Source organism: Thermostichus sp. OS-CIW-30, from assembly GCF_054060215.1.
On record NZ_JBSSCZ010000008.1, the window covers coordinates 1 to 112,857 of the forward strand.

Consider the following 112,857-nt stretch of genomic DNA (forward strand, 5'->3'; position numbering starts at 1 on the left):
GTTCTCGTTTTGACAAATTGGCCAGGAACTTCTTGAGTTTTCTCTATCTCGTCAGTGCTCTCTTTTGGCTCAAATGAAAGATCAACACAACCTAGTACCGCGGCTTTGACCACCTCTAGGTACTGCGGATTTTGAGTGAGGGCCTGTGCTTTGGCTTGCAATTGACCGGCTTCCGCCTCCGCTTGAGAAATGATGGTGCGGGCATCTTGGCGGGCCTGCTCGATCTCAAATTGCTTTTGCGCCAGTTGATTTTCGGCAATGGCCTTTGCCTCAATGGCCGCTACAAAATCGGGATCGAAGTCCACATCCCGCAGCAGAAAATCCAAAACCTCGATGCCGTATTCCTTCAGCAGAAGAGCCACCTGTTCCCGAATTTGTCCTTGCAGCAGCGGGCGCTCCGTGGAATACAGAGCCTGGGCGGAAAAGCCGCTGGTCTCGTTCAGGATGACCGACCGAACAATGGGAGCGATGCGATCCAGGTAATTTTCCCCCAGTTGCGTATAGACCTTGGGGGCGTCCACAATGCGAAACTGCAGCGTCGCCTCAGCCGCAATCTGCTGCCCATCCTGAGAAAGAGCCACCAGCCGCGGCGCGTAGGCAGTCGGGTCGTTGTCCTTCCAGGTGAGGGCCTGCGTTTTTACATCGAAGGTAACCGTGCGCGAGACAAAAGGCGGCACCCAATGCAGACCTGGCTGCAAAGCCATCGGGCTCACCCCCCCTCCCCAGGTGAACACCACCATATTTTCTCCATTGCCCACCAGTCGCAGCGGCCTGCCCATCGCCACTAGGATCAATACGGCTCCGGCAAGGGTGGCCTTGGGCAACCAGCGACCAACTCGCCTTTCCCAACCTTCTGCTCGCATCTCCCCATCTCCTGCGCATGCAGCCATTCTCGCGGCTGTGGGGAAATGAGGCTGAGAAATCGCCGCTATCTTTTAAGTTTTCTCCAGGGATCCCGCGAGAGATCCCGCGCTTGCTTACCCACTGTTCTCAACGATGTCGAGTTCTCTACAAAGTTCACAAAAGATCACTTCATACTTTGCAAAGACCCGTGACGGACAGGCGAAAAGGGAAGAAGATTAAGACATAATAAAGATTTGGGTTGCCGTTCATGCTGTCCATTCCCGATTACGAGCGGCGGGACATCCAAGTGCCACTCTCGTGCATCCCCGTTGCCGCCCGGGCCTTGATCCGGCAGGGGGTATCCGTCTGCTGGCGGGAAGAGAGCCTGTCTGCCCTAATTCGTCTGGGATCCAAAGGAGCCGCCGACCGAGCCGCCATTCTGCTGGTGGAAATGAGCCTCATGGGCCAACCTGAGGAGCTAAAAAGCTGGCTGGAGATGTGCTGGCAACTGCCCGCTTGTCTCAGGGAACCGCTGCAGGTGTAGGGGTACCCTCTGTGGACGAATGCGGGATCGGCTCCTGTAGCTATTCCTCTGTAGCTACTCTGAACATGTCTAAGACATCCCCCGCCGCCTTGCCCTGCTAGCCTCTCTCCCACTTTGTTTGGGAAGCTGCAAGCTTTTTTGCTCGAATTCTACCGAGTTTGTACCCCAGACTACAGCGCTGCTCAATCCAATTGTGACCTCAAGGTTTGCACTCCCCGCCGCGACCAGCTTACCGCTCCAGACCGATCGGCTACGTAGAGGGGTCGTTGTTTCTGCCGGAACCAGGTGACCACCGTCTCGCCGACAGAGCCAGAGCTAATGCCCGCCTGCACCTGAAAGCGCTCCAGGAGATCCAAAATCAGGGATCCCCCGTCCCACCACAGCCAGTCGATCTGGGCCGGCATCAGCGGGGATCCGGTTAGCTCGGCTTGCACATGGGTGCCGGCAGAGCCCAGCAGCAGCCAATGGGATCCCTCAGCCTCCAGTGTCAACACCAGGGGATTAGTGTAGACAGCTTGCAGCCGCAGCCGCTCCGAGAAAGGCATCCGATCGCCTGGCTGCAACACTCGATAGGGGATCCCGGCAGCTTGCACAGCACTGAGGGAGCGCAGGTAACTTTCGGAAGCCGCATTGGCCCCTCCCCCATCCCAAAATTGCCCAATCGCGCTGGCGGGACGCAGTCCTTTGGAGAAAGCCGACAGCAGGATCTCCCAGCCGCCATTGGCAGAGCCGACAGAGGTCATGGCCACCGCCCCGTCCAGACGGTGCAAGCCCTGCTGCCGCAAAAAGGGCAACACCGTGCGTTCTGCCAAACGGGGATCCCCGCTGTTGAGCAAGAGGTGGCGTCCTTCCGCTTGAATGGCCAGGATGGGGATTCGCCCACTGGCCAGGGCGGTGATCTGAACGGCTGGCCCCGGCCACAACCCCGGCCCCAACAGGATCCCGACCAGGATCAAGGCAGTGCCCTGCCAGCGGAAAGCCCGTTGCCACCGTGGCCAAAAGGTCACGGCCACCAGCGCGCCGTAGAGGAGCAAGCACTGGAGCAGAGAAACTCCGCCGGTGTAGTAGGAGCTGAAGGGCCAACCGGCTATCCAGCTCACCCAGTTGATCAAAGGCGTGAGAAGCAGCCCTAGGGGCCTTGCCAGCAGGGATCCCAGCCCTGGAGAGAGTAAAGCCACAAAGGCCACCCCGAACCCCGCCACCAGCAGCGGCACCAGCAGAATCAGCAGCAGCGGGTTGGCCAGCAGCGAGTAGGTGGGGATGCGGCCAAAGATGGCCACTTGCAGCGGCAAGGTCCAGATCTGGGCTGCCAGCGGAACGGCCAAGGCGGTGGCCACAGCCGGAGGCAAAAAGTCCAGCCGGGAAACAATTGGGGCTGTTCCGACCAGCAGGCCCAGGGTGGCGGCAAAGCTGAGCTGAAACCCCAGGTCTGTAATCCACAGCGGCTCGTAGATTAAGAGCAAAACTGCCGCCACCAGTAGCGTCCCCAGGGGATTGAGCTTCACCTTTCCTTCCAGGCGCGGCTCCGTCAGCACCAGCATGGCCGCCGCCCCCATCAGTGCCGCTCGCAACACCGAAGGGCTGAACCCCGTGAGGGCGGTATAAAGCCCCAGCACCGCCAGGATGCTCCCCTGCTGCAGGCGCACCGCCAACCGCCGTGTTAGGACAAACACCACCCCCACCAACAGCGACACATGGAACCCAGAAGCGGCCAGCGCATGGGCCATGCCGATTTCCCGGAAGGCATCCTGCAAGTCGAAATCCAATTGGGCGGCCCGGGATCCCAGCACCAAGGAAGCCAACAGATTCCCCTGCCGCTCCCCCAATCCAGCAACGAACGCTTCCCGCACCCGCCGCCGCAACACCCAGCCCCCCCAACCTCTTCCCCCCGGCTGCGGGATCACCTCGCGAGCGCTGAAGCCGGCAAAAGCCCCCTGGCGCTGCAGGTAGGCTTGAAAATCGAAGCTGCCCGGGTTCAAGGCCGGACTGGGCAGGTACAGGGATCCCGTCAGGCGCACCCGTTGGTTGGGGTGCAGTTCCCCTCCTGGTGGGGCAAAGGACTCTGTCCGAGCAGCGCGAACGGGGCTGGTGGTGACATAGAGCTTGCCGGAGACCGGACGAGCCGTGGAGTTGGCTTCCAACACCTGCTCTGCTCTCAGCCAAAATTGCAGCCGTCCGCTGCGGGTGGGACGGGGTTCCGAGAGGACGGTGCCCACCAAGTTCATCTGCTGCTGGGGGGCCAACAGGCTGATATCCGTCGGCCCGGGAAAAGGCTGCCGCCAACCCAGGTAATTCCAAGCCAGACACCCCACCAGACCCATCGCCAGCCAAGTGCGGGCCAGACGCGGTTGCCGCCGGCACAGCAGGGATCCCGCCAGCCCCAATCCCAGCAGGATCCCCCAGCCCCACCCGGCAGCCTGGGGCCAAGCCCGCACCAGCAGGCCCAAGATCCAGCCCAACCCCAGCAGATAGGTTCTTTCCATGTGCCGCAGACCCGTCTGCCCCCCACTGTACCGATGTGGTCAAGCGGGATCCATTGCGTTGTCTTAACCTTGCTCGCCTGCCGAAAGAATTGTATTAAAGGATACTCTTTCTCGACCTTGGCAAAGGGAGTGTAGATTAGGGCTGGTCGCGCCAGCGGGATGTAGTCCTTGGCAGTTTCCTGCGCCGGCATCCTGAAAACGACCCTAAAACGACCCTAAGTTATCTGTCCCCTTCCCCGCTGTTTCCCCTAGACCCTATGCGCATCCGATCCATCCGCGTTCTCAGTGGCCCCAACTACTGGAGCATCCGTCGTCATAAGCTGATTCAAATGCGGCTTGATCTGGAAGACTTGCAGGAGCGACCCACCAACACCATCCCGGGTTTCAAAGAAAGGTTGGAGGCCCTGTTGCCGGGACTGTGGGAACACCAGTGCTCCCGCGGCTGCTATGGGGGATTCTTGCAACGGGTGGAAGAGGGCACCCTCATGGGCCATGTGGTGGAGCATGTGGCCTTGGAACTGCAGACTCTGGCCGGCATGAAAGTGGATTTTGGCCGCACCCGCGAAACCTCCACCCCCGGCACCTACAACGTCGTGTTCGAGTATCAAGAGGCAGAGGCCGGGCGCTTTGCGGCCAAAGCTGCAGTCTACCTCTGTCAGGCTTTGGTGGATGGAGAAGACTACCGCCGCGACCTAGAACTGGACATTCAAGAGTTGCGAGAGATCCGAGAGAACGTCCGCTTCGGCCCCAGCACCCAAGCTTTGCTGGACGAGGCCGCCCTGCGCGGGATCCCCTATCTGCGCCTCAACAAGGGATCCCTGGTGCAACTGGGGTACGGCGTCTACCAAAAGCGCATCGAAGCCACCACCACTGAAAAAACCAGCATCATTGCTGCCGACCTGGCCGCCGACAAGCGGGCCACCAAAGAACTGCTGCAGGACATGGGGATCCCGGTGCCCAAGGGCTATACGGTGCGTCGCTGCAGCGAGCTGGCAGCCACCATCGAGGATGTGGGGGGCTTTCCGGTGGTGATCAAGCCCCTCAACGCCAACCACGGCAAGGGCATCACCGTCAACATCACCAGCCTGGAAGCCGCCGAGATCGCCTACGATGCCGCCAGCCAATACTCCGATGTGGTGTTGGTGGAAAAGCACCTGGTGGGGGATGACTACCGACTGCTGGTGATCAACAACAAGCTGGTGGCTGTGGCCAAGCGGATCCCAGCCTATGTGGTGGGAGATGGCCGCTCCACCATTCAAGAGCTGATCGACGAAGTCAACAGGGATCCGCGGCGGGGGTTTGGCCACGAAAACGTGCTGACCCAAATTAGCGTTGATGACATGACCCTGCGTATCCTCGAAAGCAAAGGCTACACCCTGGATACGGTGCTGCCCAAAGGAGAACATTGCACCCTCAAATCCACCGCCAACCTGAGCACCGGAGGCATCGCCGTCGATTGCACCGATATCATCCATCCCTACAACGCCTTCATTGCCGAACGGGCAGCTCAGATCATCGGCCTGGATGTGGCGGGCATCGACCTCATCTGCCCGGACATTGCCCAGCCCGTCAACGAAACCGGGGGCGGCATTGTCGAGGTGAACGCTTCTCCGGGTTTGCGCATGCACCTGGCCCCCAGCGAAGGGATCCCGCGCAATGTGGCTGAGCCCATCATCGACATGCTCTTTCCCCCCGGCAGCCACACCCGCATCCCCATCCTGGCCGTCACCGGCACCAACGGCAAAACCACCACCACCCGCCTGATCGCCCACATCCTCAAAGGCATCGGCAAGCGGGTCGGCTTCACCACCACCGACGGCGTTTACATCCAAAACCATCAAATTGCCAAGGGAGACATGACCGGCCCCCACAGCGCCCGCCTGGTGCTCAGGGATCCCACCGTAGAAGTGGCGGTGCTGGAAACGGCGCGAGGCGGCATTTTGCGAGAGGGGCTGGGGTTTCCGGAATGCGATATTGGCGTGGTGCTCAACGTAACCTCAGATCACCTAGGGTTGGGGGATATCGAAACCCTAGAAGACATGGCCCGCGTCAAATCCGTCTTGGTGGAAGCGGTACACGAGCGGGGCTACGCTGTCTTGAATGCCGATGATGGTCTGGTGGCCGCCATGGCCGCCAATGTCAAGGCGACAGTGGCCTATTTCAGCATGAACCCGGAAAATCCCCTCATTCAAAAGCACATTGCTTCCGGGGGCATAGCAGCTGTCTATGAAGAGGGCCACATCTCAATTTTGAAACGGGGCTGGAAACTGCGCATAGAAGATGTAACCAAAATTCCCCTCACCCTCTCTGGCAAGGCCAGCTTCATGATCCAAAATGTGCTGGCCGCTACTTTGGCAGCCTTCCTGCACGGGGTTTCCATCGACGACATCCGCATGGCGCTGGGCACCTTCACCAGTTCTGTGGCCCAAACCCCTGGTCGCCTCAACTTGTTCGATGTGGGGGGCTACCAAGTGCTGGTTGACTATGCCCACAACCCAGCAGGTTACGAAGCCATTCAAAGTACCCTGGAGCGCTGGGATTGCCAACGAAAAATTGGGGTTATCGGCGGGCCTGGGGATCGGCGCAACAGCGACCTACGAGAGCTGGGAGTCTTGGCAGCGCGCATGTTCGACCGAGCCATTGTCAAAGAAGATGATGACCGGCGAGGACGGGAACCAGGCGAGGTGGCCGCCCTAATCCGGCAGGGTTGGGAACAGGAAAAGGCAGGGGATCGTCTGCAGGAAATCTTGGATGAGGCAACTGCTATCGAAACCGCTCTGGAGAAAGCCGAACCCGGAGACCTGGTGGTGATCTTTCCGGCGGATGTACAGCGCACCATCCAGATCATCACCCGCTTTCAAGACAAGCTCAACCCCAAACCCAGTTACCGTGGCTCCTCCTACAGCATCGGCCCAGATTTGATCTCCCCCAGCCCTGACGTCAAACTGTCTTAGGCTGGCTGCCGACAACTCCAGAGTGCTCTATGGCCTCCATTCCTGGACAGACATCGAGAATTGAGTGGGCGGAGGTGACCCATAAGTCCTCGGCGGCGATATCCTAAGTTTAGGCTGGCGGGGGCAGGGCAGTTTGTCTCTTCTCTTAGAAAGAAGCAGGTGTTCGGCTTGAGGGATCCCCGGCTTTCAAGGGGCCCTAAGCATCTCCAAAAAAAGCCTGAGGACGTCAGGGATCCAGACGTCAGGGATCCAAAAGGGCTTGAGGATCCTATCCCGCTAACGAGCAAGGACTCCGTCTCGCTGACATAATGGGAAGGTCGTTAGGGTAGTCGTGAACTTGGCAAGGTAGGAAAACAGCTCATGGACAGCGCTCTGCTTCAAGCGGCTCGCCAGATTTATCAATTTCATCTGCAGTATCGACCGGAAGTGCTGGAGCAACCTCCGCGGGGGGTAGTTATTCACCGCCGTACCCTGCGAGGGGATCTGATCTTTTCCGAGTTCCCCATCCTGCTGCCCCAGGAAACTTTTATTCCGCTGCAGCAATTGGAGCCGCTGCGGTGAGGCACAAGGAGCTACGCTGACAGAGCAGATCCTTCCTTTTTCTGCCTTTAGGGACTCCGTCCTGCCGACGCGATGGGAATGGCTGCCATGCTCGAGATTCTCCCCTACTGCACAACGCTCACATGATGTGGCTGAGCATGATGTGGCTGAGCAGCGCCGACGCCAACAGAATCTGGGAGCTGCGCCTGTTGGCCTGGGTGCTGGTACTGGTGCTGGGGGCCTGTGTGGGCAGCTTCTTGAACGTGGTGGTCTATCGCCTGCCGCAGGGTCTTTCTCTGCTCCATCCCGGATCCCATTGTCCAAGCTGCAAGACGCCGCTGGGCCCCACGGAGAACATTCCCATCCTAGGCTGGTTGTTGCTGCGCGGTCGCTGCCGCCATTGTGGAGCGCAGATTAGCTGGCGCTACCCTGCCGTTGAGGCGTTGACAATGGGCCTGTTTGCCCTCAGCATCGGCGCTTTGGGGTTTTCTGCCCAAGGGATCCTCACCTGCATCTTGTTGAGCTGGCTGTTGGCCCTGGCGCTCATCGATCTGGATACCTTTTTGCTGCCGGAGGAGCTGACCCGTTCAGGCCTGGTGGTGGGGCTTTTGGCCCGCCTGGCTCTGCCGTGGCTCCAGGGATCCGGATCCCTGGCCGCTACAGGCCTGTCACTGGTGGAAGGGATTGCAGGAGCTGTGCTGGGCCTCTGGCTGCTGGAGGGCATTGGCCTCTTGGCCCGTTGGGTCTTGGGGCGGGAGGCTATGGGCGGGGGAGATGGCAAGCTGTTGGCCCTGATCGGCATGTGGTTGGGCTGGCAGGGGGTGGTGGTGGCCCTTCTTTTGGGTTCCGGGTTTGGCCTGCTGGCTAGCTTGCTGGCCATGACCAAGGGGCGGGCCCGCCTGGGAAAGCCCATCCCCTTCGGCCCCTACTTGGCTATGGGCGGAGGGGTAGCCGCTCTAGCCGGATCCCAACTGGTGGAGGGCTACCTGCGCTGGCTTGACCTGGTGGGGTAGAGGGAACGTCCATTCAACATTGGATACTTCATGTTTCGGGATCTATGACTTCAAACTGATCGGGAAAAAGAATGAGATTAAAATATCGAAAACCTCCTACCAAGCTCAAATCCGGAACCGCTAAATCAACCGCATAGCCTTCAGTGGGATCTGAGTAACATTCCACAATGGATCCCTGAGTTCCAGCAGGAATAGTGGTCTCGCTGAAATACTCCTTGACATCTGCCACAGTTTTGACTCTACTGTATGGCTTGATTCTAGAAGTGGTTTTACTCATCATTGTGTACCTCTAGCCAATTGGTGACCAAACGAGGGATTAAACTTTCCTTATCAACCTGCCACACGGTCACTAAAGTGCCTTTTTTCTGATTGAGGCCCAAAATTTCAATCTTGACTCGATAGCGGCTTCCATAGGGTGTTGGAAACGGATCCCCGGCTAAGGCGCAAGGCAGAGCAGCAGTAACCTGTTGCAGAATGTGAGCAAATCCCACCCTTCTTCCCTCTGGTGTACTGACATCATAGCCAAGCTCTGCAAAGGCAATCCACTTGCCTTGATTTCCAGGATTAGCTGGATTCATAGAGTAATCAACGAACTTGGCAGGATCCACTGCTGCTTCAGAAGCCCTGGGCAAGGATCCGGCCATGGTTGCAGCTTTTGCCGACTTCACGTAAGGTCTAAGGACTCCGTCCCGCTGGCGCGAACAGTAGCCCAGACGTCTCACGCTAACCTGAAACAACCATATTAATTACTCCACCCCCTCGATCCGGTCTTCCACTTCCTGGTACAGCTCCTGCAGACGCTCGATATTGGCCTGGGAAGTCTGCCAGTAGCCACGCCCATGCACCTCCAGCAGGGATCCGACAATGCGCCGGAAGGAGTGGGGATTGAGGTTCATCAAGCGCTGCCGCATGGCCTCATCCTTGATGAAGGTCTCGTTGGTTTCTTCGTAGATCCAGTTGTCCACCGCGCCTGCCGTAGCTGACCAGCCGGAGGTGTTGACCAGCCGCTTGGCGATCTCCCGTACCCCTTCGTAGCCGTGCTTGAGCATCCCCTCATACCACTTGGGGTTGAGGAGCTTGGTGCGGGCGTCCAGACGGATGGTTTCGCTCAGGGTGCGGATCTGGGCGTTGGGCGTGGTGGTATCTGCCATGTAGGCCGAGGGGGCCTTGCCGTCGGGGCGCAGGCTTTGCACCAGCTTGGTGGGATCCGCGTCGAAGTAGTGGCTGACATCGGTCAGGCTGATCTCCGAGGAGTCCAGGTTCTGGAAGGTCACATCCACCGTCTTCAAGCTGGCTTCAAAAAGCTGTCGCATCTGCTGGTTGGGCAGGTTGGAGCCGAAGGCAAAGGACTTGCGGGATAGGTACATCTCCCGCAGCTCGCTTTCATCTTCCCAAGAGCTGTTTTCCACCGCCAGGTTGATGTTGGCGGAGTAGGATCCGGAAGCGTTGGAAAAGACCCGCGTTGCCGCCTGCTCCAACGTCAGCCCCAGTTCTTCTGCCTGCTGCAAGGCGTGCTTGCGCACAAAGTTCAGCTCCGGTGGCTCCACCGCTGCGGCCGCCAGCTTCACCGCCCGGTCGATCAGGTCCATCTGGTTAACAAACAGATCCCGGAACACCCCCGAGCAGTTCACCACCACATCAATGCGGGGCCGGCCCAGTTCCTCTAAGGGGATTAACTCCACCTTGTTCACCCGCCCCAGGGCATCGGGTTTGGGTCGCACCCCCAGCAAACACAGCACCTGCGCCAGCGACTCCCCGTAGGTCTTGATGTTGTCGGTGCCCCAGAGCACCACCGAGATGGTCTCCGGGTACTTGCCGCCGTTACTGCTCATCTCGCGAGCCAGCAGCCGTTCCACCACGATCTCCGCAGACTTAATCGCGGCTGCCGTGGGGATGGACTGGGGATCCAAAGCGTGGATGTTGCGCCCTGTCGGCAACACATTGGGGTTGCGGATGGGATCCCCTCCTGGCCCCGGCAAAATGTACTCCCCTTCCAAGGCCCGCAGCAGGGATCCCAGCTCATAATCTGCCGTAATTTGCTTGAGGCACTCCTCCAGAAATTCAAACAAGGGCTTCAAAAGATCCGGATCCACCTGGGGGTAGCCCGCTTCTTTTAGGACTGCCAACCAGGGGGCTTGCCGGCCCATGTTGAAAAAGTTGAGCTTGGCCACCCTAGAGACCCGCCCCTGGGCGTCGGTCTGCTCCTGCACCAGCGCCGCCACCGCCTTCTGGCAGGCCTTGTTGATGCGATCCAGCAGCTCCGTATCCGCCAGGTGTCCCCGATCCCGGTTGCGGTAGATCTCGTCGATATCCCGGCCCAGGCTTTGGGCAAGAATGCGGGGCAGGCCGAGGATCCCTTCTTCGGGGCGGTCAATGCTGGCAATGCTCACCAGGGTGGCAATCGCCTCCTCTGCCGTGGGGGGCGCTCCAATGACGTGCAGACCACAGGGCAACAGCCGCGACTCGATCTCCATGAGCTTGGCGTAGATCTTGCCCACCACCGTGTCCCGCTCTTCCAAGCTCAACTGGGCAGCATCCCCCGCAGGAAGATCCACATCCTTGTCCAGGTTCACCAGCCGCGCCTTGTCGCAGATGGCGTTGACGATGGCGATGCCCCGCGCCCCCTCCCGCAGGGTTTGGTAGGAGCCGATCATCTCCCGCAGCTCTTGCAGCCCCTTGTAGAGGCCGGCGTTTTCTGCCGGCGGCGTCAGGTAGCTGATGGTACAGGCGTAGCCCCGCCGCTTGGCAATAGTGGCCTCACTGGGGTTGTTGGCGGCGTAGTAGTACAGGTTGGGCAGGGATCCAATTAGATTATCCGGATAGCACTCGCCCGACATGCCGATCTGCTTGCCCGGCATAAACTCCAGGGATCCATGGGTGCCAAAGTGCAACACCGCATCCGCCCCCCACACTTTCTCCAGGTAGGTGTAGTAGGCGGCAAAGCCGTGGTGAGGGCTGGCTGACCTGGAAAAAAGCAGCCGCATGGGATCCCCTTCATAGCCGAAGGTGGGCTGCACCCCGATGAACACATTGCCAAAGTGCTTGCCGTAGATCAACAGATTTTGCCCATCGGTATTCAGGTGCCCCGGCGCTGGCCCCCAGTATTGCTCGATGGCTTTCACGTAGGGTGTCAGCGCCTCGTACTCCCGCACCGACAGTTTGGCGGCCACATTCAGCTCCGGGCTGGCGTACTGGGCCTGGGGATCGTGGAGGATGGACTCCATCAGCTCCTGCGGGGTTTTGGGCAGCTCTGGCCCCAGGTCGTAGCCGTTGTGGGCCAGGGCCTGCATCACCCGGTGAATAGAGGCAAATACATCCAGGTAGGCTGCTGTCCCCACATTGCCTTTGTCCGGTGGGAAGCTGAAGACGGTGATGGCGATCTTCTTCTCCAGCTTGGGCTTGCGCCGCAAATTGGCCCATTTAATGGCCCGCGCCGCGATCAGCTCGATCCGATCCTGCATTGCGTGAGCTTTGCCGGTGGCCGCATCCCGCCCTGAGAGGATGATGGGATCGATGGCCCCGTCCAGCTCGGGAATGGCAATCTGCAGAGCCACCTGCACCGGGTGCAGCCCCAGGTCGCTGGCAGCCCATTCCTCCGTCGATTGAAACACCAAGGGCAGCGCCACCATGTAGGGGCGATTCAGCCGTTGCAGCGCTTCCACCGCCTTGGGGTGATCCTGCCGCGCCGGCCCTCCCACCAGGGCAAACCCGGTTAGCGACACGACCACATCCACAATGGGCGCTGTCTTCTGCGCGTTCCAGAAAAACTCGTTCACTGGCTTGGAGAAATCTAGACCCCCGGCAAACACCGGCACCACCCGCGCCCCGCGCGACTCCAGCTCTTGCACCATGGCCACGTAGTGGGCATCATCCCCCGTCACCAGGTGGGTGCGCTGCAACACCAACCCCACGCAGGGAGCCAAGGGATCCTTCACCTCCTCTGGCAGATCCTCGCGGGCGTTGTACCAATCCCAATACTCCGCCAGGCTGGCAAACATCTGCGGCGCCAGCGGGTGCCAAATGCCCATTTCCAGATAGGTGACCGGCTCGGCAAACTTGACCTGATCCCGCATCCCCGGCAGGTAGCGATCCGCCAGCATCAGCAAAAAGTTCTCCAGGTTCTCGCGGGATCCGCCCAGCCAGTACTGGAAGCTAAGCATGAAGTTGCGGGCATCCTGGGCCTTGTCAAAGGGCAGGTACTTCAGCACCTTGGGCAGCGTCTGCAACAGCTTCAGCATCCCCTCCTGGAAGTTGGATCCCTGCTGGCGCTTGCGCATGAACTGGGCAATGGCGCTCTTGGACTGTCCCAGCTGCGCCATAGAAAAGGATCCCATCTTGTTCAGGCGCATCACCTCCGGCATGGAGGGAAACACCACCACCGCATCCAGCCGTTCCCGCAGGGGCTGCACCGCCTGCACCACCTTCTGGGCAATGTCTTCGATAAAAATCAGGGATCCGATAAAGACATTGGCCGTTTCCAAATCCCGCTTGAAGGCATCGTAGCCCGCCGGATCCCGCAGCTCCTCCACCAGATAGCCGGCCAGCTCCACCGCCAGCTTGGAGTTGTGGGCGTTGATGCGCTGCACAGCCGCCGTTAGGGCACTCTGATATTGCGGCTCCAACACCACATACACCACCTTCATCAAGCGGCGATCCCCCACCTCGGCAGGGGTAACGTGGCGGGTGATGGGCTTAACCAGAGTAAACATGCGGTCGCTCTCCGTCGTGCAATGCAAAAATTGGGTAAACCGGGGAAAGGATTCTGTCCTGCTAACGCGAAAGGACTCCGTCCCGCTGACGCGAAAAGACTCCGTCCCGCTGACGCGATAGGCAGGATCCCCTATTGTCTGTTTCCCGTTCTACCAGAGAAACGGATCCCTGCTGGGGGCATGGCGGCAAGGTCGTAATAACTCGCAATGATCGCTGAGGTACTGTAAAGGGGAAGAGGATCCCTTCCCCAGAGAGCGTCCCCTTCTAAGGATCCAATGGACTTCTCACCCCGCGCCCGCCTTTATTCAGCACATGGGTGTAAATCATGGTGGTTTTGACATCTTTGTGGCCCAACAATTCTTGGACGGTGCGGATGTCGTAGCCGTTTTGCAGGAGATGAGTGGCAAAACTATGGCGGAAGGTGTGGCAAGTAAACTACCCGACTCCGTACCGCTTTAGCGATACAGAGTAGGCTTTTAGTAGCCCTGGGCCTGCTCTGCTCTACCAGAGAACAAAACAGGCCCGAACCTCTAGGCTGGTTTACAGCAGCCCCAATCGACCGTTACCAGTGCCTTAAATAACCGTTTCTGGCGCCCGCAATGTTATTATAGCACAAGGCAAGTGAAGTCGCACATTCCTCCCGACACTGACTTTATGAGTACAGTGCGAGGCTCCTGCGATTTCTAGCTGACTTGCTCCAGGAGCTTTCTGGGTCTAGGTATAGGTGTGTTAATGCTCATTCAGCCAGATAAAAACCCTTTGGAGGTAATTATCGCTCAAAATGTTGACTATACAGACAAATTAGGGCAGCATTACACTAGGCGATGGAAAAGTCTGCTTCTTAGGTGATTATCAGTCATCTAGCTGCAGAAACACATGTTAGGCGACAGGGAGCTTTTAATGACGACCGAGTTGCTCTATCACCAACCAGTGGCACTGATCGCCATCGCGCTGCTTGCATGCATGGTGATCGCTGCGGGCTCGGGGTACAAACTCGGTCGCAGAGGACGCCAAGCACAAAACGAGCTGACGCGAATTCAGATCGGGAGCATTCAAGCGGCAACCCTGGGACTGCTTGCCCTTCTTCTTGGATTCACCTTCGCCATGGCGCTGTCCCGATTCGAGTACCGGAAGCTAGTTCGCAAAACGGCGGCGTTGTTTGCCGAGACGTTATGTGAAAGTGCGGCTCTGCATTCTACAAGTCAACAATTAATAATGTAATAATCTGAAAGGAAATCGCAATGCCATATCAAGCCGAAATTAGTCGAGCCAATCCGAGTTGTTTCTTGTTCCTCATTGACCAGTCGGGATCGATGTCAGACTCGTTCGGTGGTAGTGGGCCAAACAAAAGAAAAGCGGATGGTGTCTCCGATGCAATCAACAAGCTGCTTCAAAACTTAGTCATCAAGTGTGCCAAGAGCGATGGAGTTCGAGACTATTACTATGTTGGCGTAATTGGTTATGGTGCTTCAGTCGGTTCAGCCTTTATGGGCTCTCTCGCTGGCAAGGATTTATCACCCATTAGCCAAATCGCAAATTCACCGGCTCGAATCGAGGAGCGTAGCAAGAAAGTGGATGATGGAGCCGGCGGGCTCGTGGAACAGACTATCAAGTTCCCAATTTGGTTTGATCCCGTCGCTAACGGAGGAACTCCAATGTGCCAAGCATTAACGCAGGCCAAGACGATCGTTCAAGACTGGATTGCCCAGCACCCTTCCTGCTTTCCTCCCATTGTGATAAACATAACAGACGGTGAGGCGACAGATGGAAACCCTTCTGATGCTGCAAACGAAATCAAATCATTAGCGAGCTCTGATGGTAACGTTTTGCTATTCAATGTTCACTTGTCTTCTCAGAAGGCTAATCCTATTGAATTTCCAGACTCCGATAGCGGACTGCCCGATGAGTTTGCCCGCTTACTCTTCAGTATGTCGAGCATACTGCCAACACACATCCAGAATGCAGCAAAACAGGAAGGATATCATATCTCGGAGGCAAGCCGTGGGTTTGTTTTCAACGCTGATATCGTTTCGGTAATTCGTTTCTTGGATATTGGAACGCGTCCAAGCAATCTGCGCTAGTTTTGGAACCTATGAGACTCTCACTACACCATTTCTGGCTGCAAAAGCTTGGCAATGAAGAAGCCGATTACGAGGACGCTTTCGCCCCCAAAATAGATGGCATAATCGATCAGGAGACTTTTGCAATAGCTATTGCCGACGGTGCAACTGAGAGTTCTTTTGCATCCGATTGGGCTAAGATGCTCACTCGTGCTTTTGTCAAAGAACGCTTCACGAACATCCAGGCTCTGCAGGCCCGCACGGAAATATTATCGAAGCGATGGCACACTTTTGTAAACCGTAGACCATTGCCTTGGTTTGCAGAAGAAAAGGTTCGCCTTGGAGCCTTCGCAACGCTGCTCGGCGTCGAACTCACCTCAAACTCAAACGATTCAAACGAATCGGGATCTTGGTCAGCAATAGCAGTCGGTGACAGTTGTCTCTTTCAAGTCCGCAATGATGATCTTGTCCTCTCTTTTCCCATTTCCAGCGCAAGCGAATTTGGAAGTTCTCCGACTTTGCTTTCCACCAATTTGGCCCGCAATTCGCAACTCTGGGAGAAAGTCAAGCGCCAAACTGCAGAATGGCAATCAGGCGATCTCTTGCTACTTGCCACAGATGCCCTCGCGTGTTGGTTCCTCACCGAGCATGAGAACAATGAAAAGCCCTGGAACATTCTCTACGGTTTTACCGAGAATTCGTCGCCTCAGGAATCATTCAAAGCGTGGGCGAATGATGCGCGTCGTTCTACCCGCCTGAAAAATGATGACATCACCTTACTCTTAGTGAGGCTCTGAATTTGTTGTGCGATTACCAAGAGGCGATGAATACTTAGCTGCAGTTCAAAACCCCAGCACAGCTTTCAGCGATCCGGAATTAAAGGTTTCCATCCCAGATACTGATCAGTTCGGAATTCCTAAGCCTTACTCCGGAGGGTTCACAACCACATTTCATCTCCGAAATCATTCGCAACATTGGGCAGTCCGCTGTTTCACCAGAACCATTCCAGATTTGCAGAGACGCTATGAAGCTATTGGGCGGTTCCTGCAAACCTGTACAGACGGTTTTTTTGTAAAGGCCATTTGTCTTAATGAAGGAATTAGAGTTGGCAACCAGTGGCATCCCATCATAAAGATGCAGTGGCTCGATGGCGAAACTCTGAACACCTTCATCGACCGCAATATCTCTACGCCTGGAGAGATTTCTAAGCTCATTCCAGAGTTTGTCGATTTGGTGAAACGTCTCGAAAGCCTCAAAGTAGCTCACGGGGATCTCCAGCACGGTAATATTCTCGTCAAGCAAGGGAAGCTCTACCTTATTGATTATGATGGATTCTACCTCCCCGAACTCTCCAGCCTTAGGACAAATGAGATCGGACATCTTAACTATCAGCATCCTTCAAGAACCGCTGCTCATTACAATTCAACGATAGACCGGTTTTCGGCCATCGTGATATATCTCGGTCTTTCAGCGGTCGCCGCTTCGCCCCCTCTCTGGCGCAAGTACGACAACAGCGAGAATATCCTATTTCGCTCAAATGACTTTGCAGATGTCGATTCATCTCCACTTCTCATTGACATTTCTAAAATCTCCCAACTTGCCCCTCTTGTGGAGAGATTCAGGGGCGTTTGCAGGCTCGAATTCGATAAAGTTCCGTCTCTTGATCAGTTCATTTCTGGCAACTTCACCTTTCCAAAGATCACAGTCCGCCCTCCCGCTCCAGCCGTTACTGTTCCCCAAAGGCGCAGCCAGTATCCAGTCATTGACGCTTCTCTTTCTGGCTCACTCTCAGAACATATCGGCGACCGGGTGGAAGTAATCGGACTGATTACCGATTACCATTCTGCACAAAATAAGCACGGACAACCTTACATATTCCTCAACTTCGGTTCTTACCCACACCAAACCTTTACACTTGTTTTGTGGTCTACTTCCCTGGCTGCGTTCCGCCGTGATAAAGTTGATCCTCTTTCTCTCGTTCACAAGTGGGTCAAAGTTACTGGCGTAATTGGTAGGTATCGGGACAGACTGCAGATGACAATTGAACTTCCGTCTCAAGTTCAAATATTGTCAGGCGAGGAAGAAGCTCGCCAATGGCTTGGAGTCAAGCCGTCTGTATCGCCATCTCCACAGATTCGACGCCCAATTTCACAACCTGACGAATCAGTTTTTAATACTATCTATTCGGGCAAACGTGCTACTCCTAGTGGTACTCAGTCATCGACCACATCTCCGTCAAAGAAATTTGATTCTTCACTTTTTAATACTATCTATTCGGGCAAACGTGCTACTCCTAGTGGTACTCAGTCATCGACCACATCTCCGTCAAAGAAATTTGATTCTTCACTTTTTAATACTATCTATTCGGGCAGACGTGCTACTCCTGGTGGTACTCCGTCATCGACCACATCTCCGTCAAAGAAATTTGATTCTTCCCACGGCATCCTTGGCGGATTAATACTCGGAATCGTCGGTGCATTAGTTTTGGGTTTCTGGGGTTTCGTGGCAGGCGCCGTGCTCGGTTACCAAATTGGCAAGCGATTATGAAAGGACAACACACTCTATGAGCTGGCGATTCAGAAAAATCTTCCGTTGGGGTCCATTCCGCACCACTTGGACAAAACGAGGCTGGGGATCCTGATGCTTTTGGGGCTGATGGGTTACCCAACATAACAAGTCACTGCACCCGACTTGATGCTAATCTTTGAACAGTACCCAAACCTACTGGCGGCGGGTGAGTTTAGCCGTTAGCCAGCGCGACTTAATCTCAAGTGTAATAATATCCAACATCGAGGAGTTGGAAAGATGAACACAGTGATTACCATTCCTCTGGATGCAGATACAGCGAGACTTTACAGTCAAATTCCTGCTGACCTGCAAAGAAAGTTTCAGTTGTTACTTAACCTTTGGCTGCGCGACCTTATCGTACCACCGCGTCCCCTTCAGGTTGTCATAGATGAAATCAGCCAAAAAGCACAGGAGTGTGGCTTAACTCCTGAGATACTGGAATCTCTGCTGAATGTCGAATGAACCATGCTTTGTTTTTGATACCAATGTTGTTATCAGTGCGCTCCTGTTGAGATGTTCTGTCACTCGTCAAGTCTTTGACAGGGCAACACAGAGAGGCAAATTGCTTATCTCACGTGTGACCGTTGAAGAATTGAGCGATGTCCTGCGGCGCAAAGGATTTGAAAGGTATATAACCGAGGAAGAACGGATGGAGTTCTTGAGCACTTTTGTTAGAGATGGCGTCTTGGTGGAGATTGTAGAGCGCGTGGCGACGTGTCGTGATCCCAAAGACGACAAGTTTCTTGAACTGGCTGTTAATGGCAAGGCAAGATGTGCGTGCCGTTAGATGTACCCAGAGACAAGATAATGAGCAAGCTCAAATGCCCTCATTGCGGGAACCCAGGGATCCCTGTCCTCTGCAAGGTGTGCCTCGGCTCAACTGTGCCTGCGACCTGCAAAGCGTTATGAATCTTTGTTTGAGTCGTAATTGAGAGGAAATAGGTGAGCTATAATTCCTAATGGACTTTTCTTTTCATTGCAGGTTGGGTAATGCAAAAACAGGAAGTCCTTACATTACTGGCAAATCACCAGAACACTCTGAAGGACTTTGGCGTAAAGTCTCTAATGCTCTTTGGTTCAGTAGCAAGGGATGAAGCGCAAACAGACAGTGATATCGATCTGCTAGTAGAGTTTGACCGTCCAGTTGGATTGTTCACTTTTGCACGCTTGAAACGATATCTAGAGGAAATTTTAGAGAGTCCGGTTGATCTAGGTACGCCTGACTCCCTCAAGCCCTATCTGCAAGAATCCGTTCTCCGGGAGGTGGTTCGTGCCTTCTAGAGATTGGCAGAACAGAGTAAGATCGGAAATAGAGGCAATTAAGTTAGATGAGGATCCCTCTGGGCCAGGATATATGGTTGTTTCAGACTGCAGGAAAGCAACTTGGGGATCCCAGGTTCCCCTAGTCTGCTTTGGGAGACAGATAAGGGGTATGTTTGTGTTGGCCGGTTAGAGATCGAAGGCAGGGCAAATGTCCCAGACTTATTCGGAATGACTATCGCAAACGGAGCTATTGTACTGGCTACCGTCTCATCGCCATTTGAATTGACTATAAGTAAACACACAAGCTCTCAAGCACGGGGGGGCAACGGTGGGCATTGGATCCCGGGAACCAGGGATTCCAGCAAGCCGCTACAGGCATCCCAGAGCAGCTCGATCACGTAATGGAATCCAGCCTCACCCCCGTAGTAGGGATCCGGAACTTCTTCGTCAGAATGAGAGCGGCAATAGCTGCATATCAGGCGCACTTTCTCGGCATATTTTCCCTGGGGATCCAAGCTGAGAATGTCGCGGTAATTTTGTCGATCCATAGCCAGGATCAGGTCAAACTCGCGCAGGTCGGCAGGTCGAATCTGGCGGGCCTTGCCTTGTAGCTCTAGGCCATAGCATCGGGCTGCTTGTTGCATGCGCCTATCTGGGGGGCTGCCGATGTGATAGGCTGCCGTACCTGCTGAGTCGCAGAGAATCGCTTCCGAAAGGCCGCTGCTGCGCAAAAGGTGATTGGTGATGCCCTCAGCAGTGGGAGAACGACAGATGTTGCCCAGACAGACAAACAGAAGCTTTTGGCTCATGGCAACCTCCCCATCGGATCCCATGTGTGGGCCCACCACAGGATGTATCCGCCTGCAACAGCGGGACGGATTCCCTTTCTATTTTCCACCAAGAGCCGCTGCAATGTTTTGCCGGCGGCTATCGTAACATTGCAGATTTAATTGAACCGACAAGGGATCCCCAGGCACTGCTGCAATAGCTTCAGGTACTCTTGTCCATCCATGAGAAAAGCACCAAAACGGGCCAGGTGCGGGTTCATCAACTGAGCGTCGAAGAGGCGAAAGCCCCGCTCCCGTAAGTGCTCCACCAACTTCACCAAGGCCACCTTCGAGCCGTTGGGGATGCGGTAGAACATCGACTCGCCGATAAACGCCGCTCCAAGGGCAATACCCAGGATCCCGCCTGCCAAGGTCTCTCCCTGCCAGGTTTCAAAGCTGTGGGCAAAGCCAGACCGGTGCAGAGCTGCGTAAATCTGCTTCAGCTCGGGGCTAATCCAGGTTTGGGGACGAGCGGCACAGCCCTCTACCACCTGCTCAAAAGCGCAGTTCAGCCGCACCTGAAAGCGACCGCTGCGCACCAAGGGCCGCAACGAACGGGGGCAGTGAAATCGCTCATCGAGGGGGATCACCGCGTGCCGGTCGGTGCCGTACCAGGCCAGGGATCCCGTCTCTTCGTCGGCCATCAGAAAGTAGCCTTGGGCATAGCCTGACAAAATGGTGGCCAGATCCACCTGCATTGCCTCAGTTGCGCTCCTCAAGATTGCCATTCTGCAGAGAGGCTGGCAAAATCCCCCCCATTGGCCCTGGGGTGACAATCCACACAGCCGCTCACCCGCACAGGAGTGGGAAACTCCACTTGCAGATGCAGGGCACGGAAATAGCGAGAATCTGCCAAGCGATAGGGCACCTGTTCCCCCTGTCGCAGGGGCCGGGAGTTGGGCCGCAAATAGCCCCAGGCCAGTTGTAAAGCCACGCCGCTCAGGGGCTGGATCTGCTGGCCATAGTGGTTGGGATCCTGCAGCAGCCGTCGCCAGGTTTCAGTGGGCAACACTTGGGCGGGCAACGCCACATGGCAACTGCCACAACTGCGCACATATTGAGCTTGCTCCAGTTGGGCTTGAGTCAGGCCCTGCTGCGCTTGTGCTCCCAGGTTCTGCGCTGATCCCGCCAGCAGGGATCCCATAAACCCGGCCAGGATGACTACCATGCTGCAAATCCAAAACCGCCGGCGTCGTCCTTGCAAAGGAGCCATGCTCTCACACCCACTGCCCATGCTTTCCCACTCTAGACCCACTCTAGATCAGGTGGCCGCTCGCCACAGTGGGACGGAGTCCATAAGATCCGGCCTCAACTGCTGGGATCGACTTGATCGACTTGGCCTATTTTTGGAGGAGCTTGAGAGATCGCGGATCTCCTGCTGCATTTTCCGCATTTCTTGAGGCATCTCCCGCAGCTCCTCTTGGGCTTGATCCGTGCAGCGCTCGATGGCGCGGGTGCGCCTGTCAAAGCCGGCGACGGTCAAGTTTTTGGATCCCTCTCTGGATCAACCTGGCCAGAACCAGAGGGGAGGCTGTCTGGGTTTAAAATAGCGGGGCTGCAGACTTTCCCACCAAGCGCTCATGAACTCGCCCAGCTTACTCTGGCCGGATCCCGACGGGATCCCAGTGCCCTCTCAACCGGGGATCCTTGGCATTTTGGCTTCCGGCAATGGCAGCAATTTCGAAGCTATTGCCCAAGCCATTGAGGCTGGGGAACTGCAGGCCCAGATTGCTGTGGTCATCACCAACAACCCCAAAGCCTACGTGCGGCAGCGGGCCCAAAAGCGAGGGATCCCTTGCGTCTTGCTCGACCACCGAGACTACCCCTGTCGCGAAGACCTGGATGCAGCTATCCTCCAAGTGCTCTGGCAGCATCACGTGGAATGGGTGATCATGGCCGGGTGGATGCGCCTGGTTACCCAGGTGTTGTTGTCCGCCTACCCGGATCGCGTCCTGAACCTGCATCCTAGCCTGCTGCCCAGCTTCAAGGGCCTGCGTGCCGTTGAACAAGCCCTGAAGTGCGGTGTGAAAATCGCCGGCTGCACTGTCCATCGGGTCACCCTGGAAATGGACAGTGGCCCCATCGTGGCCCAAGCAGCCGTGCCGGTTCTGCCCGAAGATACCGTGGAATCCCTTTACCGGCGCATCCAGGCCCAGGAGCACCGCCTCTACCCACTGGCCATCCGCCTCTGCCTGGCAGAGGGATCCCTGCTACCCAAGTCTTCGGGGAAGCTGCACAATTGAGGTTAAGTCCAACGCTGGCGCATCCCATGGCCGAGATCCCGCCTCTCCTCGTCTTCGATAGCCCGGTGATCCTGGCCGGTCGTCTGGCTCTATGGCAGGAGTGGGCACGGTTTGGGGTGTGTGTGCTGCCACAGGCAGTGATGGCCGAGTTGGAACGCCTGACCCGGCAGGCTATTGATCCCCAAGAAGAATCGACAGCCCGCGAGTTTTTGCGCCACTGGCCCAGTCTAGGGTTTGCCGTCTCAGAAGCCCGTGCCCTGGTGGGTGGTGCTGGTGCCGGCGATCAGTCCATGAGGGTACGTTTGGAAGAAGCGATTGCCGAATGCGCCTATGCCCTGGCCCAGCAGCAGCCGGGAACGCTGGTGGTTTTGGTCAGCAACGACCGGCCTTTGGTGGGGCGAATTCAGGGTCTGGGTCTCAACAACCTCTGTGCCATCTCTCTGGCAGAGCTGAACCGGTGGATGCGTCAGCAGCAGCGCCCTCAGGCTGTGGTTATGGCTTTGAATCGGTTACCAGGGCCACCCATTCCTGCCGCCCAGTTGACGTCCTCTACCCTCGCTCCACCTGCCCGTCCCTTGAGTTCCTCTCCAGCTTCCGGGAACCCCCCCGCCCAGGCGCGGCAGCGGTCTGGAGCTGCTCAGGTGGGGCCGAGTACAGCCCGCCTCTGGCCCTTTTTGAAAAGCCTACAGAATGCCCTTGCGTTGTTGCTGGCCCTGGTTTTCCTCTCGGCAACCGGGTTGCTGGCCTGGCGCCTGCTCGATCCAGAAGGAAGTGAAGGGATCTGGCAGCGGCTACCTCTCTCTCGGATCCCTTGGATTCGGGATCTATAGCCAGTTATTCCGAACCAACTTAAGACCCTTTCCGGTCTTCAGCCGGCCGCAGTCATTTTATAGTCGTTTCAGTTATTTCAGGTTAGGGTGAGACTCCTGGGCTGCTGATCGCGCCAGCGGGACGGAGTCCTTGAAAAGCCCTCTGGCCCTGTGCATTTAACGTTTGTTTTAGTGTTGTTTTAGGTGTGAGTGCAGTGTCCTAGTTAGAATGAAACGACCGTAATGAGGAATGAAACTGTTCCGTCGCATTGCCTAGGGGTGGTCGCGGAAGCGGCGTGGAAGGCTTGGGCGGCACCGCTGAGCAGTTGGGAAGCGTCTTAACCTAACTTGAAATGACTACAATGGGATCGACTCCAGCTCTTCTCCCAAGATGGGATCCCTGAAATACAAAGTTTGCTGCCAACCAGGATGAATTGGGTTTTGGCGCAGGTCAGCAGTGACGGGATGGCCAAAGTTACTGCTCAGCAATCGTAACGTTAAAGCCCTTATTTTTCAGGGTTTCCGCATGATAGCGGGCATACTCCAGTTGCTTAAATGCTGCCAACTGCACAAACTTCTGGCCATTCACATCTTTGACAAAGGCCCCATCAGAAACTTCTCGAGCACGTGCCAAGCTCTCATCTCCCGAGTAGGTAGTGAGCACCAAGAAGGTTCCCTCGCCGCGGTTCGGCCCCAGAGAGTCTACGCTGTTGTCGCTTAGGGGCACCACGTTCTGGGATCCCGCAGAAGTAGGCGATGAAGGTTGGGACGGGCGCTCCAGGCTGGCTGCCAACTGCTCCACCGTTTGCAAGCTGGGGGGAGAGGGTTCCTTGGAAGCCAAGGCCAAGTCGGTCTGCAGGCTGTCCAGCAGGTTAGGAACGCCTTGAAGAGGATCCACCTGTACGTCCTTCAAGTCCGGGGTGGCCGTCAAGCCCAGCGCCAGCCGATCCGGATCCAAGCCACCGGAATAGAACTCCTCTCCCACCTGCCCTTCCACCGGTTCCAGTGGGATCAGGGGCAACTGGGCCAAATCCAGCTGGGCAGGGATCCCTTCTTCCGCCCTGCTGGCAGCACTTTGGGGCAGGGACAGTTCTTCCGGCCAGATCAGCCAGCGCACCCCAAAGCCAATCCCCGCGCAGGAAAGCACCCACAGCAGCAAGACCCAGAGGGGCGAAAAGGCCCCGGAGGGCCGCGGCATCTCTTCCTCTTCCAAGTCTTCCACCACCTCTTGAATGAGTACAGGTGAAGGGCGCTGTACAGAGCTGGTATTCCCAAGCTGACCTGCTCGTGGGGGCGGGACAGAGTCCATGCGCTGCAAACGCTGCCAGAGGCGGAATCGCTCCAGTTCTTTCAGCACATCCAAATGCAGATGGCTCAGCGCCTCCTGAAGAGCAAGTTGAGGAACTGGATGTGAATGGGACTGCTGTGCCGGAGACAGGGGTTGGGTAGGGTCTGGGGGAAGCGGAGAAGGACTCATAGACAGCCCACACTCAACTTGATGTAAAGTCGGAGAGCAAACAATGCCGATCCACTGTTACAGCCGGAAACAGCCTAACAGGAGAACCCACCTTGGGAACAAGGATTGCCAGCGCCCCATACCTTGCCATAAACCACCATGCCACAGGGCTATGGCAGTCTTCTAGGGCTTTGCCTCCAGATAGAGGGCACGCACATCTGTCGGTAGGTTCTGAAGCAAGATCTGACGGGCAGAGGCAACGATGGCATCCACATCTTCTGGAGCAAGGTAGTATCCGTCAGCCTTGAGTTGGTCGGCAATGCGAACCGGTGACCAGCCAAAGCGATCCCGCAGCAGCAGAATGAAGCGCAGATCTCCCGGCAGGGTATCCAAACCAGCAGTCAAATAACAGGCCAGTGCCGGTGAAAGAGAGGACTTCGCCCCGCCTCTGGTGGAGTCGAGACTGCAAGAAGCTTGAGGGTGGGTGGGGATCCCATCCAAGGATTGGATCAGCTCACGGGTTTGCTCCGCCAGCCAGGGTCGCAGCACAGGATCCCCTTCGCCAGCCGCTTCTTCCACAAGGCTGTGGACATCTAGGCGCTGTAGGCGCGGGTAAAGCCGCAACCAAACCTGCTCTCGATAGGCAGCCCACTGCTCGGGCGGCAGATGTTCGGCAAGGATCCCGTCCACCCACTTGCAGTAGCGGCAAAACAGGCCGATGAAGTAGCGCGCCACCTCCGGCTGCCGTTGAAAGGCCCGCAGCAACTCCAGATCGCTGTAATGGGCCACCCCCCGCACGATAGGGGCGTTGCATTCCGGCCAAAAGGCGGTAGCTTCGGGCATGAGAATTTCTCCCGCAGAAAAATCCCTAGCTATTCTCCAGGATCTCCCGGCAGGCGGATAACAACTGCTCCTGCTCCGGCAGGGTGCGCAGGCCAATGCGCAGGTAGCGATCTCCCAGCTCGGGAAAACTCAGGCAATCCCGCACCAGAATCCGGTGCCGCTGCAGCAGCGCCCGCTGAATTTGCGTGGCAGAGCCAGGGCAGCGCACCAACACAAAATTGGCTTGACCAGGCCAGGGATCCCAGCCGGGCAGTGCTTGCAAACCCCTGAACAAATGCTCTCGGGCCACGGGTAGCCAGGCCAAGGTGCGCCGGCGGAAGTCCTCATCGGCCAAAGCTGCCGCCACTGCCACTCCCGCCAATCCGTTGACGCTCCAGGGATCCCGCCACTGTCGCCAGCGCTGCCAGTGATCCGGGTGCCCCACCGCAAAGCCAATGCGCAAGCCGGGCAGTGTGAAGAACTTGGTGAGGGAACGGATGACGATGGTGTTGGGGTGAGCCGCCAGGTGGGGGATCAAGGTTTGGCTGCGGGGCATTGCCGACGGGCTGGAGTTTAAGCTCAGGGTGGGCTCCCCCGGCAAAAAGTCCATAAAAGCCTCGTCCACCACCACCTGGTTGAACTGGGGCAGGAGAGGCAGGATGTCTTGCTGCGGGATGAGCTGGCCCGTCGGGTTGTGGGGGTTGTTCAGCCAGAGCACTCGGCTCCCTTTGCCTGCCGCCGGAAGGGGTTCCTGCAGAAGGGTAAAACCGGCGGATCCCTGGCCGGGGAAAAAAGGCAGCGGCTTGATGGTTACCCCTGCTGCCCGCAGAGCCCGCGCATAATCCCCAAAAGCAGGCTGGGGCAGCCATACCTCCCGCCCTTGCGCATCCCGGGCTGCCCAGGTGAGCAACTCCGCTGCCCCATTGCCCACAAAGATCCACTCAGGATCGACGGCCCAATGGTTGGCCAAACAGATGCGCAAGTCCCGATAGTCGGGATCCGGGTAGCGGCTGATTACAACCGGGTCTGCTGCAGACAGCGCCTGAGTCAGAGCTTGCAAGACCGATTCCGGTGGGCCCAGCGGATTCAAGCTGGCCGAAAAATCCAGAATCTCCTGGGGAGAGCAGCCAGCGATTGCTGCTCCCCAAGCCCAATTGCCACCATGTCGAGGCTGCTCCACGCCCTACCCAGCAGCCGAGTCCCAACCCGGCGAAATTAAGATTTCCCCCCTGCTACTGCTTCGCGGAATGACTTGCCCGCCGTAAAAGTGGGGACGATGCTCTCTGGGATCACCATTTTTTGGTTGGTTTTCGGGTTGCGACCTTCCCGCTCTTTGCGCTTGCGAGCCTCAAAGGAGCCGAAGCCCACCAGGGTCACCTTCCCCTTGGGTTCACCGTTTTCATCGCGGGATGCGACCTCTTCGACAATGATCTCCAGTGCGGCGGAAATGACAGCCTCCGCTTCTTTTTTGGTTACATTGGCGCGATGAGCGACGGCATCAACAAGTTCTGCCTTGTTCATCCTGATCTCCTTTTGAGTTAGGCAATAAAGTTAGAGCGTTCCCTGGATCGCGGATTCGCTCAGGCGTTGCAGAGCGGCCACGGCCCAGAGTGTTCTCAGTGTGTGGGAGCGGGGCTTGCCCTGCAATGCGCCAAGGCGCCACTGGCGCGAATGGCAGGATTGTGGCAGTTGAGCTCCAAATCACTGACATATTCTACAGCTAAGTTAGGGCAGAAGCCTGCTGGGCAAGGGGTTTTAGGGGATCTTAACGCAATTTTCTGGGAGACAAGAGACTGCATATACCCAGTTGGCTCGGATCCGACAGAAAGCTAGGGCTCACGACTCGGGTCGGAAGTAGGCCCGCATCACCTCTCGAAAGATGGGAGCGGCCCGTGATCCACCCCCACCGCCGCTGTTTTCCAGAAAGACCACGACCACCAATTCGGGCCGGTCGTAGGGAGCATAGCCAACATACCAAGCGTGGGATCGCCGCGGCGGATCCTCTGCGGTGCCGGTTTTACCAGCCGTTGGGGGAAATCCTGGCCCCAGGTTGGCGTTGCCGCCGGTGCCGTAAACCACGACATCTCGCAGCCCCTGCTGCAGGATCTCCAGGGTGGCAGGGGAAAGACCTACCTTTTGGCGCAGCGGCACAGGGCTTTCCGGGATCACCTGGTGCGAGAGCAAGGGGCGCACCCGCCAGCCCCCATTGGCCACTGCCGCCGTTACCACCGCCATTTGCAGCGGCGTAGCGGTAATAAATCCCTGGCCGATGGACATGTTGACCGTGTCGCCCACATACCAGGGCTCGCGCCAGTGGCGCTGCTTCCACTCAGCATCCGGCACCAGACCCGCGGCTTCCCCTTTGAGGCCAATCCCGGTCAGTTGTCCCAACCCAAAGCGGCGCGACCATTCTTGCAAAGGGGCAGCCTTGGTGCCGAGGGCGATTTGGTAGAAAAAGGTGTCGCTGCTGTAGGCCATCGCCTGCCGGTAGTTCAGCCGCCCGAAGCCGGCCCGGTTCCAGTCCCAAAAGCGCCACCCTCCCACCTGGATGTAGGGGCCGGTCTGCAGCACCGTATTCGGGGGAAAGGCTCCCGACTCAATCCCGGCAGCGGTGGTGATGATTTTGTAGGTGCTGGCGGGGGGATAGGGCCGCAGGCCGCGGTTGAGGAAGGGAAAATCCTGCTGCTGCAGGCTCTCCCACTGGGCTTGGGTGATGCGGCTGGAAAAGAGGTTGGGATCAAAGGTGGGATAGCTGGCCATGGCCAGGATCGAGCCATCGCTGGGATCCATGGCGATCACCGCTCCTTTTTGCTGGCCGAGGGCCCGCTCTGCCGCCTGCTGCAGCCGCACATCCAAAGTGAGCTGCAGGGTGTTGCCCGGTTGGGGCGCTTGTTCCCCCAGCACCCGCAGCACCTCTCCCATGGCGTCCACCTCCACCTGTCGCCCGCCCCATTGGCCGCGCAGATGGTTCTCGAACAATTCCTCCACTCCCATCAGGCCAACGATATCCCCCAGGCGATAGCTAGGGTCGGCCCGCAGTTGCTCTAGGGGGATCTCGCCGGTGTAGCCCAGCAGGTGAGCGGCCAAGTCGCCGTGGGGATAAAACCGCGCCGTCTCCGCCTCCACCATCACCCCCGGCAGCTCGCGGCTCATCTCCTCCAGTTGAATGACCACCTGGGGGCTGGCGTTGCGCAGGATGCGCACGGGAAACGGGGAACGATATCCGGCCTGTTCCAGTTTCTGGGCGATCTCCTCGGGGGCCATGTTCAAGTATTCTGCCAACTTGGGGATCATCTCCTGCCAGCGCTGCCGCGACTGCACCAGAGGCCAGAGGAAGACCGAGTGGGACAATCGGCTGCTCGCCAGCAATACGCCGTTGCGATCCACAATGCGTCCGCGTTCTGGCGGCTGGGGCAACAGGCGAATGCGGTTGGTATCGGCCAGCTGGCGGTAATACTGGGTGCGCGCCAACTGCAGGTAGGCCAGACGGGATCCCAGCCCTCCAAACAGCAGCAGACTGGTCAGCAAGAGCAAGACAACGGCCCGATAGCCCTGCCCCACCGTTTTGGCCGATGCGGATCCCAGCCAGCGAGGGCTACCGCCGTCCGGCGGGGGTGGGGGAAGTACCCGGCGGGGGGCAGGCGGTCTGGAATGGGGGGAGAACAGGGCTTGCGGATCCCGTCCTGCCAAGGTGTGGGGGCTTCGCGCGGCGTTGCTGACGGGGTAGAGTTTGGCCATGAAATTGCCAGAAGAATTGCAACCGATACACCCAAAATCGAGAGGAGATGCCCGCTCTCGGGCAGGCAGTCTCAGCATCCATCCAGTATCCCTGGCTGCGGCAAGCCTCGTCCAGGAGTGGCAGCGTGGATAGAGCAGAACAACAACGGCTGCGCCAGGCTGCCTGGCTGATGGTGGGCAATGGCCTGCGCCTGGGGTTGTCCGGGGCCTATTTCATCCTGTTGGCCCGTCTGTTGGGGCCGGAAGCCTTCGGGGTTTTCTCTGCCATCTTGGCCTGCAGCAACCTGGCCGCCCCGTTTGGCTATTTGGGCCAATCGGAACTGCTGATCCAGCGCCTCAGCCGGCAGGGATCCCCGACTTGCACCCAGGGGGTTGGCCCCAGCTTATGGCTGGCGGGATTGGGCTGTGGGGGGATGGCGCTGGTGTTGTGGCCCCTCTTGAGCGTTTGGCTGGCCGGGACGCCGGCAGCGGTGGTGGGGGTATTGCTCTTGAGCGATCTGCTGTTCATCGCGGTGCCAGAGGTGTACAGGGGGATCCTGATCGGGAGAGAGCAGGTTGCCGGCGTAGCCCTCATCGACACGGGCATGGCGCTGGGGCGATTGGGGGCAGTATTGCTGGCGGTGGCCTTAGGCTGGGGATCCCTGGTGCAATGGGCTGTTCTGTACGGCCTGATGGTGTTGGTCGTGCTGCTGCTGATCGCGAGGGGGATGGGGCGGTGGAGCGAGCCTTCTCCCCCCTTGGCCCTGAGCTGGCGAGATCTGCGGGAACGGCTGATAGCGGGCTGGGACTTTGCGGTGGGGCTGGCCGCGGTGAAAACCTTCACCGATTTGGATAAGCTGCTCTTGCCCCGTTTGGCCTCAGCAGCGGCGGGGGGTCTTTACAGCGCTGCCTATCGGGTGATCAACTTCTCGCAAACGCCGATGATCGCCCTGCTCACCAGCCATTTTGCCGAGCTGTGCCGCCAAGGGCAGAAGGGCCTTCCGCAAGGCTGGCGCTACGCCTGGCAGCTTTTCCCTTGGGTGGTGGGCTACGGCAGTTTGGCTGCTCTGGGGCTGGCCCTGGGATCCTACGGAATCCCTTGGGTGCTGGGATCGGCTTACCGGGAAACGGCCCTCATCCTGCGCTGGCTCAGCCCGGTCATTTTGCTGGAAGGGATCCACCTTTTGCTGTCTCACCTGCTCACCGGGGCAGGGTTGCAAAGGCCCCGCAGCCGTCTGCAACTGATGGCTCTGGGGCTGAATGGGCTTTTGAATGCGGTTTGGATCCCAAGGTGGGGTTGGCAGGGGGCGGCCCTAGCGACCTTGCTGTCGGAGGTGGCCTTGGTGCTGGCTTTGCTGCTGTTGATTGGGGGGCGATTGCACGCTCTGCAGAGATCTGGGCCTAGGGAGCCTTAACAATTTTGTAGGTGGCTTTGGCATCGGGGCCAAAGGTGATCACATCCCCCGACTTGAGCTGGTGGGTGGTCAATTTCTGGCCGTTGATCAACAAGCCATTGGTGCTGGGGCGACCTTCCAGATCCCCATCCAAAATGCGGTAGCAATATTCTCCCTCTCGCTCGGCGGGAATCCGCAGCAGCATGGCGTGGTAGCGGGAGGCATACTGAGAGTTGAGACAGATGTCGTTCGCCAAGTCCCGACCGATGAAGTATTTGGCGGATCCCAGCACCTGGGTACGGCGGCCATCTCGGTCTTCCACGATCAAGATGTGCTGGTGGGTACCGGAAGGAGAAGGCACAGATTCAACCATACTTCCGCTGTCAATACCAGTGTTTAACCGTACCTCAAACTATACCGAAGTTTAGCCTTCTTCCTGCTATCGCTGGGTCTGCAGAATCGCTCATCCAGCGCCCCAGAACTCTCGACCGATCCAGTGGGCTAGCGAGGAACATTCTGGAGCAATGAGCCGACCCATCCGGGGAAGAGGGTGTAAGCTCCTACCGCCCATTGGGCCATGCCCACCACCACCTCTGACTTGGACTGGCGAGCGGCATCCCAAATGGCTTCGGCAACTTCTTCCGGCTGGCTGACCCAAAAACTCTCCAGCGCCTGTTGCATTTGCTCACGGGCTTTGCCACCTGAGGTTTGGGCTTGGCTGTCGGGAGAGGACGCTGGCCCCACCTCATCCAGAAAAATGGCTCGCTTGAGGAAATTGCTGCTGACGATGCCCGGATGGACGCCGATCACCTGGATCCCTTGGGGTTGCAGTTCCAGACGCAGCGCTTCTGTCAGCCCACTGACCGCGTACTTGCTGGCACAATAGGCGCTCATCTGGGGCAGGGGCATTTTGCCGCCAATGGATCCCACGTTGATGATCTGACCTTTTTTGCGCTTCAACATGTCGGGGAGCACGGCTCGAATGGTGTGGAGGTAGCCCCAAAAATTGACCGCCATCAGAGCCTGCCAGTGCTCCGGGGTGGTTTGCAAAAAAGGGCCACTCATGCAGATGCCGGCGTTGTTGATCAGGCAGTCGATGCGGCCATAGCGTTCCAGAGTTTTCTCCACCAGGTTTTGCACCTGTTCTGGCTGCGTGACATCGGTGGGAACGGCCAAGACCTCGGCATTTAGGCTTTGCTCTAGGTCGATGGCCGTTTGCTTCAGGGTTTCGGCAGTGCGGGCAGCCAGCGCCAATCGGTAACCCCCACGGGCAAAGGTAAAGGCAGTAGCTCTGCCGATGCCTTCAGAAGCGCCTGTAATTAAAACAACATCGGCCATCCTGCTTCTCCGTAAATCTGGACTGGGATCCTTCTACCTGTTGTAGCTTCTCCGAGAGTTAGGGATCCCTGCTTGGCTGAGGGCTTAAGATACTGAACGATAGCGAAGATAAGGTTTATGGCCTCTACCTACTCATTTGACATCGTCAGCGATTTCGATCGGCAGGAACTGGTGAACGCTGTGGATCAAGCCCGACGGGAGATCAAACAGCGCTACGACCTCAAGGATACTCAGACGGAAATTGAGCTGGAGGAGGGATCCCTGACCATCACCACCGCCAACGACATGGCCCTCAACTCCATTCGGGATCTGCTTCTTACCAAAGCGGCCAAGCGGGGTCTATCCCTGAAGATCTTCGACTTCCAACCCCCAGAGAGCGCCGGCGGCAACCGAGTGCGCCAGGTGGTTCACCTGAAAAAGGGCATTGATGCCACGCTGGCCAAACAGATCGCCAAGCAAATCCGCGACAACTTTAAGAAGGTGCAGCCCGCCATTCAAGGGGATCTGGTGCGCGTTTCCGGCAAGGATAAAGACGAGCTACAGGCGGTCATTCAAATGCTTAGGCAGCAGGACTACCCGGTGGCGCTGCAATTTGTCAACTATCGATAGGGATCCTCTGGGCTTCCGTATCTTTCCCCTCAACCCCTCTTGCAAGATTAGAGATCTCAGGATCTGTGAAATGTTGGGTTTAATGGCTGCTGGAAATGGTGATGGCCTACGCTCCTCAAAGCTTGAGTTTTCGGCCAATTGGGATAGGGGGCTCTGGTGAGAAATCTTGTGAAAGTAACCGTCGGAATCAAGCCAGCAAGTCTCTGAGAATCTCATTGGAAAATAGCCAGCCATCGGGCGGAATCAGCCGTAGCCGGCCTGCCTCACAACTGGCCCATCCCTTCTCAAAATAGGGATCCAGCCTCTCCAAAGCTTGCTCGACCTTTGGGTGGCCAAAACGCTCCTGTAAATGGCACAAATCCAGACCTTCCTTTAGACGCAACCCCAACATCAAAGTATCCATCCAAACTTCCTCTGGGGATGCTTCAGGAGGGAGGGGGTAGACTCCAGCTTTCACCTGCTCAAAGTAGTGGTAAAGGGTTTTGGGTTGCTGAATGCGCCGTCCCCCCTCGTAGCCGACGGATCCCATGCCAAAGCCAAAGTAAGGGCGATTTTCCCAGTACACTCGGTTGTGGCGACAGGCGTAGCCGGGGCGGGCAAAATTGGAGATTTCGTAGTGGATGTAGCCCGCTTCGGTGAGCAGCTCCCGCGCCATTAGGTACATGGCAACTGTGGTTTCCTCGCTGGGCAAAGGTGCTGCTCCCGGTCGGTACATCCGACCAAAGCGGGTTCCCGGTTCAATCGTCAGATCATAGACGGAGACATGGGTGGGGTTAATCTCAAGAACAGCTCGTAGAGACTGCTGCCAGTGTTCCAAAGTCTGGTAGGGCAGCCCAAAGATCAAATCCAGGTTGAAATTCTCAAAGCCCGCCGCCTGCAAGTCGGCCACGGCTTCGTAAACTTCCTCCACTCCATGCAGGCGACCACAAGCGGCCAGCAGCTCTGGCTGAAATGCCTGTACCCCTAAGCTGATGCGGTTGACCCCCAGCTCCCGGTAGCCCGCCAACTGCTCCCGCGTCAGGGTGCCGGGGTTGGCCTCCAGAGAAATCTCGCAGTCGGGATGAAACGGGATCCTCTCCCTCAATTGAGTCAAGATCCGCCCCAGTTGCTCCACCGTCAGCAGAGAAGGGGTGCCACCCCCGAAAAAAATGCTGGTCAACGGTCTGGGATCCCCGGCCAGATGGCGGTAGCGGTAGGCGCCGCCGATCTCCCGGCAGAGCATCTGCACGTAGGTTTCCATCAACTTGCGGGTGCCCAGGCCGGTGGCAAAATCACAGTAGTGGCAGCGTTGCCGACAAAAAGGGATGTGCAGGTAAGCCGCCTCAGGCCAATCAACCTGGTCGCGACAGGGTTGCGGAGCAGTACCGGTCGGAGTGGGATCGTGCGAAGCAATTGCCACAGCCATGAGTCAGCTCAAACGGGTTAGAACCACTATACTGATAGACTCCGAAACTCCTCACGAGGAGGGATCCCATGGGAGCTGTGCGCCTGGCGGTAATCGACTATGAGGCGGGAAATCTGCATTCGGCTTGCAAAGGGCTGGAGCGGGCCGGAGCTGAGGTGCAGCTAGTAACAGAGCCAACTGGACTAGCGGCTTTTGACGGCATTGTCCTGCCCGGCGATGGGGCCTTTGACCCAGCCATGCAGCAGCTGCGGGCGCGGGGCTTTGGGAAAGCGATCCGGGAAGCTGTGGAGCGGCAACAGCCTTTTTTAGGCATTTGCCTTGGGCTGCAAGTTTTGTTCGAAAGCAGCGAAGAGGGAACAGAGCCAGGGCTGAGCATTGTGCCTGGACGGGTGCAGCGCTTTCGGCCAGAGGCGGGCCTGCGCATCCCTCACATGGGCTGGAACCAGTTGCACCTTACCCAACCCCAATCGCCTCTTTGGGCAGGGATCCCGAATCAAAGCTGGGTTTACTTTGTCCACTCCTACCACGCAGTGCCCAATGACCCAAGCTGGGTGGCTGCTACCACCCAACACGGCAGCCAAACCTGTGTAGCCGCTATTGCCCGCGGCACCTTGTTTGCTACCCAATTTCACCCCGAAAAGTCGGGCCCTGTTGGCTTGCAGATGTTGCAAAACTTTGTCGAGTTTGCTGCCCGTTGCTCCCTTTTATCTGCTCCCAGAGCTTAGTGCCCCATGAACTACTGGCTGATGAAATCTGAGCCCAGCGTTTACAGCATCTGGGATCTGCAGCGGGAAGGCCAAACCCTCTGGGATGGCGTGCGCAACTACCAAGCCCGCAACTATCTAAAAGCCATGCAGGTGGGGGATCGCGCCTTTTTCTACCACTCCAACGCCAACCCCCCTGGTATTGCTGGCCTGATGGCAATCCTAGAAACCCAGGTGGTGGATCCCAGCCAGTTTGATCCGACCAGCCCCTACTACGATCCCAAGTCCACTCCAGCAGATCCCCGGTGGTACACGGTGCGGGTGCAATTTTTGGCTGCTTTTGAAAGAGTGATCCCTTTGGCCAAATTGCGGGCCACCTTCACCCCAGAGGAGCTGGAGGTGGTGCGGCGGGGCACACGCCTGTCGGTGATACCTGTGGCTGCAGAGGTTGCGGAGCGCTTGCTCTCACTGGCAAACCTCTCCTCTTGATCTGGGGTAAGCTTCCCGACGGTCTCGCCCGACCATTTCCTCTCCGAGGCAGCTAGCCTCTACAGCGCCGACTCTGTTTTGCTGCCAATTTGACCTAAAACAAACATAAAGAGATTCAAAAAATAGGAAACTGGGCATTCAACGCCTGCCTAGGCTTGAGGAAGGAACCCAGGGCGAGGTTACTGTGGCGCTGCACAACAACTATGCCCGCTGGAACCAAGCAATTGTTCAATGGGCAACGCTGGGAGTTCCTCACGGTACGCCAGTTTACCTCAGCGTAGATGAAGAAGTTTTAGCAAGTCTAGGCTTAGGCCCAGTTGAGGACTTTTGCCAAGCCGTGCGCGCCCAGGTGGTAGATGGCCAGCGAGTCCAGCTATCAACTCTGCAAAACCAAAGCTTGCCCGAACCAGCAGGAGTTGCCTTCTTGGCGCTGATGGTGCTCGCCGCCAACGACATGGTGAGGGATGAGGAGCTGGATGAGAGGGACTTCTTTACCCATTTTTGTCAACGATTGGGGGTAGGCGGCGACACTCGTCCCACTGGGATGAAAGCTGGAGATGAAGAAGGCCTATGGCAGGAGTGGAACCAATGGCTAGAGGTAAAGGGATGGATTGCCACCGCCGAGCCAGGGGAAGGCCCGCGCCGGTATTTGAATTACCCCATTTCCCAAACCCTGCTGCGGAAAGCGGACATCCAAAAGCTCTGTTGCCTGTTTTACGAGAAAAACTGGACTACCGCCCGCAGCGAAACTAAGTTACTGGTGGACTTGGCGAGCGAAAAAAACCTGAACCGCCATCTGGAAGAGCTGCTGGACGATCGCCAGCGACACGAGGTACTGGGCGCCGAAATCCTAGCCGTCCATCAGGAGTGGTTAGACGCACAATGCCCGAAACCTGAACAATTTAGCCGACGTCCCCCCACGTGCCTGATTGCAGGGCTGTATCGCACCGAAGATCGGTGGGGGAATCCAGAGTACTACCCTTACCCCAAAGTTCCGCGTCGTTGGCCAGTTGCCGAGGTGACCGTAGAAAACCTAGGTAGCTTGCGTTGTGAGCGCTCTGGTTGGTTTTTCCCTGTTGGCGCACCGCTTTCTGCTGCCGATCTAACAACGGGGAAGTCATGGCCGATTCGAGATCATGCCCACTTGCGGGAACTCCAGCTGCCAGCTCGAGACTTTTGGGTCTTGGTGCCCGATCCTGAGAACCCCGAGTCTAGTGCGCTGGCTAGTTGGGGAGCACCTAAATTGGGCAGTCATTTCACAGTGCTGTTTCGGGAAGCACTCTGGTTGGACTTGCAGCAGCTACGAGAAGAAAAGCTGCTGCAGTGGGAGGGCGATCGCCAGCTTGCCTTTGAAGTAACCTCTGGCTGGTGGGAAATCCAAGAATGTCAGGTGCTGGCGCCGGTATGGGACGGTTTGTTTTTACAACATCCTGAGCTGAAAGAGGCCTTACAACCACGCGATCGTCTGCACATTGCCTTGGGTGGAGGGCTACGGGTACCGCAAGGACAAGGTTGGCTCGAGGGTCACTTGCCAAAGGTGACTGTGTACGGGTTTCAGCCTACGGTAGCCGTGACTCTAACTGAAGTGCGTACCGGGAGCATATATCTTCCAGAAGACCATCGCTCTACCAACCAGCCTTGGGATTTGCCCGCAGACTTACCTCCCGGTACTTACCAAATCCAAGTACGGGGCGGAACTGCCCACCAGGAACGCTTTTTGAAGATCCTGAGTTGGGGTGATTTGTCATTAGCTTCCCTAGAGTAGAGGCATAACTCTATGTCGAAAAAATCTTCTCGGTCAGAGCAAACTTACTGGGGCTTTCGCACCCATACCTCCAGATACAAACCCCAAAAGTTGCTGAATTACTTACAAAAGCGGGTTACTCAAGAAAACTTGGCCGATGTTGTGTCTCATGTTCGTATTGAGAAGGGCATTAAGGAAAGAAGTAGGGGAGAGTATTACTTCTACTTGGGTATTAAGACAAATGCGCGCTCTGATTGGTCATCCACACAAAACACCCTTGAGCAACTGATTAAAACAGTGAGAGGTATCAGTATAGTTAGGATTCGAAGAGAAGGATTTTGCTGGGAAGATATTCGACACATGGTGGGTATCGCCTATGAGTTGGAACGGGATACCCAACCCATTGAGTATTTCCAAGTCAAGCGGCCACCTAAAGTCAACCCACTTGGTTTGGAAACACCTATAGCAGAGGCGGCAGGAAGCGATCGCTCCCAGCCGTGCGAACAGCTGCTTTGGTGGTTATCGGCAGCCGGTTCTGGTTCTTGGGAAACCTTTCAAGCCGTATGCAGTCACCTAGATCTAGTCCAACCGCGTCGGTTGTGGCGTCGGCTGCAGTTGTTAGGGCATCTTCTGGCAGCTCAGGATGGTCAACACTGGCAAATGCAGCCACCTTCCCTGCAGCCAGTGAGCAAAAATTGCTACGTGCTGTACGGTCAGCGAAACGCCAGCCTGCAAGAGTCTTTGCAGCAGTTTGGTCGCCTTGTGAAGATCCCTCAACCTCGAAGGGATGCTCCACCCTGTTGGCAGCTTGAGCTGCAAGCTGATGCTGCCAATGCAATTGCCGAGTTACGGACCAAATACCCTGCCCTAGCCATTCGTCCGGTCGAGGCCCCTCCTCCTTGGGCTGATTGGGTAGCTACGCTAAAGGTCGTCGATTGGGTGCCACTTCACCGCTATCGACTAAAGCGCTACGATGGGAGCAGCTTCGTAGATGTGCCAGACGCCGAGGAAACGGGTTTCTACGAGCTGTACGAGGAGGGATCCCAACAGCAGCATGCCCTATTCTACGACCGCCAGCACAACGCTTGGTACAGCGCCGAATGGTACAGTTTACGTTTTTTGGCTTTGACTCATCTTGCTCCCAAAAACCTATCAGTTAGTTACGACCCCAATGCCCAAGAACTATCGATCCCTATCAGCCAGCGCTGGCCGCTAGCCTACGAACGCTACTTGGTCATGCAATCGGGTTGTCTGCCTCGCTACAATCGCACAACAGAAGAACTGATTTATCAGAACATTGCACCAACTGTGTGGCAAGTCATTGGTGAACAGCTGCCGTTTTTTGATCTGGAGAAATAGTTACAGTTTTTGCCAAAGGCAAAGGAAAAACCATGTACGACCTCGTCGGTATCTATCAGCGGTTAGATCGAATCTACCAGCTTTACATTAGAAGTGCTTTTCCCTTACGTTACCCTGCTCTTAGCGCCGAGCGGGATCGCCACTTGCAGTACAGACCCGAGAATGCTCTGCTTAGTACTCCTCCCCTATTGGAGCCTACACCACTCTACCCTTCTTCTGGCAAAACCCTTGAGGAAGCAGCGAAAGCTTTACCCGCTGGTTATGAAGATTTGGTACATCTAGGCCAGTCTTTATTTCCAAACTTTCCGCTGTATGAGCACCAATGGCAAAGTTTGAAGGCAGCCATCGTTAACCAGAAGGATATTGTAGTAACAACGGGAACTGGTTCTGGCAAAACCGAGTGTTTCTTGTTGCCAATCCTAGCCCACCTTGCCCGGGAATCCCGTACCTGGGATCCGATGTCTTCTCAGAGCGGAGATACGTTCTGGTGGAAGCACGCAGATGACAAGTGGGTGCCGCAGCGCCAAGGTCAACAACGACCGGCAGCAATCCGGGCGCTGATTCTCTATCCGCTGAACGCGCTGGTGGAGGATCAATTGCGGCGCTTGCGCAAAGTGTTGGATAGTCCAGAGACCCATGAATGGTTGGATCGCCATCGCGGTGGCAATCGCATCACCTTCGGTCGTTACACGGGACAAACCCCCCTCCCTGGCTATCGCACTCCCAATAAGAAGGTAGAAGAACTAGCCCAGCAACTGCGAGAGTTGCAAGCAGAGCAGGAAAAGGCTGCCCAAAGTGAAGACCCAGATTTGAGGTTTTATTTTCCCCGCTTGGATGGGGGAGAAATGCGATCGCGCTGGGACATGCAAGAGCATCCGCCGGATATTTTGATTACCAACTATTCCATGCTCAACATTATGCTGATGCGGCAGATTGAGGAGGGGATGTTCGAGAAAACCAAAAGGTGGCTGCAGGGGGATCCCGAGCGTAAATTCTTGCTCGTCATCGATGAGTTGCACACTTACCGAGGCACGCCAGGCTCAGAAGTGGCCTACTTGCTGCGCTTACTTCTGTACCGCTTGGGGCTAACAGTTGACTCAGAACAATTGCAGGTTTTGGCAACCAGTGCCAGCTTGGAAGACAACGAAGCAGGACACAAGTTTCTCCGGGACTTTTTTGGTCGCGATCGCTTTGTGGTGATTGCCGGAGAACAAGTTCCTCCGGATCCCGAAGCGCCATTGCGAGTGCGCCAGTATCAAGCTGCTTTCGCTCAGTTTGCCCGGGACGTGCAGCCGGATCCCCTCCAGCCGCTGCGGCCCCTCCCCATTGCCAAGGAAGCTCTGACCAGACTGGTGCAAGCTTTGGGCGGCGATCTCAGCTCGGAATCGCCGGAGCGAGCCTTGGGGGAGTGCCTCGAGGAACTCAAAGTTGCCGATGCCCTGCGAGAGGCTTGTCGGCAAGTTAGCGGCAGCGTGCGCGCTACCCCCATCCAAAAAGTTGACAAGCAACTGTTCCCAGGTGCAACCATGCCCGAAGGGGGTCTGGTCTCTGAGTCCTTGCGGGGATTATTGATGGCGACAGCGGTAGCTCAACGAAAAGATGGGCGATCGCCTCAACCTGTGCGCGGCCACCTCTTCTTTCACAACTTGCAAGGGTTGTGGGCGTGCAGCAACCCGCGCTGCAGCGTCGCGCACCGTCCGTCGGGAGACAACCAACCCCCTCCACCTATTGGCGCCTTGCATAGCCAGCACCGCCTCAGTTGCGACTGTGGAGCGCGTGTTCTGGACTTGATCGTCTGCGAAGTTTGCGGGGAGGTATTCCTGGGGGGATATGCTTACCCATTTGCCAAGTCGGTCATCCTCACCCCCGATCAACCCGAGTTGGAGGGCATCCCTGATGATTTAGTGAACCTCACGCAAAAATCTGGGAACTATCGCGTTTTTTGGCCCCTGCCCCACGACCCGGAACCTTGGGCGACCCAGCCGCAATATTTGGAGTGGACTGCTGGCAAGACGAAGCGGGGGTGGGTTGAAGCCAAGCTCAACCCCGCTACTGGTGAACTCCGACAAGATAAAAGCCCCCCTAGAGAAGGCGAGGTTCCCGGCTGGGTGTACCAAGTGAAAGAGGGGGATGGGAATCAGCCCGCCTTGCCGAGCCGCTGCCCTCGCTGCGATACCGATCGCGCTCTCCTTGAGGCCTATCCCACTCCTTTGCGCGTGCACCGCACTGGATTCCAAAAAGCCTGTCAGGTGATTGCCGGAGCTTTGTTGCGGGAAATGCCAACACCGCAATCCCGCAAGCTGGTGGTTTTTTCCGATAGCCGCCAGGACGCAGCCAAGTTAGCCGCCGGTATGGAAATGGATCACTATCGCGATATGGTGCGCTTGCTGCTAGTGCGATCAGCAGAGGAGTATAGGCAAGACCTGCGGGCCTTTCTGCGCTGTGAGTTGCCCAGTCCAGAGGAACGACAGCAACGGTTGCGAGAATATCCCCGGTTGCTACAAGACGTTGAGGGGATGGCGGAGGATTGGGCAGCACGGGATCGCTTTCTTAATCGGCAAGGTGACATTGCTACAGAAGCTCTGCTTTGGACTCAAAACCGGCGACCTGCCAACGAGCAAGTTCGTGAACTGTGGCTCGAGATGCTCAAGTCTTACGGCGAGAAAGTTCCTCTCCTTGCCTTGCGGCGCACCCTGGCAGACCTGCTCTTACATTTGGGACTGTGCCCTGGCGGGATGTCCTTTAGCGCCCTTTACTATTCCGTCAATAAGGATCGGCATCCCTGGACTGAGCTCTACAACTGGCAAAGTCAACCAGTAACACGAATTGCTGCCCGAACACCAGAGCAAAACAGACACCTCGATGAACTCGATGCCTATTTAGCTGATGAAATGATGTTTACGCTGTTTGCCCATGCGGTCAGAAACATCGAGTCTTTTGGACAGGGCTATGTTACAGCTCAAGTTCCTCCGGAACTGCAAGACGTTGCCAGCGCGGTTATCCGCCAATTGGGAATTCGCAAGCGGCATCGATACTCCAAATTCTGCAGACCGGGTACTAGGCGGGAATTACCCCAGTACGTGGAGCGATACTTGAGAAAATTAGAGGAACAGGGCAAGCCAGACTTAAAATCCCAGATCGAGCGGGAGTTGAACAAAATCGGTACCCGTAGCGAGAACGGATTGGTTTTGGATCCAGATCGCCTCTACCTTGTGCCCGTCTCTCGCGAAGGTCTTCAAGGCTACCGCTGTCCTCAATGCGGGGCCTTTTACTTGCACACTGCGGGGGGATGGTGCCCAGAGTGCAGTGGCGGTCGCAACACCAGCAAACGCTCTGACCCGCAGGCCATCCGACTGCAGCCGAGCAGCTTGCCGCGCGACTTGGACTACTACGCCTACCTCTCCGACCCTGAAAACGAACCGTTTCGGATGAATGCTGCCGAATTGACAGGGCAAACCGACAAGGAGGATCGCCTCAAACGGCAGCGCTGGTTCCAGGAAGTGTTCCTAGAGGGAGAAATACCGCTGGCTCAGGGCATTGATTTGTTAAGCGTGACTACCACTATGGAGGCTGGCGTAGACATCGGCGGCCTGCTGGCAGTGATGATGGCAAACATGCCGCCCCGACGGTTCAACTACCAGCAGCGGGTGGGACGGGCTGGTCGGCGCGGTGCCGGGGTCTCCTTGGCAGTTACGTTTTGCCGGGGTCGCAGCCATGACGATTTTTACTTTCAGCGCCCTGAGGCCATTACCGGCGATCCGCCACCCCCGCCCTACATTGACCTGCGCAGCCTCACCATTGCTCGGCGCGTCGTCGCCAAAGAAGTTTTGCGACAAGCTTTTCAGGAAGTCTCGCAACACGATCAATCCGCTGCAGTCCATCTTGAAGACGTGACCAGCGTCCACGGCGAATTTGGTCTAGCCGAAAAGTGGCAGGAGGTGGAGCCGTTGGTTCGCCAATGGATTGCTAGCCACGACCAAGAAATCCAAACCGTGATCACCCAACTCTGCCAGCAAACTCATCTCTCGGCTGACGATCGACAAGCCTTGCATCACTACATCTGCAACGATTTGGTCAATAAGATTAGCGAGATTGCCACTTCCAATGCCTACAGCCAATCCCAACTCAGCGAACGCCTGGCCAATGCTGGCATCTTGCCCATGTTTGGCTTTCCCACGCGGGTGCGCCTGCTCTATACCCGCTGGTCGGCTAGCCAAGGCACCATCGATCGCGACTTGGATACAGCAATCGCACAATTTGCCCCCGGCTCAGAAATCGTTAAAGATCGGGCGGTGCACACCGCCTGTGGACTGGTGGAGTTGGTGCCTCACAAAGGGGACGTGCGATCGCGGCCTGGCCTGGTGCCGGCTCTTGACCAACCTAACCGCTGGCTAGGTCTGTGCTGCAACTGTCAAGCCATGATAGAGGACTACCAGCCACAGCAGCCGCTTTGCTCTCCTCCCCCAGCTACCCACAAGCCGGCAAAGCAAGCCTGTCCGGTATGCCAGCAAACCACCCTCCGCTGCATTGATGCGCGGGAACCCAGGGGCTTTTTCACCAACTTGCAGCCGCGGGATTTTGATGGTCAATTTGAGTGGCAACCCCGCGTCAGTCGGCCAACCTTGGGCGCGGACGGACTTAAGGCGGAAGCGACGACCGCAACGACCGGCAACGCTCACCTGCGGGGAGGCAGCGATGACGTTTTAATCGTCAATGATCGCGGCGGCGAGGGGGGGTTCCTGTTACAAGCGGATAAGAAGTGGCCAGGAGCTTATGTTTGTCCTGAAGTTCAGGGGAAACGTTTCGAAGGAATAGGCCCTACCTATCGGATTGCCCTACTGTCTAAGCGACGCACTGACGTGCTGCTGGTCAGCCTTCAAACTTGGCCGCCTGGCGTGTTTGCTGACTCAACAACTGTGGAAGGGCGAGCAGCTTTGTATTCCTTCGCCTTCTGGTTGCGAGCGGCTGCCTGCACCTTTTTGGATGTCGATCCTGACGAGTTGCAAGCCAGCTTTCAGACAAAGGAAGAGGCTGGCCGAGTGGTGGGTCAGGCTTTTCTGTTCGACAAGCTGGAGAATGGCGCGGGGTATTGCCTCTACCTCGCTCAGCCGGAGGTCTTCTCGAAGCTGCTGGAACAAGAGGACTTGTCTCAACCCAACAGTTTGGCCTTCCGTTGGCTGCAGCACCAGCAGACCTGCGACACGTCCTGCAACAACTGCTTGCGCGATTACTCCAACCTAGCCTACCACGGGCTCTTGGATTGGCGACTAGCCTTGGATATGGCGCGCCTTCTGCGAGATGCTAGGGCACCGGTCGATTTGCAGAGCCCTTGGGGGGAAGAGCAGGAAAATCCCTGGCGGCGCTTGGTGGAGCAGGTACTGCCGCCACTGCTGGAAAACCTAGGCTTCCAGCAAGTGTCTCAGGATTTTCTCCTGCCGGTGTGGACGGGAAACCGGGGGCGGGAAGTGCGGATTGTGCGCCATCCTATTTGGACTGATGAGCATCCCATCTGGCAACAAACTGTTGAGCAAGTCCGTCAGGCCTATCCCCAGGCCCACATTCAGGCAATCAATCCTTTTTTGACGTTGCGACGACCAGGGGATGTCTTGGCAAAGTCAACAAAAACTACCCGCTCTAAGCGTCCTGGTGCTGCCTGACTTTATTTCGCTCAGTTTCTTTAGCCTGCGGTGGAAGAGGGCAGCGCGACTCAGTAGTCCAACACTGCCGACGCTCTCTCTACGGGCTAAACACGTTGGCAGAGGCGATTTCTTTCTATTCCAGGGCCTAATAGCCTTTCTATTCTCTGACTCTGAACTGCGCCAATCCCTACAGAGCTCCCTCCAATCCAGAGCCAAAAGCCGAGAGCCCCCACTGCTGCAAGCTATCGAAGGCAGCATAAGCCGTTAGATCTGGCTGCAGGGGCGTAATCGACACATAGCCCTCAGCAACCGCCCGCACGTCCGAACAGGGATCCACCTCCTCTTCCACCACCTCTCCAGCTAGCCAGTAGTAGGCCTTGCCGCGCGGATCCACCCGTTTCTCATAGAGATCTGTGTACTTGCGCCAGGCCAGGCGGGCCAAGACCATGCCGCGTATTTCAGCCAGCGCTAGGGGGGGCACGTTGATGTTCAACAGCATCGGCTCCCCCAGGGGTTTCAGGCTCAGTTTCTCCAGTAGCTTCAGCACCACCTGGGCCGCTGGTTGAAAATCCTGATGGGTAAAACTGGCCAAGCTTACTGCCAGGCTAGGGATCCCTTCCAATAGCCCTTCCATTGCCGCCGAGACGGTGCCGGAGTAGAGCACATCCGTGCCCAGATTGGCTCCCTGATTGATGCCGGAAATCACCCAATCGGGAGGACGATCCAATAGCCCGTCCAGACCTAACTTGACACAGTCGGAAGGGGTGCCCGAACAGGCCCAGGCCTGCACTTCTGGAGGAAATCCCTCCCGCACCGGATCCACCCGCAGCGGCTTGTGCAACGTCAGGGCGTGGCCGGTGGCCGAGCGCTCCCGATCCGGACAGACCACCGTTACCTGGTGCCCCCCCAGCTGGGCCAGCGCTGCCGCCAAACACCGCACCCCTGCCGCCTGGATGCCATCGTCGTTGCTGATGAGAATATTCATCCCAGCCACCCCACACCCGCCCTTAGACATACACCAGTCTGACCCAATGATCTGCGCTGATCCCCCAGGTAGCCGAGTTCAGCGGCAGAATCTGAAAATTTACGGCTTCTTGGGGTTATTATTGGACGTAGCCTTTTGAACAATATCAGTAGGAACACAATGTCACCCCATGAGGTCAAGTGCCATTATGAAGCTAAGGTAAAGTAAACCCTGCGGTTTCCTTCCTCTTTGTATTTGCCTTCTTGTGTGTATCTTGCTGTTTCTCCATCCCCATCTTCCTAAGACTCCGTCCCGTTGACGTGTAGGTGCTCCGCACCGCCGGCGCGAACGCGGAAGCGTTGCATAGCCTACAGCCGGGTAAAGCTGGAAAGTCTGTAAAACCCATCAGGTCGCTCGAGCGACAGGAAGTTGATCTCATGTCACTTGTTTCCATCACATCGGCAACAGAGGCTCAGGAATGGCGTGAGCTTTGCCAGTGGGCCGAGGAGCACTACCGCTGTCGCACCTTTCCCAAAGACGTGCGCATTCCCACTCGTCCGGGATTGGTGTACATCACCCAAGAGGGAGTGGTGCGCCTGGTCAGCCAAACTCCAGAGCGGCGGGAGGTCTTTGTTGGGTTCATCACGGCTGGATTTCCTTTTGAGCTGAGCAACCCAGAGCGCTTTGAGTTGAAAGCCTGCACCCACGCCGATCGCACCACGGTGATGTGGTTTTACTGGCAGGATCTGGAGCAGTGGCCCTATCTGCACCAGAAGATTCAGGAAAACTTCCGCCAGCAACTGCAACGGAAGCTGCTGTGGTTGGGAAATCTGGGCCAACGGCGCGCCATCGATCGCCTCAAGGGCTTCTTGAGCCTGTTGATCGAGGAGTATGGGCAGCCCTGTGAACAGGGGATGTATCTTCCCTGGCCCCTTACCCACGCCCAGATTGGGGATGCCATTGGGGCCACTCGTGTGACGGTGACTCGCCTTCTGGGATCCCTGCGTTCGAAAGGGTTTGTGCAGGTGCTGGATCAAAACTTAATTTGTATTCCCAACGGGGTAAAGCTCCAGCCCACTCCGAAGAAGGCGGCCAGCGCCTAACCCTGCTGTCTAGATGCTATCCAGAGTGTTATGCCTACAGCAGTCGGGAACTGCACTGCTGACGCGATGGGCCTGCAGCTCCACTACCGTACTTGGGGAAAAGGGATCCCCTCCCTCCCAATCTTGATGCTCCACGGCCATCCGGGCAATGCCGACTGCATGGCGGTATTTGCAGAGGCAGTGGCGGGGATCCACCCCTGTGTGGCGCCAGATCTGCGTGGCTACGGGCATTCCCAGGTGACGGATCCCTTTGAGATGCAGGATCACCTAGAGGACTTGGAGCGGCTGCTGGATCGCCTGGGCTGGCAGGCGTGTCTGGTGCTGGGCTGGTCTTTGGGCGGGATCCTGGCCCTGGAGTTGGCTTTGCGGCTGCCGCAGCGGGTAAAGGGTTTGGTCTTGGTGGCCAGTGCCGCCTACCCCCGCAGCAACCATCCCCCCACCGATTTTTGGGATCAGATCAACACCGGCGTTGCCTCGCTGCTCAACTGGCTTTGGCCCGGCTGGGAATGGAACATCGAGACCTTTGGCCGTCGCTCCCTTTACCGCTACCTGATGCAGCAACAGACCCCAACGGCCTATCGGTATTTGGCGCACATGGCCTTGCCCGCCTATCTGCACACCTCCCCCCAGGCTCGCCAAGCTCTGCGCGCCGCTTTGCAACGGGGCTACAACCGCGAGGGAGATCTGCACCGAATTCGCATCCCGGTACTGCTTATGGCCGGCGAGCGGGATCGCCACATCACCGCCAACAGCAGCCTGGCCACAGCCCGCGCCCTGCCCCACTGCACCTGCATTGTCTATCCCAACGTGGCTCATCTCTTTCCCTGGGAGATCCCCGACCGGGTGGGACAGGATCTGCGCCGCTGGCTCAGCGCTCAAGACTGGGCAAGTGAGATCCCGGTGGTTGGCTCTTCCGCTTCCTCTGCAGACAAGGCGGCAGAAGCCTGACCCTGGGCCAACTTCCGCAGCCGGGCAAAGGCCTCTTCCTCTAGATGGATCTGCTGCTGCTGTTGTTCTTCTGGGGTGCGCAGGCGCTTTCCCAACGGCTGTTGCAGCGTGCCCAAGAGCAACGGCTCGGAAACTCCCGGCTCGGGATGGATGACGGTGCGGGCCCGCAAGGTGAACACCGGCGAACCGGTGGAGAAGCGTCCTGGGGATCCCAAATCGCTGGCCGCCTGCTTCAGGGTGAGGATCAGTTGCTCCGGGGTGATATCCGGGCTGACAGCAATAACCGCTCGATCCGCCCCTTGGTCATAGACGGTGGTGTAGGGGGCAGCACCGGGAATGCGGGAGCGAAAGATCGGCCCCAAGCTGAGGGCAAAACATCCCGCTGTTAAAACCAGCGCAAACGCCGTGTAGCCCACCAGCGCAAACTTCAAGGGCCAATTGCGAATCCAGGCCAGCAGGGTGAGCACAGCCAGCAAGCCTGCTAGACCTAGCCCAATTTGGGTGGCAGAGGCAAAGAAAGATTCCAAAGTTGCATCCATGATTCCCCAGTTTAGCGGCTAGAGCTTCATCTCTAGGATGCAGGATGAGCCCGATTCTGGCTGCCCTATCTAAGGACTCCGTCCCGCTGGCACCCTGCTCCAGAAGGACTTGGCTGGTTCTATCACCAAACCCCTGTGAGAAGAGGCAAGACGGATCAACCTACCAAACCCAGAAAGCGGCGAGCCCTACAGATTTGAGGAGCATGGGCAAGGTCGGATTCGAACCGACACGGTTTCCCGCCGCATTTTGAGTGCGGTGCGTCTACCAGTTTCGCCACTCGCCCGACTTGGAATCATTATCCTACTGAACTGGCGAAACCTCGTCAACCAATCCCCCGAACTCTATCGGCGGCGGTCTTTCTCCAGTTGCTGGGCCTTTTGCCGAAGCTGGCGGGTTTGCTCCATCACCTCCTCCAGATCCTCGTGGGATAGCCGCTCGACGTAGTTAATTTTGATCTCTTCCAGCAAGTCTTGCAGGAGAGAGCGAATTTCCTCCAGAGCGTGCTCCTGGGTGAGTTCTCGTGCCAAGACCTCACCAAACCGCTGCATCAGTTGCGCTGCCAGCTTGGAGCCGACGGGATCCTCGAAACTGCCCGTCAGGGTTTTGTAGGTGGTGGTGGTCAGCTCGTTGGCCAGGTGCTCCGTCAGTTGGCCAGGCAGGGATCCCAGGCCGGGAAGCTGTTCTAGAGTTTGCATGGCAGGCAACTGCTTGAGCAGGCCATCCAGGTTGTAGCGGAGCAGTTGTTGCAATTCCGGTTGCACCTGGGGCAAAACGCGGTAGAGGACAATGCGAAAAACCAGGTTGGCAATCGCCTCCAGCTCGTTGGTGTTGTTGATATCAATGTAGTCGCGCTGGGTACGCGCTGCCGGCAGTAGGGGCAGGGATCCCCGCTGAATGGATACCTGGATTTGGTTGATCACCCGCACGACAATGACTTCCGTCAGATCCTCGGCGAAGTTGGTAACAAAGCCCTGGCTCACCTGGGCGCGTACCCGCTCCAGATCCAGCAACTGTGCTTGTCCCAGCCGGATGGTGACGGGGATCACCCGCAGCCAGCGCCAAAAGGGCAGCAGCAACAGCACATCGTACCAACGCCAGAGCATGGCATCCAGCCAATTGACGCCGGTGTAGCGGCGGCTGATGGCCACCGTGCGCAGCAAAAATTCCAGCCCAAACAGAAGCACGAAGGGAAAATCCAGCACCGGGAAAAAGTCAACAGGGTTACCGCTCTCACCAATGGGGCGGAAATAGTTGGTCTCAAAGAGGGGGCGCAGCCGGATCTGGAAAAATTCAATTCCATCTGCGGGATCGGCGCTGGCCAAGTACTCAGCAGTCCAAAAGCGGGCAAAGGCGGCTCTGGCAGAGTCGGCTTCTGGGATGTGCTCCCGCATCAAATTGAGGATACGCACAAACTGGCCAGTTTTGTTGGCGCCCTGAAAGGGATTGGTCTCAATCATCTCGTCGCTGAGCTCCCGCAAGCGGGCCAGGATCGGTGCTGCCGCTTCCGACTCCACGCCAAACCGCAGGGTAACCTGGCGCAGCTCATCCACCAAGGCCAAGTAGCGCTGGGTTTCGGGGTTGGGCTCGATACCTTTGATGGGATCGTATAGGTCGGTCACCGGGGAACGGCTGGTTTCTTCGGAGAGAATCGGCAGCGGAATGGGAGGACCAAAGGCGCCAAAAATTTGCACCCGACCCTGGAGCCAAAAATCTCGCCCAGGCACATAGCTCATGTCGAAGAGCACCAAGCACAGGTTGCTCAGGGCCAGCAGGGCCATCCCCTTCTCGTAGAGGAGCAGCCAGCGACTTCGCCCCCTGAGGACAGAGCGTCTGAGAATCCGTTGAGCAGCGTTCAAAGGACTCCGTCCCGGCCTTGGGTCAACCAGTTGGCTTGAGTCAGCCTTAGTCTACCACCCCTGGGGTGAGCCACCCTTGGCTTGAGCAAGCTGTAGTGCAACCTGGCCAAAATGCCGCCAAATGGCCTCTGCCTGTGGCCCCACCTGGCGCAGAATCCAACCCTTACAGATGGGATCCGGAGACTTGACCAGCCAGTATGGGGACTCCGTTCCGCTGATGTGAACGGTCAGCCAAGTGGGTTCCGGCCAATCCCCCAGCAAGTACAGGGATCCCCAACAGAGATGGGATCCCAGCACTGACGCGGCGGAGACCTGCCGATGGGGAAAGTGCAGGTCTATGTGTTCCTGCAGCCAGAGTTTTCTCCCCTCGGGGGAGGATGGGATCCCAGCAGTGACCCAAACTTGCAAGCAGTTGGCAAGATGTTCAAACTGCCAGCGCTCGTCCATGGCCAGCCGTCCGGCAGTCCAGATCTCGGCATAGGCCAGGCGGGCTGTGGGATCCAGTTCGATCTGCACCTGCTGGCGAAAGTCTGCCCCTGCCCCCGGAATGGTCGGGTGAGGGATCCAGATCAACTGGCTGGTGGGGGCCAGCTTGACCTTGACCTGTTGCCGAATCAAGCCGGGATGTAGCCGCATTGCCCCTTGGGTGCGAATTTCCAGCGCCGAGCCTGGCCCCAGCCCGATCTCGATCCGGTGGCGATCCCCACCCAGCAGGCCGCCGTTGGGGTTGCGCAGGTAGTACACAGGTGGCTCCCCAGGGGATCCCAGCCATTGCAGGGGAGCCTGAGAATACTCCCAAATACGGGTATGTTCGCCTCGGCGGGTTGCCTTCAAGATGGCCTTACCGAAGTTCACAGGCGGCTCACCGAGGGGGGGTCGGCCTTGATGGGCCGAAACAGCACCTCCCGCTCCAGCCAACTGAGAACCTGCTCCAGCCCCTCACCCGTGCGCAGGTTGGTAAAGACAAAGGGCCTATCTCCCCGCATGCGACGGGCATCCCGTTCCATCACCCCCAAGTCTGCTCCCACATAGGGAGCCAGATCGATCTTGTTGATCACCAGCAGGTCGGAGCGGGTGATCCCCGGCCCGCCTTTGCGCGGGATCTTGTCCCCTTCGGCCACGTCGATGACGTAAATGCAGGCGTCCACCAGCTCCGGGCTGAAGGTAGCTGCCAAGTTGTCCCCCCCCGATTCCACCAAGATGAGATCCAGGGGGCAAAAGCGGCGCTCCAGCTCCTGAATGGCGTCTAGGTTGAGGGAGGCATCTTCCCGAATGGCGGTGTGGGGGCAGCCGCCGGTCTCTACGCCAATGATCCGCTCTGCCTCCAGGGCCTTGGCCCGCACCAAAAACTCGGCATCCTCGCGGGTGTAAATATCGTTGGTCACCACCGCCAAAGACAGGTGATCCCGCAGCGCCAAGCAGAGCTTTTCCACCAAAGCGGTTTTTCCGGATCCCACCGGGCCGCCAATGCCAACCCGTACCGGCTGGGAAGCCTGCGCAACTTTGCCCGACATCGGATACCTGCTCCTCTTTTTGGGCATTCTAGAACCAGATGCTTGCAAGGGATCCGAGTATGGTTCGGCTTTTGGTGGCAACTGCTGTGGTGCTGGTGGGATTTTTGCTGGTTAACCGCCTCTATCGCAACCCGCTGAGTTCGGAGCCGAGACCAGAGCAAGCCAGCCCAGAAGCTGCCCAGCAAGGGATCCCTCAAGGTGGGCCGCTGCAGATTTACCAATCTCGGGAACAGATCCAGCAAACCCTCAACCAAGGGGCTACCGCCACCCAGCAGCAGGTGGAAGCCGTTGAGCAATCCTTGGGCAATCCTTGACCCTTGACAAGTAAGAAGGGAGGCAGGTGCCTGGTTTCAGGCGGAGAAGGGATCCCTCCCCCAGACCGTGAAGCGCCCCTCAGGCTTGGGTGGATCCCCCAGACGCGCTAAAGTCGAGAATGCTGCAATTTTACAGACTGTCCATGCGGATCCCTCCTGTTACCCCAGAGAAAGCCGATAAGCAACTGCAAAAGGTTTACGAAAGCCTGGAGAAAACCTACGGCACCGCCCTCAACCCCCTGCAGGTGATGGCCCACAAGCCCCAACTGATGCGAGCCGTGATGAACCTCTACGGGGCGCTGCACACCCAAAACCCCAACTTGCCTGAAGAGCTGAAGGAGCTGGTCAGCATCCGCATTGCCCAAATCAACGGCTGCCGCCACTACTGCCTTCCCTACCACACCCTGCAGGCGCAAAAGTACGGCGCCTCCCCTGCCAAAATTGCGGCGGTGGCCCAGGCCCGCACCAGCACCCTCTACACCGAGGCGGAAAAGCTGGCCATCGAGTACGCTGAGCGGATGACCGTGCCCAGCATGGTGGTGACCGACAGCTTCTTTGCCCAGCTAAAAGCCATTTGGTCAGATGAAGATCTGGTGGAGCTATCGGCTTGGATTGGCTTTATGAACTTCTGGACTAAGGTGATTGCCGCCCTAGATGTGCCTTTGGATCCCGTCTTTGCCGAGCAGCTTCACGTCTCATGAACAACCGGCAAACTCCCCTCTCTCAGGGGGGTAAGGGATCCCGCCCCCCAGCCTGCCTCTAGGCCCAGTCGTCTCGCGTGCTAAAGCTGCGGTCGTACACCTGGCCGCGGGCATGGATCTGGCGAGTCCGGGCGAACAGCTCTTCTTCGCTCAGGCCCCACTGTTCCAGGATTTGATCCAAATCCCGCTGCAGATCCCAGGCGCCGGGGAAGCCGTGGTAACGGATGCGCAAACGGGCGACTTCCGCCAGCACCCACTCGGAGAGGGGCCTCTCCTGAGCCTGCACCATCAGCTCATCGAGCGCAGCTCGGTCGGTGGCATATTGCGGATGTTGCTGCTCTCGTCGGGATGAGCCATTCGAGGGTGAACGGGATACAGCCATCGGCCTCCCTCCTTTTTTCTCACTCTAGCTGAGTTCCCCTGGAGACTTTCAATATCGAGGATTGGGATCCCTGATGGCATGGGATCCCGAGAAGGCAGAAGAAAACCGCTATACTGCAAATGTTGCAGACCATGAACATTCTTCAGTTGCGGAGGCGGCGGCTATGCCCATGCCCATGATCGAGACCCGTACCGACCGGATGTTGCTCAACTTTGGGCCGCACCATCCCTCTATGCATGGGGTTTTGCGTTTGCTGGTCACCCTAGATGGCGAAAACATCGTCGATTGCGAACCGGTGATCGGCTACTTGCACCGCGGCATGGAGAAAATCGCCGAAAACCGCACGGTGGTGCAATACCTGCCCTACGTCTCCCGTTGGGACTACGGGGCCGGCATGTTTAACGAGGCCATTACCGTCAATGCCGTTGAGAAACTGGCCGGGATCAGCGTGCCCAGACGGGCAAGCTACCTACGGGTGATCATGTTGGAGCTGACCCGCATCACCAACCACCTGCTTTGGTTTGGTCCCTTCTTGGCGGATTTGGGCGCCCAAACCCCCTTCCTCTACGCCATGCGGGAGCGGGAGTGGATCCTAGACTTGTTTGAAGCCGTCACCGGCATGCGCTTGATCAACAACAACTATTTCCGGGTGGGCGGCGTGGCGGTGGACTTGCCCTACGGCTGGACGGAAAAATGCCTAGACTTTTGCGAGTATTTCTTGCCCAAAGTGGATGAATACGAGCGGCTGGTTACCGACAACCCGATTTTCCGCCGGCGGCTGGAAGGGGTGGGAGCCATCTCCAAGCAAGACGCCATCAACTGGGGTCTGTCGGGTCCCATGTTGCGGGCCTGCGGCGTCAACTGGGATCTGCGCAAAGTGGATCACTACGAGTGCTACGACGACTTCGACTGGGAGGTGGCCGTTTACCCCGAAGGGGATTGCCTGGCCCGCTATCGGGTGCGCATGAAAGAGATGCGGGAGTCCTGCAAGATCGTGCAGCAAGCGGTGAAGGCTCTGCCGGGCGGCCCCTTTGAAAACCTAGAAGCCAAGCGCATGCTGGAGGGGCCGAAGTCGGAGTGGAACAAAGGGGACTACCAGTTCATCAGCAAAAAGCCTTCCGCCAATTTCAAGATCCCCAAAGGGGAAGCCTACGTGCGGGTGGAGAGCGCCAAAGGAGAGCTGGGCATTTACATCGTGGGAGACGACAACGTCTGCCCGTGGCGCTGGAAGATCCGCCCCCCCGGCTTTGTCAATTTGCAGGTACTGCCTCAGTTGATTCGCGGCATGAAGGTAGCCGACATGATCGCCATCCTCGGCAGCATTGACATCATCATGGGCGAGGTGGATCGCTAGGAATCGCTAAGATACTTACGGAAAGCGAGGACAAAGGCAATGGCCTGGGCGATCTTGGTTCTGCCGCTGTTGATTGTGTCTGTCATTGCTGCGGTTATCGGCCCCAAGCAATGGGCTAAGTACCAAGAGGAAAGGCGCCGCCGCGCGGAAGAGCTATCTGATGCTCGCCTTCAGGCCATCATCCAGCAGGAGCTACGCCGCCGCAACCGTCCCCCCCAATCGGATCCCAACGGCAAGACCTAGCTACAGGGATCCCAAACCCTACCCAACCCGCCATCTCTAGGGAGCTACTCACCCCCATGACAAACGCTGGTATCGACCTACAACTTGGCTTCGAGACTGCCCTACAGAACCTAGGCTTGGGAGCAGGTGCAGCCCATGCCCTCTGGATGCCCCTGCCGATGTTGCTGCTGATCATCGCCGCCACCTTGGGGGTGATGGTCATGACTTGGCTGGAGCGCAAGATCTCGGCAGCAGCCCAACAGCGGATTGGCCCCAACATGGCCGGCCCTCAGGGGGTGCTGATCCCGATTGCCGATGGCATCAAGCTGCTGACCAAAGAAGATGTTCTGCCCATCTTGGCCGACCCGGTTTTGTTCACGCTGGGGCCGATATTGGTTTTCCTGCCCGTCTTTTTGTGCTACCTGGTGGTTCCCTTTGGCCAGAACCTATTGATCTCCAACATTGCCATTGGCGTGTTCTTCCTGATCGCCACCTCCAGCGTGCAACCCATCGGTCTGTTGATGTCGGGCTACGGTTCCAATAACAAGTACTCCTTGCTGGGTGGGCTACGCGCGGCAGCTCAATCGATCAGCTACGAACTGCCGCTGGCCCTGTCAGTGTTGGCCGTGGTGCTGATGAGCAACGGTCTGGACACGGTGGGGATCGTGGAGCAGCAGAGCGGCCTGGGCATTCTGAGCTGGAACGTCTGGCGGCAGCCCATTGGCTTTGTCATTTTCCTGATCTCGGCGCTGGCGGAAACGGAGCGGATCCCGTTCGACTTGCCGGAAGCAGAAGAAGAGCTGGTAGCCGGTTACCAAACGGAGTACTCCGGCATGAAGTTTGCCCTCTTTTATCTGGGATCCTACGCCAACTTGCTGCTGGCTTCTCTGATTGCGGCAGTGCTGTACTTGGGGGGTTGGTCGTTTGTGGTGCCGGTGGAAACGATTGCTGCACTTGCCGGGATTCCTTTGGATAACCCTTTCTTGCAGATCGGCGCGGCGGCCTTAGGCATTGTCATGACGATGGTCAAAGCTTTTATCTTCATCTTCTTGGCCATCCTGCTGCGCTGGACCTTGCCACGGGTGCGCATTGACCAACTGCTGGATTTGGGGTGGAAGTTTTTGCTGCCTGTATCCTTTGTCAATTTGCTGCTAACGGCAGCCCTAAAACTCGCCTTCCCCTCCTTTTTTGGGGGTTGAATGAGAAGTAAACAGGCAAGAGAGGGAGAACAGAGGCCATGACGTTTCTCAAGCGTGTCAAAGAATATGTGGGCGATGCCTTCCGAGCCGCCAAGTACATCGGCCAAGGGATGGGGGTTGTCTTCGACCACATGGGTCGGCGCCCAGTAACTGTGCAATACCCCTTCGAAAAGCTGATCCCTTCTGAGCGCTTTCGGGGACGCATCCACTTCGAGTTTGATAAGTGTATTGCCTGCGAGATCTGTGTTCGAGTTTGCCCAATTGACCTGCCGGTGGTGGATTGGGCCTACAACCCAGAGCTGAAGAAAAAAGAGCTTTACAGCTACAGCATTGATTTCGGGGTGTGCATTTTCTGCGCCAATTGTGTGGAGTTTTGCCCCACCAACTGCCTCTCGGTAACCGAGGATTATGAGCTGGCCGCTTACGACCGCCACGACCTCAACTACCATCAGGTGGCGATGGGCCGTTTGCCCTCCAAGGTAACTGAGGACCCAATGGTGACCCCACTGCGAGAATTTGCCTATCTGCCCAAAGGGGTAATCGATCCCCACGACTTGCCTGCTGGATCCCAGCGGGCTGGCAAACGACCGGAGGAGATTCTGGCGGAAATGAGAGCGGCCAAAGCTGCTAAGGAAGCCGAAGCGAAAGCAGCCAAGGCTGCTGCGGAATAGCGTGACATACTCCCGCACTCATGCTGACGCAAAGCGCTCCGCGCCGCTGTCCGCCACCCCTAGCCCCTTTCCCAGGGGATGTGACTGTTTGAACTTGTGGGACTGCCTTCCAGCATCGCCCGCTGCCGCAAGGTGATGGCCAGAAAAAGCGTCGAGGCCGCGAAGTTGGAGCTGTCCTTAGTGGGAAGGAGATGCCTGGGGCGCAGAAATAAGGTCTTCTGAACCCTGCGATCTGCAATCAAAGATCTGAGTATGAGTATAGGTGTGGTGTCCTAGTCTGAACCAAAATGGCCATACGTGGGCAGGGCAGATGGCTGCCAGCCTTGGCTAACTTCAGGGGAAGGAAAACGTAAACCTACCCGCCAAGCCAGGGGATGTGGCCAAGCCGCTAAAAGTCTGCGCGACGTTTCCGCTCTTGCGAACCGTTACGGTAAAGGGAATGGGAGCAGTTGATTGGGAGCAGCGCCGGAACAATCTCACCTCGATGAAGTATGGCCCTGAGGGCGGGGTGGAAGCCCAAAAGACATTCTCCACAGCATTTTGGGTTACGGCAACACAGTCGGCATTGGCATCCACATCCAGCCGTCCTCCAGAAGGGACAATTCGGTTGTTAAAAAACACGGTCTGCTGCGTGGGATCCGTAACATACAGGTCAAGGTCATCGATGGTGTTCCAACTCAAGGTAACTTGAATGGGGCCGGTGCCCAATACTGGAGGTGTGGGGGTGGGAGAGGGTGTCGGTGCAGGAGTTGGCGTGGGCGTTTCCGTCGGCGTCGGTGCAGGAGCTGGGATGGGCGCAGGTTCCCCAGTGACCCTCTGAGCAAAGTTTCCTTGGAAAGTATTGCCAGCCAGGTAGGCTGCGACTACCGCATCTGGGGTGCCGGGGGCCGCCTGAATTGCCACTCCTACGCCCTCGCCCCGAGCTAGGAACGTATTCCCGGAAATGGTGCGGGCCTGGGTTCCCTGCAAAATACGAATGCCGACACTGCCGGCTATCCTGCCCACGCCGATCCGGTTGGATTGAATGGATGGAATTGAGCCTGCCCCATCCAGCTGAATCCCGGTAGTGCCACTCGTACCTGCTTGCCGCGCCTGCAGTACCAAGCCGGCTCCAGCCGTGGGTGGATCCCCTTCGATTTGGTTGTTGCGGAAGATCCCGCCGGAGTTGTCACCATAGCGAACGGCCAAAGCCCCCAAAGCCTGCAGGAGAATTGTGTTGTTTTCAAGGATGGGATTGCTGCCCGGCACAGTGCCTATGCCCACCCCACCCGTTTTACTGACAATCGGCGAGACACGGCTGACCCGGCCATTCCCAGAGATCTGCACACAGGGATCCAAAAATTGCTGGCACAAAATCTCGGCCAATTGGTTCAAGGCTCCCTCTAGAACCGCAGCATTGCCGTTGACCAAGATGTTGGAGCGAGGGTCGTTGAGGGTGACCTTGCGCGGCTGAAAAGTGCCGTTGTTCACCTGCACCCGTCCACCCCCCAGCACCACATCTACCCCCTGCAGGCTGGTTTGGCTGGCTACAATCACGTCAAAGAGCCCGGTCAGGATCTCATAGGCGGTGGAGCTGGTGATGCGAATGCGACCGCCGTTGGTGCCATCGCCGCCATCCAGGGCCAGGTTGCTTTGCAAAGTTTCCCTGCCCGTCCCCAAAATCTCGATCAGCACCTCCAGGCCGGCTGTGGCAGTCTGAAGTCGCTGCGCCTCTGCAACTGCGTCTGCCAGTTTGGTAAAGGGGCCACTGGCCGGATCCACTCTCAGGATGATGGGCCCGCCACCTGGCGGAGGAAGAGGTGGAGAACTGCCGCCGCCACCCCCACAGCCGAGGGCAACCCCCGCCAACAGAGGCAGCAAGGCTGAACAGATCCCCCAACCAGATTTGGATACTTGGCCAAGCATAGGTGGAAAGCCCCTTACAAGCGCTTAGCGGTTAAGGTTGTTACAGCAACAAACAAGAGCAACAAACAACTGCCACGAGGTCAAAGTGCAGATGGCCAAGTTGGGATCCAATGCCCTCAGCAAAAGCATCCTCTGATGGATCCTCTGTTTAGTCAAGGCTTCGCCAGGGATCCGCAATCAATCGGCAACAAAAATCTCAAAAATCTAGCGCTCTTCAGGTACTTCGAGGGTTCCGGCGATAATGTTCTGCTTCACCGCTTCCACAGCAGCCACCAAATCCGCTGAGAGCAAGGCTTGGTTGTATTCATCCAGGGCATAGCCCACACCCTCGTTCTCCAGGCCAAAGGTTTGAATGCCGCCGACAAAGTTGCCTTAAAGTTGCCTTCCACCACGCTGCGAATCACTTCATAGGTGGCCATATCCACCCGCTTCAGCATCGAGGTGAGACCGTGGTTGAGGGTGGCAGGGTTGTTATCGGTATCCCCCAGGTAGTTTTGGTTAGCATCCACACCGATAAAGAACAGCGGACGGGTATCTCCGCTGCAGATGCTGGCATAATCGGCGGGTTTGGGCACTTCCGCAAAGGGATCTCGAATGAAACTCACCCCGGCGGGCAGCCCTGTAGGATGCTGTTGGGCCAGAGCAGCCCAAAGAGCAGCGAGGTAACATCATCTCCCGCCGTATCCGTGTCGATCAAAAAGCGTTGCACAGCCATACCCAGGCTAAGCCCAAATCAGGGTGACATCTTAACCTTTGCGGGCAGTCTCAGGGCAGCCGCTGAGCCGGTGTATCTTGAGAGGGGATCCCTGTAGACCAGAGTTGGCGATGTCCTTCTCCATCCGCTCCATTACACCGCAACAGATGGCCCAATACCTACAGGATCCCGAGGCCGGCCCTCTGCAATTGATCGATGTGCGGGAACCGGCAGAGCTGGAGCTGGTGAATTTAAATGCCCTGGGCTTTCGCAACTACCCCTTGAGCCAGTACGAGGAATGGAGGGAACGGATCCTCACAGAGCTGGATCCAGATCAGCCAACTTTTGTGCTCTGTCATCATGGCCTCCGCTCTGCTCAGATGAGCCAGTGGCTACAGGCCAACGGGTTCACTCAGGTTCATAACATCAGCGGCGGCATTCACGCTTGGGCTTGTGAGGTGGATCCCTCCCTGCCCACCTATTGAGGTCACGGGCAAACCAGCACCATGTTCCCCATTCTTCATCTGCAGGGGGATCCCCAACAACGAGGCCAACAGTATGGATCCCAGGCGGCCCAACTCATTCGCCACAGCATTGCTAGTTACGCCCGCCAATTTGCCTACCGCTGTGGTCTCACCTGGCAGCAGGCCCAGACCCAAGCAGAGGGATCCCTGCCCTGGCTAGAGCGCCACGTGCCCCACCTGCTGGAAGAAATCCAAGGCATTGCCGCGGGGAGTGGCTTCCGTTTTGCCGAGATTCTGGCCCTCAATTTGCGCACCGAGATTTTATCCAGATCGGTTGTCGGTGGATCCCATCCCGACTGCGCCGCTGCTCTGGAACACAATCTCCAAAACGGAGTACCCCAGCACCCAGCGGATCCTGCTCATGAATGCAAGGCAATGGAGAAACTCATCGATCCAAACCCAGCCAAGTCAGATGGGGGAGAATGTACTACCCTAGCGGCCTTGCCCCAGGTTACCTCCACCCACCACACCTATCTGGCCCAAACCTGGGATTGGCTTGGGGAGCAGCGCAGGGCCTGTGTGCTGTTGCGCGTTCACTCCGATACCCACCCTGCCTACCTCACCCTGACCGAAGCTGGGATCCTGGCCAAAATCGGTCTCAATCAAGCAGGGTTGGCCGTGGCCCTCAACCTCTTGCGCTCTACCCTAGATGGGCAAACCGAGGGAATGCCGGTGCATCTGCTGTTGCGCTTATTGTTGGAGTGTGAGGAGTGGCAGCAAGCTGTGGAGAGGGTGGGATCCTACCCCTACACCGCCTCCTCTTGTGTCAGCGTTGCCGGTATTACAGGACAGGCGACAGGCCTACAGCCCGCTAAGGCGACCAGCTTTGAAATCAGTCCACGAGGAATTGGCCTGCATCTCCCTCAAGGAGGGATCCTCGCCCACACCAATCATTTCCTGGATCCGGCCTTGCGAGAAGATGGCTGCCCCCCCCACACAGGATCCTCCACAAGGCTAGAACGGGCCTATCATTTGCTTCGCCAGAGCGCTCAAACGGGAACCCTAGACGCGGTCGCTCTTCAAAAAATCCTACAGGACCGGACGAATGCCCCCCACTGCATCTGCCGCTATCCGGATCCCCATCTGCCCGCCTGGGATCGCACCGAAAGCGTAGCGGCTGTGGTGATGGATTTGAACCGGCAAATCTTACACCTGGCCCCCAACATTCCCGATCAAGTGGAGTTTGTACCGATTTCCGGGATTTTCTAGGTTTGGGAGATGCAGTAGGATCGAGCTGAAGAGAGAGGAGGGGCAGGCGATCGCGTCCTTGCTGTCGCCACCAGACAGCGGGATGAGGAAAGTCCGGGCTTTCAGAAGAACACACCGCTGGGGAAAGCCCAGTGCGGGTAACCGCGAGGATAGTGCCACAGAAACATACCGCCGATGGCTGGGATCCCAGCACAGGTAAGGGTGCAAAGGTGGGGTAAGAGCCCACCAGCAACGTCGTGAGGCGTTGGCTCGGTAAACCCCGGTGGAAAGCAAGGCCGCAGCCGCAGGATCATGGCTGTTCTTCGCCCCTGTTGGCTGCATCGAGATCACGGTACCCAAAGCGGGGAAGGGTGCTCTCGATGGTGGTGAGCCGCTAGAGGGTGATGGCAACATCACTCCCAGATGGATGATCGCCAGTGCAACTCTGCACTACAGAACCCGGCTTACAACCTCCTCTCTTTTCTACTTGCACATCTACCTGTTTGCACATCTATTTGCACACAGAGAGAGTTTGTTCCGAGCTCACGGGAGTTCTGCAGGTTGCCGGGATCCCTGTGGTCTGGGGCTATTTATTGGCCGTAGTCAGTGTGTCGTTGGGAGAAGCTGTATCGCATGCCCACCTAGGGCACTTGGAGAGCCTTGTCCAATTGTGGGTGGCTGCGCTACGGCGTAGGTTCTGTCATTCTGGTCACGCCTGCCATCCACAGCTCCACGCAGGCTTGCAGAAGGGGGGGGATCCTGGCGGTTTCGGCGCCTTTCTCTGATTTTTTAGATTTTTCATCCGATAGCTGCCCCTCAACAGAGGGCTCGGTTCCGTCGGCGCCAACGGAAGGCAACTCGGCAGTTACCGCCAACATTGCTGCTCCCAAAATCATTACATGCAAAACCCCAACGGCTGCATAAAGGCGATCTGGCTCGACAGATTGCAACTCAGAGTTGGGAAATCGCCGCAAATACTCTGTCAGCTGTTCTTGGGCCTGAGAAAAACCCATCCGCAAGGCGCGACGATGTTCCTCAGAATAAAGGCCAGCCTCCCCGACCAGGGAGCGCACCAGTTCAGGATTATCGGCCAAAGCCCGAAAACAGGTGTGGACATAGCGCAGGAGAATGGCTTGTAACCCAGAGCCTTGAGAGGGGGCGGGATCCGCCTTCAGGGGCAGATCGGCTATGCCGGAAAAGACCCCCAGCTCCCCAAATACGGCCAGGAGTAACCCTTGCTTGGTGCCGAAGTGCCGAAACAGGGTGACCTCATTCACTCCGGCCAAATCCGCAATTTGACGGGTGGTGGTCTGGGTGATGCCCTGACGAACGAACAGCTCCCGAGCCGCATTCAGCAGCCTTTGCCGAGAAGAAGGACGTGCCATAGTGAGGAGAAAACCTGAAGAATTGCGGCGGGCTGCAAGTGACGCTTGCATTTACGGTGGAATACCGCTAGGCTTAATGTCAAGCGAGAGGATGTCGGCAGCGTTGCCTCTGCTCCTCTTCTTCCTGTGTAGCCAAGTTCATCACAGCGGAGCACATAGCAAGTCACTGCTGGCTATGGCGGTGTCTTCAGGGGCTTGACTCCGTTTTCACGTTGGGCCGCTGTTATCCGGCGGCCTTAACTTGGGCTTTGTGTTTTGGCTCTTTCCTAGTCAGTCTAGTCTACTTCTTCTTCTGAGGTTTTGTGGGTTCATGACCACTTCTTTTTCTCGCCAATCGCTGAATCATCCCGCTCCGCTCAATCGGCCCGAGCCCCAAGAGTCCTTTCGGTTTGCTTGGGAACATGTGCTCTTCTTTGCCATTTTTCACGTGGTGGCTTTGGTGGGAGGCATTTTCTTCTTCTCCTGGCCCGCTCTGGGAGTAGCCCTATTTCTCCACTGGTGTTTCGGCAGCTTAGGCATCTGCTTGGGGTACCACCGCCTGCTCAGCCATCGTAGTTTCCAGGTGCCCAAGTGGCTGGAATATGTCTTCACGACTCTCGGTGCCCTGGCCGTTCAAGGGGGGCCGATCTTTTGGGTGGGTGGCCACCGTCAGCACCACGCCTTTACCGAAGACGAGGAGAAGGATCCCTATTCTGCTCGTAAGGGCTTTTGGTGGAGCCACATACTCTGGCTGATCTACCACCGCGAAGAATTTTTTAACCCTGAGAAGTATTTTGCCTTTGCGCCGGACTTGGCTCGGGATCCCTTCTACCGCTGGCTGGATAGGTACGCCCTGCTTCTGCAGCTGCCATTGGCCGCGATACTCTACCTGCTGGGGGGCTGGTCATTCGTCGTGTACGGTATCTTTGTGCGGACAGTGCTGCTACTGCATTGCACCTGGTTAATCAACTCGGCCAGCCACTTCTGGGGTTACCGGACTTTCGAGAGCAATGACAATGCTCGTAACCTTTGGTGGGCGGCCATTCTAACCTATGGTGAAGGCTGGCACAACAACCATCATGCCGACCCGAAGTGCGTTAAGGCCGGTTTGCGTTGGTGGGAGATCGACATGACCTACTGGGCCATTTGGCTGTTGGCGAGATTGGGCCTGGCTCGTAAGCTGCACCTGCCTGCCCAAGGCCAAGCTGCTCGCTGAACTGGTTTTTCCCAGACCTTGCAGAGGAATCATCCGGGGATCCCTATCCCTAGGGATCCCTTTTGGGTTGCAGAGAGAGCTAGTCTTCTAAGGGGCTATACTGCCACGCTCCATAGTGGTCAAGAATACGCTTAATTTGTTCTATGTCGGCATCGGGTTCTTGATGAATATGCAATGCCTCTATTTGGCTGTCTTGGTAGCGAAAGGTGGAGTTTTTTTTCCACTCCAGCTCCGTTTTCACCCCTGAAACACAGGCCAAATGAGCAGCCACCTCCCGATAAACCATCAGGGGCATAGAATCGTAGCGAACAGCGTAGCGTTTCAGCTTGGGGACGCTCACGTATGACAACCCAATCAACGTAGCTCAAAACAACTCAAGTATAGTCACTTCAAGTTAGATTAAGACGCTTCCTAACTACTCCGCGGTGTCGCCCAAATGCTCCGCATCACTTCCGCGAGCCCCCCAATCCCTCTCCCTAAGAGAGAGAAGAGCTAGGAAGCACTGCAACGGAACAGTTTCATTCCTCATTGAAATGACTATAACTTCTGGGCAATACAGTCACCAAAACCCCCCCGCTCAACACTCTTTGCTGGACACTTGACCGGCAAAATGGGATGGGACTAAGCAATTTTGTCATCGACCAAAGTGCAGCAATTGACCTGATCTAGGCAAATCTTTCCCCATTGCAAGGCCCAGCGTACTAAGGCCACCCGATTTGCCGTTCGGGTCTTGCTCAAAATATTGCTGATGTGATTGTCAACGGTGCGCTTGCTGATCTCTAGGCGTTCCGCGATGTCCTGATTGGTCAGTCCTGCTGCAATCAACTCAATGACCTGCAGCTCCCGTTCGGACAACAAGTCTGCGGAATGATAGTCAGTGCCCATTCCGAATGCCTGCTTAAGATGAACTGTAAAGATTACCTACCCCAATTCTAGGGGATCACCCCTGAGATGGATAGCCCTGCAGCAGGGAAATCTTGAGCGATTCTCGGCCAGACTCCGGCTGCAGGCCACTGATGCGAGCGTTTTCGGATAGGCTTCACAAGGGATCCAAGTGCTTCCGGGGCAGTTCCACCTGAACCCACAGCCCACCGGTTTGCGGGTGATTGCGCAATTGGATGGTGCCCCCATGAACCTCGACAATCTGCCGCACAATTGCCAGCCCTAGGCCGGTTCCGCCTTTGCTGCGGGCCCGCGCAGTGTCGGTGCGGTAAAAGGGCTGAAAGACCAACTCAAATTGATCTTCTGGCAGGCCGGGGCCGTGGTCGTACACCTCTAGCCGCACCTGGGATCCCTGCTCCGAAAGCACCACATGGATAGGAGAGTCGGGCTTGCCATACTTGACGGCGTTGTCCAAGAGATTGAGGATGAGGCGGTATAGGCGTTGCTCATCTCCCCAGAGGTAAATCTGGGACAATCCGCTCAGGTGCAGTTCCTGGTGTCGAGGCTTGGCCAACGGCTCTACACTTTGCCAGGCCTCGCGCACCAAACTTGCCAGATCCACCCAACGCCATTGGGAGCGGGATGCGGCTCCCAAATTGAGGGCGCTGAGTTCGAGCAAGTCTTGAACCAAATGGCTCAGGCGCAGAGTTTCATTTAGCAATCGTTCCACCCAGACTGCCTGAGCGGCATCGACCCGGCTTTGTAAAGTTTCGGCCAGCAAGCGAATGGAGGTGAGGGGGGTTTTCAGCTCGTGAGCCACATCCGAAGCCCAGCGATCCCGCTGTTGGGCCAGCATTTTTGCTTCCAGCCGGTCTTCTAAAAAAATGGCCACGTGCGCTTGCGGCAGCAGCAGCCCCCAAGCCCGCAGCGGAATCGGTTTGCCATCCCCACCGGAAGGGTAGAAAATCCATTCGCGACTTTGGACAGGAGCAGCGGTCTCCTGTCGGCGGGTAGCCTCGATGAGCTGATCCAACTCATAGGAGCGCACCCATTCCAGCAAGAGCTTGATGCCCGGCTGCCATTGGCTGATGCGCAGCAGGCGCTGGGCGGCAGGATTGCACTCCAGCACCACGTTGTTTTCGTCCACCCGCAGATATCCCCAAGGGAGCCGCTGACTCAGGTATTGCCAGTTTTGCAGTTGCTGTTTTTGGTTGGCCCAATCCAGATCTTGTTGGCGAAGATAACGGCTGAGCAAGCTGAGCATCTGTTCCAGGGAGTGGAGGGGCATGGCCAGATGCACCAGGGATCCCAACCGCTGCAATTCGCGTCTGAAACGGCGCCGAGTCTGCCACAGCAGGAGCAACGTGCAAAGCAAACCGATTCCCAACCCGATCAGGATCCCGGCTTCCAGTCCCATGTTCCCACCACCTTTGCTGCCATTGTCGCTCAGGGAAGCAAGAGTGGAGGCGAAAGCCCGGTTGCCGGCCTCTTATCGACGATGTACGAGGGTGGTACTGGCTTGGTCGGTGGGCACAAGCAAGATCTCGCTGATGTTCACGTGGGGGGGACGGGTTGCCGCAAACACCACCACTTCAGCCACATCCATCGCCGTCAAGGGGGTGAGGCCCTGATACACTGCTGCCGCGCGGGCGCGATCCCCACGGAAGCGCACTTGGCTGAACTCGGTTTCCACCAGGCCCGGCTGAATCTCGGTGACGCGAATGGGGGTGCCCAGTAAATCCAGCTTCAGCCCCTCAGAGATGGCCCGCACGGCGGCCTTAGAAGCGCAATACACAGCGCCACCTGGGTAGGTCTGCCGACCGGCAATGGAGCCGATGTTCACCACATGGCCTCGACCTCGCTCCACCATGCCGGGCAAAACGGCGCGGGTAACATAGAGCAGACCCTTGAGGTTGGTATCGATCATCTCTTCCCAGTCTTGCAAGGCCCCCATGTGGAGCTTGTCCAAGCCACGACTTAAACCTGCATTGTTGACCAAGATGTCGATGTTGGCCCACGGCGAGGGCAAAGATTGAAGCGCCTGCTGCACGGCTGCCCCATCCCGCACATCCAAAGCCAGCAGGTAGGAAGGAGTGCCGTAAGCCTGCTGCAATTCCCCAGCCAGTTCCTGCAGCCGATCCTGACGGCGGGCCACCAGAATCAGGCGGGCTCCAGAACGGGCAAAAAGGGTGGCACAAGCGGCCCCAATGCCGCTACTGGCTCCGGTGATGAGCACGATGGAGTTTTCAAGCATCATTTGCTAATTCAAATGCTGTGATTTCAGTTGGGTTGAGTCGGAGAAAAATGGACAGCTACCTTCAGCTTCCTCGTCAGTTCGAGGCTACAGCCATTCTAGAGTTCGAGCCACTTCCCCAGGGGGGAGCCTGGGATCCAGCAAACGAATCGTTTCTCTGCCGTTCGGTAGCGACCCTACCGCTCCCTGCAAGAGCCTAAAGAGAGCGCTCCAGCAGCTTGACGCAAGCATACAGAGTATCCAAATGGGGAGTGGGCACCCCCACCAAACGCCCCAACTCGGTGATGGCTCCCACAATGGCCTCGATCTCCGTCCGTCGCCCCAGCTCAACATCCTGCAGCATCGAGGTGCGATGGGATCCCACGCGGGCTGCATCTTCTAGCCGCTCTTCCAAAGAGACCGGCAGCCGGATCCCCAGAGCTTGGGCTACAGCCTCAACTTCCCGCATCACCGACCGAACCAAAGCACGGGTGGGTGGGTACTGAGCGATCTCATCTTGAGCAGCCCGGGTGAGGGCGCTGATGGGATTGAAGGCGGCATTGCCCCACAGTTTCTGCCAGATCTCGGCCCGAATCTGCGAGGTGAGAGTGGTGGAAAGCTGCGCCTGTTCAAAGATGGCGGCCAAGGACTGCAGCCGTCCTGACAGGGATCCATCCGGCTCCCCCAGAATGTAGCGCCCACCCCCTGTGTGCAAGACCACTCCTGGCTCTGCCAACTGCACGGCGATATACACCACACAGCCGATCACCCGCTCTATCGGCAGATGGGCAGCGATAACCCCTTCTGGATCCACGGAAGTCAGGGAATGCCCCTCAAACTCGCCGCCATGCCGGTAGAAGTACCACCAGGGGATACCATTCTGGGCGATCACAATGGGGGTGTCGGGGCCACACAGGGATCCCAGTCGAGGGGCAAGCTGCGGCAAGCTGTGGGCCTTGACCGTCACTATCAGCCAGTCCTGTGGGCCCAGGGCAGCCGGGTCGTCGGTGGCCGTCAAGTGCTCCACCCAGGTTTGGGAGGGATCCCCCTGCCGGATGAGCTTCAGACCTTGGGTGCGGATGGCCTGCAGGTGAGCTCCACGGGCCACGACACTGACGGGAAAGCCAGACCGAGCCAGGCATATGGCCAAGTGACTTCCCACCGCCCCAGCGCCAACGATACAAATCTTCATGAGTTTATCATCTTTCCGCCACCCACCTCATATCCAGGTGGCCAATTGACATGGAATTGACATGGAGCTGTAACAAGGCCCGATACCGGGCCCGGGAGAAATCCTCGACAGCTTTACTCTGCCCCCCCTTGGGTCACCCTCAGGATCCCATATCCAAGTGCCACGCCCACCAGGGTCAGCACAATGCAGAGTCCAGCAGTGGTGAAGATCTCGCCAGCCATAGATTCAGCTTCCTCGCAAATGGGATACATCGCCTTCTCAGGATATCGGATCCCAAGCCCTGGCCTTCACTCCAAGGGTGTAGCGGCCCAAACCCAACTCCTCGAAAAACAGTCGTTCTCCCAGACTTGATGAGATCCGGCTATCCACCTCTATAATGAAAGCAATTTACAAGTCTTTACCGGCATAGGCTAAATTGTAATGCCTACAGCCGTAAAACTTGTCCGGTGGCTCTCGAATGCTCTGTTGGGCCTCGTGAGCCCTGGAAACGGTTCTCGATAGGGTCTTGGAGCGCTGGGAATTCTAACCCACTGGAAAGTTCCCAGGCAGTTCTCGCCAAAGAGCCGTTCAAGGAAACTGAGGCAAAAGACCCAGGAGTTGAGTCCTTATACCTAGGCTCCGCTCCTGCTTCGAAGAAGCAAACTTTGTAGTTTCATTAACGTCCTCATTCATTTAGATGTCTTTAAGGAGTAGTTCAGATGACCATAGCGGTAGGGCGCGTGCGTCAGGAGCGAGGATGGTTCGACATCGTCGATGACTGGCTCAAGCGCGACAGATTCGTGTTTATCGGCTGGTCCGGGCTGCTGCTGTTCCCCTGCGCTTACCTAGCCCTGGGCGGCTGGCTCACCGGCACCACCTTTGTAACTTCCTGGTACACCCACGGATTGGCCAGCTCCTACCTGGAAGGGTGCAACTTTTTGACCGTAGCCGTCTCCACCCCCGCCGACAGCATGGGGCACAGCCTGCTGCTGCTGTGGGGCCCCGAAGCCCAGGGGGACTTCACCCGCTGGTGCCAGATTGGGGGGCTGTGGACCTTTGTGGCCCTGCACGGAGCGCTGGGGCTGATTGGCTTTATGCTGCGGCAATTTGAGATTGCCCGGCTGGTGGGGGTGCGGCCCTACAACGCCATTGCGTTTAGCGCGCCGATAGCGGTGTTTGTGAGCGTGTTTTTGATTTACCCGCTGGGGCAGAGCAGCTGGTTTTTTGCCCCCAGCTTTGGGGTGGCGGGGATTTTCCGCTTTTTGCTGTTTTTCCAGGGGTTTCACAACTGGACGCTGAACCCGTTCCACATGATGGGGGTGGCTGGCGTTTTGGGTGGAGCGCTGTTGTGTGCCATCCACGGGGCGACGGTGGAGAACACCCTGTTTCAGGATGGGGAGGCGGCCAGCACCTTTCGGGCTTTTGAGCCGACGCAGTCGGAGGAGACCTACTCGATGGTGACGGCCAACCGGTACTGGAGCCAGATTTTTGGGATAGCGTTTTCCAACAAGCGGTGGCTGCACTTTTTCATGTTGTTTGTGCCGGTGACGGGTTTGTGGATGTCGAGCATTGGGGTAGTGGGGTTGGCGCTGAACCTGCGGGCGTATGACTTTATCAGTCAGGAGGTGCGGGCAGCGGAAGACCCGGAGTTTGAGACGTTTTACACGAAGAACATTTTGCTGAACGAGGGGATTCGGGCGTGGATGGCGCCGCAGGACCAGCCCCATGAGCGCTTTGAGTTCCCTGAAGAAGTCCTCCCCCGCGGCAATGCGCTCTAAACCCACTGAGCTCGCTCGACTTTAGCTGCGGTAGATCCCTAGAGATCTGCTCTGTGAGGATGAGCGCTTGCCCAAGGGATCCCCTGCCGCGGATCCCAGTGGACAGGGAGCCCAACGGCAGGCGCTCGCGTTAACTAAACTTTTTTTGGTGTCTCTTGTTCCTGACTATCATTGGAGGTTGGTCTCTGTGACCTCGACAACATTTGGTTCTGCAGTGGTGCAAGATCGCACCCAAGGCGGATTTGCCTGGTGGGCTGGGAATGCCCGCTTGATTAATCTCTCCGGTCGGCTTTTGGGCGCCCATGTGGCTCACGCTGGCCTGATCGTCTTCTGGGCGGGGGCGATGCTGCTGTTTGAGGTGGCTCACTTCACGCCGGATCGGCCTATGTATGAGCAGGGCCTGATCCTGATGCCCCACGTGGCCACTCTGGGCTGGGGGGTTGGCCCGGGGGGCGAGGTGATTGACACCTACCCCTACTTTGTCATCGGGGTGCTGCACCTGATCTCCAGCGCCGTGCTGGGGTTGGGGGGCATTTATCACGCCATTCGCGGCCCAGAAACTCTGGAGCAGTCTTTCCCCTTCTTCGGCTACGACTGGAAAGACAAGAACAAGATGACCACCATCCTGGGGATCCACCTGATCCTGTTGGGGTTGGGGGCTTTCCTATTGGTGGCCAAGGCCATGTGGTTTGGCGGTGTCTATGACACCTGGGCTCCAGGGGGTGGCGATGTGCGGGTAATTACCAACCCCACCTTGAACCCCGCTGTGATCTTCGGCTACTTGTTCAAATCTCCCTTTGGTGGGGAAGGCTGGATCATCAGCGTCGACAACATGGAGGATGTAATCGGTGGCCACATTTACATCGGCATTATCTGCATTGCCGGTGGGATCTGGCACATCCTCACCAAGCCCTTCGGTTGGGCCCGCCGCGCCTTTATCTGGTCTGGGGAGGCCTATCTCTCCTACAGCTTGGCGGCGGTTTCGCTGATGAGCTTCATTGCCACCTGCTACATCTGGTTCAACAACACCGTCTACCCCAGCGAGTTCTACGGCCCCACTGGCCCAGAAGCCTCGCAAGCGCAAGCCCTCACCTTCATCGTGCGCGACCAGCGCCTGGGGGCGAACATTGGCCAAGCCCAAGGTCCCACCGGTCTGGGTAAATACCTGATGCGCTCCCCCACGGGCGAGATCATCTTCGGCGGCGAGACGATGCGCTTCTGGGATGTGCGGGCTCCCTGGAAAGAGCCGCTGCTGGGCCCCAATGGGTTGGATCTGGATAAGCTGAAAAACGACATTCAGCCCTGGCAAGCCCGCCGTGCAGTGGAGTACATGACCCACGCGCCGCTGGGATCCCTGAACTCGGTGGGGGGTGTGGCTACTGAAATCAACACGGTGAACTTCACCAGCCCCCGCACCTGGTTGGCCGCTCACAACTTCATCTTCGGCTTCCTGTTCTTTGTCGGCCACCTGTGGCATGCCGGTCGCGCTCGCGCTGCCGCTGCTGGCTTTGAGAAAGGGATCAGCCGCGAGAACGAGCCGGTTTACCGGATGAAGCCGATCCGATAAGGGCATAAGTCCCTCTGGAATGTACCTTTGGCCCCCCTTGCCGGGGGCCTTTTTTTGGGCATCCCCCCCTCAAGGATTGGCAGAAAGAAAGTTTGGGGTGGAAACTGAAAAGCGCTGAGTCATCAGAGCAGATGCACAAGATCCCTGTTACCGTCATCACCGGATTTCTGGGATCCGGCAAGACCACGGTGATCCGTCACCTTTTGCTCAACAACCAGGGCCGCCGCATTGCCGTGTTGGTTAACGAGTTTGGCGAAGTGGGCATCGACGGCGAGTTGCTGCGGGATTGCCAACTGTGTGAGGGGGAGGGATCCATCCCCATTCTGGAGCTGGCCAACGGCTGTCTCTGCTGCACGGTGCAGGAGGAGTTTTTGCCCACCATGGAAGCTCTGTTGCAGCGGCGGGCGGAGCTAGACTGCATTTTGATTGAAACCTCAGGACTGGCCTTGCCCAAGCCGCTCGTGCAGGCTTTCCGCTGGCCCACCATTCGTACAGGCGCCACGGTGGATGCGGTGATTACGGTGGTGGATGGTCAGGCTCTGGCCTCCGGGCAACTGGTGGGGGATCCGGCGGCCCTGGAGGCGCAGCGGCAGGCTGACGAAAGTTTGGACCATGAGACTCCGCTTGAGGAATTGTTTGAGGATCAGTTGAGTTGTGCCGATTTGGTGGTGCTCACCAAGGTGGATCAGATCTCTTCTGAGCAACAGGCGCAAGTGGAAAGCTGGCTGCGCCGGCGGTTGCCCCCTGGGATCCAAATTCTCCCCTGTGAGCGGGGCCAGGTCTCCCCAGAAGTGCTCTTGGGCTTTAATGCAGCGGTGGAAGACCAGCTCGAGCGCCGCCCCAGCCACCACGATCACGGGGAGGAGCATGAGCACGAAGCTTTTGAGTCTTTCTACCTCAGCTTGGAGGGAGGTTATGAGCCGGGATCCCTGGTGGCTCAGCTACGCCAGTTGGCCCAAGAGGAATGTCTTTACCGGATAAAAGGGTTTGTGGCCGTCCCCTACAAGCCGATGCGCCTGGTGCTGCAGGGGGTGGGATCCCGATTTGAAACCTACTACGACCGCCCCTGGCGACCCCAGGAGCCGCGCTTGACCCGACTGGTGCTGATTGGGCAAAACCTCAACCGCGAGCGCATTGCCGCCCAGCTCCAGGCCTTGGCCATCAGAGAAACGGTGTCCCCCACCGGCTGATCCCTGTCGGAGGCGAGTGGGATCCCTTGGGTCCTCGGCTCTCATCCCCCCGTCCCAGAGGGAAAGGAAGCAGCGTCCAGTTCTACTGTTACTCAAAGGTGGTCTAGAGGTAGGTATCCAAAAGAGAGGCCAAAGTGGGAAACCGGCAGCGCAAACCCAGGGTTTCTGGGGAAATGGCCGGGTAAACAAAATGGCGCTGGCGCAGACAATATTCATCCCACTCGGAAAGCCGCACCCGAAACAAGAAGGCCAAGCCGCGAACCAAAGCCAAAGGCAGGGGCACGCGGAAATAAATCCGCTTTTTGAAATAGGCACACACCTGTTCCACGCACTCATCCAAAGACAAGGGGGAGTTGCCCAACACCCAATCTCCTGCGCCTGGGGGATGAGCCACCCAGTGGGCGACCATCTCGGCCACATCGGCAGCGTGGATAAAGTGGAAGCTGGCATCCACCCGCAAAAAGCGGATCAGATCCAGCCAGCGGAGAACGTCCTTGAGGCCGGCAGTGATGTGGGAGTAGGGGTGGTGGGGGCTGCCGCCAAAGAGCAGGGTGGGATAAAGGGTGAGCAGGCGCTCCGGCCAGAAGCCGCTTTCCTGCCGCCGCAGCAGCATCTCGTACTTGCTGCGGATGTAGTCGGTGCCGGCCCGTCCGGCAATGGCCAAAGGCTCCAGGTCCTGGTTCAAAAGGCTGGCCGTGGAAAAGTAGATCACCTGCTGACAGCGCTCCGGATCCAACAACTGAAAGAGCTCCAGGGTGTGGGTAACATTCACGGCCCAAGCCAGGGCGGGATCCCCCCAAGCTGCCGCCATGTGGATCAGCCCGTCCATCTGCCGTAGCAGGGCAGCCTGTTCCCGGATGCGCAGGAGATCGCCGGGTACTAGGGTGATAGGGGCGGGCAGCCGTTCCAGGGGCAGCCGTAGGCGGCTGGTCTCGCGGATGAGAACGTACAGGTGGTAGGCGGGCCGCTCCGGAAACTCGGGATCCCTTTGCTGGGCCAGGCGCTCCAACACATAGTGCCCCAGGCAGCCGCTAGCGCCGGTAAGAAACAGGTTTCGCAAGAGGTCTTCCCAACGGGACTCGATGAAAAAAGCTTCTGACTAGTGTACCGCTTCAGCTTCTGTCTGCCGGACTGCCTGAACCCTCAATTCCCCTGCAAGAGAGCCGCTCGGCTTGGCAAACCCCACACTGGAAATTTGCCCGCAAGGATGTCAGCATAGTTCGACAAGAATCCAACTCAAAGAGCATATCCGAATATCCATCTGCATCTGTGGCTGTAACCTCTTCTCCGCCTTCCCGTTCCCGCGCTTTTGGCCTTTGGCCGCCGCTGGCCTTGGTTTTGCAGCGGCTGACCCAAGCGGTGCCGGTGCTGCTGTTGATCACGGTGCTCAGCTTTTTGCTCTTGCAGCTGGCCCCCGGAGATTTTTTGGATCCCTTGCGGGCGGATCCCAGTGTCAGCCAGGAGTTTATTGCCCAAGAGGAAGCGCGGCTGGGGTTGGATAAGCCCTTGGTTTGGCAGTATTTGACCTGGCTGGGCAACCTGCTGCAAGGGGATTTCGGGGTGAGCTACACCTATCGCGTGCCGGTAGCACAGCTCATCCTCTCCCGCGCCGGCGCTACCTTGCTGTTGGCGGTGTCCTCTGTGGTGCTGACTTGGCTGGTCGCCATTCCCCTAGGGATCCTGGGGGCGCTGCGGCAGAACACCCCCCTGGATCGGGCGTTGCAGTTGCTCAGCTACCTGGGCCAGGCCATGCCCAGCTTCGTGCTGGCCATTTTGCTGCTAATTGTGGCCCAAAACGTGAGCTGGCTGCCGGTAGGGGGGATGACCAGTGTTTATTTTGCCGAGCTTAGTTTGGGGGAAAAGTTGCTGGATCTGGGCCGCCACCTGCTCCTGCCCACGCTGGCCCTGAGCATCACCAGCTTTGCCGGGCTGCAGCGGATTACGCGCGGCAATTTCTTGGATGTGCTGCGGCAGGAATACATCCAGGCGGCGCGGGCCCGTGGGATCCCAGAGTGGCGGGTGATCTGGTTGCACGCGCTGCGCAACGCCGTCAACCCCTTGATCACGATCTTGGGCTTTGAGTTTGCCAATCTGCTCAGCGGCTCTTTTATTGCCGAGTTTTTCTTCAATTGGCCGGGGCTGGGCAAGCTGCTCTTGGAGGCTGTTCAAAGTTTCGACATCAATGTGGTGATGGCGGGGCTTCTGCTGGGGGCCGTGATGCTCATTCTGGGCAATTTGTTGGCCGATTTGCTCCTGATGTGGGTGGATCCCCGGATCCGACCCGACTCACTGCTGTAGTTAACCATTGCTGCTACGGATCCCTCAAACAGGCGGCTCAATTGTGGAGACAATATCCCGAATCACCGCCTCAGCCTCTTGCCGTCGGTTGCCGGCCATCTCTCCCGACCCGGCCAGAGAAACCCGATGGGTCAGTACCGGCACGAACAGTGCTTGCAGATCTTCTGGTAGACAAAAGCTGCGCCCTTTCACCAGCGCCTGAGCCCGTGCTGCCCGCGCCAAGGCCAGGGCTCCACGGGTGGATACCCCCGCCCGCAGCAGCTTGGACACGCGGGTGGCCTGCACCACCTGCAGAAGATAGTCCGCCAGGGATCCATCCAAATACACCTGATCCACCGCCGACTGAATCTCTCGCAACTCCATCAGGGAGAGAACCGGCTGCAGAGCATCCACCGGCTCGGCCTGTTGCCGTTGCAAGAGTAAAGCTCGCTCTACCTCAGGGCTGGGGTAGCCAATCGACAGCCGTACCAAAAACCGATCCAACTGGCTTTCTGGGAGGGGATAGGTGCCGTGGTACTCCAAAGGATTTTGGGTGGCCAACACCATAAATGGGCTGGGCAGCGGGTAGGTGCGATCGTCCAGCGAAACCTGCTTTTCCGCCATTGCCTCCAGCAGGGCACTTTGGGTGCGGGGCGAGGTGCGATTGATTTCATCCGCCAAGACCACGTGGGCAAAAATGGGGCCGGGACGAAATTCAAAATCCCCTTTTTCTTTGTTGAAAAGGGTGAGGCCAAGGATATCTGTCGGCAATAGGTCGCTGGTAAATTGAATCCGCTGAAACTTGGCCCCCAAACTCTGGGCAATAGCCCGCGCCAAAGTGGTCTTGCCTACACCGGGCACATCTTCAAGCAAAACATGACCTTCCGCAACCAAGGCCGTGACCACCGCCTGCACCACCTGCGATTTGCCCTGAAACACGGATTCGATATTGGCAATCAGCTTGCCAATCTGTTGGTGCAAGGTTTGTAATCGCTCCGCTGGGATCCGTGCCGAACCAGACCGGGTGCTGACACTCGCCATAAACCATTCCCAAAGGGGCCTATTCCACCTTACAGGCTGGATCCCATTGCCAGCTCAGGGCGGGATCCCGCTAAACCCCAGTGAAAAACCGGAGTATCATAGACCTGAGCTCTCCACGAAGGATAACTATCTTGGAACTGTCTTGTAAAAGTGAATATGCTCTCCTAGCCCTTCTGGAATTGGCCCAGCACTACAGTGATGGCCAGGTGCTGCAGATCAAAGAAATTGCGGCCCATCAGTCCATACCCGACCGCTACTTGGAGCAATTGCTGGCCACCTTGCGCAGACAGGGGTTGGTGCGCAGCCAACGGGGATCCAAGGGAGGCTACTTCCTGGCCCGAGCACCCTGGCAGATCTCGCTGCTGGATGTTATCCAGGCCATCGAGGGGGAAGATCTCACCCGCTCCCGCGACTTGCCCTCGGGCGATCTCACCCCAGAGCGGGAAGTGCTCCTGGAGGCCTGGCAAGAGGCTCAAGCTGCGGCGGTAGCCATTCTCCAGAAGACCACCCTACAAGACCTCTGCGACCGGCAGGCACAACAGCAACAGGCTCGGCTCATGTACTACATCTAGGCCAGAGGCTGGAGCTGGGATCCCTGGCAAGTTTTGGGTTATCCTGAAACCCACTGCTTTTCGAATTGAGCCCTTCCATGACCGTTCGCTCTTCTCGCTCTCAGGCTGCCGATACGTTTTCCGCGGAAGATTTTGCCCAGGCTTTAGACAAGCAAAACCTCAGCTTTCAACCGGGGCAGGTGGTGCAAGGCCGCATCTTCCAACATCAGAACGATGGCGCTCTGGTGGATATTGGCGGCAAATCCCCGGCCTTTTTGCCCCTCAAGGAAGCAGGGATCCGCCCAGGGGAAGATTTGAGTGCGCTCTTTCCTTTAAAGACAGAAGCCGAGTTTCTCATCCTGCGGGAAGATGCAGAAGGACAAATTGTGCTCTCGGCGCGGCGGCTGAGGCTGAAGCGGCTTTGGGAAGAGCTGGCCCAGAAGCAAGCCAACGGCCAGACGGTAACCGTTCCGGTGATCGCCACCAACAAAGGGGGGGTGGTGGTGGATGTGCAGGGGCTGCGCGGCTTCATTCCCCGCTCCCACCTCAGCCAACGGGAAAGTCTGGAGGAGTTGGTGGGGCAATCCTTGACAGCAAGCTTTATCGAGGTGAACCCAGAAGCCAACAAGCTGGTGCTCTCCCAAAGGGCGGCTGTAAAGTCGGAGAACCTGAGCCGCTACACCAGTGGCCAAGTGGTGGAGGGCAAGGTCAGCGGACTGAAACCCTTCGGCGTGTTTGTGGATTTGGAAGGGGGGATAACCGGGCTGTTGCATATCAAGCAGGTCAGCCAAAACTTTGTAGCCTCGCTACCGGATTTGTTCAAACCAGGCCAACGCATCAAAGCTGTTGTCATCGATGTAGATGAGGCCAAGGGACGGATGGCCCTCTCCCTGCGGGTGCTGGAAAAGCATCCGGGCGAGGTGCTGGAGCAGCTGGACAGGGTTATGGAGGAGGCCGAAGAGCGGGCCGGTAAACTCAAGGGGAGAATAACATCCGACGGCCAAGTCATCTGATCCCATCTCTGCCTCGAGTTCGGATGCAAAACCTGCAGAGGGAAAGCAAGACGCCTTACGGCAATCAGAGGAAAATCACTTCCAAGGGATCCCATACGGGATCCTTTTTTTCATCCCGTGCTCAACGCCTTACGGCAATCAGAGGAAAATCACGGTACTCTAGTACTACCCTTACTCCTGCAGGGGCCTGTGCTCAACGCCCAGGGGCTTACCCCTGACAATACCATTGGTCTTAGCCCTCTTCAGCCAGGAGGTGATTTTCGGAAGAGTTCCCAGAAGAGGGCTGGATCCCCTACCCCCGCATAGGCAACCTCGAAGGTTAGAGCTTAGGATGGCTTGACCCATCTCCTCTTTATCAGCTCTCTCGCTGCCTATGAACCTGTCATCCATTGCCAAGCCACAGCAGCTTTCTCTTTTGCTGATTGCACTTCAGCTAACTCTGGGAGCGCCGGCGACAGCTCATCCGGTCACCAGTTCTGCAACGGACTCGACGGCGGCGGCCATTCAGCGAGTAACGGAAATTCATGGCGGAGCTGGGCCTTGGGCCGTGGTCGGCTATCGCATGGGGATGCGCGCTCTGCAGGAGCTGGGCTTGATGAGTCCAACTCCCCACACTTCTAGGAACCGTTTTCTGGTGGAGGTCATTCACGAGTCGCCGGCAGAGATCCCGTTCGTGTGCATTGTGGATGGCTTGCATGCTGCAACAGGAGCCAGTTTGGGCAAGTTGAACTTGAAGCTGGTGGAGGTCGAATCTCTTGAAAAAATGCGCAGCGTGGTCATCCACCGAGAGACCGGCAAGCGGGTGGAGTTTCAAGTTTTGCCCGAGTTTATTGACAAATACCAGAACTTGCCCTCGGAACAACTGGCGGCTGCAGGGCAGGAAGTTCTTCAACTGGCCGATGAGAAGCTTTTCCGTCTCGCCATTAGCCCATAGCAGGGAATATCGCTTCGGGATCCCTTCGGCATTCCTGAGCCAATCAGCTCCAGACCCGAGCGGGTGGCCACCTCTGCCGGATGCTCTCTTTCTGGAACTAACTCTGATTATCGTGGGCTCGCTAGGTACCCCCTAAGGGATCCGGGCTTGAGCGAATACATCTTGAGGGATCACCTTTAGACCCGGCAGGAAATCATCTTGAATGGCTTGGGATCCCGTAAAGGTGCGCGGCGGGGCATCGGGATAGAAGACGGTGATGCTCTTGGCTTGGGGATCCACAACCCAAACGCGGGGGATCCCAGCTTCTAGATAATCGGTTGCCTTCTGGGCTATGGCTCCAAAACTCTGGCCAGGAGAAAGGATCTCGATCACCAACTCGGGAATGGCAAAACAAGCTTCATCGGTCATGGCCTCAACCGGCAACCGCTCGTTAGAGATGTAAGTAACATCAGGAACTGGGATCCAGGGCTCTGCCTTTCGTGTTAAAACAACTGCCCACTCAGTATGTGCTGACCCAGGCTTAGGACACTCAGGGCTAGAGCACCAGTCCTCCAAAATTTGCCACAACACCGGTTGGAGACGAGCATGGAAGCGTTTTGGCGACATGGGTTCGTTTTTGGAGAGGGCCCGCCCATCGACTAGCTCATAGACAATATCCCCCTCCGGCAAGGCCAGAAACTGTTCGGGAGTTAGCTTTTGACCTGAAATGGACAACTCTGGAGTCGATAGCATCACAGGATCCCCGTTGTTTAGGATGGCCGAATCTCTGTCTAGGCTAGCTCTGACATCCCCCACCTTCACCGTTTTGAAACAGTTGTCGAGCAGGGATCCAAATCCAGCGGCAAGATGGCTCCACTCAATTTTGGGGGTAGAGATCCCCATCTTTCTGGCACCGGCTGAGCAGAGGATGCCACTTTTCGGGAGAGGATAGGGCAACATTCAACCCAGAACCCTCTCCAGGCAACTTGAGAAGGGGGGGCTTCCAAGCTGCAGTAGCTTGAAGATGCCCGTGCTTCAATGCTTGAAAGCCGTCATCGAGAGGATCCCTATGGCTAATACCCTTTTGACCACTCTAGGCACCAGCCCCTACAGCGAGACGGTGTATGTTTTTGGGGAGCGGAAAGCCGATAGAACCCGTTATGTTGCCAAAGCCCTCTGTCAGCTCTTTGACATCGAGAGGGTGATTGTGCTGCTAACCCAAGAAGCACATGACACCCATTGGAAGCATCTACAGGACTGCCTACCCCCCCACGTGGAGAAAATTGCCAAGGCCATTCCTGAAGGGAAAACCGAGGCAGAGACCTGGGAGATCTTCGATGTGCTGGTCGATAGCATCGAGCCCCATACGCGGCTGGTTTTCGATATCACCCACGCCTTTCGCTCCATCCCCGTGCTGGTGCTCTTGGGAGCTGCCCTTTTGCGCAAGGCCAAAAATGTAGAGATTCAGGGTCTCTACTATGGTCTGTACCGCTCTGGCCAAGCGGAAACCCCCATTATCGATCTCACCCCCGCCCTTCGTCTTTTGGATTGGCTGACGGCTACCGACAAATTCATCAGCACCGGCTCGGCGCTGGAGTTGGGTCAACTTTTGGATACGGTTCAACGGGACTTTTACCGCCGACAAAAGTCTGGCAAAGGGGATCCCAGACCTACTCGGCTGCAAAGCTTTGGCCGAGCCATCCGCAATGTTTCCCGCTCTCTTGAACTGGTAAGACCTGTCAATCTCCTAAAAGAGGACTTGCCCAATTTGCAAAAGCACTCCACCGCGGATCTGGAGCAAGAGGTGGGTCAATTTGCCAAGCCTTTTGGCCTGCTGCTGCGAAGCATTCAGGATAGCTACAGCCAACTGGCTCTACCCGCGGACAGGGCTTCGGATCCCAAAGCCCAAGTTCAAAAGCAATTTCAACTGCTGCGCTGGTATGTAGAAAAGCGCCTCATCACCCAAGCTCTTCTACTGGCCCGGGAGTGGGTGGTCTCCGCCCTTTGCCTCTGTGAGGGGATCCAAAACTACCTCGAACGAGAAGAGCGGCAGGGAATTGAACACCAGTTGGCATCCCTCATTCCACGAGAAGACCAGCCCCTTGGAGATCCCCCTGCGACTGGCGAATCGGGCCGATCCCTCATCCCACGGGAAGACCAGCCCCAGGCGCTTCCTCCTATTACCGCCCATGTGCCCGACGCCAAGCAGCTTGCCGATCTCTGGTCTCGCCTCAGCCAGTACCGCAACGATGTTGCCCATGTGCAGATGAATCCAGACCCTTTGAACAGCGAAGCTCTAGAAAGCTTTGTTTTGCAAGACCTGCTGCCTGGCCTGGAAGAGCTGTTTCCCAAATTGACCTGGGCAGAAGGGAAGTTGGAAGGGGATCTTTCCACTTCTCCGTAGGCTAAAGACATCGGTTCGCCCTCAGGTTCTGGGTTTTTGGTCAAACAACGGCTATTGAGAAATACTGAAGAAAACTGAGGGCTGGCCGGGATCAGATCGATTTTGTTTTGTAGCTTCTGTAGCCACGACATCGGGTGGCTACCGGGGTTTTGTTCCTTGTTCGAGGAGTTCCTAACTGTTCTGTTTCTCCAGCGAAAACACCATGTCTTACTACTGGCAAGCTAAGCTCTGGGGTCTGTTACATGATCCCGCCCTCAAAGCCCTACACGACAGGACTGGCCGCTCCAAGGAAGGGCTGTGGACCAGACTGGCAGCGATGCAGGGATGGTCTTCTCCCAAAGCCGAGGGATCCTCTCCCATAGGCGATGCTGATCTCATCGCCTCGGCCAGCGACCGCGCGGCCATTGGCCATTTGCCTGTAGCCATCGACTACCAGGTTGAGGATCGCGGCCAGGGGTTAGGCTCTGGACTGGAGATGAGCCATCTGCTCTCGGGGCGCAAGCACTTTTGGCAATTGGCCGATGAGCAACACCAAGCCCTCAAGAATGCCTGCTCCCGTGCAGACTACCTGATGGAACGGGAGGAGAACGCCATCCCCGATTGGGTTTGGCAAGAGGAGGATCCCCAAAAAGTGTTTTGGTGGTTTTGGCGGTGCTTTCCCCAAGCTATTTGTCAGGAGTTTGGGGATGAAAGCTTGCTGTTATTGCCAGCAGAAACCCGGCTGCCAGACGGATCCCTGTGGAGCCACGCCAGCGTCACCGCAGCCTTGGCCGGATGCTTGGCCGGCTACGAGGAGCCCACGCGACCCTTTTTGGTGAGCTTTACCTTCAACCCCATCCAGGAGCTGATCAAAGCCAGCCGCAAAATGCGGGACTTCTGGGCTGGCTCCTGGCTGCTGCACTACCTTTCTGCCCGCATGAGTTGGCGGCTTGCCGAGAAATACGGTCCCGACTGTCTGCTCTACCCCAGCCTCTATGGCCAGCCATTAATCGACTACTGGCTGCGGGAGAAGTACCCCGAATTTGAAGAATGGATCCCTCAGCCTTCGCCTAACGCCCTGCTCACCGCCGGCTTTCCCAATGTGCTCCTGCTGCTGCTGCCAGAAGAGCGGGTGGAGGCGGCCATGCAGTTTGCCCAGCAGACCCTCAAGGAAGAATGGAAGCAGTTGGCCCAGAAGGTGCTGGATTACCTGCAGGGGGATCGCCGCTGGCTGAGGCAGTTGCACCCAGAGGACCCCACCTGGCAGGGATGGCTGGAGCATCAGTGGCAGCACTACTGGGCAGCCGTGCCCTTGGGATCCCCGGCTCACTCTCTCAAGGATACCGGCATCCTCAAGCCCCCTCAGGTTTCCATTGATGCGGATCCCTGGGTCAGTGCCCAAAACCGCACCTATCACCTGGGGGCTAAGCAAAAGCTCTTTGCTGATGAGGAGCTGGAGTTTCTGCGGGCTAGCTTTTGGGATCCCCAAAGACAACAGCGCCGCCAATACAAGGCCGGACTCAACGTGGGATCTTGGTGGGCAGCCGCAGTGGAGCAAAGTCGGCGGCTACAAGCCGCTTGTAAGCAGGCCCGCGATTGGCAGCTCCCCGTTGCGTTTGGGCCGCGCAGCACCGTTTCGGGCTTGGGGCCGGTGGTGCATCCCTCACCGCGGCAGGGGTGGATAACAGAAGGGGAGAGTCGGCGGCTTTGGCAACGGCAGGCCGGGCTCTTCGATGGCCGGGAACAGCTCAATGCCACCGAAACCCTCAAGCGGGGCTTGTACAAAGTGCTGCCGGAGCTCTTCCGCGAGCTGGATGAAGACCAGATTGCCGCTTCCTACCCGGATCTCACCGCTGGCGTAGCCGGCTACCTCAAAACCCAAGGGCGACGGGAACGAGAGCACTTCGAGCAGGCCTGTCAGGCAGTGGAGGCCCGCTACCCGGAGGTCAGAGGGGTGCTGCGGGAAATGCGGGGCAAATGGGGGATCCCGTGGGCCGACCGGCAGAACCTGCGCTACCATCCCCGTCTGCTCAATGCTGGTTGGCTGGTGGAAGACCTGGATCTGGACGAGGAAACGCAAAGAAGCTACCGGCAGGACATCGAGACGCTTCTAGGCCGCTACTACCCCAGCGTTAACCCCGCCAGTTGGTACGTGCTGGCTGCCGGGGATGGGGACGACATGGGCAAATGGCTCAGGGGCGAGAAGATGAAATCCTACTACGACTATCTGCCTCAACCCCTACAGCGGCTGGCCAACGGGCAAACGGAAGCCATTGGCGAGGTCTTTGGCAAGGACAAGGAGGAGCTGGAGCAAGTCAAAGACGCTTTTCAGAAGTTTGTCAAAAACAGCCGCAAGCGCATGGGGCCTGCCACCCACAGCGCCCTAAGCCGCGCCCTGCTGGATTTTTCCGGCCAGTTGGTGCCCTACCTAACAGAGCAACGCTATGCAGGCAAGCTCATCTACGCCGGCGGGGACGACGTTTTGGCCTACACCAACCTCTGGGAGTGGGATGGCTGGCTGTGGGATATTCGCCAGTGTTTCCGGGGGGGAGAGGATGACTGGCAGGAGTTTGAGAACCTGGGGGACTACTGGCAGTGGAAAAAAGGGCGGCCTCCCGAAGGTTTGAGCCGGCGCCCCCTCTTTACCCTGGGATCCGCAGCCACCATCAGCTTCGGCGTGGTGATTGCCCATCACTCGGTGCCTCTGGCCATTGCCCTGGAAAACCTTTGGCAAGCGGAAGAAGAAGCCAAGGGCCACCTCTATGCCCATGGCTGCCCCAAAGACAGCGTGCAGGTGCGGGTGCTGTTTGCCAATGGCAACCAACTGGTGAGCACCAGCAAGTTCGACACGTTCGACAGGTGGAAGGATCTCCTTGATTTTGACTGGAAGCTCATGGGCCAGCAGCAGGATCAAAGCTCCTTGTTTGAACAAGCGGCCCAGCTTTGGGAGCAACACCCAGCTCCGAGCCTAGAGGCAGTGCGTGAGTGGGCCCGGTTGTTCTGCAGCCGCCGGGATCTCTTCAAACAGGAATCGGAGCAGAAAGAGCACTTCCAGAACAAGCTTGTGGAGTTTATCCAGCATTTTTGGCAGCACAGCCTGCCCGCCCAGCCCCAGGAGTGGGATCTGGAGATCAAAAACTGGTTCAAGTTGGCAGCTTTTGTGCTGCGCAACCGCACCGTTGCTTTGGGGAGGAACAGCCGATGAGTTGGTTTACCCTATCACCCTTGGATGTGTGGATGTTTCGAGATGCTAAGCCCTTTGCCCCGGGAGAGCGGGCCTGGGCCAATAGCAGCTTTCCCCCCAGTGGCCACACCTTGGCCGGGGCTGTTCAAGCCTACCTGGGCCAGCCGATGACGCTGCGGCTGCGGGGCCCCTTTCTCTGCCATGACGAAAGGCTCTATTTCCCTGCCCCTTTGCACCTGGAAGACGGATCCCCCCTTGTCCCTGTGCCTTGGTTGGACGAGACGGATCCCTACTTCCATTGCCACTGGGATCCCACCCGGCCAGCCCCGTTGGTGTCCCTGAGGCCAGCAGAGGAGGAACCCGAAGGCAGCCAGAGCAGCAAGAAGAAAAAAACGGGAGGCTACCTGCCCTTCGAGGTGGTGCAAAAGGCGCTGGAAGGCAAAGGCTGGGATCTCAGCCAGGCCGTCAAGCCGCCGTTGAAGTATGAAGTACGGCCCCACAACACTCTGCAGGTGAGCAAGCGGCAAGTGCGAGAAGCCGATGGCTACTTTGTGGAGACCTGTATCCGTCTTCAGCCGGGCTGGAGTTTGGCCCTTTCCATCGAGTGCTGGGATCCCGATCGCGAAGCCTGGGATCCCCTACCCCTTACTCAGGAAGCAGTGCTGCGGCTGGGGGGAGAAGGCCACTGCGCTTTGCTGGCCCCTTGTCCGAAGTTGCAGGCGCAGTGGCAGCAGTTGCAGGCCCTTTCTCAGGCCGCCTTTTGCCAAGCCCGACGCGCTTTGGCCTACTTAGCGACCCCAGGCGTGTTCATCAAAAAGGTGGACGGGCGTTCCCTCTGCCGTGCCTGGCCGTGGGAATGGCGATTGGCCACTCCCCATCCTGCTCACTCCCTCACCGGCCCCCTGGTGAGCGTGGCCACCGGCAAGCCCGTTCCCATCAGTGGACGCCTGCGGGTAGATCACCCCCAAGAGCCGCGACAGATGAGCCTACCCGCTCCTCAAGTTTTTGCCGCGCCTCCTGGCAGTGTCTACTACCTGGAGCAACCGGCCCCCCTCAACCAAGAAGAGCCCGAGCTAGAAGATGGCCGGCTCAACGTGTTCCACCGCTGGCGGCTGTTGGGCTATAGCGAGCTCCTATGGCTGCCTTGGGCCAACTGAGTTTTGCTTTCAGTCCTTGAATACTTACTCGCAAAAGGAGCCCATCCATGACTTTTCAGATTGCCTACCTCCATCTATTGACTCCCCTGCACACTGGCGGCACCACCCAAGAAGGCAACCTCTTGGGCATTGCCCGCGAATCCCACACCCATTTGCCCTACATCCCTTCCAGCACCATCCGGGGCAGGTTGCGGGCCAGCGTGGCCGATAAAGACAAAAAATTTGAGCTCTTTGGCAACGAAATTGGGGAAGGGGATCAGCTGACCCAGGGATCCATTTGGATTGGAGATGGCTCCTTGCTTTGGATCCCGGTGCCCTCCCTCAGCCACGGGGTGGTGTGGATAAGCTGCCCGCTTCTGCTTAAGCGCTGGCTGCGGCTAACAGGCCAGAATCTGTCAGTGCCGGATCCCTATAGCACCAACTTGGGAACAAACCAGCCTATCTACCTCAAAGATGCCATTCTCAAAGAGGGTCTTCGACAATGGTCGGAATGGAAGAGCTACACCAAAGGCCCCAATATCAGTCGCGTGATTGTTTTACCCGATCAGCACTGTGCCACCCTAATTCAAATGAGCCTGTGGCGACAGGTGAAAGTCAAGCTTAGCGAGCACAAAGTTGTCGAAAGAGGCTTCCGCTACGAAGAGGCTATTCCTCCCGATAGCTTGATGTACTTTGCCTGGGGGGTTACAGCCCAAGCAAATGGCAGTTCTGAGGAGGCAATGAAAGAGTTTCGAGATCTGCTGCAATCCAACCAGATTATGCAGATTGGCGGCCAGGAAAGCTTGGGCCGAGGCTTTGTGGAGCTGTCTTTGAACTAGATCTCAACCTAGGAGGGAGGTTTTATGAATAGCTTTGACCCGCGTACATTGGCCAAGCCCGTTTACGAATCCCTGTGCCAGCTCAGAGCGCAAACCAGGGATCCAGAAAGGCTAAAAGAGCAAAAAAACCAGGCTGTGGAGCTCTACACCTATCTTTCTACTTGGGGCCTGCTGCGCCTCAAGGCCGAAGAAGACGCCCTTAGCCAAGAGGGCAAAAAAGAGGTGGTCAAGGAGTTTTTCGATTGCCTAGAAAAGATCTCCGGTCAAAACGAAATTGCCAAATCCAACGGCCTGGATCGTCTCATGGGGTTGGGAGTTGAAGAGTACCTGGGTTTAACAGGGCTGGGACTTGCTTTGGCGCAAGAATTCAGCTTCTGGGCTACAGCCATTTACCATGACGTTAGCGGGGGGGACTAATGAGTGTAGCTGTTCCAATCCAGTCTATTTCCCTGTATGAAGGAAGCCAAGTGGTTATCCATTCGCTGACTTGGCAAGACTTTGAGAGCATTTTGGAGGAGTTAGGGGAAGACCGCCACACTCGCATTGCCTATTACAACGGCACCTTAGAGATTATGTCTCCCTTATCCAAACACGAGCGCCCTCACCGCATTGCCGGAGATATTGTGAAAGCTCTCCTTGATTCTCAAGGGAGAGACTGGGAAGATTTTGGCTCAACAACCCTTAAAAAGTCTGGCAGCGTTGGAGTAGAGCCTGACACCTGCTTCTATGTCAATAACCTGGAGCAGATGCGAGGGTGTGAGGGAAGAATTGATGTTGATCTATTGCCCCCGCCTGATCTGGCCATTGAGTCCGACGTTACTTCCCGGACCTTTATCGATGCCTATAAAGCTATTGGCGTGCCGGAAGTTTGGCTCTTGGGTGAGCGAAGTTTGCGGATATTTATTCTGCAGGGAGAAGACTACGTAGAATCGAGCTGCAGCCGGCTTTTCCCAGACTTCGACATCTCCAGTCTTGTACCTCAACTTATTCGACGCGCCTTAGAAATTGGCACCAGCGCTATGTTGCGCGAATTTCGGGAAACGCTTCGCAATTCCTAATACTGCTTTCCAGCTTTAGGAGAAGATCAAATGCCTAGCAATCGTCCTGCCAACGCTCCACAACCCCTTCCCCGTCCTGGAAGACCAGGCTCACCTCAGCAAGGGGATCCCAGCCGTCCGCCAAGTTCAGGAAGTCAAGGAGGAGGCCATCCCCCCAATCAGAGAGGGGGGAGTGGTGGTGGAGGGGGCGGCAACCATTCCCAACCTTCTCCCTGGTTAGGGCATCCCTCGGATCCCAATCCCAACCCAGATCCGACGGCGAGCTTTATTGAATATCTGCGGTGGATGAGAGCTCCAGCAACTCCTTTCAAAGACGGAACCAAAGTCGATCTGGTGCACCAAGTAGAAGCAAAGGCAAACTACGGAGCGCGCCTGCAAGTTCTAAATGCTCGCATCAAACGCATTGCCGGAGAAGAAAACACTTTTCAGGTCACCTGTCCCTGGCGAATTCGGGTGGGTGGAGCCAAAGGCCCGGAAAGCATGCTGCTGCCCGCTTTTGATCACTTGGGGATCCCTTACCTTCCCAGCTCCACCTTGCGAGGGGTAGCCCGCGCCCAGGCTATTCGAGAGTTGATGCAGAAGCACAACCTGTCTTGGAAAGAGGCGGATAAAGCAGTGGCACCCTGGCTTGGGCACCTGGAAGCTGAGGACAAAGATAGTGCTGGCAAGGAGATCTTTTTGGATGCCTACCCTGTGCCGACCAAGACTCAAAAACAAGGGGATCCCGATAACTCCAGGTCGGGAGGCTTGGCTGTTGATATTGCCAATAACGTTTGGAGTTGGGATGGCAATAGCTTGAAATATAGCCCAAATCCCAATGTCTTTTTCTCTCTCAAACAGGCCACGTTTTTGATCGGGATCCGCAAAGGCCCAGGCTGCACCGACGAGATGTTGGCCCAAGTGAAAGAATGGCTCATCCGCGGGCTGGAGCAAGGAGTGGGATCCCAAGTCAATACCGGCTACGGTCGGCTGATTCAAACTGGCAAAACTCTATCTCAATACAAGGGAGAATTCTTGCGGCTGCCTTTTGAGCTGAAGGGTCAGTTGATCCACGGGCGGCAAGTGGTCAACTGGAGACCTGATAAGAACCGGTATGACAACAAATCAATTGCCGAAGTCCGACCGGTAGCCTTTAAGAACATGCTGCGCTACTGGTTTCGCACTTTTGCCTTGGGGGTTTTGCCGGTTGTTCAGGTTCAGAAGTGGGAAGGACAACTGTTTGGCTCCATCACCCCCGAGCAGAAACACGGCTGGATCCATGTGGATTTGCTGAACGGCAAAGTCTCTCGGCCGGAGCCCAATCAGCGAAGAGAAGCCGCAGGCCAACAGGAAGGGATCCTTGTCTTGAGTTTTTCTAGCGAGTGCCAAAATTACGCTTCCCAAGCAGAGCAGGAGGCGGTGAAAAGGCTCTTTACTAACCTCACCTGGATGATGTTCCATCTGGGGGGTGTGGGCCAAGGTGCTAGAAGACCCTGCTACTCCCGCCAGGATCGCGACCGGCCTCCCTGGTGGCGCGGCTCTACCCTAATTCCCAAGTCAGAGAGTCCCTTCTGGGAGCTGCCAGGATCGGTGGTCGAGTTTCAGAAGCTTTTCCAAAAGCGACTGGGCAGCTTCTTTGAGGCTCTCAAGACTCTAACCCAGCAAGCCATTAACCCCAACAGCCCACAAAGTTTTGGCCGAGTTGACAGGGATAAATGGCCAGAAGCGGTAGATGCCAACTGCAAGATTGTAGTCTGCAGCGGCAGGAAAGATTTCCACAAGCCCTATGCCCTGGCAACTTTGCATCGCTTGGGTCGGCGGGGGGAAGGCCAGTACGACCGATTTGTGTGCGGGGGTGTCCAGGGTGGTGCTGTGCCTTCTCCGGTTTGGATTGCCGATTTGGATGATTACCAAGTGGTTACTGTTTTTGGGGCAACGGTGAATCCTAGGAAAAGTTATCTTGAACAGCTCAGGAAAAATGCTGATGATTTTGGAATAATCTGGCCCTTGAAGTAGAGATCTTGGAGAATCTCTGGAGGAATAAAATGTCCAAAAAGAGGATCAATGCCAAAGTTCTTAGAAACCTTGTTACAGCTGTGGTCAACGGCTCGATCACGCTGGCCATCCTGCTAATTGCTCCTTTGGGATTGGCAGCCGTGATTACCAATACCGTTCTTGTCGCGATTGCCAGCTTCTTTTCGGGCAGTCTGGCAGAGATCGTGATGGATTTCTTGTCAAGTCCTGAAATTGATGTTGAGATTTTACCGGAGCGTGGCCGCTCTAAACCCGGCAATGCCATAGATCAGAGGCGAGGCGCTGAAGATCTGCGTCGTCATGACGAATAATGCGAACTTTATATGTCTCTCAGCAGGGGTGTAGGCTAAGCCTTAAGCAAGAGTTCGTAATGGTCTATTTGGGCGAGTCGCTCTTGCAGGAGGTGCCTCTACCCTTGCTGGAGCAAATTTTAATCTTTGGCCGATCCCAGGTCACCACAGACGTAGTGAGAGCGTGCCTGAGGCGGAATATTCCTATTGCCTATCTCTCCCGGCTAGGCTATTGCTATGGTCGCCTTGTTCCTATAGAGAGGGGCTACCGCCGCTTAGCTCATTTGCAACAGGCGCTCCCTGAAGAATGGCGATTGCAAACGGCAGCCCAGATGGTGCGAGCCAAGCTTCTCAATAGCCGAGTGCTGCTGATGAGGCAGCTCAGGCAGCGCCCCACTGAGACAGGGGATCTGACCCTGCGCAGTCTGGAACATTTGGCTGCTCAAGCTCTTGAGGCCAAGTCTCTAGATCAATTGCGGGGCATTGAAGGAGCGGCTGCGGCTCTGTATTTCCCGGAATTGGGAAATTGCCTTCAGCAAAGGGGCTTTGTTTTGCTTAACCGCACTCGACAGCCGCCCACTAACCCGGTTAATGCCATGCTCAGCTTTGGCTACATGGTGCTCTGGAACCATCTATTAACCCTGGTTGAGCTGCAAGATTTGGATCCCTATCAGGGTTGCTTGCACGCTAGCAGTGAACGCCATGCTGCTCTGGTTTCGGACTTACTGGAAGAATTTCGGGCGCCTATTGTAGATTCAATAGTCCTCTGGCTGATCAACAAGGGCATTATGAACATCGAAGAAGACTTTGAGTATCGCGATGGTGGCTGTTTTCTAAGTGATAGTGGCAGGAAAAAGTACCTTACAGCTTTCATCCAAAGAATGGAGGGATCCCTCCAGACCCCTGACGGAGATCAACCCCGCTGGGATCTGCTAACGCAGCAAGTTAAAAAGTTTAAGCAATCCGTCTATAATCCTCAAGATTTGTACCAGCCCTACCGGATTCGCTGATGTTTCTTTATGTTGTTACCTACGATACTCCCTGCGACAAGCGACGCAAGAAAATTGCCGACCTGCTAGAAGGCTACGGCAAGCGCGTGCAATACAGCGTGTTTGAGTGCGTCCTCGACAAAGACAAGTTCGAGGAGCTCAAACTGCGGCTCCGCAAGAAGATCAAGCCCGAGGAAGACAGCGTCCGCTTCTATCCGCTCACTAGCTATGCCCTCGCCCAGGTGGAAATCTGGGGTGGGCCTGCCCTGACTGCACCCCCCAGCTCGGTCATTGTGTAGCTCAGGCAAGTCTCTTCCTACTTAAGCACTCGGTGTTTCCAAAAGCACACTCAAACGGTATCAACGCCTCCGCGAGCGATCCGCCAAAAGCCGCAAAGGCCGATTCTTTCGTCCGATCCCTCGACGCCTTGCGCCACAAGGCTTTCCGGCCCCAAAGCCCCCTCGCCAGCACCCTTTTTGCCGACTTTTTTCCGGATCCCTCGCAAATGGGTCTTGCATTCCTTGCCCTGCTTGGGTTTAATAGGGGTGGAGTTCCCCCTTCGGGGGGATCCCTAGAAATTGGAAATGTACTGGAGGAGAAGGAGGGTGATACCATAATTCAATGTTCCCCCTTCGGGGGGATCCCTAGAAATTGGAAATCTAGCATTTGGACAAAGTGTCCGTTATCCAAGTGGGTAATCTGGGTTCCCCCTTCGGGGGGATCCCTAGAAATTGGAAATTCCTATCGGCAGGGAACACTGAACCTGCCTATTCAAAAATAGTTCCCCCTTCGGGGGGATCCCTAGAAATTGGAAATATCAAAAAAGAGGTGACTAACTAACCCCCCAACTCAGCAGTTCCCCCTTCGGGGGGATCCCTAGAAATTGGAAATTATTTTTGAATAGGCAGCCTTGTATTCACTGCCTATAGGAGTTCCCCCTTCGGGGGGATCCCTAGAAATTGGAAATAATGTAAAGTACTCGCTGTAGTTTTGGCTGTTTCTTGTTCCCCCTTCGGGGGGATCCCTAGAAATTGGAAATAAGGTCTAACAAGTCAGCGATTGTACCAAAAGGCTTCAGCAGCGTTCCCCCTTCGGGGGGATCCCTAGAAATTGGAAATTGTTTCTCTACCCGAAAGGGAGGAGTCTATATGGATATGTTCCCCCTTCGGGGGGATCCCTAGAAATTGGAAATTCGAAATCACCGCCCATCTGGAGAACATCCAGCGGGTGTTCCCCCTTCGGGGGGATCCCTAGAAATTGGAAATACCATATAATATTGTTCGGAATACCCAGTATACTCAAGTTCCCCCTTCGGGGGGATCCCTAGAAATTGGAAATACCATTTGATACGCATAGTGTCCTCCCTTTCGGGATAGTTCCCCCTTCGGGGGGATCCCTAGAAATTGGAAATCCTCCTGTATAAAAGAACTAAACAATCTTTTTCCTCGTTCCCCCTTCGGGGGGATCCCTAGAAATTGGAAATGCTGCTGAAACATTCGCTGAGCAGGCCCTAAAATGCCGTTCCCCCTTCGGGGGGATCCCTAGAAATTGGAAATGTGAATCGGGGTTTATCCCTGGTCCTCAGGTAGACCGTTCCCCCTTCGGGGGGATCCCTAGAAATTGGAAACCCTATAGCCACAAAAAATCCCCCGCCAATAAGGCGGGGTTTTTCCTTCGGGGGGATCTATAGAATTGGAAACCTAGGGATCCCCAGTTGGAAAGAAATTGGAAACAGAGAAAAGATTAGAGTAAAGCCGGTGCTGCTCGGCAGAGGCCAGGCAGCGCTGTTGGTGCTCAGGCCACTCCTGGAGGGCTAGTTTTTGTTGTTCCTGGAGAAGGGTTTGTAGGTCTGAGTCTGCAGGCAGCTCGCCTTGCAAAACCTGCAAATCGTTAAAGCGGCCCAGTTGATCCTGCAAGCACTTCAGGGTTGCTATCCAATCTTGCATGGTTTCCCCGTAAAAGGGCGCAAAAAACTCCACCTGATAGCGCAGCCGTTTGGTGGCCTTGCGCAGCTCGTGCAGTTGCTCAGCCTGGGCTTCCGTTGCGGGGAAAGCAGGGATCCGCCAGCCTGGCTGCAGCAGCCACTGGGCCAGCAGGGGAGTCAGCAAGTGGGGCAAGCTTTCCGGCAAAGGCAGCTCCGCCTGGGGCTTATAGCGGGGGTGAGCCAGCCACTGCTCGCAGGCAGCTTGAAACGCCAGGAAGTCAGCATCTTCAAGAATGCGGCGGGAGCGTTTCTCGGCTTGGGTTCGACGTTGCTGCAGATCTTGTTTTAGCTTCTCCAGTTCTGCCTGCTGGGCTGCCGGGATCCCTTCCCAGCAAGGTTCCTGCAGGATTTCCAGCAGCACGTCCAGATCCCGCTGCTTGCCCAAAGCACTGGCCAGCTTTTGCAGGCGTTTGGGCTTGAGAGGCTTGGGCAGCCGGACGGATCCCTGAAACACCTGCACCCAAGTGCCAATACGGCGCAAGGTCACCCGGATTTGGTGGAGAGATTCTGCCGCCTCTGGATGCTGAGCCAGAACTCGCTTTACGTGTTTCTGCAGCCGCTGCCATTGCTGGCTCAACAGCTGGTGGGCCCAGGCGGCCACGGTTGGCAAGGGCGCAGATGAGGGCAAGGTCAAGTGCAAGGACTCCTTCCCGCTGACGCGAAAGGACTCCGTCCCGCTGACGCGATCGGTTTTCAGCTCAGCAGCAACAGCGTCCACAGCCAGTCTCCTCTACCCAAAACGAGAACCAAGAGGGCAGCAGACTCTTTTCACATAGGTCATCCAGCTTAGCTTGAGGTTACCCCCGCCTCTTCCCTTTTAACCTAATCTTAACCTTGGTAAACCGAGCAGGCTGTGGCCAGGGAAACTGTCGCGAGCTTTGGCCTGTCGCGCCATTCCCGTCAGCGGAACAGAGCATGACTCTAGTCAATAATAAGCTCAACTATACTGAAAATAATGTATAATATGTTCAGTACGGATTACTACCAGTTGATCTTTCTGTTTACTTTCGAGTCTGCCAACATGGTAGCCAAAGCAAAGCAGAAAATTGGTAGTAAGACGACACGGAAACTGCGCTTTGGGTATTCTACTCAAAGCTTTGCGGGATACCGCCATTCTGTTTGGAAACAAACAGAATGCTATCGCTGCATAGTTGAACAGTGATGTTCAGCAATGTTCAGCGTAAATGTATCAGTCTAGGGCTCCCGGCCTGCTGTCGCAAGTGGTAGGCGGGGTTCGACCACTGACCAGAGGCGGGCAGCCACCTCTGCCGGGGATCCCTGGGCCGAAATGCGGACAATCCGCTGTGGTTCTGCGGCAGCCAGAGCCTGGAACCCTTGGTAGACGCGGCGGTGGAACTCCAGGTGTTCTTGTTCGAGCTTGTCGCAAGACCCTGTTATCGCTACGCGACGCTGTCGCGAACGCGCCAGCGGGCCGGAGGCCTTCCGCGCCAGCCCCACCTCTGGGGGGAGATCCAGCCACAGGGTGAGGTGCGGCTGCAACCCGCCGGTGGCTAAGTGGTTGAGCTGGCGGATCTTCTCCAAGTCCAGCCCCCGACCGTAGCCCTGGTAGGCCAGGGTGGAATCGGTAAAGCGGTCGCAAACCACCACCTGCCCTGCCGCCAGAGCCGGCGCGATGACTTTGCTCACGTGTTCAGCCCGATCCGCCGCGTACAGGAGCAACTCCGCCAGAGGGCTAAAGGGATCCCCGTGCAGCAACAGCTCCCGCAGCGTTTTGCCCAGCGCCGTGCCCCCCGGCTCGCGGGTACACAGGCAAGCGTAGCCTTCTTGGCGCAGCCGCTCAACCAAGAGGGCCTGTTGGGTGGTTTTGCCCACCCCTTCCCCGCCTTCTAGGGTGATGAACACACCGTCATCCTCTGCAGGAGGGTTAGCGCAGGTTGAGTTGGGGCTGCAAATTAAAGGAGTGCCCCGGCACCATCACGTAGACGTCGGGGATGTTGGTGGGCTCCAGGCTTTGCAGGGCTAACCCTTCGATGTTGGAGCGCAGGGCGTTGTTGATGGTGGCTTCCAGTTGGGACAAAACCTGCGCCTCGTTGCCCTGAGCGGCCAAGCCAGGAAACTGGCTGTACACGGCGCGCGCCAAGCTGCTGGCCAAGGGGAGCTGGATCAGGGTGAGGTTGGATCCCCCCAGCTGGGGGCCCAAGGTGTTGGCCCGGCCGCGGATGCCCAAAGCTTGGAGGGCATTGGCCGTTTGGCTGACGGGGATGGTGCAAGTATCCATCTTGTAAACGGGCACCGAAGCCATGGTCAGAGCAGAAACGCTGGTCAGTTGCACCACAGTAAAGGAGGCAGTGCCGTTATAGGCAAAGCAAAAATCGCGAAAGGCTGCGGGCACATTGGCAGCGCGGATGGGGCGCTCATCGTCAAAGCCGCCCGACTCGGCGAAGATGTTGCGGATAGCGAATCCCCCGAAGAAGGCCAGCAGGGCCACCACCAGCAGGATCGTCAGATCGGAGGAGGAGACCCCCCCGCTGGAGCTGCCGCCTCGCCCACCACCGCCATATCCCCCACCGCCAACATAGCTGGAGGTGTAGCCGTAAGCCGCGGAACGGCTGTAGTCGCTGCGGTAGCCGGATTCCCCAAGGACTCCGTCCCGCTTACGCGAGCGGCCAGCAAAGGACTCCGTCCCGCTACCGCGAAAGGCAGAGGAACGGGCGGATCCGTCGTAGCCGCGGTTGCTGGAGACAGAACGGCGGGAAACCAGGGCTTGCCCAGGACGCTCACCGGCTCCTCCTGCAGCGGCTTTCTGCCCCCCCTTTTCGCTGTCAACACGAGACCCCTCGTCTCGGCCAGTCTGGGGGGAGCGGTTGGAAGGGCGAGAAGCGGCCCCTTGCGCGGACTCCCTGTAGCTATCCCGCCCATTCTCCAAGGACTCCGTCCCGCTACCGCGAACGTCCAGCCAATCCTCTGCGCCCACAAAGGTTGAGCCCTCTTCCGGCAAAGGGGGTGGGGAACGACGACTTTGCCGCTCCCTTCCTTCACCAGAGTTTGCAACCAAGGAGACCGCGGCTTCCTCACCGGCAGAATCCGGGGAATGGCGGCTGGGATCGGGGGCAGCAGTCCGTTCCGCTGCTGCAATGGGATCTTGATCCTCAAACTCAGAAAAACCCATAGTTCTTCGAGCGCTCCCCTCAGCTGCCAAGGCAAGACGGCTTTCAATTTCACTCCCCCGAAGGGAAGCAACTACTGTATCCTAGCAGCTCCCCAGCCAGGACATCGGATGCTATTCCTGGGATCCAAGCCAGCCCATACGCTTCTCCAGGAGAGGCAACTGCGCTTTCAAGGCGCGCAAGGCTCGGCCTCGGTGGCCGATGGCCTCTTTTTGAGCTGGGCTCATCTCGGCAAAGGTTAGCCCCACTTCGGGCACCCAAAACAGGGGGTCATAGCCAAACCCCCCCTCTCCCCGCGGCTGGGTCAAGATCTCTCCCGAGCATACCCCTTCCACCAGGGCATGCACTACACCTTGGGGATCCACCAGGGCGATGGCGCAGTGAAAGGTGGCCCGGCGATTTGGGATCCCTTCCATTTCCCTAAGCAACCGCTCGATGCGGGCAGCATCGTTGGGGGCATAGCGAGCCGAGTGGATCCCAGGGACGCCGCCAAGGGCTTCTACCGCTAGGCCGGAATCGTCGGCAATGGCCCACTCCCCCAGAGACTTGGCCACGGCTCTGGCTTTGAGAAAGGCATTTTCGGCAAAGGTGGTGCCGGTTTCTTCCACCTCAATTTCTGAGGGCATGCGGCGCAGCTCCCAAGCAGGGGCATGGGCCTGGAAAAAGGCATTGAACTCGCGCCATTTGCCGGGGCTACTGCTGGCCAAGATCAAAGGACGGGTCATGGAAGGTTCCTACGAGTGGAAATCTGAGGAGGCGGAAGGCTGTCCAAGGGCTTCCTGCCTAATGGATCTCGAGAACCATGTTGTGCAGGGCTGTGTTAATCACCAGGGTGGATCCCCATCGCTCTACCTTGCCCCCATCCCAATGCATGTGTCCGCAGATGTAGTAGCGGGGCTGCACCTGTTCCAAAAGGGGGCGCAAGGTGGGTGTGCGACGGTGATACCACTTCCCGCCTTCATCCAAAAGGCCCCGCGGCGGAGCGTGGGTCAGCAGCAGGTCAATGGGTCGGGGGGGCTGACTGTAGAGGGTGAGCAGCTCCTGCAAATGGGCAGAGGTCAGAGACCAGCTCCAGCCACAGGGGGGAGTCCAGGGCACAGCCAAAACCTGTAACCCCAGCCACTCAAAGCAGCAGGACTGGGTGATGGCCCGCCCCCAACAGCCAACCAGCGAATTCAAAACCGAAGCTGCTGGATCGTGGTTGCCAGGTAAAAAGAGCCAGGGTTTGCCCAGGCTCTCCACTGCCGCCAAAAAGGATTGCAGATGAACCACCTCTGCTTGGGCTGCCGGATGAAAGCCCTGGGTGGCCTTGCGGGAAGGTTTGCCGGCCTTGGAACAGAAATCCCCGCAGTTGATGTAAGCATCCACCTCCGGCAGATGGGCAAGGGCCTGCCGGATCAGCCGAGCGCTGCCGTGGTAGTCAGAGCCGAGCAGCAGTTTAATCCCCATGGGCCTCTGCAGCAGAAGAATCCAGGTGGGATCCCTGAAGCAGGGCGGCAACTTGCTGCCAGGGGCTGCTGTACCAAGCTTGCTGGGCTTCCAGTTCTTCGCCGAGGGATCCCGTGGGGCCAAAATCTGGGCAGGCGTACCCCAGGGAGCGTAATCCTGCCACCAACACTGCCGGAGACAGCCACCACTGCTGGGCCAAGCGCAGCAGATCCACCTGGCTGTGGGTTTGCAGGTATTGGCGGAGCTGGCGTTGCAAGCTGGCAGCGGAGGGCAGGGGCACCGCTTGCTGATGGACGGCAATCAACAGCTCGCTGCTGGGGGTGCAACAGAGCAGCCACTTGAGGTGATCCAGAGAAGGGGGCCAGCTCCACAACCAGAGTTGATCATAGCGGTGGCCGGCTTGGGGACGGTCGTAGTGGAGAGTCAGGTACCGCCGTTCGCGATAGCGGGCCGTAGGCCTTGAAGACAAGACCAGCGAGGGGCGGCGGAAGCCGTAGAACAGGATGGTTCCCTGCGCCTGAGGCCAGAGGACAGAAAATCGGTCTACAGCTTGCCAACGCAAAGGCTGGGTGGGCTGGGGGGTGGGGCGCCAGATCAACAGAGGTGAGGGCTCTGTCCCCCTCTGGGAGCCAGTCGAGGGCTTGGAGTTGGGCATGGGAGGAGTGGCATCCAGAGAGGCGGGGGAGATGGGAGACTTGCTCCCATCAGGGGTGCGGGGCGCTGTTTTCTCGAGAGGGGGGTTGCCGGCAGTGGCAGCCTCTTGGGCAGGTTGGATCCCGAGAATTTCCAGCTCCAGTTGGGTTTCTCCCTGCCATGTTTTGGCCTTGAGCGTGTAGGCTACATCAACTCGCTCCGGCAGCGGATGGGTTTCCGCTCCCCGCCAACGGATGGCCCAGAAGGGGCGCTGTGGCCTCGGGTTTGTGCTCCCCACTGCTGACCCGTTCGCCAAAGTGTTGCCCAAAGCGTTGCCCAGCGATAACCCATCAGTGTCGTAACTGGAGGTTTTGACAGCTGAGTCGCTCCTGCCCGGACAAGAGGACTCCGTCCGAGTAGCACGTAACCCATGGGAGCGTTGCGTAGGGAGAGCAGGATCCCGGAGCAGCAGCTTCAGGTGGCCGGGAACTGGGCCAAATCGCTGCTGTTGCAGAACCTGCAGGTTGCGGCTGCAGAAGACCGGCTCAGGATTGCCGATGCCACAGGGCTGCAGATGCTGCAGCTCTCGATAGAGGTCAAGGGTGAGATCTGACAGCGACACTTCGGCATCGATTTGCACCAGCGGCTGGATCTGCTCCGGCTGCAACTGCTGTTGGGCAAACTGCCGCAATCGTTCTTCAAAAAAAGGCCAGTCTTCTGCTCTCAGGCTAAATCCCCCGGCAGCCGGGTGGCCGCCGTGCTTGGTGAACAGATCCTTGCAAAACTCCAACGCCTGAAACACGTCAAACTCGGGGATCCCCTGCCGCGCCGAGCCACTGATCTCCCCTTGCCGCGACTGGCTGCCGATGAACACCGGACAGCCAAAACGCTCTGCCAACCGCGAGGCCACAATGCCGATCACCCCTTTGTGCCATCTCCGCTGAGGGGATCCCAAAATCGTCAATACCCGTTCCTGCTGCAAATCCCGGCCTTGCTGGGCAATTTGCTCTAGGGCTTCTGCCTCGATGCGCCCGCACATCTGCTGCCGCACCTGGTTGAGCCGCTCGCAGCGGCGGGCCAGTTTCTCTGCTTGCAGGGGATCGTCGGTGGTCAGCAACTGGATCCCCATTCTCGCCCGGCCAATTCGCCCAACGGCATTGATGCGGGGCCCCAGGCCAAACCCAATCCACTCAGGCCGCAACCCCTCCAGGGATCCCTGCATGCCCATCACCTGCAGAAGGGCGCGGATCCCTGCCACCTGGGAGGTGGGCAAGAGGTGCAGCCCCTGCCGCACCCAAAGGCGGTTAACCCCCGTCAGCGGCGCCAGATCGGCAATGGTGCCCACAGTAAACAGTTCCAGGGCCACCCGCTGCAGATGGCCATCACCACGGCGCTCGGCCAGCGCCTGGGCCAGGAGGTAGGCAACTCCCACCCCGGCCATCCCCCGATAGGGAGAAGAAACGGGGAGCTGCTTGGGATTGAGGATGGCATCGGCAGGGGGCAACTGGGGCGGCAAATCGTGGTGATCCGTCACGATTACCGTCAAGCCCAGAGCTTTGGCCAGTTGGATGGGCTCGTGGGCGGAGATGCCGTTGTCCACGGTGAGAATGAGGCGCACTCCCTCGCGGTGCAGCTCTTGTACCATGCGGCTGTTGAGGCCATAGCCCTCCGTCATGCGGCTGGGGATGCGGTAATGCACTGGAGCGTCCTGCAAAGCCCGCAGCAGCAGGGCCGTGCTGGTCATGCCGTCGGCATCGTAGTCGCCGCAAATGGCGATGGGCTCTTGTCGGCGAATCGCCCCGTCCAGCAAGTCCACCGCCAGGGGCAAATCGGCAAAATCCTGACTGGGTGGAGGCAGGTGGGCGGGATCCGGCTGCAAATACTGCTGCACGGCAGCAGGGCTGGAGAGGCCGCGATTGAGCAAGATCTGGGCCAACACAGGCGAGATCCCCACTGCCTCGGCCAAGCTTTGGGCAGCCAACTTGTCCACCGGATGAAACAGCCAGCGTTGAGCAGGGATCCCGGCCATAGGGAAGGGTGGGGCTTGGATGGGGATAGAGGGTAGGCAGTGCTACAGTTGGCCTATAGGGTATCCTTTTGACGTTAGCTCAAAACGCTCCTCTGAATCTTTCCTGCCGCCGATGTATTCTCTGCTGCTTACCTATGGTCTTAACCCGCTGACAGGCTTAAAGCTGTTGGTCAAGTCCTCTGAGCAGACCTCTCTGTGGACACTGGCCCAGCAGCTTTGGGGCCGCCCCGGATCTCGGCGACGCAAGCCGCGCCTACAAATCTCGTTAGGCCGCTTGGTGCCAGAGCAAACCGAGCACTTGTCCAAGTTGGAAGTGCTGCTGCGTCTGCGGTTTTTCATTGCCCTCGAAGCGGAAACTCCAGAGAGTGCTGCCCACCACTGTCGCGAACGGTTCTTGCTTCCTTCCGGCCAGGGATCTGCCATTCAGCTTGCCCGCTACACAGAGGGCTCGCAGCAGTACAAGACGGAGATCATCCGCTTTGCCCTGGGGGGATCCCGCACCCTTGTGGCGAGGACTCCATCCCGCCGCCGTCGCCTCTGAAACAAACTCCCCGACAAGCCATAGCGATAGAGCATGACTCTAGTCAATAATAAGCTCAACTATACTGAAAATAATGTATAATATGTTCAGTACGGATTACTACCAGTTGATCTTTCTGTTTACTTTCGAGTCTGCCAACATGGTAGCCAAAGCAAAGCAGAAAATTGGTAGTAAGACGACACGGAAACTGCGCTTTGGGTATTCTACTCAAAGCTTTGCGGGATACCGCCATTCTGTTTGGAAACAAACAGAATGCTATCGCTGCATAGTTGAACAGTGATGTTCAGCAGTGTTCAGCGTAAATGTATCAGTCTTGCCAGCCTATCTATACTGGAGATGCACTAGATCTGTGTTTCTCCCGTGAACCCAACTGGGCTGCATCTTTGCGGTGGCAGTGCGGAGCATTCTATCGGTGGTGGGCGGCATCTGCAAGCCCATCCCTGGCACAGCCTTGCCCAAACTTCGGCTTACGCTAGCTTTGAGTTGTCCTTCCCGCAAGGGGGTGAACTGCGAGCTCTGGCACTGTGGGGGATCCCCGCAGGCCCAGGCAAAGACTCCATCCCAGATGCAGAGGTTTGAGTTGCCGCCAATCCCGCCAGAGGAGATGGATCCCATGTGCAACACCCGTCAGGACTACGGCTGGCTGAAATGCTCCGTACCCCTGTTGCCAGCGCAACCGGCCCTCTTTGCCGGATCCCTGGCGGCCTTTGCCCTTGTGCTCCACGCCGTTAATGGGAACGTCCTGCCGGCTGCTTTGGCCCTGACCCGTTACCAAGTGCATGTACTGGCGGATGGGGCGGCGGAGTTGGCTCAGGTGCGCACCCAGGTGCCGGATGCCTATTTTGTGCAAGGGGATGGGCAGGTTTTCATTCTGGCGGGGACGTTCATCAACCGTAGCCATGCTCAACGCCGTCAGGCCGACTTGGAACGGCTGGGGTTATCGGTGCGGGTGGTGAGCCGCCAAGAGACGGATCCCCCTCTGCCCCCTGCTTTTCCTGCCCAAGCAGCACCCAGCCGCCCTGCTGCCAGCTCAAAAGCCTCTGTGCCGCCGACGCCAACCGCTCCGCCCTTGGATCCCCAGCGTCCCTTTGCCACCCACGTGCCCAACCCCACCGGTGATCCCCGTTTGGAAGAACGGGTGCGCCGCTTCTTTCCAGGAGCCACTGTGGTGCAGTACCGCGGCCAGGTTGCTTTGCAAACGGGAACCTTCTCCCGCCTGTCGTTGGCCCAGGATCAAGCCCGCTGGCTAACCGCTCAGGGGTTACCGGCAGTGGCAGTGTCGCTGGTAGGAGAAAATGCTGGCCAGGATCCCATCTCCAATCCCGCAAAAGGAGAGCGCTATTGGGTGTTGGTGGCCGATCCCACCGGGGAGAAATGGCCTGCGCTAAAACAACTCCTAGAGGGATCCCTGCCCTTGATCTACGATGACCTGCGGGTGGTGCGCACAGGTGGGTTTGCCGACCCTGCTGCTGCCGCCGAGCAGGTGCGTTACTTGGCCGGCCAAGGCTATGAAGCGGGGATCTTCCCCGCCGATCTGCGCCGCTCTCAGCCTCTTTTGCAAGCGGATCCCGTCTCCTCCTCGCCTGCCCAGGCTGTTCCTCCTGGGGAAGAAGGTGGCAGCGGATTTTGGGTGGTGGTGCCGGCTGGGGAAGAGGCCCTACCCAAGCTGCAACAGTTTGCCCCTGATGCCTTCCTGCGGGGCTCAGTGATTCAGGTGGGCACCTACCGGCAACGGGCCAACGCCGAACAGGCGCGGCGCTCTCTGGCCGAAGCAGGGTTCGATGCCCGCATCCTGCCCGTAGAGTAGCCAAGAGCCACTTCCGCCATAAACGCTCTCCTCCTTCCCTGCCGTTGGGGATCCCCATTCGGCCCAAATGGCGACCTGGGTGAGTTTCTGCTTTTGACATACTCCCCACCCTACTGGCTTGTCAAAGCCTACAGCCCGCTTGGGCGAATAGAGCGGTTGACTACCCTGCCACTGCCCTGAGCCTACCGTAAAGCCCTCCTCAAGGACGGAGCGTTTGGGCAACTGGGCGAGGCTGGTAAGAAGGATAGGCCAGCCGTTGCACCACCTGTTTGCAATACACCGCCTGTTTCAATAGCAGTGCGGAGCATTTTTCCTAGAGGGCTTGCTTAGCCTGCTGCAGCGTCTGCTCAAACACCTCCAGCGGCTGCGCACCCGAGAAAGAAATGCCGTTCAAGATGAAATGGGGAGTGCCACCAATGCCCAGTTGAGAGGCCAAGTCAATATCTCGCTGAATGGCGCGTTCTGCCGCCCGACTGCGCCGATCCCGATTGAATTTTTCTATATTCAGGCCCAGCTTCTCAGCAGTGGCCACATAAAACCCATCCCCAAGCTGGGATTGGTTGGCAAACAGCTCGTCGTGAAACTCCCAGAACTTACCTTGACGTTGGGCGGCCCAAGCAGCCCGGGCAGCCGACATCGCTTCTGGGTGGATGCTGGTCAGGGGCAGGTGCTTGTACACCAAGGTCACCTCATCCCCGTGGTCGGCCATGAACTGCTTGAGGGTGCTGTGGGCGCGGGCGCAGAAGGGGCATTGAAAATCGGAGAACTCCACCAACACTAACCGCAGAGCGTCGGATCCCAGTTGAGGGGAATCTCCGATGACGGCGCGTGGGTTCTCCCGCAGTTGACGGCCAAATTCTTCCTCCAGCCGCTGCTGTTGTTGCTGCTGCTCCTGGTACTGTCGCTGCTGGTATTCCTGTACGGCCTCCAGAATCACCTGGGGGTTCTTTCGAATGATCTGCAGCACCTGCTCTTCCAAATCTGCCGGGGCAGCCGCCGCCGCTGGTAGGAAAACCGGAGCTCCACTTCCCACTCCCAGCAGAACCACCAGCCCGAACAAAAGCCCAGCTCGAGCCCAAGCACGAAAAATCCTCACCAGCCTATTCATTCCAACCCCCCTCTCAGCCATGCCTAGAGCCGTCGCAACTCACCCAGCCTACCGTCAGATCCCAACAGTGTCTATCACTCGTTCGGGGGGGTTAGGAATTGGTGACCTGCAGAAGCTGCTCCTTGATCCGCTGCAACTGGCTGGCCCAGCGGGGATCCGGCTCAGAGGCTGCCTCACTTTCGGCGACGACGGTGGAGCGCCCACCCTTATTGCCGCGCTGGCGTTGCTTTTTGCTGGGGGCAGGGTTTTCTGCCGACTCTTTAGAGCCCTTGGCCTCAGAATCTCTGGACGCTCTGGAATCTTTGGAACCTCTGGACTCTTTGGATGAAGGCTCAGAGGTCGCTGTTTTGGATTCGCCTTCTTCCCCTCGGTCGCGCGGCTGGGCGAGCTCAATGCGCAAGTTGACATCCCCAAAGCTGTGGCCGTTGAACTTTTCGATGTACTGCTGCGCCTGCTCTTCGGTGTTCACCGTTACAAAGCCGAAGCCGCGGCATTTGCCTGTCTTCCGATCCCGGATCACCTTGGTGGAAATGACCTCACCGGCAGAGCGAAAGAGCTTCTCCAGTGCCTGACGATCCACCTCTTCCGGCAGATTTCCAACATACAGACGCACAGGCATGATCCAGCGAAGCTCCTAATCGAAATAACAAAAGGCCAAAATGCAAAGCGCTACATCTAGGGCGCTCAAGCCCATAACATCAAACCCGGAACCCGGTAGTCCATTGTCACACCATAGCGCGCCGCAAAGCGCAACCCTTGGCAATCACGAAGCTATTTTTTAATTTACCTCAACCTGGAGCCGCGAAGACGAGGAGAACGGTTTTTGTGAACGACTGCTTTGTACAGCCGGTTTGTACAGCCGGCTTTTGCAGCTAAGCTAAGCCGGTGTTGTTCAGGCGATCCCGATGTTGAAAAGGTCGCGCCTGGGGGCCTGTGTAGTCGGCTACAAGATGTCCTTGCCCTCGCAGTTGGTAGCGGTAGGTCACCAAGCCTTCTAAGCCCACCGGGCCGCGCGGCGGCAGTTTTTGGGTGCTGATGCCCACTTCTGCCCCAAAGCCGTAGCGAAACCCGTCGGCAAAGCGGGTGGAAGCGTTGTGAAAGACCCCCGCTGCATCCACTTCATCCAAAAATCGCCGGGCAGCAGCGGCATCCTCGGTTACAATCGCTTCGGTATGGCGGGATCCGTACTGCTGGATGTGGGCAATGGCCTCGTCAAGGGAGCCCACCACTTTAATAGAGAGGATCAAATCGGCATACTCGGTGCTCCAGTCGTCCTCGGTGGCCGGGATCAGATCGGGCACCAGCTCGCGGCAGAGGGGATCCCCCCGCAATTCCACCCCCCTCTCCCGCAGGGCCTTGACCGCTAGAGGTAAAAAGTGGGGGGCTATGGCCTTGTGGACCAACAGGGTCTCGATGGCATTGCAGGCGGCGGGGTACTGGGTTTTGCTGTCCACCGTCAGCTTGATCGCCATGTCCACATCCGCTGCCCGATCCACGTACAGGTGACACAGGCCATCGGCATGGCCCAATACCGGGATGCGGGTATTCTCCAGGATGTAGCGGACAAAGCTGCTGGAGCCGCGGGGGATGATCAGGTCTACCAGCCCCTCCAGTTGCAGTAGGGCCTTGACCTCGGCGCGGCTGGTGAGCAACTGCAGGGATCCCTGGGGGAACTCCGGGATCTGTTGCAGGCCCGCCTGGATGGCTGCCATCAAGGCTTGACAGGAGAGCAAAGCTTCGGATCCCCCTTTAAGCAAGACGCTATTGCCGGTTTTCACCGCCAGGGCGGCTATTTGCACCAAAGCATCGGGCCGCGACTCGAAGATCACCCCCAGGACCCCCAAAGGGTAGGTGCGCCGTTCCAAAATTAGCCCCTCGTCCAGTTCCCGGATCAGCAAAGCTCGGCCCACCGGATCCCCCAGCCGGATCACCTGCCGCACTCCGGCCACCATATCTGCCAGTTTGTGGGCATCCAGCTTCAGGCGAGCATAGGCAGATGCCGACAACTCCCCGGCTTTCACCATCTCCGCCGCCCGCTCCAAATCCGCCCGGTTGGCGGCCAAGATAGGCTCTTGGTGCTCCACCAAGGCAGTGGCCATGGCCTCTAGAGCGGCATTCTTAATAGCCGTGGGCAAGGTGGCCGTGTGTTGGGCAGCAGCGCGGGCCAACTGCACTTGGGACAGCAGCGGGCGGTCTGAAGCAGAGGCAAGCGAGCTGGGGCAATCGGTGGCAAGGGACATAGAGTCAGAAAGGGGGCAAAGTGCCCATTTGGAAGAAAAGGGTTGCGATGATAGGTTGTAACAAAGTTGTGTTGAACTGTGATCCTAGAAGCACCCCCGGAAGGGATCCCTATGCTAGGTTGGGCACAGTCGGTTGGGGTTATCTGTAGCCTACCAAAATCCGGATCCCACTTGCTGCAGCAGGGGAGCCTTTCCTTGCTCTCGATGCTTCTAAGCTGAAGTTCGCATAGGGGAAGACCCTTGCTCGAAACCCAGTTCCCTGACAATTAGAGATCCACCTCTGGAGATCCACCTCGTCAACCTTGACTTTTAGCGCCTTCCAGGAGAGCCAATGAGAAAGCGTGGGTTTGTGGTCAGTGCAACGGCTGCAGTGATGACAGCGGTATCGCTGGTCGGCGTGCAGCTATCCATGCCGGGCTGGGCAGGGTTTCGCCGGGATCCCAAAGAGGTGGTGGACGAGGTTTGGCAAATTGTTAACCGGGAATATGTGGATCCGTCTTTTAATTCCCTGGATTGGGAAGCGGTGCGGCGGGATCTGCTCAGCCGAGAGTATGCCACCCGAGAAGATGCCTACGCGGCCATCCGGGAAGCCCTGAAGAAACTCAACGATCCCTACACCCGATTTCTGGATCCGGATCAGTTTGCCAGCATGCAAATCGATACATCCGGCGAGCTGACCGGGGTGGGGATCACGCTGGGCATGGATCAGGAGACAAACGAGCTGGTGGTGATCTCCCCCATTGAAGGGTCTCCTGCCGACCGGGCTGGGATCAAATCCAAAGACGTGATCGTGCGCATCGACGACAAGTCCACCGAAGGCATGGACACCAACGCTGCAGTCAACCTCATTCGGGGCGAGCCGGGTACGCGGGTGCGGCTGACCATTCGCCGCGAGGGGGAAGGGCTAAAGGTGTTCGATTTGGTGCGGGAAAGAATTGAGCTGGCCACCGTGCGCTACGAGGTTCACGAGGAAAACGGCCTGCCCATTGGCTATATCCGGATTACCCAGTTTTCCGGCAACGCCGCCGAGAAGATGCGCCAAGCCATTCGCGAGCTGGAAAAACAAGGGGTAGCCGCCTACGTTCTGGATTTGCGCGCCAACCCAGGGGGCCTGCTCTACTCCAGCGCCGAGATTGCCCGCATGTGGATTAACCGGGGCAGCATTGTCTCGACGGTGAACCGCCAAGGGGAGCAGGATCGCCTGACGGCCAACAACACGGCCCTCACCGATAAACCTTTGGCCGTTTTGGTGGATGGTGGCTCGGCCAGCGCCAGCGAGATTCTGTCGGGGGCTCTGCAGGATAACCGTCGCGCCGTGATTGTCGGCACGCAAACTTTCGGCAAGGGCCTGGTGCAGTCGGTGCATCCCCTGTCCGATGGATCTGGGCTGGCGGTAACCATTGCCCGTTATCGCACTCCCAACGGTAACGACATCGACCACAAGGGCATTACCCCCGACATTTTGGTGGAATTGTCCGAGGAAGATCTGAAGCGGCTCAGCCAGAACCGAGAATTGGTGGCCACCCCAGCCGACCCACAGTATGCTGCTGCCATCCAGGCTCTGCAGGCTCAGATCTCTGCCCGTCGGCAACAGGCCCAGGAGGTCATTCGTTCCTCTTCACGTTAGCCGGTGTTGGGGGCGGTTTTGATGGGTCTCAGATCTGGCACTCCTGAGACTGGGGTTAAGCCGAGGCCCAAGCTATTTAAGACTATTAAGACTCTTCTCATTCGAGTTATTCGAGGAGTGTTGACCAGCGCCGGGCTGGGGATGCTTTTATTGTTTCTGTAGGTGGCGCGTAGCACAATGGCGGGGTCGAAGATCGCGGGATCCATAAACTTGGCCGGACGGGATCTGCTCAAGCTCAGCGACCTAACCCCGGCAGAGCTGTCGGCCCTACTAGCCCAGGCGGCTGAGTTAAAGCGGGATCCCTATCGGGTGGAGCTGCGGGGTCGGGTGTTGGGGCTGTTGTTTCAGAAAGCTTCTACCCGCACCCGCGCCAGTTTTACGGCAGCCATGGCCCAATGCGGGGGCAGCACCCTGGATCTGGTGCCGACAGTGATGCAGGTGAGCCGCGGCGAACCCCTGCAGGATACGGCCCGCGTCCTCTCCCGCTACCTGGATGTGATCGCCATTCGCACCTACGACCAGAAGGAGCTGGAAACCTTTGCCGAGTATGCCGATGTTCCGGTGATCAACGCCCTCACCGATCAGTTTCACCCCTGTCAGGTGTTGGCCGATCTGCTCACCATTCAGGAGAACTTTGGCCAATTGGCGGGACTGACCCTGGCCTATTGCGGCGATGGCAACAACGTTGCCCACTCCCTGCTGTTGGGTTGTGCCATGAGCGGGATCCACATCCGCGTCGCCACCCCCCCCGGTTACGAGCCGGATGCGGCAGTGGTGGAGCAAGCCCGCACTCTGGCCCAGGGATCCCAGGTGTTGGTGCTGCAGGATCCCCAGGAAGCCGTCTCTGGATCCCAGGTGGTCTATACCGACGTGTGGGCCAGCATGGGTCAAGAAGCTGAGGCCGAGGCCCGCAAGGCCACCTTTCTGCCCTACCAGGTCAATGCCGAGCTGCTGCAACGGGCGGATCCGCAAGCCATTGTGCTGCACTGCCTGCCGGCCCACCGGGAAGAGGAAATCACCACTGAAGTACTGGAGGGATCCCAGTCCCGCGTGTGGGATCAGGCGGAAAATCGCCTACATGTGCAAAAGGCACTCCTGATTCAGGTGCTGGGCGCAGGATGACCCCTCACCCCCAGGCTAGAGAGCGGGTTAGCAAATGAGCTTACCGGAAAACTGGGTCTATGGTCATTTCGATTTAAACCAGGACACTGCACCCACACCCCAAACGTTGGTCGCGTCGGCGTTGCAGAGCAATAGCGTTGCGGAGCGATAATGCAGAGGGCCAGAAGGTTTTTCAAGGACTCCGTCCCGCTGGCGCGACCAGTAGCCTAGGCGTCTCACCCTAACCTGAAATGACTATATTTGACAAAACTGGCCCAAATCCTAAGCTGGCTACCGATTACTGCTGGGGCGGCGGGCGGCAATTGCCAGGCTGACATTGGGCACCCGCTGCAGAGTATCCATCACCTCCACCACCTTGCCGTGGGAGAGGGCCAAATCGGCGTTGATCACCACCAAGCGGCGCCCTTCAGCCGGCTTCTCGGCCAGGATGCGTTCCACTGCTGGGATCAGAGCAGAGATATCGGCAATCTTCTCCTGATTGACAGCAATCTGTCCTTCCGCCGTCAGGCTCACCGTTACATCCGGCTGCAGACGAACTTCAGCTGTAGTGGCATCCGGCAGGTTGACATCCAGAGCCTCGGAGCGGGTGAGCACCAGGCTGGCAATCACGAAAAACACCAGGATCGAGAAGATGACATCGATCAGGGGCACGATGTTGATCTCGCCAGCTCGGAAGTTCTCTTCGGGGATGCGCATAGGTTAGGAGGGCTCAAGCGAGGAGTAGGGGGGAAGGGTGGAGCTGCCACTGGGGCTAGATTGGGTGTAGGAATACTGGGAAAGCTGTTGGGCCTGCATCTCTTGCCGCTGCCGATGCAGCAGCTCCAGCATGCCGCCGTACTCTTGGATCTTAGAGAGTTGCCGCAGGTACAAAGAGCGGAAGACGTTGGAAATCAACAGGGTGGGAATAGCCACAATCAGTCCAAAGGCCGTCGAGTACAAGGCTTCGGCGATCCCCCGACCTACCCCCTGGGTATCGGTGCCGCCGATATCCCCCAGTTGAATGGAGCTGAGGATCTGGATGATGCCGGTGACGGTGCCCAACAAGCCCAAGAAGGGGGCAACGGTGATTACGGTGTCGAAGACAGTGTTGAAGCGCTTCAGCAGAGGCACTTCTGCCGCCAGGGCCGTTTCCAGAGCCAGCTTAAAATCTTCCGGGCTGGCCTCGTTCAGCTCCAGCCCGGCCAAAAAGATGCGGGCAATCGGCAAATCGGCATTTTGCTCCAGCAAATACTGGGCAGCGCGCGGGTTGCGCCGGTACTGGCTCAGGGCTTGCTGCACCACCTCCTCCTGCCGATGGGTGATCTTCCACCAAAACAGCACCCGCTCAATGCAACAGGCCACTGAGAAGACCGAGAACGTCAACAGGGGGATGGAGTAATACCAACCCTGGATCATGAGCTGCAAGACTCTATCCATCGATCCTGATTCCCCCCTTCAAGCGGCAATTTACGCTCATCTTGTCATAGCACTTTCTCGGCAGGGCTGGGATCCCTTCTTGCGCGGCGAAGGTTGCACCTTTTGGCAATTTTGCCCCCATGCCGGATCTCATCTCGTCAATTGTCAATCCAGAGGGCATACTGGTTGCAACAATTTTGGATCCCGAGGGCGTGAATTATGAAATTCAGACGCTGGTTGGGTCTTTGCTGCGCCGGCTTGATGGCCTTGCTGTTGACGGCTTGCGGCAAGGGATCCGCCCCCTACGACAGCATCGTGGTCAATTTTGTAAACACGGCCACCCCCAGTCAGATTGCTGCTATCGCTAAAGAGTATCACTTGACGCTCCGCCCCAGCAGCGACAGCGCTTTTGCCCGCCAAGAAGCGATCTACCTGTTTGACGTGGATGCCAACCACCTGGGATCCACGCGGCGGCTGGTTAAGCGGCTCACCGACGAAGCCTTGATCGAGTATGCTCACCCCAACTATCAATTCCAGGCGGCTTTCGTGCCCAACGACCGCCTCTATCCCCAGCAATGGAACCTCAGGGCCATCCGCATGCCGGAAGCCTGGGACATCTCCCAAGGGGAAGGGGTGACGGTAGCCGTGGTGGACACGGGAGTAACACGAGTGCCGGATCTAGCCCAAACCCAATTTGTGAAGGGCTACGACTTTGTGGATGACGATGAGGATCCGGAAGACCTCAACGGCCACGGCACCCATGTGGCGGGAACCATCGCCCAATCCACCAACAATGTCTTGGGTGTAGCCGGCATTGCCTTCAAGGCCAAGATCATGCCGGTGCGGGTGTTGGATGCCAATGGCTTTGGATCCCTGTCGGATGTGGTGGAAGGGATCCGCTATGCTGCCGACCACGGGGCTACGATCATCAACCTCAGCCTGGGTAGCCGCGCTTCTGCCCAACTGATGGAAGAGGCAGTGGCCTATGCCCACAGTAAGGGGGTGACGGTGATCGCAGCCGCTGGCAACGAAAACTCCAACCAGGTGAGCTACCCGGCCCGCTACCCGCATGTGATCGCTGTCTCGGCCACGGGGCCCAACGGGGAGAAAGCCCCCTACTCCAACTATGGGGTGGGGGTGGACATCTCTGCTCCCGGCGGAGCCAAAACGCCTGATCACCCCGAGTACGGCATTCTGCAGCAAACCATCAATCGTCGTAACCCCAACGAGCCGGTCTTTGCCTACTTCCAAGGCACCAGCATGGCCACTCCCCACGTAGCCGGTGTGGCAGCCCTGATCCAGGCTCAGGGCATCAAAGACCCGGACAAGGTGGAAGAAGTGCTGAAAATGTCGGCTACCCCAGTGCCCGGCGACAAACAGAACTTCTACGGGGCTGGTCGTTTGGATGCAGCCAAGGCGCTGGCCAGGGCCACAGGGCAACAGGAGGAAAACCCCTTGGTGCTCTGGTTGAAGGACTTCCTGCAGTACCTGAACAACAATGGCTACCTCAACCCACGCTTCTGGTTCGATGGTGGCCCGATTGCTCTGGTGCCGAAGCTGCTGATGGTGGTGGGCGGATACATCATCCTGGTGCTGATCCGCTGGTGGCTGGCTCCCAAGCGGTTGCTGCAGACGGTGCCTTTGCTAGCCGGGATCCTGTTGGGCAGCGCCGGTCTTTTCCCCTTGCAGGGGCTGGCGATTGTCGGTGGCCCCCGTTGGCCCTTCCAACTGGCGGGCAGCTCCCTGCCGGAGTTGGGCACCGCCTTTGCCCAGACCAATGCCTTGAACCCCCTATTTGCCAGCGTGTTGATCCCGGGCCTGTTGATGTTGCTGCTCCTGGGCCATCGGCGCTGGCGCTGGGCGGTGATCGGCCTGTGCATCGGCATGGCCTCGCATCTGCTCTTGTCCGGATCCCTGTTCTATGAGGGGGTGCTATGGCTTGGATCCTCTGCTTGGTTGGGTCGCTCCTTCTTGCTCTTCAATGGCTTGCTCTGCCTGGGCCTGGCCTACTTGGGAGCGCAAGCGGCTACGGAATCTCAGTCCACGGCAACCGGGCTGGCGCTGAGGCGGTGATGCAAGAGTACAGCGGTACCATCCAGTTCCTGGATATTGAAGGGGGGGTGTGGGTGCTAACCCTGCCTTCCGGCGAGCACTACGCCCTTTTCCGTGCCTCCAAAGAGCTCTTGCAAGAGGGGCTAGAGGTCACCATCCAGGGACAGATCAGAGAAGACATGGTGACGGTGGCTCAGGTAGGGCCGGTTTTAGAAGTCAAGAGCTTCCAGCGGCAGCCCTAGCTTGGCTTGCGGCTCCGGCCATACCAATCGGGGATCCCCAAGCGGGGATCCCTGCTTTTCGATGTCAGAATGCTTTTACAGTCGCTTCAAACAAGATTGAGACACCTCGCTGCCGACCCTCACCCCTAGCTTCTCTTTAGTTAGGAGAGAAGGAAAGTTAGGAAGCAATGCAACGAAAATATTTCATTTCCGTTTAAAAAGAATCTCGTTTCCACGGCTGAGCATTCACGAAGCTCAAAAAACGTAGGTAGGCAGCTGTATCCCGTGACCGCTTAATACTTACATAGTCATAAGTCTGTAGCCTGAACAACTGGGAAACCATCATCGCTGTTTTAGAGGGGAAACCTACTGGCGAAAGCGGGACGGGATCCTTTGCGGCAAGGGCTGTTGTGGAACCAGTAACAAGAATCCTCACCCTACCGCTACGGGGAAGCAAGCCAGTAGAGCAGGGAACATGTCAAAGCAGGTTGCTCAGGCGGCTGTGAAAGACCGAGTAGATCTCTGCGTAAGACTTCACCCACTCTGGATCCGGTTGAACATAGCGTTCTACCTGTACCAATCGATCGGCAGCCTGTTGGACAGAGCAGCACCAATAGGCAGAAGCGGCCAAGATGGCTGCCCCCACAGCCGGCTCCGGGTGTTTCACCACAGCCAAGGGACGAGCAAGGATGCTGGCGCGTAGGCGCAACCAGAGAGGGCTTTTGCTGCCTCCACCGGTGGTGAAAATCGGGCTCTGCTCTGGCACTGGGATCCCTTGAGCGGCCAACGTTTCCAGCCCCAGCCGCTCCACCATCGCTACCCCCTCCAACAAAGCAGCGTAAAAACGGGGGGATCCCTCTTCTGCCTCCGGCAAGAACCCGGCAAACTGGGGATCGACAATGGGAAAACGCTCTCCCGGCTGACAAAGGGGATAGCTGACCAGCCCGGTGGGCAGATAAGCCTGAGCTTGCTGATCCAGCATTTGCAGGTTGCCGTCGGGGAAGTAATGAGGCAAAACTCCGCCTCCACAAAAAGAGGCGGCCCCCGGCCACCAAACCATTCGTTCGCGACAGCGGTGCGGAGCACTGTCCGGGTGCAAATGGGAATAGATGCTTGGGGTTTGTATGGGATCCGGACTGTTGGCCTTAAAAATAAGGGTTGTGCCCAAGCTGGTGGAAACCTGCCCCAAGCGAATAGCCCCTGCCGCCAGTTGCCCGGCACAGCCATCGGTGATCCCTGCCGCGATCAGCACTTCCGGCCCCAACCCCCAGTCTGCTCGCACCGTTCCTAAAACCGTTCCCGGCGGTACCACCTCGGGGAAATGCTTGGGGTTTAGGCCCTGCCGCGCCAACCACTCCTGAGGCCAGGTGTAGGCCTCCAGGTCGAAACCGCTCTTGAGGGCATGGGTGTGATCGGTCACCTGCCTGCGCCCCCCCAGTTGGCTCAGCAAAAAGTCCGCCGGATGCGCCAAGTAGCTGTCTCGATACTGATCAGGATAGGCTTCCGCCCACCACAGCCAACGGCTGAGACCCCAACTGGCAGGGATCCCCAATTGCTTGGCCTGAGCCTGGCCCCGTGGGTCAGAATACAGCCACGCCTGTTCCAACGGCATGCCTCGACCATCCACCGGCAGAATGGTGCCGGAAGTGCTGCAAGCACTCAGAGCTGCAATGGAATACTGCTCCCCCAGTTGCGCGGTCAGTTGTCCCAAAAGGGCTTTCAGGGTTCGCAACCAGCGGCCCGGATTGGTCTCTGGGGGATCCCACTGGCGCTCGCTTTTGGCCACCACCTCCCCCTGCTCTGAGAGGGCCACCACCCGCATCCCAGAAGTGCCCAGATCGATCCCAAGAAACACAGGGGGCATAGGAATACTCACCTGAGAATGCTTTGTTTATATACGGGGTGGCCAAGTGGCCTCAAAAAGGGGCCCAAACTGGCTCAAAAGATGGGATCAAAATCTCAAAACTCCTGGCTGCTCCGAGCCAGTGCTTCTTGGATATCCAGATCCAGCCCTCTCACCGATTCCAGCACCGAGCGGGTGATCAGCTTGCCCTCCTGCACCAAAACCGCGCCGGTTACAGGGTGCAAAAGTGGCTGCTCCGCTCGCCGACCGATCAACGCCTCGATATCCTGAAAAGCATGGATGTACATCCCGGCAGGCAATTCCACCACCACCCCTTCCCCCAGCACCCGCGCTTGGCAGGCCAAGCGAGAGTTAGGCTTGCAGGTGGTGATCACCTCCAGGGTGCGCTGCTCCCGCTTGCTCATCGGGGATAAAGACTCCATCCCCTCCTTAACGTACACATGACAGGTGGCGCAGAGGCCGCGCCCACCGCACTCTTTCAACACATTCAGCTCTTCTTGCAGCAGCACCGAGAGCAAATTGCTGTTGGTGGCGATTTCAGACACTTGGGCAATGGGATCCAACCGCACACGCTTGACCATAGTCCGCACTTTTTGGGCTACTGGATGCTAAAAAAGCTAGCATCTTTCACCAATGCAGATTGCCGGAACAGGGCAGTTCTACCTAAGCATGCAGGAAAATCCCCCATGCGCCATTCAGGTCTCGGTGCATACGAATGCCCTCTGAGCCTTCTCGGCACTCCAACTATAGGTCTTGCTGGTGTAGGCTTCAGAAACTTGACCAAAAGGCGCGGCAAGCCCCGTCCTTCAGGGCGGGGAAGGATAGCGCCGACCGTAGCCGACGCCCTTTAAAAACGCAGTGTCGGCCATGTGAATATCGTTGTCATCACGCATAGGCCAAGAATACGATTGAGCGGTGCAACGACTTCAAGCCTTCAAGTACGAATTGCTGCCCAAC

At 57.5% G+C, this 112,857-nt stretch carries 100 protein-coding genes, 1 tRNA gene, 1 other RNA gene, 3 pseudogenes and 1 CRISPR repeat array; of the genes and pseudogenes, 56 read left to right on the forward strand and 49 right to left on the reverse strand.

Annotated features, from left to right (window positions below):
- Positions 1–260: 260 nt before the first annotated feature.
- Positions 261–890 (reverse strand): annotated as a pseudogene (locus ACVWZF_RS04600) (prohibitin family protein); the annotation flags it as partial.
- 221 nt (positions 891–1,111) lie between these two features.
- On the opposite strand from ACVWZF_RS04600, the gene ACVWZF_RS04605 reads away from it, so the two are divergent.
- Entirely contained in the window at positions 1,112–1,387 is a 276-nt protein-coding gene (locus ACVWZF_RS04605; RefSeq protein ID WP_414406893.1) for a hypothetical protein, read from the forward strand.
- Between the two features lie 182 nt (positions 1,388–1,569).
- Here ACVWZF_RS04605 and ACVWZF_RS04610 read toward each other — a convergent pair whose 3' ends face one another.
- A complete protein-coding gene (locus tag ACVWZF_RS04610; protein WP_457410974.1) occupies positions 1,570–3,870 on the reverse strand; it encodes a ComEC/Rec2 family competence protein in 2,301 nt (766 codons plus the stop codon).
- Between the two features lie 257 nt (positions 3,871–4,127).
- On the opposite strand from ACVWZF_RS04610, the gene cphA reads away from it, so the two are divergent.
- The 3 genes from cphA to ACVWZF_RS04625 all read left to right on the forward strand — a co-directional run bounded on the left by cphA (position 4,128) and on the right by ACVWZF_RS04625 (position 8,377).
- Entirely contained in the window at positions 4,128–6,824 is a 2,697-nt protein-coding gene (gene cphA / locus ACVWZF_RS04615; RefSeq protein WP_457402131.1) for a cyanophycin synthetase, read from the forward strand.
- Between the two features lie 360 nt (positions 6,825–7,184).
- Positions 7,185–7,385: a hypothetical protein gene (locus tag ACVWZF_RS04620; RefSeq protein ID WP_011432545.1), complete on the forward strand. Its 201-nt coding sequence runs from the start codon at positions 7,185–7,187 to the stop codon at positions 7,383–7,385.
- A gap of 122 nt (positions 7,386–7,507) precedes the next feature.
- On the forward strand, positions 7,508–8,377 hold the full coding sequence (locus ACVWZF_RS04625; RefSeq protein WP_457410976.1) for a prepilin peptidase: 870 nt from the start codon (positions 7,508–7,510) through the stop codon (positions 8,375–8,377).
- A gap of 269 nt (positions 8,378–8,646) precedes the next feature.
- Here ACVWZF_RS04625 and ACVWZF_RS04630 read toward each other — a convergent pair whose 3' ends face one another.
- The 3 genes and pseudogenes from ACVWZF_RS04630 to ACVWZF_RS04640 all read right to left on the reverse strand — a co-directional run.
- Entirely contained in the window at positions 8,647–9,021 is a 375-nt protein-coding gene (locus tag ACVWZF_RS04630) for a DUF6883 domain-containing protein (protein ID WP_414330567.1), read from the reverse strand.
- 102 nt (positions 9,022–9,123) lie between these two features.
- Complete coding sequence (locus tag ACVWZF_RS04635) at positions 9,124–13,086, reverse strand: magnesium chelatase subunit H (protein ID WP_457410977.1); 3,963 nt, start codon at positions 13,084–13,086, stop codon at positions 9,124–9,126.
- Between the two features lie 265 nt (positions 13,087–13,351).
- A pseudogene (locus ACVWZF_RS04640) lies at positions 13,352–13,519 on the reverse strand (tyrosine-type recombinase/integrase); the annotation flags it as partial.
- A gap of 468 nt (positions 13,520–13,987) precedes the next feature.
- Here ACVWZF_RS04640 and ACVWZF_RS04645 point away from each other — a divergent pair.
- From ACVWZF_RS04645 to ACVWZF_RS04675, 7 genes are all read left to right on the forward strand, one after another.
- Positions 13,988–14,308 (forward strand): hypothetical protein, encoded by a 321-nt coding sequence (locus tag ACVWZF_RS04645; RefSeq protein ID WP_457402126.1) that lies wholly within the window; start codon positions 13,988–13,990, stop codon positions 14,306–14,308.
- A 20-nt stretch (positions 14,309–14,328) separates the two neighbouring features.
- Positions 14,329–15,168, forward strand: a complete 840-nt coding sequence (locus tag ACVWZF_RS04650) for a VWA domain-containing protein (RefSeq protein WP_457410979.1) — start codon at positions 14,329–14,331, stop codon at positions 15,166–15,168.
- An 11-nt stretch (positions 15,169–15,179) separates the two neighbouring features.
- Entirely contained in the window at positions 15,180–15,944 is a 765-nt protein-coding gene (locus ACVWZF_RS04655; protein WP_414388693.1) for a protein phosphatase 2C domain-containing protein, read from the forward strand.
- A gap of 337 nt (positions 15,945–16,281) precedes the next feature.
- Positions 16,282–17,694 (forward strand): hypothetical protein, encoded by a 1,413-nt coding sequence (locus ACVWZF_RS04660; RefSeq protein ID WP_457410980.1) that lies wholly within the window; start codon positions 16,282–16,284, stop codon positions 17,692–17,694.
- Between the two features lie 258 nt (positions 17,695–17,952).
- Positions 17,953–18,177: a hypothetical protein gene (locus ACVWZF_RS04665; RefSeq protein WP_414418970.1), complete on the forward strand. Its 225-nt coding sequence runs from the start codon at positions 17,953–17,955 to the stop codon at positions 18,175–18,177.
- A complete protein-coding gene (locus tag ACVWZF_RS04670; protein WP_414329508.1) occupies positions 18,167–18,502 on the forward strand; it encodes a putative toxin-antitoxin system toxin component, PIN family in 336 nt (111 codons plus the stop codon). The genes ACVWZF_RS04665 and ACVWZF_RS04670 overlap by 11 nt, the downstream gene beginning before the upstream one ends.
- Before the next feature lie 203 nt (positions 18,503–18,705).
- Positions 18,706–18,996 (forward strand): nucleotidyltransferase family protein, encoded by a 291-nt coding sequence (locus ACVWZF_RS04675; protein ID WP_011432542.1) that lies wholly within the window; start codon positions 18,706–18,708, stop codon positions 18,994–18,996.
- Positions 18,997–19,286: 290 nt separating this feature from the next.
- Here the strand turns inward: ACVWZF_RS04675 and ACVWZF_RS04680 are convergent, their stop codons facing one another.
- The 3 genes from ACVWZF_RS04680 to ACVWZF_RS04690 all read right to left on the reverse strand — a co-directional run bounded on the left by ACVWZF_RS04680 (position 19,287) and on the right by ACVWZF_RS04690 (position 20,973).
- A complete protein-coding gene (locus ACVWZF_RS04680; RefSeq protein WP_457410982.1) occupies positions 19,287–19,787 on the reverse strand; it encodes a low molecular weight protein-tyrosine-phosphatase in 501 nt (166 codons plus the stop codon).
- Between the two features lie 137 nt (positions 19,788–19,924).
- Positions 19,925–20,503, reverse strand: a complete 579-nt coding sequence (gene aat / locus ACVWZF_RS04685) for a leucyl/phenylalanyl-tRNA--protein transferase (RefSeq protein WP_457384896.1) — start codon at positions 20,501–20,503, stop codon at positions 19,925–19,927.
- A 17-nt stretch (positions 20,504–20,520) separates the two neighbouring features.
- Positions 20,521–20,973, reverse strand: coding sequence for a hypothetical protein (locus tag ACVWZF_RS04690; RefSeq protein ID WP_457384875.1), 453 nt, complete (start codon positions 20,971–20,973; stop codon positions 20,521–20,523).
- 412 nt (positions 20,974–21,385) lie between these two features.
- Here ACVWZF_RS04690 and purN point away from each other — a divergent pair, with 412 nt between their 5' ends.
- Both purN and ACVWZF_RS04700 read left to right on the forward strand, forming a co-directional pair.
- On the forward strand, positions 21,386–22,048 hold the full coding sequence (purN, locus tag ACVWZF_RS04695) for a phosphoribosylglycinamide formyltransferase (protein ID WP_011432536.1): 663 nt from the start codon (positions 21,386–21,388) through the stop codon (positions 22,046–22,048).
- Between the two features lie 26 nt (positions 22,049–22,074).
- Positions 22,075–22,878 carry a PIN domain-containing protein gene (locus ACVWZF_RS04700; protein ID WP_414343432.1) on the forward strand — a complete coding sequence of 268 codons (804 nt, stop codon included), beginning with the start codon at positions 22,075–22,077 and terminating at the stop codon, positions 22,876–22,878.
- A 336-nt stretch (positions 22,879–23,214) separates the two neighbouring features.
- On the opposite strand, the gene ACVWZF_RS04705 is transcribed toward ACVWZF_RS04700, so the two are convergent.
- From ACVWZF_RS04705 to mrdA, 6 genes are all read right to left on the reverse strand, one after another.
- The gene (locus ACVWZF_RS04705) at positions 23,215–23,346 is read right to left on the reverse strand and encodes a hypothetical protein (protein WP_414373289.1); all 132 of its coding nucleotides are present in this window, start codon (positions 23,344–23,346) and stop codon (positions 23,215–23,217) included.
- The gene (locus ACVWZF_RS04710) at positions 23,333–24,214 is read right to left on the reverse strand and encodes a hypothetical protein (RefSeq protein ID WP_414424117.1); all 882 of its coding nucleotides are present in this window, start codon (positions 24,212–24,214) and stop codon (positions 23,333–23,335) included. The genes ACVWZF_RS04705 and ACVWZF_RS04710 overlap by 14 nt, the downstream gene beginning before the upstream one ends.
- Before the next feature lie 282 nt (positions 24,215–24,496).
- The gene (locus ACVWZF_RS04715) at positions 24,497–25,156 is read right to left on the reverse strand and encodes a hypothetical protein (RefSeq protein WP_457392621.1); all 660 of its coding nucleotides are present in this window, start codon (positions 25,154–25,156) and stop codon (positions 24,497–24,499) included.
- 25 nt (positions 25,157–25,181) lie between these two features.
- A complete protein-coding gene (gene cobD / locus ACVWZF_RS04720; RefSeq protein WP_457395125.1) occupies positions 25,182–26,315 on the reverse strand; it encodes a threonine-phosphate decarboxylase CobD in 1,134 nt (377 codons plus the stop codon).
- A 35-nt stretch (positions 26,316–26,350) separates the two neighbouring features.
- On the reverse strand, positions 26,351–26,656 hold the full coding sequence (locus tag ACVWZF_RS04725; protein WP_414332065.1) for an HU family DNA-binding protein: 306 nt from the start codon (positions 26,654–26,656) through the stop codon (positions 26,351–26,353).
- 315 nt (positions 26,657–26,971) lie between these two features.
- Positions 26,972–28,951, reverse strand: a complete 1,980-nt coding sequence (gene mrdA / locus ACVWZF_RS04730) for a penicillin-binding protein 2 (protein WP_457395122.1) — start codon at positions 28,949–28,951, stop codon at positions 26,972–26,974.
- 47 nt (positions 28,952–28,998) lie between these two features.
- On the opposite strand from mrdA, the gene ACVWZF_RS04735 reads away from it, so the two are divergent.
- Positions 28,999–30,267: a lipopolysaccharide biosynthesis protein gene (locus ACVWZF_RS04735; protein ID WP_457395119.1), complete on the forward strand. Its 1,269-nt coding sequence runs from the start codon at positions 28,999–29,001 to the stop codon at positions 30,265–30,267.
- On the opposite strand, the gene ACVWZF_RS04740 is transcribed toward ACVWZF_RS04735, so the two are convergent.
- Both ACVWZF_RS04740 and ACVWZF_RS04745 read right to left on the reverse strand, forming a co-directional pair.
- Positions 30,254–30,619: an FHA domain-containing protein gene (locus ACVWZF_RS04740; RefSeq protein WP_011432528.1), complete on the reverse strand. Its 366-nt coding sequence runs from the start codon at positions 30,617–30,619 to the stop codon at positions 30,254–30,256. The genes ACVWZF_RS04735 and ACVWZF_RS04740 overlap by 14 nt on opposite strands.
- Positions 30,620–30,747: 128 nt before the next feature.
- Complete coding sequence (locus tag ACVWZF_RS04745) at positions 30,748–31,584, reverse strand: SDR family oxidoreductase (RefSeq protein WP_457395116.1); 837 nt, start codon at positions 31,582–31,584, stop codon at positions 30,748–30,750.
- A gap of 117 nt (positions 31,585–31,701) precedes the next feature.
- Here ACVWZF_RS04745 and ACVWZF_RS04750 point away from each other — a divergent pair, with 117 nt between their 5' ends.
- Positions 31,702–32,193 (forward strand): YajQ family cyclic di-GMP-binding protein, encoded by a 492-nt coding sequence (locus ACVWZF_RS04750; RefSeq protein WP_011432526.1) that lies wholly within the window; start codon positions 31,702–31,704, stop codon positions 32,191–32,193.
- A gap of 187 nt (positions 32,194–32,380) precedes the next feature.
- On the opposite strand, the gene hemW is transcribed toward ACVWZF_RS04750, so the two are convergent.
- The gene (gene hemW, locus ACVWZF_RS04755; RefSeq protein ID WP_457410984.1) at positions 32,381–33,598 is read right to left on the reverse strand and encodes a radical SAM family heme chaperone HemW; all 1,218 of its coding nucleotides are present in this window, start codon (positions 33,596–33,598) and stop codon (positions 32,381–32,383) included.
- 68 nt (positions 33,599–33,666) lie between these two features.
- Between hemW and hisH the strand changes: the two genes are divergently transcribed.
- The 5 genes from hisH to ACVWZF_RS04780 all read left to right on the forward strand — a co-directional run bounded on the left by hisH (position 33,667) and on the right by ACVWZF_RS04780 (position 43,551).
- Positions 33,667–34,323, forward strand: a complete 657-nt coding sequence (gene hisH, locus ACVWZF_RS04760) for an imidazole glycerol phosphate synthase subunit HisH (protein ID WP_457395110.1) — start codon at positions 33,667–33,669, stop codon at positions 34,321–34,323.
- Positions 34,324–34,329: 6 nt separating this feature from the next.
- A complete protein-coding gene (locus ACVWZF_RS04765; protein ID WP_457395107.1) occupies positions 34,330–34,791 on the forward strand; it encodes an EVE domain-containing protein in 462 nt (153 codons plus the stop codon).
- Positions 34,792–34,975: 184 nt separating this feature from the next.
- Complete coding sequence (locus tag ACVWZF_RS04770) at positions 34,976–36,556, forward strand: hypothetical protein (RefSeq protein WP_011432522.1); 1,581 nt, start codon at positions 34,976–34,978, stop codon at positions 36,554–36,556.
- 12 nt (positions 36,557–36,568) lie between these two features.
- Complete coding sequence (locus tag ACVWZF_RS04775; protein WP_011432521.1) at positions 36,569–37,894, forward strand: hypothetical protein; 1,326 nt, start codon at positions 36,569–36,571, stop codon at positions 37,892–37,894.
- A 32-nt stretch (positions 37,895–37,926) separates the two neighbouring features.
- The gene (locus tag ACVWZF_RS04780; protein ID WP_457410986.1) at positions 37,927–43,551 is read left to right on the forward strand and encodes a DEAD/DEAH box helicase; all 5,625 of its coding nucleotides are present in this window, start codon (positions 37,927–37,929) and stop codon (positions 43,549–43,551) included.
- Positions 43,552–43,720: 169 nt separating this feature from the next.
- Here ACVWZF_RS04780 and surE read toward each other — a convergent pair whose 3' ends face one another.
- Entirely contained in the window at positions 43,721–44,518 is a 798-nt protein-coding gene (surE, locus tag ACVWZF_RS04785) for a 5'/3'-nucleotidase SurE (RefSeq protein WP_011432519.1), read from the reverse strand.
- A gap of 416 nt (positions 44,519–44,934) precedes the next feature.
- Here surE and ACVWZF_RS04790 point away from each other — a divergent pair, with 416 nt between their 5' ends.
- Both ACVWZF_RS04790 and ACVWZF_RS04795 read left to right on the forward strand, forming a co-directional pair.
- Positions 44,935–45,600 (forward strand): Crp/Fnr family transcriptional regulator, encoded by a 666-nt coding sequence (locus ACVWZF_RS04790; protein WP_011432518.1) that lies wholly within the window; start codon positions 44,935–44,937, stop codon positions 45,598–45,600.
- Positions 45,601–45,630: 30 nt separating this feature from the next.
- Complete coding sequence (locus ACVWZF_RS04795) at positions 45,631–46,548, forward strand: alpha/beta fold hydrolase (RefSeq protein ID WP_457410988.1); 918 nt, start codon at positions 45,631–45,633, stop codon at positions 46,546–46,548.
- Here the strand turns inward: ACVWZF_RS04795 and ACVWZF_RS04800 are convergent.
- The 5 genes from ACVWZF_RS04800 to ureG all read right to left on the reverse strand — a co-directional run bounded on the left by ACVWZF_RS04800 (position 46,476) and on the right by ureG (position 50,458).
- Positions 46,476–47,087 carry a Ycf51 family protein gene (locus tag ACVWZF_RS04800; RefSeq protein ID WP_011432516.1) on the reverse strand — a complete coding sequence of 204 codons (612 nt, stop codon included), beginning with the start codon at positions 47,085–47,087 and terminating at the stop codon, positions 46,476–46,478. The genes ACVWZF_RS04795 and ACVWZF_RS04800 overlap by 73 nt on opposite strands.
- Before the next feature lie 204 nt (positions 47,088–47,291).
- A tRNA-Leu gene (locus ACVWZF_RS04805) sits at positions 47,292–47,371 on the reverse strand.
- Between the two features lie 58 nt (positions 47,372–47,429).
- On the reverse strand, positions 47,430–48,944 hold the full coding sequence (locus tag ACVWZF_RS04810; protein ID WP_011432515.1) for a hypothetical protein: 1,515 nt from the start codon (positions 48,942–48,944) through the stop codon (positions 47,430–47,432).
- Between the two features lie 51 nt (positions 48,945–48,995).
- Positions 48,996–49,799 (reverse strand): urease accessory protein UreD, encoded by an 804-nt coding sequence (locus tag ACVWZF_RS04815; RefSeq protein ID WP_041436300.1) that lies wholly within the window; start codon positions 49,797–49,799, stop codon positions 48,996–48,998.
- Positions 49,796–50,458 carry an urease accessory protein UreG gene (gene ureG, locus ACVWZF_RS04820; RefSeq protein WP_457410990.1) on the reverse strand — a complete coding sequence of 221 codons (663 nt, stop codon included), beginning with the start codon at positions 50,456–50,458 and terminating at the stop codon, positions 49,796–49,798. The genes ACVWZF_RS04815 and ureG overlap by 4 nt, the downstream gene beginning before the upstream one ends.
- A 59-nt stretch (positions 50,459–50,517) precedes the next feature.
- Here ureG and ACVWZF_RS04825 point away from each other — a divergent pair, with 59 nt between their 5' ends.
- A complete protein-coding gene (locus tag ACVWZF_RS04825; RefSeq protein WP_041436298.1) occupies positions 50,518–50,772 on the forward strand; it encodes a hypothetical protein in 255 nt (84 codons plus the stop codon).
- A 143-nt stretch (positions 50,773–50,915) separates the two neighbouring features.
- Entirely contained in the window at positions 50,916–51,473 is a 558-nt protein-coding gene (locus tag ACVWZF_RS04830) for a carboxymuconolactone decarboxylase family protein (RefSeq protein WP_414352218.1), read from the forward strand.
- A gap of 58 nt (positions 51,474–51,531) precedes the next feature.
- On the opposite strand, the gene ACVWZF_RS04835 is transcribed toward ACVWZF_RS04830, so the two are convergent.
- The gene (locus tag ACVWZF_RS04835; RefSeq protein ID WP_011432509.1) at positions 51,532–51,855 is read right to left on the reverse strand and encodes a DUF3288 family protein; all 324 of its coding nucleotides are present in this window, start codon (positions 51,853–51,855) and stop codon (positions 51,532–51,534) included.
- Positions 51,856–52,024: 169 nt separating this feature from the next.
- On the opposite strand from ACVWZF_RS04835, the gene ACVWZF_RS04840 reads away from it, so the two are divergent.
- The 4 genes from ACVWZF_RS04840 to ndhI are packed head-to-tail and all read left to right on the forward strand — an operon-like array spanning position 52,025 to position 55,301.
- The gene (locus ACVWZF_RS04840; protein ID WP_041437160.1) at positions 52,025–53,209 is read left to right on the forward strand and encodes an NAD(P)H-quinone oxidoreductase subunit H; all 1,185 of its coding nucleotides are present in this window, start codon (positions 52,025–52,027) and stop codon (positions 53,207–53,209) included.
- A 39-nt stretch (positions 53,210–53,248) separates the two neighbouring features.
- The gene (locus ACVWZF_RS04845) at positions 53,249–53,452 is read left to right on the forward strand and encodes a hypothetical protein (RefSeq protein ID WP_011432507.1); all 204 of its coding nucleotides are present in this window, start codon (positions 53,249–53,251) and stop codon (positions 53,450–53,452) included.
- A gap of 56 nt (positions 53,453–53,508) precedes the next feature.
- On the forward strand, positions 53,509–54,630 hold the full coding sequence (gene nuoH / locus ACVWZF_RS04850) for an NADH-quinone oxidoreductase subunit NuoH (protein ID WP_457384892.1): 1,122 nt from the start codon (positions 53,509–53,511) through the stop codon (positions 54,628–54,630).
- Between the two features lie 38 nt (positions 54,631–54,668).
- Positions 54,669–55,301, forward strand: a complete 633-nt coding sequence (gene ndhI, locus ACVWZF_RS04855; protein ID WP_414331863.1) for an NAD(P)H-quinone oxidoreductase subunit I — start codon at positions 54,669–54,671, stop codon at positions 55,299–55,301.
- Positions 55,302–55,634: 333 nt separating this feature from the next.
- Here ndhI and ACVWZF_RS04860 read toward each other — a convergent pair whose 3' ends face one another.
- Entirely contained in the window at positions 55,635–57,161 is a 1,527-nt protein-coding gene (locus ACVWZF_RS04860; RefSeq protein ID WP_457396328.1) for a right-handed parallel beta-helix repeat-containing protein, read from the reverse strand.
- A gap of 296 nt (positions 57,162–57,457) precedes the next feature.
- On the reverse strand, positions 57,458–57,811 hold the full coding sequence (locus ACVWZF_RS04865) for a hypothetical protein (protein ID WP_049749562.1): 354 nt from the start codon (positions 57,809–57,811) through the stop codon (positions 57,458–57,460).
- A 220-nt stretch (positions 57,812–58,031) separates the two neighbouring features.
- Between ACVWZF_RS04865 and ACVWZF_RS04870 the strand changes: the two genes are divergently transcribed.
- The 3 genes from ACVWZF_RS04870 (at position 58,032) to rnpB (ending at position 60,095) form a co-directional block, all read left to right on the forward strand.
- The gene (locus tag ACVWZF_RS04870) at positions 58,032–58,385 is read left to right on the forward strand and encodes a rhodanese-like domain-containing protein (protein WP_414343313.1); all 354 of its coding nucleotides are present in this window, start codon (positions 58,032–58,034) and stop codon (positions 58,383–58,385) included.
- A 21-nt stretch (positions 58,386–58,406) separates the two neighbouring features.
- Complete coding sequence (locus tag ACVWZF_RS04875; protein WP_457410991.1) at positions 58,407–59,633, forward strand: C45 family autoproteolytic acyltransferase/hydolase; 1,227 nt, start codon at positions 58,407–58,409, stop codon at positions 59,631–59,633.
- A gap of 32 nt (positions 59,634–59,665) precedes the next feature.
- An RNA gene (gene rnpB, locus ACVWZF_RS04880) (RNase P RNA component class A) lies at positions 59,666–60,095 on the forward strand.
- Positions 60,096–60,295: 200 nt separating this feature from the next.
- Here rnpB and ACVWZF_RS04885 read toward each other — a convergent pair.
- Complete coding sequence (locus ACVWZF_RS04885; protein WP_414329131.1) at positions 60,296–60,997, reverse strand: TetR/AcrR family transcriptional regulator; 702 nt, start codon at positions 60,995–60,997, stop codon at positions 60,296–60,298.
- Positions 60,998–61,307: 310 nt separating this feature from the next.
- On the opposite strand from ACVWZF_RS04885, the gene ACVWZF_RS04890 reads away from it, so the two are divergent.
- Positions 61,308–62,192, forward strand: a complete 885-nt coding sequence (locus tag ACVWZF_RS04890; protein WP_457402083.1) for an acyl-CoA desaturase — start codon at positions 61,308–61,310, stop codon at positions 62,190–62,192.
- 79 nt (positions 62,193–62,271) lie between these two features.
- On the opposite strand, the gene ACVWZF_RS04895 is transcribed toward ACVWZF_RS04890, so the two are convergent.
- From ACVWZF_RS04895 to petM, 6 genes are all read right to left on the reverse strand, one after another.
- Positions 62,272–62,532 (reverse strand): hypothetical protein, encoded by a 261-nt coding sequence (locus ACVWZF_RS04895; protein ID WP_414407663.1) that lies wholly within the window; start codon positions 62,530–62,532, stop codon positions 62,272–62,274.
- Between the two features lie 281 nt (positions 62,533–62,813).
- Entirely contained in the window at positions 62,814–63,077 is a 264-nt protein-coding gene (pedR, locus tag ACVWZF_RS04900) for a photosynthetic electron transport-dependent transcriptional regulator PedR (RefSeq protein ID WP_011432496.1), read from the reverse strand.
- Between the two features lie 154 nt (positions 63,078–63,231).
- Positions 63,232–64,491, reverse strand: coding sequence for a sensor histidine kinase (locus tag ACVWZF_RS04905; RefSeq protein WP_414419099.1), 1,260 nt, complete (start codon positions 64,489–64,491; stop codon positions 63,232–63,234).
- 72 nt (positions 64,492–64,563) lie between these two features.
- Entirely contained in the window at positions 64,564–65,331 is a 768-nt protein-coding gene (locus ACVWZF_RS04910; RefSeq protein WP_011432494.1) for an SDR family oxidoreductase, read from the reverse strand.
- Between the two features lie 193 nt (positions 65,332–65,524).
- Positions 65,525–66,499 carry a ketopantoate reductase family protein gene (locus ACVWZF_RS04915; RefSeq protein ID WP_457410993.1) on the reverse strand — a complete coding sequence of 325 codons (975 nt, stop codon included), beginning with the start codon at positions 66,497–66,499 and terminating at the stop codon, positions 65,525–65,527.
- A gap of 113 nt (positions 66,500–66,612) precedes the next feature.
- Complete coding sequence (petM, locus tag ACVWZF_RS04920) at positions 66,613–66,720, reverse strand: cytochrome b6-f complex subunit PetM (protein WP_011432492.1); 108 nt, start codon at positions 66,718–66,720, stop codon at positions 66,613–66,615.
- Between the two features lie 477 nt (positions 66,721–67,197).
- Between petM and psbD the strand changes: the two genes are divergently transcribed.
- The 3 genes from psbD to cobW all read left to right on the forward strand — a co-directional run bounded on the left by psbD (position 67,198) and on the right by cobW (position 71,013).
- The gene (gene psbD / locus ACVWZF_RS04925) at positions 67,198–68,256 is read left to right on the forward strand and encodes a photosystem II D2 protein (photosystem q(a) protein) (protein WP_011432491.1); all 1,059 of its coding nucleotides are present in this window, start codon (positions 67,198–67,200) and stop codon (positions 68,254–68,256) included.
- Positions 68,257–68,443: 187 nt separating this feature from the next.
- Positions 68,444–69,823, forward strand: a complete 1,380-nt coding sequence (psbC, locus tag ACVWZF_RS04930) for a photosystem II reaction center protein CP43 (RefSeq protein ID WP_369791763.1) — start codon at positions 68,444–68,446, stop codon at positions 69,821–69,823.
- 131 nt (positions 69,824–69,954) lie between these two features.
- A complete protein-coding gene (gene cobW / locus ACVWZF_RS04935) occupies positions 69,955–71,013 on the forward strand; it encodes a cobalamin biosynthesis protein CobW (RefSeq protein WP_457385026.1) in 1,059 nt (352 codons plus the stop codon).
- A 103-nt stretch (positions 71,014–71,116) separates the two neighbouring features.
- Here cobW and ACVWZF_RS04940 read toward each other — a convergent pair whose 3' ends face one another.
- Positions 71,117–72,073 (reverse strand): NAD-dependent epimerase/dehydratase family protein, encoded by a 957-nt coding sequence (locus tag ACVWZF_RS04940; protein WP_011432488.1) that lies wholly within the window; start codon positions 72,071–72,073, stop codon positions 71,117–71,119.
- Between the two features lie 209 nt (positions 72,074–72,282).
- On the opposite strand from ACVWZF_RS04940, the gene ACVWZF_RS04945 reads away from it, so the two are divergent.
- A complete protein-coding gene (locus ACVWZF_RS04945; protein ID WP_011432487.1) occupies positions 72,283–73,311 on the forward strand; it encodes an ABC transporter permease in 1,029 nt (342 codons plus the stop codon).
- 24 nt (positions 73,312–73,335) lie between these two features.
- On the opposite strand, the gene ACVWZF_RS04950 is transcribed toward ACVWZF_RS04945, so the two are convergent.
- Positions 73,336–74,331, reverse strand: a complete 996-nt coding sequence (locus ACVWZF_RS04950) for an AAA family ATPase (RefSeq protein ID WP_011432486.1) — start codon at positions 74,329–74,331, stop codon at positions 73,336–73,338.
- 131 nt (positions 74,332–74,462) lie between these two features.
- Between ACVWZF_RS04950 and ACVWZF_RS04955 the strand changes: the two genes are divergently transcribed.
- The 3 genes from ACVWZF_RS04955 to ACVWZF_RS04965 all read left to right on the forward strand — a co-directional run bounded on the left by ACVWZF_RS04955 (position 74,463) and on the right by ACVWZF_RS04965 (position 76,829).
- Positions 74,463–74,903, forward strand: a complete 441-nt coding sequence (locus ACVWZF_RS04955) for an RrF2 family transcriptional regulator (protein ID WP_457395954.1) — start codon at positions 74,463–74,465, stop codon at positions 74,901–74,903.
- Between the two features lie 77 nt (positions 74,904–74,980).
- Entirely contained in the window at positions 74,981–75,895 is a 915-nt protein-coding gene (locus tag ACVWZF_RS04960) for a S1 RNA-binding domain-containing protein (RefSeq protein WP_457395955.1), read from the forward strand.
- A gap of 373 nt (positions 75,896–76,268) precedes the next feature.
- On the forward strand, positions 76,269–76,829 hold the full coding sequence (locus ACVWZF_RS04965) for a formylmethanofuran dehydrogenase subunit E family protein (RefSeq protein WP_049749561.1): 561 nt from the start codon (positions 76,269–76,271) through the stop codon (positions 76,827–76,829).
- A 132-nt stretch (positions 76,830–76,961) separates the two neighbouring features.
- On the opposite strand, the gene ACVWZF_RS04970 is transcribed toward ACVWZF_RS04965, so the two are convergent.
- On the reverse strand, positions 76,962–77,711 hold the full coding sequence (locus tag ACVWZF_RS04970) for a Uma2 family endonuclease (protein WP_011432482.1): 750 nt from the start codon (positions 77,709–77,711) through the stop codon (positions 76,962–76,964).
- 166 nt (positions 77,712–77,877) lie between these two features.
- Here ACVWZF_RS04970 and csx2 point away from each other — a divergent pair, with 166 nt between their 5' ends.
- From csx2 to cas2, 10 genes are all read left to right on the forward strand, one after another.
- On the forward strand, positions 77,878–79,212 hold the full coding sequence (gene csx2, locus ACVWZF_RS04975; RefSeq protein ID WP_041436290.1) for a TIGR02221 family CRISPR-associated protein: 1,335 nt from the start codon (positions 77,878–77,880) through the stop codon (positions 79,210–79,212).
- A 202-nt stretch (positions 79,213–79,414) separates the two neighbouring features.
- The gene (cas10, locus tag ACVWZF_RS04980) at positions 79,415–82,396 is read left to right on the forward strand and encodes a type III-B CRISPR-associated protein Cas10/Cmr2 (protein WP_457410997.1); all 2,982 of its coding nucleotides are present in this window, start codon (positions 79,415–79,417) and stop codon (positions 82,394–82,396) included.
- Positions 82,393–83,532, forward strand: coding sequence for a type III-B CRISPR module-associated protein Cmr3 (locus ACVWZF_RS04985; RefSeq protein ID WP_457410998.1), 1,140 nt, complete (start codon positions 82,393–82,395; stop codon positions 83,530–83,532). The genes cas10 and ACVWZF_RS04985 overlap by 4 nt, the downstream gene beginning before the upstream one ends.
- 47 nt (positions 83,533–83,579) lie before the next feature.
- Positions 83,580–84,350, forward strand: a complete 771-nt coding sequence (cmr4, locus tag ACVWZF_RS04990; protein WP_457411000.1) for a type III-B CRISPR module RAMP protein Cmr4 — start codon at positions 83,580–83,582, stop codon at positions 84,348–84,350.
- 24 nt (positions 84,351–84,374) lie between these two features.
- On the forward strand, positions 84,375–84,767 hold the full coding sequence (locus ACVWZF_RS04995; protein ID WP_414357349.1) for a hypothetical protein: 393 nt from the start codon (positions 84,375–84,377) through the stop codon (positions 84,765–84,767).
- Entirely contained in the window at positions 84,767–85,408 is a 642-nt protein-coding gene (locus ACVWZF_RS05000; RefSeq protein ID WP_457411002.1) for a Uma2 family endonuclease, read from the forward strand. Before ACVWZF_RS04995 ends, ACVWZF_RS05000 begins: the two co-directional genes overlap by 1 nt.
- Before the next feature lie 30 nt (positions 85,409–85,438).
- Positions 85,439–87,403, forward strand: coding sequence for an RAMP superfamily CRISPR-associated protein (locus ACVWZF_RS05005; protein WP_457411004.1), 1,965 nt, complete (start codon positions 85,439–85,441; stop codon positions 87,401–87,403).
- A gap of 29 nt (positions 87,404–87,432) precedes the next feature.
- Positions 87,433–87,732, forward strand: coding sequence for a CRISPR-associated protein Csx18 (gene csx18, locus ACVWZF_RS05010; RefSeq protein WP_457395385.1), 300 nt, complete (start codon positions 87,433–87,435; stop codon positions 87,730–87,732).
- A complete protein-coding gene (gene cas1, locus ACVWZF_RS05015; RefSeq protein ID WP_457411005.1) occupies positions 87,732–88,721 on the forward strand; it encodes a CRISPR-associated endonuclease Cas1 in 990 nt (329 codons plus the stop codon). The genes csx18 and cas1 overlap by 1 nt, the downstream gene beginning before the upstream one ends.
- Complete coding sequence (gene cas2, locus ACVWZF_RS05020; RefSeq protein ID WP_414389456.1) at positions 88,721–88,999, forward strand: CRISPR-associated endonuclease Cas2; 279 nt, start codon at positions 88,721–88,723, stop codon at positions 88,997–88,999. Before cas1 ends, cas2 begins: the two co-directional genes overlap by 1 nt.
- Before the next feature lie 251 nt (positions 89,000–89,250).
- A CRISPR array of direct repeats spans positions 89,251–90,328; the repeat unit is 36 nt; unit sequence GTTCCCCCTTCGGGGGGATCCCTAGAAATTGGAAAT.
- Between the two features lie 72 nt (positions 90,329–90,400).
- Here cas2 and ACVWZF_RS05025 read toward each other — a convergent pair.
- Complete coding sequence (locus ACVWZF_RS05025) at positions 90,401–91,402, reverse strand: CHAD domain-containing protein (RefSeq protein WP_457411007.1); 1,002 nt, start codon at positions 91,400–91,402, stop codon at positions 90,401–90,403.
- Positions 91,403–91,651: 249 nt separating this feature from the next.
- Between ACVWZF_RS05025 and ACVWZF_RS05030 the strand changes: the two are divergent.
- Positions 91,652–91,835 (forward strand): annotated as a pseudogene (locus tag ACVWZF_RS05030) (hypothetical protein); the annotation flags it as partial.
- 43 nt (positions 91,836–91,878) lie between these two features.
- On the opposite strand, the gene tmk reads toward ACVWZF_RS05030, so the two are convergent.
- The 5 genes from tmk to recJ all read right to left on the reverse strand — a co-directional run bounded on the left by tmk (position 91,879) and on the right by recJ (position 97,923).
- Positions 91,879–92,547: a dTMP kinase gene (gene tmk, locus ACVWZF_RS05035; protein WP_414417210.1), complete on the reverse strand. Its 669-nt coding sequence runs from the start codon at positions 92,545–92,547 to the stop codon at positions 91,879–91,881.
- 22 nt (positions 92,548–92,569) lie between these two features.
- The gene (locus ACVWZF_RS05040; RefSeq protein ID WP_457411009.1) at positions 92,570–93,814 is read right to left on the reverse strand and encodes a hypothetical protein; all 1,245 of its coding nucleotides are present in this window, start codon (positions 93,812–93,814) and stop codon (positions 92,570–92,572) included.
- Between the two features lie 111 nt (positions 93,815–93,925).
- Positions 93,926–94,537 (reverse strand): RdgB/HAM1 family non-canonical purine NTP pyrophosphatase, encoded by a 612-nt coding sequence (gene rdgB, locus ACVWZF_RS05045; RefSeq protein ID WP_457411011.1) that lies wholly within the window; start codon positions 94,535–94,537, stop codon positions 93,926–93,928.
- A 58-nt stretch (positions 94,538–94,595) separates the two neighbouring features.
- Entirely contained in the window at positions 94,596–95,261 is a 666-nt protein-coding gene (locus tag ACVWZF_RS05050) for a metallophosphoesterase family protein (RefSeq protein WP_457411013.1), read from the reverse strand.
- The gene (gene recJ, locus ACVWZF_RS05055) at positions 95,251–97,923 is read right to left on the reverse strand and encodes a single-stranded-DNA-specific exonuclease RecJ (protein WP_457411014.1); all 2,673 of its coding nucleotides are present in this window, start codon (positions 97,921–97,923) and stop codon (positions 95,251–95,253) included. The genes ACVWZF_RS05050 and recJ overlap by 11 nt, the downstream gene beginning before the upstream one ends.
- A gap of 112 nt (positions 97,924–98,035) precedes the next feature.
- On the opposite strand from recJ, the gene ACVWZF_RS05060 reads away from it, so the two are divergent.
- Both ACVWZF_RS05060 and ACVWZF_RS05065 read left to right on the forward strand, forming a co-directional pair.
- Entirely contained in the window at positions 98,036–98,464 is a 429-nt protein-coding gene (locus tag ACVWZF_RS05060) for a hypothetical protein (protein WP_457411016.1), read from the forward strand.
- Positions 98,465–98,852: 388 nt separating this feature from the next.
- The gene (locus tag ACVWZF_RS05065) at positions 98,853–100,271 is read left to right on the forward strand and encodes an SPOR domain-containing protein (protein ID WP_457411018.1); all 1,419 of its coding nucleotides are present in this window, start codon (positions 98,853–98,855) and stop codon (positions 100,269–100,271) included.
- A gap of 313 nt (positions 100,272–100,584) precedes the next feature.
- Here the strand turns inward: ACVWZF_RS05065 and ACVWZF_RS05070 are convergent, their stop codons facing one another.
- The 3 genes from ACVWZF_RS05070 to ACVWZF_RS05080 form a co-directional block, all read right to left on the reverse strand.
- A complete protein-coding gene (locus tag ACVWZF_RS05070) occupies positions 100,585–101,379 on the reverse strand; it encodes a DsbA family protein (protein ID WP_457411019.1) in 795 nt (264 codons plus the stop codon).
- A gap of 91 nt (positions 101,380–101,470) precedes the next feature.
- A complete protein-coding gene (locus tag ACVWZF_RS05075; protein ID WP_011432462.1) occupies positions 101,471–101,998 on the reverse strand; it encodes an RNA recognition motif domain-containing protein in 528 nt (175 codons plus the stop codon).
- A 253-nt stretch (positions 101,999–102,251) separates the two neighbouring features.
- Positions 102,252–103,619: a glutamate-5-semialdehyde dehydrogenase gene (locus ACVWZF_RS05080; RefSeq protein ID WP_414409028.1), complete on the reverse strand. Its 1,368-nt coding sequence runs from the start codon at positions 103,617–103,619 to the stop codon at positions 102,252–102,254.
- 331 nt (positions 103,620–103,950) lie between these two features.
- Here ACVWZF_RS05080 and ctpC point away from each other — a divergent pair, with 331 nt between their 5' ends.
- Together ctpC and argF are read left to right on the forward strand one after the other, a co-directional pair.
- On the forward strand, positions 103,951–105,246 hold the full coding sequence (ctpC, locus tag ACVWZF_RS05085) for a carboxyl-terminal processing protease CtpC (RefSeq protein WP_011432460.1): 1,296 nt from the start codon (positions 103,951–103,953) through the stop codon (positions 105,244–105,246).
- A 177-nt stretch (positions 105,247–105,423) separates the two neighbouring features.
- Complete coding sequence (argF, locus tag ACVWZF_RS05090) at positions 105,424–106,368, forward strand: ornithine carbamoyltransferase (RefSeq protein ID WP_011432459.1); 945 nt, start codon at positions 105,424–105,426, stop codon at positions 106,366–106,368.
- A gap of 270 nt (positions 106,369–106,638) precedes the next feature.
- On the opposite strand, the gene ACVWZF_RS05095 is transcribed toward argF, so the two are convergent.
- Complete coding sequence (locus ACVWZF_RS05095) at positions 106,639–107,064, reverse strand: ExbD/TolR family protein (protein WP_011432458.1); 426 nt, start codon at positions 107,062–107,064, stop codon at positions 106,639–106,641.
- A 3-nt stretch (positions 107,065–107,067) separates the two neighbouring features.
- On the reverse strand, positions 107,068–107,784 hold the full coding sequence (locus ACVWZF_RS05100) for a MotA/TolQ/ExbB proton channel family protein (RefSeq protein WP_049749560.1): 717 nt from the start codon (positions 107,782–107,784) through the stop codon (positions 107,068–107,070).
- Positions 107,785–107,982: 198 nt separating this feature from the next.
- Between ACVWZF_RS05100 and ACVWZF_RS05105 the strand changes: the two genes are divergently transcribed.
- Both ACVWZF_RS05105 and ACVWZF_RS05110 read left to right on the forward strand, forming a co-directional pair.
- Complete coding sequence (locus ACVWZF_RS05105) at positions 107,983–109,836, forward strand: S8 family serine peptidase (protein ID WP_457411021.1); 1,854 nt, start codon at positions 107,983–107,985, stop codon at positions 109,834–109,836.
- Positions 109,836–110,057 carry a hypothetical protein gene (locus tag ACVWZF_RS05110; protein ID WP_457411023.1) on the forward strand — a complete coding sequence of 74 codons (222 nt, stop codon included), beginning with the start codon at positions 109,836–109,838 and terminating at the stop codon, positions 110,055–110,057. The genes ACVWZF_RS05105 and ACVWZF_RS05110 overlap by 1 nt, the downstream gene beginning before the upstream one ends.
- Before the next feature lie 457 nt (positions 110,058–110,514).
- Here the strand turns inward: ACVWZF_RS05110 and ACVWZF_RS05115 are convergent, their stop codons facing one another.
- On the reverse strand, positions 110,515–111,900 hold the full coding sequence (locus ACVWZF_RS05115) for an FGGY-family carbohydrate kinase (protein WP_414332211.1): 1,386 nt from the start codon (positions 111,898–111,900) through the stop codon (positions 110,515–110,517).
- Between the two features lie 95 nt (positions 111,901–111,995).
- A complete protein-coding gene (locus tag ACVWZF_RS05120; RefSeq protein WP_011432453.1) occupies positions 111,996–112,481 on the reverse strand; it encodes a 2Fe-2S iron-sulfur cluster-binding protein in 486 nt (161 codons plus the stop codon).
- Positions 112,482–112,857: the final 376 nt, after the last annotated feature.

Excerpts from the sequence above, each read along its gene's own strand:
- nuoH (WP_457384892.1), top strand. The coding sequence starts at position 53,509 with ATGACAAACGCTGGTATCGACCTACAACTTGGCTTCGAGACTGCCCTA.
- cas10 (WP_457410997.1), top strand. The coding sequence starts at position 79,415 with ATGTCTTACTACTGGCAAGCTAAGCTCTGGGGTCTGTTACATGATCCC.
- ACVWZF_RS04625 (WP_457410976.1), top strand. The coding sequence starts at position 7,508 with ATGATGTGGCTGAGCATGATGTGGCTGAGCAGCGCCGACGCCAACAGA.
- ACVWZF_RS04905 (WP_414419099.1), bottom strand. The coding sequence starts at position 64,491 with ATGGGACTGGAAGCCGGGATCCTGATCGGGTTGGGAATCGGTTTGCTT.
- ACVWZF_RS05105 (WP_457411021.1), top strand. The coding sequence starts at position 107,983 with ATGAAATTCAGACGCTGGTTGGGTCTTTGCTGCGCCGGCTTGATGGCC.
- ACVWZF_RS04830 (WP_414352218.1), top strand. The coding sequence starts at position 50,916 with ATGCGGATCCCTCCTGTTACCCCAGAGAAAGCCGATAAGCAACTGCAA.
- purN (WP_011432536.1), top strand. The coding sequence starts at position 21,386 with ATGAACTCGCCCAGCTTACTCTGGCCGGATCCCGACGGGATCCCAGTG.
- ACVWZF_RS04800 (WP_011432516.1), bottom strand. The coding sequence starts at position 47,087 with ATGGATGCAACTTTGGAATCTTTCTTTGCCTCTGCCACCCAAATTGGG.
- ACVWZF_RS04875 (WP_457410991.1), top strand. The coding sequence starts at position 58,407 with ATGTTCCCCATTCTTCATCTGCAGGGGGATCCCCAACAACGAGGCCAA.
- ACVWZF_RS04915 (WP_457410993.1), bottom strand. The coding sequence starts at position 66,499 with ATGAAGATTTGTATCGTTGGCGCTGGGGCGGTGGGAAGTCACTTGGCC.
- ACVWZF_RS04690 (WP_457384875.1), bottom strand. The coding sequence starts at position 20,973 with ATGGTAGTCATCCTGGCCGGGTTTATGGGATCCCTGCTGGCGGGATCA.
- ACVWZF_RS04725 (WP_414332065.1), bottom strand. The coding sequence starts at position 26,656 with ATGAACAAGGCAGAACTTGTTGATGCCGTCGCTCATCGCGCCAATGTA.
- ACVWZF_RS05075 (WP_011432462.1), bottom strand. The coding sequence starts at position 101,998 with ATGCCTGTGCGTCTGTATGTTGGAAATCTGCCGGAAGAGGTGGATCGT.
- ACVWZF_RS04715 (WP_457392621.1), bottom strand. The coding sequence starts at position 25,156 with ATGCCCGAAGCTACCGCCTTTTGGCCGGAATGCAACGCCCCTATCGTG.
- ACVWZF_RS05120 (WP_011432453.1), bottom strand. The coding sequence starts at position 112,481 with ATGGTCAAGCGTGTGCGGTTGGATCCCATTGCCCAAGTGTCTGAAATC.
- ACVWZF_RS04750 (WP_011432526.1), top strand. The coding sequence starts at position 31,702 with ATGGCCTCTACCTACTCATTTGACATCGTCAGCGATTTCGATCGGCAG.
- ACVWZF_RS04635 (WP_457410977.1), bottom strand. The coding sequence starts at position 13,086 with ATGTTTACTCTGGTTAAGCCCATCACCCGCCACGTTACCCCTGCCGAG.
- ACVWZF_RS04910 (WP_011432494.1), bottom strand. The coding sequence starts at position 65,331 with ATGATGCTTGAAAACTCCATCGTGCTCATCACCGGAGCCAGTAGCGGC.
- ACVWZF_RS04985 (WP_457410998.1), top strand. The coding sequence starts at position 82,393 with ATGAGTTGGTTTACCCTATCACCCTTGGATGTGTGGATGTTTCGAGAT.
- ACVWZF_RS05040 (WP_457411009.1), bottom strand. The coding sequence starts at position 93,814 with ATGGGTTTTTCTGAGTTTGAGGATCAAGATCCCATTGCAGCAGCGGAA.
- ACVWZF_RS04745 (WP_457395116.1), bottom strand. The coding sequence starts at position 31,584 with ATGGCCGATGTTGTTTTAATTACAGGCGCTTCTGAAGGCATCGGCAGA.
- ctpC (WP_011432460.1), top strand. The coding sequence starts at position 103,951 with ATGAGAAAGCGTGGGTTTGTGGTCAGTGCAACGGCTGCAGTGATGACA.
- cas1 (WP_457411005.1), top strand. The coding sequence starts at position 87,732 with ATGCGAACTTTATATGTCTCTCAGCAGGGGTGTAGGCTAAGCCTTAAG.
- ACVWZF_RS04950 (WP_011432486.1), bottom strand. The coding sequence starts at position 74,331 with ATGGCGAGTGTCAGCACCCGGTCTGGTTCGGCACGGATCCCAGCGGAG.
- cphA (WP_457402131.1), top strand. The coding sequence starts at position 4,128 with ATGCGCATCCGATCCATCCGCGTTCTCAGTGGCCCCAACTACTGGAGC.
- ACVWZF_RS04870 (WP_414343313.1), top strand. The coding sequence starts at position 58,032 with ATGTCCTTCTCCATCCGCTCCATTACACCGCAACAGATGGCCCAATAC.
- mrdA (WP_457395122.1), bottom strand. The coding sequence starts at position 28,951 with ATGCTGAGACTGCCTGCCCGAGAGCGGGCATCTCCTCTCGATTTTGGG.
- ACVWZF_RS04650 (WP_457410979.1), top strand. The coding sequence starts at position 14,329 with ATGCCATATCAAGCCGAAATTAGTCGAGCCAATCCGAGTTGTTTCTTG.
- ACVWZF_RS04835 (WP_011432509.1), bottom strand. The coding sequence starts at position 51,855 with ATGGCTGTATCCCGTTCACCCTCGAATGGCTCATCCCGACGAGAGCAG.
- ACVWZF_RS04965 (WP_049749561.1), top strand. The coding sequence starts at position 76,269 with ATGAACCTGTCATCCATTGCCAAGCCACAGCAGCTTTCTCTTTTGCTG.
- ACVWZF_RS05070 (WP_457411019.1), bottom strand. The coding sequence starts at position 101,379 with ATGAATAGGCTGGTGAGGATTTTTCGTGCTTGGGCTCGAGCTGGGCTT.
- rdgB (WP_457411011.1), bottom strand. The coding sequence starts at position 94,537 with ATGACCCGTCCTTTGATCTTGGCCAGCAGTAGCCCCGGCAAATGGCGC.
- ACVWZF_RS04825 (WP_041436298.1), top strand. The coding sequence starts at position 50,518 with ATGGTTCGGCTTTTGGTGGCAACTGCTGTGGTGCTGGTGGGATTTTTG.
- cmr4 (WP_457411000.1), top strand. The coding sequence starts at position 83,580 with ATGACTTTTCAGATTGCCTACCTCCATCTATTGACTCCCCTGCACACT.
- ACVWZF_RS05100 (WP_049749560.1), bottom strand. The coding sequence starts at position 107,784 with ATGGATAGAGTCTTGCAGCTCATGATCCAGGGTTGGTATTACTCCATC.
- ACVWZF_RS05005 (WP_457411004.1), top strand. The coding sequence starts at position 85,439 with ATGCCTAGCAATCGTCCTGCCAACGCTCCACAACCCCTTCCCCGTCCT.
- ACVWZF_RS04775 (WP_011432521.1), top strand. The coding sequence starts at position 36,569 with ATGTCGAAAAAATCTTCTCGGTCAGAGCAAACTTACTGGGGCTTTCGC.
- ACVWZF_RS04995 (WP_414357349.1), top strand. The coding sequence starts at position 84,375 with ATGAATAGCTTTGACCCGCGTACATTGGCCAAGCCCGTTTACGAATCC.
- ACVWZF_RS05060 (WP_457411016.1), top strand. The coding sequence starts at position 98,036 with ATGTATTCTCTGCTGCTTACCTATGGTCTTAACCCGCTGACAGGCTTA.
- argF (WP_011432459.1), top strand. The coding sequence starts at position 105,424 with ATGGCGGGGTCGAAGATCGCGGGATCCATAAACTTGGCCGGACGGGAT.
- ACVWZF_RS05000 (WP_457411002.1), top strand. The coding sequence starts at position 84,767 with ATGAGTGTAGCTGTTCCAATCCAGTCTATTTCCCTGTATGAAGGAAGC.
- recJ (WP_457411014.1), bottom strand. The coding sequence starts at position 97,923 with ATGGCCGGGATCCCTGCTCAACGCTGGCTGTTTCATCCGGTGGACAAG.
- ndhI (WP_414331863.1), top strand. The coding sequence starts at position 54,669 with ATGACGTTTCTCAAGCGTGTCAAAGAATATGTGGGCGATGCCTTCCGA.
- ACVWZF_RS04680 (WP_457410982.1), bottom strand. The coding sequence starts at position 19,787 with ATGAGCCAAAAGCTTCTGTTTGTCTGTCTGGGCAACATCTGTCGTTCT.
- ACVWZF_RS05115 (WP_414332211.1), bottom strand. The coding sequence starts at position 111,900 with ATGCCCCCTGTGTTTCTTGGGATCGATCTGGGCACTTCTGGGATGCGG.
- csx2 (WP_041436290.1), top strand. The coding sequence starts at position 77,878 with ATGGCTAATACCCTTTTGACCACTCTAGGCACCAGCCCCTACAGCGAG.
- petM (WP_011432492.1), bottom strand. The coding sequence starts at position 66,720 with ATGGCTGGCGAGATCTTCACCACTGCTGGACTCTGCATTGTGCTGACC.
- ACVWZF_RS04885 (WP_414329131.1), bottom strand. The coding sequence starts at position 60,997 with ATGGCACGTCCTTCTTCTCGGCAAAGGCTGCTGAATGCGGCTCGGGAG.
- ACVWZF_RS04890 (WP_457402083.1), top strand. The coding sequence starts at position 61,308 with ATGACCACTTCTTTTTCTCGCCAATCGCTGAATCATCCCGCTCCGCTC.
- hisH (WP_457395110.1), top strand. The coding sequence starts at position 33,667 with ATGGGAGCTGTGCGCCTGGCGGTAATCGACTATGAGGCGGGAAATCTG.
- ureG (WP_457410990.1), bottom strand. The coding sequence starts at position 50,458 with ATGTCGGGCAAAGTTGCGCAGGCTTCCCAGCCGGTACGGGTTGGCATT.
- ACVWZF_RS04645 (WP_457402126.1), top strand. The coding sequence starts at position 13,988 with ATGACGACCGAGTTGCTCTATCACCAACCAGTGGCACTGATCGCCATC.
- ACVWZF_RS04740 (WP_011432528.1), bottom strand. The coding sequence starts at position 30,619 with ATGGTTGAATCTGTGCCTTCTCCTTCCGGTACCCACCAGCACATCTTG.
- ACVWZF_RS04795 (WP_457410988.1), top strand. The coding sequence starts at position 45,631 with ATGCCTACAGCAGTCGGGAACTGCACTGCTGACGCGATGGGCCTGCAG.
- cas2 (WP_414389456.1), top strand. The coding sequence starts at position 88,721 with ATGTTTCTTTATGTTGTTACCTACGATACTCCCTGCGACAAGCGACGC.
- ACVWZF_RS05080 (WP_414409028.1), bottom strand. The coding sequence starts at position 103,619 with ATGTCCCTTGCCACCGATTGCCCCAGCTCGCTTGCCTCTGCTTCAGAC.
- ACVWZF_RS04655 (WP_414388693.1), top strand. The coding sequence starts at position 15,180 with ATGAGACTCTCACTACACCATTTCTGGCTGCAAAAGCTTGGCAATGAA.
- ACVWZF_RS04845 (WP_011432507.1), top strand. The coding sequence starts at position 53,249 with ATGGCCTGGGCGATCTTGGTTCTGCCGCTGTTGATTGTGTCTGTCATT.
- ACVWZF_RS04675 (WP_011432542.1), top strand. The coding sequence starts at position 18,706 with ATGCAAAAACAGGAAGTCCTTACATTACTGGCAAATCACCAGAACACT.
- ACVWZF_RS04630 (WP_414330567.1), bottom strand. The coding sequence starts at position 9,021 with ATGGCCGGATCCTTGCCCAGGGCTTCTGAAGCAGCAGTGGATCCTGCC.
- surE (WP_011432519.1), bottom strand. The coding sequence starts at position 44,518 with ATGAATATTCTCATCAGCAACGACGATGGCATCCAGGCGGCAGGGGTG.
- ACVWZF_RS04605 (WP_414406893.1), top strand. The coding sequence starts at position 1,112 with ATGCTGTCCATTCCCGATTACGAGCGGCGGGACATCCAAGTGCCACTC.
- hemW (WP_457410984.1), bottom strand. The coding sequence starts at position 33,598 with ATGGCTGTGGCAATTGCTTCGCACGATCCCACTCCGACCGGTACTGCT.
- ACVWZF_RS04960 (WP_457395955.1), top strand. The coding sequence starts at position 74,981 with ATGACCGTTCGCTCTTCTCGCTCTCAGGCTGCCGATACGTTTTCCGCG.
- csx18 (WP_457395385.1), top strand. The coding sequence starts at position 87,433 with ATGTCCAAAAAGAGGATCAATGCCAAAGTTCTTAGAAACCTTGTTACA.
- cobW (WP_457385026.1), top strand. The coding sequence starts at position 69,955 with ATGCACAAGATCCCTGTTACCGTCATCACCGGATTTCTGGGATCCGGC.
- ACVWZF_RS04670 (WP_414329508.1), top strand. The coding sequence starts at position 18,167 with ATGTCGAATGAACCATGCTTTGTTTTTGATACCAATGTTGTTATCAGT.
- ACVWZF_RS04660 (WP_457410980.1), top strand. The coding sequence starts at position 16,282 with ATGCAGTGGCTCGATGGCGAAACTCTGAACACCTTCATCGACCGCAAT.
- ACVWZF_RS04780 (WP_457410986.1), top strand. The coding sequence starts at position 37,927 with ATGTACGACCTCGTCGGTATCTATCAGCGGTTAGATCGAATCTACCAG.
- ACVWZF_RS04970 (WP_011432482.1), bottom strand. The coding sequence starts at position 77,711 with ATGGGGATCTCTACCCCCAAAATTGAGTGGAGCCATCTTGCCGCTGGA.
- ACVWZF_RS04610 (WP_457410974.1), bottom strand. The coding sequence starts at position 3,870 with ATGGAAAGAACCTATCTGCTGGGGTTGGGCTGGATCTTGGGCCTGCTG.
- ACVWZF_RS05050 (WP_457411013.1), bottom strand. The coding sequence starts at position 95,261 with ATGGGGATTAAACTGCTGCTCGGCTCTGACTACCACGGCAGCGCTCGG.
- ACVWZF_RS04840 (WP_041437160.1), top strand. The coding sequence starts at position 52,025 with ATGCCCATGATCGAGACCCGTACCGACCGGATGTTGCTCAACTTTGGG.
- ACVWZF_RS04790 (WP_011432518.1), top strand. The coding sequence starts at position 44,935 with ATGTCACTTGTTTCCATCACATCGGCAACAGAGGCTCAGGAATGGCGT.
- psbD (WP_011432491.1), top strand. The coding sequence starts at position 67,198 with ATGACCATAGCGGTAGGGCGCGTGCGTCAGGAGCGAGGATGGTTCGAC.
- pedR (WP_011432496.1), bottom strand. The coding sequence starts at position 63,077 with ATGGGCACTGACTATCATTCCGCAGACTTGTTGTCCGAACGGGAGCTG.
- ACVWZF_RS05110 (WP_457411023.1), top strand. The coding sequence starts at position 109,836 with ATGCAAGAGTACAGCGGTACCATCCAGTTCCTGGATATTGAAGGGGGG.
- ACVWZF_RS05095 (WP_011432458.1), bottom strand. The coding sequence starts at position 107,064 with ATGCGCATCCCCGAAGAGAACTTCCGAGCTGGCGAGATCAACATCGTG.
- aat (WP_457384896.1), bottom strand. The coding sequence starts at position 20,503 with ATGCAGGTGGATCTGGCCACCATTTTGTCAGGCTATGCCCAAGGCTAC.
- ACVWZF_RS04620 (WP_011432545.1), top strand. The coding sequence starts at position 7,185 with ATGGACAGCGCTCTGCTTCAAGCGGCTCGCCAGATTTATCAATTTCAT.
- ACVWZF_RS04700 (WP_414343432.1), top strand. The coding sequence starts at position 22,075 with ATGGCCGAGATCCCGCCTCTCCTCGTCTTCGATAGCCCGGTGATCCTG.
- ACVWZF_RS04765 (WP_457395107.1), top strand. The coding sequence starts at position 34,330 with ATGAACTACTGGCTGATGAAATCTGAGCCCAGCGTTTACAGCATCTGG.
- ACVWZF_RS04665 (WP_414418970.1), top strand. The coding sequence starts at position 17,953 with ATGAACACAGTGATTACCATTCCTCTGGATGCAGATACAGCGAGACTT.